The 111,240-nt window shown below is 64.0% G+C and carries 118 protein-coding genes (1 of these 118 only partly in view); 59 read left to right on the top strand and 59 right to left on the bottom strand.

Annotation, left to right across the window (positions count from 1 at the left end; translation table 11 throughout):
- The 3 genes from ASG84_RS17695 to ASG84_RS17685 form a co-directional block, all read left to right on the top strand.
- A protein-coding gene (locus ASG84_RS17695; RefSeq protein WP_170944655.1) for a DUF5318 domain-containing protein crosses the window boundary here: on the top strand, positions 1-104 show its final stretch. It extends 328 nt beyond the left edge of the window; 104 of the gene's 432 nt are visible here — the last part of the coding sequence; its start codon lies off the left edge, out of view; it ends in the stop codon at positions 102-104.
- Positions 105-812: 708 nt separating this feature from the next.
- Positions 813-2,897 (top strand): transglycosylase domain-containing protein, encoded by a 2,085-nt coding sequence (locus ASG84_RS17690; RefSeq protein WP_057478324.1) that lies wholly within the window; start codon positions 813-815, stop codon positions 2,895-2,897.
- A gap of 113 nt (positions 2,898-3,010) precedes the next feature.
- Positions 3,011-4,459 carry a glycosyltransferase family 87 protein gene (locus ASG84_RS17685; RefSeq protein ID WP_057478482.1) on the top strand — a complete coding sequence of 483 codons (1,449 nt, stop codon included), beginning with the start codon at positions 3,011-3,013 and terminating at the stop codon, positions 4,457-4,459.
- Here ASG84_RS17685 and ASG84_RS17680 read toward each other — a convergent pair.
- The 9 genes from ASG84_RS17680 to ASG84_RS17640 form a co-directional block, all read right to left on the bottom strand.
- Positions 4,434-5,669, bottom strand: coding sequence for a TerD family protein (locus ASG84_RS17680; protein WP_235581719.1), 1,236 nt, complete (start codon positions 5,667-5,669; stop codon positions 4,434-4,436). The genes ASG84_RS17685 and ASG84_RS17680 overlap by 26 nt on opposite strands.
- Before the next feature lie 84 nt (positions 5,670-5,753).
- Entirely contained in the window at positions 5,754-5,981 is a 228-nt protein-coding gene (locus tag ASG84_RS17675; RefSeq protein ID WP_057478323.1) for a helix-turn-helix domain-containing protein, read from the bottom strand.
- Positions 5,981-6,580 carry a hypothetical protein gene (locus ASG84_RS17670; protein WP_235581718.1) on the bottom strand — a complete coding sequence of 200 codons (600 nt, stop codon included), beginning with the start codon at positions 6,578-6,580 and terminating at the stop codon, positions 5,981-5,983. The genes ASG84_RS17675 and ASG84_RS17670 overlap by 1 nt, the downstream gene beginning before the upstream one ends.
- Before the next feature lie 83 nt (positions 6,581-6,663).
- A complete protein-coding gene (locus tag ASG84_RS17665) occupies positions 6,664-7,395 on the bottom strand; it encodes an ESX secretion-associated protein EspG (protein WP_162248358.1) in 732 nt (243 codons plus the stop codon).
- A gap of 17 nt (positions 7,396-7,412) precedes the next feature.
- Positions 7,413-8,789, bottom strand: a complete 1,377-nt coding sequence (locus ASG84_RS28560) for a PPE domain-containing protein (protein WP_057478321.1) — start codon at positions 8,787-8,789, stop codon at positions 7,413-7,415.
- A 39-nt stretch (positions 8,790-8,828) separates the two neighbouring features.
- On the bottom strand, positions 8,829-9,632 hold the full coding sequence (locus tag ASG84_RS17655; RefSeq protein ID WP_057478320.1) for a hypothetical protein: 804 nt from the start codon (positions 9,630-9,632) through the stop codon (positions 8,829-8,831).
- Positions 9,629-11,962, bottom strand: a complete 2,334-nt coding sequence (locus ASG84_RS17650; RefSeq protein ID WP_082521062.1) for a phosphoribosyltransferase — start codon at positions 11,960-11,962, stop codon at positions 9,629-9,631. Before ASG84_RS17650 ends, ASG84_RS17655 begins: the two co-directional genes overlap by 4 nt.
- Positions 11,959-13,107 (bottom strand): HpcH/HpaI aldolase/citrate lyase family protein, encoded by a 1,149-nt coding sequence (locus ASG84_RS17645; RefSeq protein ID WP_057478319.1) that lies wholly within the window; start codon positions 13,105-13,107, stop codon positions 11,959-11,961. The genes ASG84_RS17650 and ASG84_RS17645 overlap by 4 nt, the downstream gene beginning before the upstream one ends.
- A gap of 23 nt (positions 13,108-13,130) precedes the next feature.
- A complete protein-coding gene (locus ASG84_RS17640; RefSeq protein ID WP_057478478.1) occupies positions 13,131-14,216 on the bottom strand; it encodes a hypothetical protein in 1,086 nt (361 codons plus the stop codon).
- A 220-nt stretch (positions 14,217-14,436) separates the two neighbouring features.
- Here ASG84_RS17640 and ASG84_RS17635 point away from each other — a divergent pair, with 220 nt between their 5' ends.
- Both ASG84_RS17635 and ASG84_RS17630 read left to right on the top strand, forming a co-directional pair.
- A complete protein-coding gene (locus tag ASG84_RS17635) occupies positions 14,437-15,012 on the top strand; it encodes a TerD family protein (RefSeq protein WP_057478477.1) in 576 nt (191 codons plus the stop codon).
- A 91-nt stretch (positions 15,013-15,103) separates the two neighbouring features.
- Positions 15,104-16,201, top strand: coding sequence for a DUF475 domain-containing protein (locus ASG84_RS17630; RefSeq protein WP_057478318.1), 1,098 nt, complete (start codon positions 15,104-15,106; stop codon positions 16,199-16,201).
- A 9-nt stretch (positions 16,202-16,210) separates the two neighbouring features.
- Here the strand turns inward: ASG84_RS17630 and ASG84_RS17625 are convergent, their stop codons facing one another.
- From ASG84_RS17625 to ASG84_RS17615, 3 genes are all read right to left on the bottom strand, one after another.
- Positions 16,211-16,576 carry a response regulator transcription factor gene (locus ASG84_RS17625; protein WP_057478317.1) on the bottom strand — a complete coding sequence of 122 codons (366 nt, stop codon included), beginning with the start codon at positions 16,574-16,576 and terminating at the stop codon, positions 16,211-16,213.
- A 333-nt stretch (positions 16,577-16,909) separates the two neighbouring features.
- Positions 16,910-17,608, bottom strand: coding sequence for a response regulator transcription factor (locus tag ASG84_RS17620; RefSeq protein ID WP_442970974.1), 699 nt, complete (start codon positions 17,606-17,608; stop codon positions 16,910-16,912).
- 21 nt (positions 17,609-17,629) lie between these two features.
- A complete protein-coding gene (locus ASG84_RS17615) occupies positions 17,630-19,033 on the bottom strand; it encodes a glycosyltransferase family 87 protein (protein WP_082521061.1) in 1,404 nt (467 codons plus the stop codon).
- Positions 19,034-19,194: 161 nt separating this feature from the next.
- On the opposite strand from ASG84_RS17615, the gene rpsF reads away from it, so the two are divergent.
- The 6 genes from rpsF to dnaB all read left to right on the top strand — a co-directional run bounded on the left by rpsF (position 19,195) and on the right by dnaB (position 26,051).
- Complete coding sequence (gene rpsF, locus ASG84_RS17610) at positions 19,195-19,482, top strand: 30S ribosomal protein S6 (RefSeq protein ID WP_008711385.1); 288 nt, start codon at positions 19,195-19,197, stop codon at positions 19,480-19,482.
- A 57-nt stretch (positions 19,483-19,539) separates the two neighbouring features.
- Positions 19,540-20,091, top strand: a complete 552-nt coding sequence (locus tag ASG84_RS17605) for a single-stranded DNA-binding protein (protein WP_032378699.1) — start codon at positions 19,540-19,542, stop codon at positions 20,089-20,091.
- Positions 20,092-20,133: 42 nt separating this feature from the next.
- Entirely contained in the window at positions 20,134-20,376 is a 243-nt protein-coding gene (gene rpsR / locus ASG84_RS17600; protein WP_008711381.1) for a 30S ribosomal protein S18, read from the top strand.
- 15 nt (positions 20,377-20,391) lie between these two features.
- Positions 20,392-20,847, top strand: a complete 456-nt coding sequence (gene rplI, locus ASG84_RS17595) for a 50S ribosomal protein L9 (protein WP_057478316.1) — start codon at positions 20,392-20,394, stop codon at positions 20,845-20,847.
- A gap of 227 nt (positions 20,848-21,074) precedes the next feature.
- Complete coding sequence (locus ASG84_RS17590) at positions 21,075-23,354, top strand: SulP family inorganic anion transporter (RefSeq protein WP_057478315.1); 2,280 nt, start codon at positions 21,075-21,077, stop codon at positions 23,352-23,354.
- Between the two features lie 522 nt (positions 23,355-23,876).
- On the top strand, positions 23,877-26,051 hold the full coding sequence (gene dnaB, locus ASG84_RS17585) for a replicative DNA helicase (RefSeq protein WP_057478314.1): 2,175 nt from the start codon (positions 23,877-23,879) through the stop codon (positions 26,049-26,051).
- Here the strand turns inward: dnaB and ASG84_RS17580 are convergent.
- Complete coding sequence (locus ASG84_RS17580) at positions 26,048-26,584, bottom strand: hypothetical protein (RefSeq protein WP_057478313.1); 537 nt, start codon at positions 26,582-26,584, stop codon at positions 26,048-26,050. The genes dnaB and ASG84_RS17580 overlap by 4 nt on opposite strands.
- Positions 26,585-26,757: 173 nt before the next feature.
- Here ASG84_RS17580 and ASG84_RS17575 point away from each other — a divergent pair, with 173 nt between their 5' ends.
- From ASG84_RS17575 to ASG84_RS17565, 3 genes are all read left to right on the top strand, one after another.
- Positions 26,758-26,988: a hypothetical protein gene (locus ASG84_RS17575; RefSeq protein WP_057478312.1), complete on the top strand. Its 231-nt coding sequence runs from the start codon at positions 26,758-26,760 to the stop codon at positions 26,986-26,988.
- A 164-nt stretch (positions 26,989-27,152) separates the two neighbouring features.
- Positions 27,153-27,410: a DUF3297 family protein gene (locus ASG84_RS17570; protein ID WP_057478311.1), complete on the top strand. Its 258-nt coding sequence runs from the start codon at positions 27,153-27,155 to the stop codon at positions 27,408-27,410.
- An 83-nt stretch (positions 27,411-27,493) separates the two neighbouring features.
- Positions 27,494-28,924, top strand: a complete 1,431-nt coding sequence (locus ASG84_RS17565; protein WP_057478310.1) for a CoA transferase — start codon at positions 27,494-27,496, stop codon at positions 28,922-28,924.
- A 4-nt stretch (positions 28,925-28,928) separates the two neighbouring features.
- Here ASG84_RS17565 and ASG84_RS17560 read toward each other — a convergent pair whose 3' ends face one another.
- Entirely contained in the window at positions 28,929-29,501 is a 573-nt protein-coding gene (locus ASG84_RS17560; protein WP_057478309.1) for a TetR family transcriptional regulator, read from the bottom strand.
- Between the two features lie 40 nt (positions 29,502-29,541).
- Between ASG84_RS17560 and ASG84_RS17555 the strand changes: the two genes are divergently transcribed.
- Positions 29,542-30,783 carry a KasA/KasB family beta-ketoacyl-ACP synthase gene (locus ASG84_RS17555; protein ID WP_057478308.1) on the top strand — a complete coding sequence of 414 codons (1,242 nt, stop codon included), beginning with the start codon at positions 29,542-29,544 and terminating at the stop codon, positions 30,781-30,783.
- On the opposite strand, the gene ASG84_RS17550 is transcribed toward ASG84_RS17555, so the two are convergent.
- The 5 genes from ASG84_RS17550 to ASG84_RS17530 all read right to left on the bottom strand — a co-directional run bounded on the left by ASG84_RS17550 (position 30,784) and on the right by ASG84_RS17530 (position 34,722).
- Complete coding sequence (locus ASG84_RS17550; protein WP_057478307.1) at positions 30,784-32,964, bottom strand: heavy metal translocating P-type ATPase; 2,181 nt, start codon at positions 32,962-32,964, stop codon at positions 30,784-30,786.
- Positions 32,965-32,984: 20 nt separating this feature from the next.
- Entirely contained in the window at positions 32,985-33,269 is a 285-nt protein-coding gene (locus ASG84_RS17545; RefSeq protein WP_057478306.1) for a DUF1490 family protein, read from the bottom strand.
- A gap of 121 nt (positions 33,270-33,390) precedes the next feature.
- The gene (locus tag ASG84_RS17540) at positions 33,391-33,870 is read right to left on the bottom strand and encodes a GNAT family N-acetyltransferase (protein WP_057478305.1); all 480 of its coding nucleotides are present in this window, start codon (positions 33,868-33,870) and stop codon (positions 33,391-33,393) included.
- Positions 33,871-33,887: 17 nt separating this feature from the next.
- Complete coding sequence (locus tag ASG84_RS17535; RefSeq protein WP_235581715.1) at positions 33,888-34,232, bottom strand: hypothetical protein; 345 nt, start codon at positions 34,230-34,232, stop codon at positions 33,888-33,890.
- Positions 34,233-34,401: 169 nt separating this feature from the next.
- Positions 34,402-34,722 (bottom strand): hypothetical protein, encoded by a 321-nt coding sequence (locus tag ASG84_RS17530; RefSeq protein ID WP_057478303.1) that lies wholly within the window; start codon positions 34,720-34,722, stop codon positions 34,402-34,404.
- A 340-nt stretch (positions 34,723-35,062) separates the two neighbouring features.
- Between ASG84_RS17530 and ASG84_RS17525 the strand changes: the two genes are divergently transcribed.
- On the top strand, positions 35,063-35,743 hold the full coding sequence (locus ASG84_RS17525; RefSeq protein WP_057478302.1) for a thiamine pyrophosphate-dependent enzyme: 681 nt from the start codon (positions 35,063-35,065) through the stop codon (positions 35,741-35,743).
- Positions 35,744-36,655: a transketolase family protein gene (locus ASG84_RS17520; protein ID WP_057478301.1), complete on the top strand. Its 912-nt coding sequence runs from the start codon at positions 35,744-35,746 to the stop codon at positions 36,653-36,655.
- On the opposite strand, the gene ASG84_RS17515 is transcribed toward ASG84_RS17520, so the two are convergent.
- The 3 genes from ASG84_RS17515 to ASG84_RS17505 are packed head-to-tail and all read right to left on the bottom strand — an operon-like array spanning position 36,656 to position 38,414.
- On the bottom strand, positions 36,656-37,117 hold the full coding sequence (locus tag ASG84_RS17515; RefSeq protein ID WP_057478300.1) for a DUF6194 family protein: 462 nt from the start codon (positions 37,115-37,117) through the stop codon (positions 36,656-36,658).
- Positions 37,118-37,155: 38 nt separating this feature from the next.
- Positions 37,156-37,779, bottom strand: a complete 624-nt coding sequence (locus ASG84_RS17510; RefSeq protein WP_057478299.1) for a luciferase domain-containing protein — start codon at positions 37,777-37,779, stop codon at positions 37,156-37,158.
- Between the two features lie 56 nt (positions 37,780-37,835).
- Positions 37,836-38,414, bottom strand: coding sequence for a hypothetical protein (locus ASG84_RS17505; RefSeq protein ID WP_235581714.1), 579 nt, complete (start codon positions 38,412-38,414; stop codon positions 37,836-37,838).
- 279 nt (positions 38,415-38,693) lie between these two features.
- On the opposite strand from ASG84_RS17505, the gene ASG84_RS17500 reads away from it, so the two are divergent.
- Positions 38,694-38,981 (top strand): PLD nuclease N-terminal domain-containing protein, encoded by a 288-nt coding sequence (locus ASG84_RS17500; protein ID WP_057478298.1) that lies wholly within the window; start codon positions 38,694-38,696, stop codon positions 38,979-38,981.
- On the opposite strand, the gene ASG84_RS17495 is transcribed toward ASG84_RS17500, so the two are convergent.
- Positions 38,974-40,368: an aminotransferase-like domain-containing protein gene (locus ASG84_RS17495; RefSeq protein ID WP_057478297.1), complete on the bottom strand. Its 1,395-nt coding sequence runs from the start codon at positions 40,366-40,368 to the stop codon at positions 38,974-38,976. The two genes, ASG84_RS17500 and ASG84_RS17495, sit on opposite strands and share 8 nt — an antisense overlap.
- Here ASG84_RS17495 and ASG84_RS17490 point away from each other — a divergent pair.
- Both ASG84_RS17490 and ASG84_RS17485 read left to right on the top strand, forming a co-directional pair.
- Entirely contained in the window at positions 40,367-41,308 is a 942-nt protein-coding gene (locus ASG84_RS17490; RefSeq protein ID WP_057478296.1) for a DMT family transporter, read from the top strand. The two genes, ASG84_RS17495 and ASG84_RS17490, sit on opposite strands and share 2 nt — an antisense overlap.
- Entirely contained in the window at positions 41,305-42,525 is a 1,221-nt protein-coding gene (locus tag ASG84_RS17485; RefSeq protein WP_057478295.1) for a pyridoxal phosphate-dependent aminotransferase, read from the top strand. The genes ASG84_RS17490 and ASG84_RS17485 overlap by 4 nt, the downstream gene beginning before the upstream one ends.
- A gap of 3 nt (positions 42,526-42,528) precedes the next feature.
- Here ASG84_RS17485 and ASG84_RS17480 read toward each other — a convergent pair whose 3' ends face one another.
- Positions 42,529-42,726, bottom strand: a complete 198-nt coding sequence (locus tag ASG84_RS17480) for a helix-turn-helix transcriptional regulator (RefSeq protein ID WP_057478294.1) — start codon at positions 42,724-42,726, stop codon at positions 42,529-42,531.
- A complete protein-coding gene (locus ASG84_RS17475; RefSeq protein ID WP_057478293.1) occupies positions 42,726-43,130 on the bottom strand; it encodes a hypothetical protein in 405 nt (134 codons plus the stop codon). Before ASG84_RS17475 ends, ASG84_RS17480 begins: the two co-directional genes overlap by 1 nt.
- A 174-nt stretch (positions 43,131-43,304) precedes the next feature.
- On the opposite strand from ASG84_RS17475, the gene ASG84_RS17470 reads away from it, so the two are divergent.
- From ASG84_RS17470 to ASG84_RS17460, 3 genes are all read left to right on the top strand, one after another.
- Positions 43,305-44,468 carry an NADH:flavin oxidoreductase/NADH oxidase gene (locus ASG84_RS17470; protein WP_057478292.1) on the top strand — a complete coding sequence of 388 codons (1,164 nt, stop codon included), beginning with the start codon at positions 43,305-43,307 and terminating at the stop codon, positions 44,466-44,468.
- Positions 44,469-44,578: 110 nt separating this feature from the next.
- Positions 44,579-45,520, top strand: coding sequence for a DUF808 domain-containing protein (locus ASG84_RS17465; RefSeq protein ID WP_057478291.1), 942 nt, complete (start codon positions 44,579-44,581; stop codon positions 45,518-45,520).
- The gene (locus tag ASG84_RS17460; protein WP_057478290.1) at positions 45,520-46,005 is read left to right on the top strand and encodes a GNAT family N-acetyltransferase; all 486 of its coding nucleotides are present in this window, start codon (positions 45,520-45,522) and stop codon (positions 46,003-46,005) included. The genes ASG84_RS17465 and ASG84_RS17460 overlap by 1 nt, the downstream gene beginning before the upstream one ends.
- A 10-nt stretch (positions 46,006-46,015) precedes the next feature.
- Here the strand turns inward: ASG84_RS17460 and ASG84_RS17455 are convergent, their stop codons facing one another.
- From ASG84_RS17455 to ASG84_RS17445, 3 genes are all read right to left on the bottom strand, one after another.
- A complete protein-coding gene (locus ASG84_RS17455; RefSeq protein ID WP_057478289.1) occupies positions 46,016-46,228 on the bottom strand; it encodes a hypothetical protein in 213 nt (70 codons plus the stop codon).
- A gap of 8 nt (positions 46,229-46,236) precedes the next feature.
- Complete coding sequence (locus ASG84_RS17450; protein ID WP_057478288.1) at positions 46,237-46,779, bottom strand: helix-turn-helix domain-containing protein; 543 nt, start codon at positions 46,777-46,779, stop codon at positions 46,237-46,239.
- Between the two features lie 93 nt (positions 46,780-46,872).
- Positions 46,873-47,244, bottom strand: a complete 372-nt coding sequence (locus tag ASG84_RS17445; RefSeq protein ID WP_057478287.1) for a VOC family protein — start codon at positions 47,242-47,244, stop codon at positions 46,873-46,875.
- Between the two features lie 63 nt (positions 47,245-47,307).
- Between ASG84_RS17445 and ASG84_RS17440 the strand changes: the two genes are divergently transcribed.
- Positions 47,308-47,742 (top strand): MarR family winged helix-turn-helix transcriptional regulator, encoded by a 435-nt coding sequence (locus ASG84_RS17440; RefSeq protein WP_057478286.1) that lies wholly within the window; start codon positions 47,308-47,310, stop codon positions 47,740-47,742.
- A 2-nt stretch (positions 47,743-47,744) separates the two neighbouring features.
- On the opposite strand, the gene ASG84_RS17435 is transcribed toward ASG84_RS17440, so the two are convergent.
- Together ASG84_RS17435 and ASG84_RS17430 are read right to left on the bottom strand one after the other, a co-directional pair.
- On the bottom strand, positions 47,745-48,554 hold the full coding sequence (locus ASG84_RS17435; RefSeq protein ID WP_057478285.1) for an alpha/beta fold hydrolase: 810 nt from the start codon (positions 48,552-48,554) through the stop codon (positions 47,745-47,747).
- 14 nt (positions 48,555-48,568) lie between these two features.
- Positions 48,569-49,303, bottom strand: coding sequence for a pirin family protein (locus ASG84_RS17430; RefSeq protein WP_057478473.1), 735 nt, complete (start codon positions 49,301-49,303; stop codon positions 48,569-48,571).
- 160 nt (positions 49,304-49,463) lie between these two features.
- On the opposite strand from ASG84_RS17430, the gene ASG84_RS17425 reads away from it, so the two are divergent.
- The 7 genes from ASG84_RS17425 to deoC all read left to right on the top strand — a co-directional run bounded on the left by ASG84_RS17425 (position 49,464) and on the right by deoC (position 57,252).
- Positions 49,464-50,459: a substrate-binding domain-containing protein gene (locus ASG84_RS17425; RefSeq protein ID WP_235581713.1), complete on the top strand. Its 996-nt coding sequence runs from the start codon at positions 49,464-49,466 to the stop codon at positions 50,457-50,459.
- 64 nt (positions 50,460-50,523) lie between these two features.
- Positions 50,524-51,570: a galactitol-1-phosphate 5-dehydrogenase gene (locus ASG84_RS17420; RefSeq protein ID WP_057478284.1), complete on the top strand. Its 1,047-nt coding sequence runs from the start codon at positions 50,524-50,526 to the stop codon at positions 51,568-51,570.
- Positions 51,571-51,576: 6 nt separating this feature from the next.
- The gene (locus ASG84_RS17415) at positions 51,577-53,100 is read left to right on the top strand and encodes an FGGY-family carbohydrate kinase (RefSeq protein ID WP_057478283.1); all 1,524 of its coding nucleotides are present in this window, start codon (positions 51,577-51,579) and stop codon (positions 53,098-53,100) included.
- Positions 53,097-54,050 (top strand): sugar-binding transcriptional regulator, encoded by a 954-nt coding sequence (locus ASG84_RS17410; protein WP_057478282.1) that lies wholly within the window; start codon positions 53,097-53,099, stop codon positions 54,048-54,050. Before ASG84_RS17415 ends, ASG84_RS17410 begins: the two co-directional genes overlap by 4 nt.
- Complete coding sequence (locus ASG84_RS17405; protein ID WP_057478281.1) at positions 54,047-55,537, top strand: sugar ABC transporter ATP-binding protein; 1,491 nt, start codon at positions 54,047-54,049, stop codon at positions 55,535-55,537. Before ASG84_RS17410 ends, ASG84_RS17405 begins: the two co-directional genes overlap by 4 nt.
- The gene (locus ASG84_RS17400) at positions 55,530-56,519 is read left to right on the top strand and encodes an ABC transporter permease (RefSeq protein ID WP_057478280.1); all 990 of its coding nucleotides are present in this window, start codon (positions 55,530-55,532) and stop codon (positions 56,517-56,519) included. Before ASG84_RS17405 ends, ASG84_RS17400 begins: the two co-directional genes overlap by 8 nt.
- A 40-nt stretch (positions 56,520-56,559) precedes the next feature.
- On the top strand, positions 56,560-57,252 hold the full coding sequence (gene deoC, locus ASG84_RS17395) for a deoxyribose-phosphate aldolase (protein ID WP_057478279.1): 693 nt from the start codon (positions 56,560-56,562) through the stop codon (positions 57,250-57,252).
- On the opposite strand, the gene ASG84_RS17390 is transcribed toward deoC, so the two are convergent.
- Positions 57,253-57,705 (bottom strand): MarR family winged helix-turn-helix transcriptional regulator, encoded by a 453-nt coding sequence (locus ASG84_RS17390; RefSeq protein ID WP_057478278.1) that lies wholly within the window; start codon positions 57,703-57,705, stop codon positions 57,253-57,255.
- A gap of 85 nt (positions 57,706-57,790) precedes the next feature.
- Here ASG84_RS17390 and ASG84_RS17385 point away from each other — a divergent pair, with 85 nt between their 5' ends.
- Together ASG84_RS17385 and ASG84_RS17380 are read left to right on the top strand one after the other, a co-directional pair.
- Positions 57,791-58,282 (top strand): VOC family protein, encoded by a 492-nt coding sequence (locus ASG84_RS17385; RefSeq protein WP_057478277.1) that lies wholly within the window; start codon positions 57,791-57,793, stop codon positions 58,280-58,282.
- Positions 58,283-58,314: 32 nt separating this feature from the next.
- The gene (locus ASG84_RS17380; protein WP_057478276.1) at positions 58,315-59,097 is read left to right on the top strand and encodes a pirin family protein; all 783 of its coding nucleotides are present in this window, start codon (positions 58,315-58,317) and stop codon (positions 59,095-59,097) included.
- On the opposite strand, the gene ASG84_RS17375 is transcribed toward ASG84_RS17380, so the two are convergent.
- Both ASG84_RS17375 and ASG84_RS17370 read right to left on the bottom strand, forming a co-directional pair.
- Positions 59,094-60,674 carry a Na+/H+ antiporter gene (locus ASG84_RS17375; protein ID WP_235581712.1) on the bottom strand — a complete coding sequence of 527 codons (1,581 nt, stop codon included), beginning with the start codon at positions 60,672-60,674 and terminating at the stop codon, positions 59,094-59,096. The two genes, ASG84_RS17380 and ASG84_RS17375, sit on opposite strands and share 4 nt — an antisense overlap.
- Before the next feature lie 17 nt (positions 60,675-60,691).
- Positions 60,692-61,495 carry an SDR family oxidoreductase gene (locus ASG84_RS17370; protein WP_057478275.1) on the bottom strand — a complete coding sequence of 268 codons (804 nt, stop codon included), beginning with the start codon at positions 61,493-61,495 and terminating at the stop codon, positions 60,692-60,694.
- Positions 61,496-61,530: 35 nt separating this feature from the next.
- Here ASG84_RS17370 and ASG84_RS17365 point away from each other — a divergent pair, with 35 nt between their 5' ends.
- Together ASG84_RS17365 and ASG84_RS17360 are read left to right on the top strand one after the other, a co-directional pair.
- A complete protein-coding gene (locus ASG84_RS17365; RefSeq protein WP_057478274.1) occupies positions 61,531-62,331 on the top strand; it encodes an ABC transporter ATP-binding protein in 801 nt (266 codons plus the stop codon).
- Positions 62,331-63,908, top strand: a complete 1,578-nt coding sequence (locus ASG84_RS17360; protein ID WP_057478273.1) for a hypothetical protein — start codon at positions 62,331-62,333, stop codon at positions 63,906-63,908. The genes ASG84_RS17365 and ASG84_RS17360 overlap by 1 nt, the downstream gene beginning before the upstream one ends.
- Here ASG84_RS17360 and ASG84_RS17355 read toward each other — a convergent pair.
- Positions 63,900-64,460, bottom strand: coding sequence for a sugar O-acetyltransferase (locus ASG84_RS17355; RefSeq protein WP_057478272.1), 561 nt, complete (start codon positions 64,458-64,460; stop codon positions 63,900-63,902). The two genes, ASG84_RS17360 and ASG84_RS17355, sit on opposite strands and share 9 nt — an antisense overlap.
- Positions 64,461-64,900: 440 nt before the next feature.
- Between ASG84_RS17355 and ASG84_RS17345 the strand changes: the two genes are divergently transcribed.
- Genes ASG84_RS17345 through ASG84_RS17335 form a run of 3 tightly spaced genes read left to right on the top strand, consistent with a single transcriptional unit; the run spans position 64,901 to position 67,140 of the window.
- Positions 64,901-65,851: a D-2-hydroxyacid dehydrogenase gene (locus tag ASG84_RS17345; RefSeq protein WP_162248357.1), complete on the top strand. Its 951-nt coding sequence runs from the start codon at positions 64,901-64,903 to the stop codon at positions 65,849-65,851.
- Between the two features lie 53 nt (positions 65,852-65,904).
- Entirely contained in the window at positions 65,905-66,351 is a 447-nt protein-coding gene (locus ASG84_RS17340; RefSeq protein WP_057478269.1) for an SRPBCC family protein, read from the top strand.
- 18 nt (positions 66,352-66,369) lie between these two features.
- Positions 66,370-67,140, top strand: a complete 771-nt coding sequence (locus ASG84_RS17335) for a class I SAM-dependent methyltransferase (protein ID WP_057478268.1) — start codon at positions 66,370-66,372, stop codon at positions 67,138-67,140.
- Here the strand turns inward: ASG84_RS17335 and lppU are convergent.
- A complete protein-coding gene (gene lppU / locus ASG84_RS17330) occupies positions 67,137-67,739 on the bottom strand; it encodes an LppU family putative lipoprotein (RefSeq protein WP_082521079.1) in 603 nt (200 codons plus the stop codon). The two genes, ASG84_RS17335 and lppU, sit on opposite strands and share 4 nt — an antisense overlap.
- Positions 67,740-67,854: 115 nt before the next feature.
- Positions 67,855-69,078, bottom strand: coding sequence for a molybdopterin-dependent oxidoreductase (locus ASG84_RS17325; protein WP_082521078.1), 1,224 nt, complete (start codon positions 69,076-69,078; stop codon positions 67,855-67,857).
- A gap of 181 nt (positions 69,079-69,259) precedes the next feature.
- Between ASG84_RS17325 and ASG84_RS17320 the strand changes: the two genes are divergently transcribed.
- The 3 genes from ASG84_RS17320 to ASG84_RS17310 are packed head-to-tail and all read left to right on the top strand — an operon-like array spanning position 69,260 to position 72,874.
- Positions 69,260-70,543, top strand: coding sequence for an HNH endonuclease signature motif containing protein (locus ASG84_RS17320; RefSeq protein WP_162248356.1), 1,284 nt, complete (start codon positions 69,260-69,262; stop codon positions 70,541-70,543).
- Between the two features lie 60 nt (positions 70,544-70,603).
- Positions 70,604-71,902, top strand: a complete 1,299-nt coding sequence (locus ASG84_RS17315; RefSeq protein ID WP_082521058.1) for a lipase family protein — start codon at positions 70,604-70,606, stop codon at positions 71,900-71,902.
- Positions 71,903-71,917: 15 nt separating this feature from the next.
- On the top strand, positions 71,918-72,874 hold the full coding sequence (locus ASG84_RS17310; protein ID WP_057478265.1) for an endonuclease/exonuclease/phosphatase family protein: 957 nt from the start codon (positions 71,918-71,920) through the stop codon (positions 72,872-72,874).
- Here ASG84_RS17310 and ASG84_RS17305 read toward each other — a convergent pair.
- Genes ASG84_RS17305 through ASG84_RS17275 form a run of 7 tightly spaced genes read right to left on the bottom strand, consistent with a single transcriptional unit; the run spans position 72,871 to position 75,630 of the window.
- Positions 72,871-73,449, bottom strand: coding sequence for a hypothetical protein (locus ASG84_RS17305; RefSeq protein ID WP_057478264.1), 579 nt, complete (start codon positions 73,447-73,449; stop codon positions 72,871-72,873). The genes ASG84_RS17310 and ASG84_RS17305 overlap by 4 nt on opposite strands.
- On the bottom strand, positions 73,446-73,988 hold the full coding sequence (locus ASG84_RS17300; RefSeq protein WP_057478263.1) for a DUF6286 domain-containing protein: 543 nt from the start codon (positions 73,986-73,988) through the stop codon (positions 73,446-73,448). Before ASG84_RS17300 ends, ASG84_RS17305 begins: the two co-directional genes overlap by 4 nt.
- Positions 73,985-74,365: an Asp23/Gls24 family envelope stress response protein gene (locus tag ASG84_RS17295; protein ID WP_162248355.1), complete on the bottom strand. Its 381-nt coding sequence runs from the start codon at positions 74,363-74,365 to the stop codon at positions 73,985-73,987. Before ASG84_RS17295 ends, ASG84_RS17300 begins: the two co-directional genes overlap by 4 nt.
- Complete coding sequence (locus tag ASG84_RS17290) at positions 74,358-74,537, bottom strand: hypothetical protein (protein WP_057478261.1); 180 nt, start codon at positions 74,535-74,537, stop codon at positions 74,358-74,360. The genes ASG84_RS17295 and ASG84_RS17290 overlap by 8 nt, the downstream gene beginning before the upstream one ends.
- A gap of 28 nt (positions 74,538-74,565) precedes the next feature.
- Positions 74,566-74,850, bottom strand: a complete 285-nt coding sequence (locus ASG84_RS27975; protein WP_057478260.1) for a hypothetical protein — start codon at positions 74,848-74,850, stop codon at positions 74,566-74,568.
- A gap of 4 nt (positions 74,851-74,854) precedes the next feature.
- Positions 74,855-75,130 (bottom strand): Asp23/Gls24 family envelope stress response protein, encoded by a 276-nt coding sequence (locus ASG84_RS17280; RefSeq protein ID WP_057478469.1) that lies wholly within the window; start codon positions 75,128-75,130, stop codon positions 74,855-74,857.
- Between the two features lie 11 nt (positions 75,131-75,141).
- Positions 75,142-75,630: an Asp23/Gls24 family envelope stress response protein gene (locus tag ASG84_RS17275; protein WP_032378652.1), complete on the bottom strand. Its 489-nt coding sequence runs from the start codon at positions 75,628-75,630 to the stop codon at positions 75,142-75,144.
- A 179-nt stretch (positions 75,631-75,809) separates the two neighbouring features.
- On the opposite strand from ASG84_RS17275, the gene ASG84_RS17270 reads away from it, so the two are divergent.
- From ASG84_RS17270 to ASG84_RS17255, 4 genes are read left to right on the top strand one after another with little or no spacing between them, the layout of a single operon-like run.
- Positions 75,810-76,367, top strand: a complete 558-nt coding sequence (locus tag ASG84_RS17270; RefSeq protein ID WP_057478468.1) for an RNA polymerase sigma factor — start codon at positions 75,810-75,812, stop codon at positions 76,365-76,367.
- Positions 76,352-76,810 carry a hypothetical protein gene (locus ASG84_RS17265; RefSeq protein ID WP_057478259.1) on the top strand — a complete coding sequence of 153 codons (459 nt, stop codon included), beginning with the start codon at positions 76,352-76,354 and terminating at the stop codon, positions 76,808-76,810. Before ASG84_RS17270 ends, ASG84_RS17265 begins: the two co-directional genes overlap by 16 nt.
- Positions 76,770-79,307 carry an ATP-binding protein gene (locus ASG84_RS17260; protein ID WP_442970971.1) on the top strand — a complete coding sequence of 846 codons (2,538 nt, stop codon included), beginning with the start codon at positions 76,770-76,772 and terminating at the stop codon, positions 79,305-79,307. The genes ASG84_RS17265 and ASG84_RS17260 overlap by 41 nt, the downstream gene beginning before the upstream one ends.
- A complete protein-coding gene (locus tag ASG84_RS17255; protein WP_156399579.1) occupies positions 79,304-79,981 on the top strand; it encodes a response regulator in 678 nt (225 codons plus the stop codon). Before ASG84_RS17260 ends, ASG84_RS17255 begins: the two co-directional genes overlap by 4 nt.
- 3 nt (positions 79,982-79,984) lie before the next feature.
- Here the strand turns inward: ASG84_RS17255 and ggt are convergent, their stop codons facing one another.
- The 3 genes from ggt to ASG84_RS17240 all read right to left on the bottom strand — a co-directional run bounded on the left by ggt (position 79,985) and on the right by ASG84_RS17240 (position 85,269).
- The gene (gene ggt, locus ASG84_RS17250) at positions 79,985-81,907 is read right to left on the bottom strand and encodes a gamma-glutamyltransferase (RefSeq protein WP_057478258.1); all 1,923 of its coding nucleotides are present in this window, start codon (positions 81,905-81,907) and stop codon (positions 79,985-79,987) included.
- A gap of 36 nt (positions 81,908-81,943) precedes the next feature.
- Positions 81,944-84,157: a putative bifunctional diguanylate cyclase/phosphodiesterase gene (locus ASG84_RS17245; RefSeq protein ID WP_057478257.1), complete on the bottom strand. Its 2,214-nt coding sequence runs from the start codon at positions 84,155-84,157 to the stop codon at positions 81,944-81,946.
- A 134-nt stretch (positions 84,158-84,291) separates the two neighbouring features.
- Positions 84,292-85,269 carry an NAD(P)/FAD-dependent oxidoreductase gene (locus tag ASG84_RS17240; protein ID WP_057478256.1) on the bottom strand — a complete coding sequence of 326 codons (978 nt, stop codon included), beginning with the start codon at positions 85,267-85,269 and terminating at the stop codon, positions 84,292-84,294.
- Between the two features lie 240 nt (positions 85,270-85,509).
- Here ASG84_RS17240 and ASG84_RS17235 point away from each other — a divergent pair, with 240 nt between their 5' ends.
- Positions 85,510-85,752: a hypothetical protein gene (locus tag ASG84_RS17235; RefSeq protein WP_057478255.1), complete on the top strand. Its 243-nt coding sequence runs from the start codon at positions 85,510-85,512 to the stop codon at positions 85,750-85,752.
- On the opposite strand, the gene ASG84_RS27970 is transcribed toward ASG84_RS17235, so the two are convergent.
- Entirely contained in the window at positions 85,749-85,907 is a 159-nt protein-coding gene (locus ASG84_RS27970; RefSeq protein ID WP_200936614.1) for a hypothetical protein, read from the bottom strand. The two genes, ASG84_RS17235 and ASG84_RS27970, sit on opposite strands and share 4 nt — an antisense overlap.
- A 266-nt stretch (positions 85,908-86,173) precedes the next feature.
- On the opposite strand from ASG84_RS27970, the gene ASG84_RS17225 reads away from it, so the two are divergent.
- Positions 86,174-87,049, top strand: a complete 876-nt coding sequence (locus tag ASG84_RS17225; protein WP_235581711.1) for an SGNH/GDSL hydrolase family protein — start codon at positions 86,174-86,176, stop codon at positions 87,047-87,049.
- Positions 87,050-87,110: 61 nt separating this feature from the next.
- The gene (locus ASG84_RS17220; RefSeq protein WP_057478464.1) at positions 87,111-87,752 is read left to right on the top strand and encodes a LysE family translocator; all 642 of its coding nucleotides are present in this window, start codon (positions 87,111-87,113) and stop codon (positions 87,750-87,752) included.
- On the opposite strand, the gene atzF is transcribed toward ASG84_RS17220, so the two are convergent.
- Genes atzF through ASG84_RS17195 form a run of 5 tightly spaced genes read right to left on the bottom strand, consistent with a single transcriptional unit; the run spans position 87,702 to position 94,414 of the window.
- On the bottom strand, positions 87,702-89,435 hold the full coding sequence (gene atzF, locus ASG84_RS17215; RefSeq protein ID WP_057478253.1) for an allophanate hydrolase: 1,734 nt from the start codon (positions 89,433-89,435) through the stop codon (positions 87,702-87,704). The two genes, ASG84_RS17220 and atzF, sit on opposite strands and share 51 nt — an antisense overlap.
- Positions 89,425-91,449 (bottom strand): 5-oxoprolinase/urea amidolyase family protein, encoded by a 2,025-nt coding sequence (locus tag ASG84_RS17210; RefSeq protein WP_057478252.1) that lies wholly within the window; start codon positions 91,447-91,449, stop codon positions 89,425-89,427. The genes atzF and ASG84_RS17210 overlap by 11 nt, the downstream gene beginning before the upstream one ends.
- Complete coding sequence (locus tag ASG84_RS17205; protein WP_057478251.1) at positions 91,446-92,084, bottom strand: urea amidolyase associated protein UAAP2; 639 nt, start codon at positions 92,082-92,084, stop codon at positions 91,446-91,448. Before ASG84_RS17205 ends, ASG84_RS17210 begins: the two co-directional genes overlap by 4 nt.
- Positions 92,081-92,863: an urea amidolyase associated protein UAAP1 gene (locus ASG84_RS17200; RefSeq protein ID WP_057478250.1), complete on the bottom strand. Its 783-nt coding sequence runs from the start codon at positions 92,861-92,863 to the stop codon at positions 92,081-92,083. Before ASG84_RS17200 ends, ASG84_RS17205 begins: the two co-directional genes overlap by 4 nt.
- 3 nt (positions 92,864-92,866) lie before the next feature.
- The gene (locus ASG84_RS17195; protein WP_057478249.1) at positions 92,867-94,414 is read right to left on the bottom strand and encodes an amino acid permease; all 1,548 of its coding nucleotides are present in this window, start codon (positions 94,412-94,414) and stop codon (positions 92,867-92,869) included.
- A gap of 187 nt (positions 94,415-94,601) precedes the next feature.
- On the opposite strand from ASG84_RS17195, the gene ASG84_RS17190 reads away from it, so the two are divergent.
- From ASG84_RS17190 to ASG84_RS17175, 4 genes are read left to right on the top strand one after another with little or no spacing between them, the layout of a single operon-like run.
- Complete coding sequence (locus tag ASG84_RS17190; protein WP_057478248.1) at positions 94,602-95,303, top strand: TetR/AcrR family transcriptional regulator; 702 nt, start codon at positions 94,602-94,604, stop codon at positions 95,301-95,303.
- Positions 95,300-95,965, top strand: coding sequence for an SDR family NAD(P)-dependent oxidoreductase (locus tag ASG84_RS17185; RefSeq protein ID WP_057478247.1), 666 nt, complete (start codon positions 95,300-95,302; stop codon positions 95,963-95,965). Before ASG84_RS17190 ends, ASG84_RS17185 begins: the two co-directional genes overlap by 4 nt.
- A 10-nt stretch (positions 95,966-95,975) precedes the next feature.
- The gene (locus tag ASG84_RS17180) at positions 95,976-96,419 is read left to right on the top strand and encodes a cupin domain-containing protein (RefSeq protein ID WP_057478246.1); all 444 of its coding nucleotides are present in this window, start codon (positions 95,976-95,978) and stop codon (positions 96,417-96,419) included.
- Positions 96,412-97,236: a spermidine synthase gene (locus ASG84_RS17175; RefSeq protein ID WP_057478245.1), complete on the top strand. Its 825-nt coding sequence runs from the start codon at positions 96,412-96,414 to the stop codon at positions 97,234-97,236. Before ASG84_RS17180 ends, ASG84_RS17175 begins: the two co-directional genes overlap by 8 nt.
- Here ASG84_RS17175 and ASG84_RS17170 read toward each other — a convergent pair.
- From ASG84_RS17170 to uraD, 5 genes are read right to left on the bottom strand one after another with little or no spacing between them, the layout of a single operon-like run.
- The gene (locus tag ASG84_RS17170) at positions 97,233-97,994 is read right to left on the bottom strand and encodes an IclR family transcriptional regulator (protein ID WP_057478244.1); all 762 of its coding nucleotides are present in this window, start codon (positions 97,992-97,994) and stop codon (positions 97,233-97,235) included. The genes ASG84_RS17175 and ASG84_RS17170 overlap by 4 nt on opposite strands.
- Positions 97,995-98,037: 43 nt before the next feature.
- Entirely contained in the window at positions 98,038-99,438 is a 1,401-nt protein-coding gene (locus ASG84_RS17165; RefSeq protein ID WP_082521056.1) for a nucleobase:cation symporter-2 family protein, read from the bottom strand.
- A gap of 12 nt (positions 99,439-99,450) precedes the next feature.
- On the bottom strand, positions 99,451-100,341 hold the full coding sequence (gene pucL, locus ASG84_RS17160; protein ID WP_057478243.1) for a factor-independent urate hydroxylase: 891 nt from the start codon (positions 100,339-100,341) through the stop codon (positions 99,451-99,453).
- A 5-nt stretch (positions 100,342-100,346) separates the two neighbouring features.
- On the bottom strand, positions 100,347-100,676 hold the full coding sequence (gene uraH, locus ASG84_RS17155) for a hydroxyisourate hydrolase (RefSeq protein WP_057478242.1): 330 nt from the start codon (positions 100,674-100,676) through the stop codon (positions 100,347-100,349).
- Entirely contained in the window at positions 100,673-101,215 is a 543-nt protein-coding gene (uraD, locus tag ASG84_RS17150) for a 2-oxo-4-hydroxy-4-carboxy-5-ureidoimidazoline decarboxylase (protein ID WP_057478241.1), read from the bottom strand. The genes uraH and uraD overlap by 4 nt, the downstream gene beginning before the upstream one ends.
- 221 nt (positions 101,216-101,436) lie before the next feature.
- Here uraD and ASG84_RS17145 point away from each other — a divergent pair, with 221 nt between their 5' ends.
- Genes ASG84_RS17145 through allB form a run of 7 tightly spaced genes read left to right on the top strand, consistent with a single transcriptional unit; the run spans position 101,437 to position 108,857 of the window.
- Positions 101,437-101,832, top strand: a complete 396-nt coding sequence (locus ASG84_RS17145) for an allophanate hydrolase-related protein (protein ID WP_032385160.1) — start codon at positions 101,437-101,439, stop codon at positions 101,830-101,832.
- Positions 101,833-101,844: 12 nt separating this feature from the next.
- Entirely contained in the window at positions 101,845-102,669 is an 825-nt protein-coding gene (locus ASG84_RS17140; protein ID WP_057478240.1) for a hydroxypyruvate isomerase family protein, read from the top strand.
- An 8-nt stretch (positions 102,670-102,677) separates the two neighbouring features.
- On the top strand, positions 102,678-103,574 hold the full coding sequence (locus ASG84_RS17135) for a 2-hydroxy-3-oxopropionate reductase (protein WP_057478239.1): 897 nt from the start codon (positions 102,678-102,680) through the stop codon (positions 103,572-103,574).
- A gap of 1 nt (position 103,575) precedes the next feature.
- A complete protein-coding gene (gcl, locus tag ASG84_RS17130) occupies positions 103,576-105,375 on the top strand; it encodes a glyoxylate carboligase (protein ID WP_057478238.1) in 1,800 nt (599 codons plus the stop codon).
- 2 nt (positions 105,376-105,377) lie between these two features.
- Complete coding sequence (locus ASG84_RS17125) at positions 105,378-106,511, top strand: glycerate kinase (protein ID WP_057478237.1); 1,134 nt, start codon at positions 105,378-105,380, stop codon at positions 106,509-106,511.
- The gene (alc, locus tag ASG84_RS17120) at positions 106,508-107,551 is read left to right on the top strand and encodes an allantoicase (protein ID WP_057478236.1); all 1,044 of its coding nucleotides are present in this window, start codon (positions 106,508-106,510) and stop codon (positions 107,549-107,551) included. The genes ASG84_RS17125 and alc overlap by 4 nt, the downstream gene beginning before the upstream one ends.
- The gene (gene allB / locus ASG84_RS17115; protein WP_057478235.1) at positions 107,502-108,857 is read left to right on the top strand and encodes an allantoinase AllB; all 1,356 of its coding nucleotides are present in this window, start codon (positions 107,502-107,504) and stop codon (positions 108,855-108,857) included. The genes alc and allB overlap by 50 nt, the downstream gene beginning before the upstream one ends.
- On the opposite strand, the gene ASG84_RS17110 is transcribed toward allB, so the two are convergent.
- Positions 108,854-110,632 (bottom strand): hypothetical protein, encoded by a 1,779-nt coding sequence (locus tag ASG84_RS17110; protein ID WP_235581710.1) that lies wholly within the window; start codon positions 110,630-110,632, stop codon positions 108,854-108,856. The genes allB and ASG84_RS17110 overlap by 4 nt on opposite strands.
- 102 nt (positions 110,633-110,734) lie before the next feature.
- Positions 110,735-111,240, bottom strand: a 506-nt coding sequence (locus tag ASG84_RS17105; RefSeq protein ID WP_156399578.1) for a DUF222 domain-containing protein, incomplete at its 5' end; no start/stop codon positions are given.

Genomic DNA, 111,240 nt, shown 5'->3' with positions numbered 1-111,240 from the left:
ACCTCGTCCAGTCCTACGTCCTCGGGGCCGTCCCCGCGCCCAAGCAACCCCGTCGTCCGCGATCGGGTTCGCGTCAACCTAACCGTCGCACCGCGAGTGAGTGACACAATCGCTCGGCTGATGCCTTTTCGCGAGAAGTCGACGCGGCCGCCGAAATTACTGGAGATTTGTACGTGAGTTCCCCCTACGACAACAACCCGGGTACCAACGAACCTGGCCGTAGCGACTCCGGACGGCGTCCCGACGTGCCAGGGCCGCCGCGCGGCAGCAGGCATTCCGATCCGCCCGGACGTCGTCCCGTGCCTCCGCCCGGGCAGCGTCCGATGTCTGTGCCCGGTCAGCGTCCGATGCCGCCGCAGGGTCGGCCTCCGATGCCGCCACCCGGTCAGCGACCCGGACCTCCTCCGGGGCAGCGTCCGATGCCACCGCAAGGTCGGCCTCCGATGCCGCCACCCGGGCAGCGACCCGGACCTCCTCCGGGGCAGCGTCCGATGCCACCCCAGGGCAGGCCACCCATGCCGCCTCCCGGGCAGCGCCCAGGGTCTGCGCCCGGTCAGCGTCCGATGCCGCCGCAGGGTCGGCCCCCCGGTGAACGCCGCTATGGGGAGCCGCCGGTCACGCCCGCTGCGCGCTCCGCGGTAGGGCCGGGAGCCGCTGCGGCCGGGATCACCCGATCGGGATCCGTCCCACCCCCGTACGAACCGAACGATCCATCAGCTAGCTCCTCGGGCAACGAGCCGCCCGAGCCGCCCGAAAGAGGTTCCGCCGCGAAAACGAAGAAGAAGTCCAAGTGGCGGGTTGTTCGGCGCACGATGTACGCGTTGATCGCCTTGGGCCTGATCGTGCCGATTCTGGCGTTCATGGTGGCGTACACGCTGGTGGACGTTCCTCGACCCGGTGACCTCAGAACCAACCAGGTCGCGACGATTTTTGCGTCCGACGGTGCGAGCGTGCTCGGCAAGGTGGTGCCCCCCGAGGGCAACCGGACCGACGTGACGATCGACCAGATCCCGGAGCACGTACGCAATGCCGTCCTTTCGGCCGAGGACCGCGACTTCTACTCCAACCCCGGATTCTCGGTCACCGGATTCGGCCGGGCTCTGCGCGACAACGTGCTCGGACGCGACAGCGCAGGTGGCGGCTCCACGATCACCCAGCAGTACGTGAAGAACGCGCTGGTCGGTAACGACCGGACGCTGACTCGCAAGATGCGTGAGCTGGTCATCTCCTCCAAGATGGCGCGGCAGTGGTCCAAGGACGACATTCTCGCGGCCTATCTGAACACCATCTACTTCGGTCGTGGCGCGTACGGCATCGCAGCCGCGTCCACGGCGTATTTCGGTAAGTCCGTCGATCAACTGTCGGTCGAGGAAGGTGCTGTGCTGGCGGCAGTCATCCAGCAGCCCTCCAACCTCGATCCCGAGGTCAACCCGACGGGAGCGCAAGCTCGGTGGGATTACGTCCTCGACGGCATGGTCTCGCAGGGCCAGCTCGACTCCACCCAGCGAGCCGCGATGATGTTCCCCGCGGTGGTTCCGACCTCCCAGGTGGACACCGGTGACGCGGACGACGCTGGTCCCAACGGCCTGATCAAGGCCCAGGTACTGCGCGAGTTGTCTGCTGCCGGAGTCAGCGAGCAGGACCTCAACACCGAAGGTCTGCAGATCACGACGACAATCGATCCGAAGGCGCAGGCTGCTGCGATCGAGGCCGTGAACAGCAACCTCGAAGGCGAGCCGTCGGAACTGCGAACGGCATCGGTATCGGTCGATCCGCGCAGTGGTGCGGTCCGGTCGTACTACGGCGGCGCGGACGGGCGCGGATTCGACTTCGCGCAGTCGGGCCTGCAGACGGGATCGTCGTTCAAGGTGTTCGGTCTGGCCGCCGCGTTGGATCAGGGCATCCCGCTCTCGAAGATGTACGACAGCTCTCCGCTGGACGTCAACGGCATCGAGATCAGCAACGTCGAGGGTGCCTCCTGCGGAACGTGCACCATCGCCGAGGCGCTGAAACGTTCACTGAACACCAGCTTCTATCGCATGATGCTCGGGATGGACAACGGCCCGCAGGCCATCGCAGACATGGCGCACAAGCTCGGCATCCCGCAGGAGATCGACGGCGTCGGCCCCACCCTGACCGAGCCCGACAACGCGGGTCCCAACTACGGAGTTGTGCTCGGCCAGTACCAGTCTCGCGTCCTCGACATGGCCTCCGCCTACGCGACATTGGCTGCGTCCGGCGTATATCACACCCCGCACTTCGTGCAGAAGGTCGTCACCGCCGACGGCACCGTGCTTCTCGACCGCGCTCCCGAAGCCGGCCAGCAGGTCGTCTCGGCCGCGGTCGCGGACAACGTGACCTCGGCGATGCGACCGATCGCCGGGTACTCGAACGGTCACAACCTCGCCGGTGGTCGTCAGTCGGCAGCGAAGACCGGTACCGCTCAGCTGGGCGACACCGGGCAGAACAAGGATGCCTGGATGGTCGGCTACACGCCATCGTTGTCGACGGCCGTGTGGGTCGGCACCGAGCAGGGTCTGCCGCTCGAGAACAGCTACGGCGGACCGATCTACGGATCGGGCATACCGTCGGACATCTGGAAAGACACGATGGACGGCACGTTGGAGGGCACCTCGAACGAGACCTTCCCGACGCCCGAAGCCATTGCCGGTCAGGCCGGAGTGCCGCAGTACTCCGCGCCCGCACCGACGGCCACGGTCGCACCGACGACTGCTCCGCCGCAGGTGACCCTGCCGATTCCGACGGAGATCTCCCCGCCCGTCGTCATCACGCCACGGCAGGTTGAAATTCTGCCCGGAGTGACGATTCCGCTTCCCGGGTTGGCACCGGCTCAGCCGGCACCGGCCGCGCCCGAACCGGCTACTCCCGGGCAGTAGCGACTCCACCGGTGACGACCGAACCCGACCGCAAGGGTCGAGCATTGGCGAGCCCCGGTCGCCTCGACTCGGCGAGCGAGAAAGACCGAGATCTACCCAGTCGGACCGATCCGATGGCCGGGGAATTGTCCTCGGTCATCGGCGGTCCGGTCGGACGTCACGCGGTGATCGGACGGCAACGGTGGTTCACCGCACTGCGGGTGATCCTGCTGTTGGCGGTGATCTTCCTGTGCTTCGGTTGGTTCGCGAAGGCGGCGTGCATTCAGCAGGCTCCGGTCGGTCCCAACGGTGAACTGGGACTGGATTGGAGTGGCAGCCGGCAGTACGTGGCCATGTGCTATTCGGACACCGTGCCGCTGTACGGTGCCGAGCGACTCGACCAAGGCGCGTTCCCGTACAAGAAGTCCTGGGAAGAAACCAAGGCCGACGGCTCGACCCAGGTTCGATACATGGAGTACCCGGTGCTCGCGGGGCTGTACCAGTACGGCTCGATGGTCGTCGGGAAGATGTGGAACTCGCTGAGTTTCCTTCCCCAGGCCCTGCCCGTCGTCGTGTATTTCAACGTGGTTGCCCTGGGTCTCGCCGTCGCCTGGCTCGTCACCGTGTGGGCCACGGCAATAGCTGCGGGACGGCGGATCTGGGACGCGGCCCTGGTCGCCGCGTCGCCGCTGGTGATCGTCCACGGCTTCACCAATTTCGACGCTCTGGCCGCGGCTTTCGCGCTCACCGGTCTGTTGGCATGGGCCAAGAAGAGGCCGGTTCTCGCCGGTGTGCTGATCGGACTCGGCGGTGCCACCAAGCTCTATCCCCTGCTGTTCCTCGGTCCGCTGCTGGTGCTGTGCTGGCGGACCGGCCGGATGCGGGAGTGGGGCCTCACCGCGAGCGCTGCCATCGGAGCCTGGCTGGCCGTGAATCTTCCTCTGGCGCTGCTGTATCCGTCGGGGTGGTACGAGTTCTTCCGGCTCAACTCCGAGCGCGGAGCCGACCCCGATTCCCTGTACAACGTGGTCACCTCGTTCACCGGCTGGCCCGGTTTCGACGGTCCGCTCTATGCAGGCGCCAAGCCCCTGATCCTCAATGCCGTGACGCTGGTGTTGTTCGCCATCGTGTGTGCGGTGATCGCCTACATCGGCACGACGGCCCCCGTGCGGCCGCGGCTCGCGCAGTTGATATTCCTGGTGGTCGCCGGCTTCCTGCTCACCAACAAGGTATGGAGCCCGCAGTATTCGCTGTGGCTGGTTCCACTGGCCGTACTGGCATTGCCTCATCGCCGAATCCTGTTGGCGTGGATGACGATCGACGCGTTCGTCTGGTTCCCGCGGATGTACTACTACTTGGGCGTGGAGAACAAGGGCGTGCCCGAGCAATGGTTCACCGCAGCCGTCGTGGTGCGCGATATCGCGGTGATCGGGTTGTGCGCGTTGATCATTCGGCAGATCTACCGGCCGTCCGAAGACCTCATTCGAAACGGCAACGCCGTCGACCCGCTCGGTGGCGTTCTCGACGGCGCTGCAGATCGGGTCAGGGCCCGCCCGGTCACATATAGCGGCCCAGCTGCTTGACGGCTTCACCGGCGTGCTTGGCCGCGATGCCGTCGCCGATGGCTTGTAGTTTCCACTCGCTGCCCTGGCGATACACCTTCGCCATCACCAAGCCGGTGAACGGCATGCCGCCCTGCAGAGTGAAGCGGGCGAGTTCGGTGTTGGTGGTGTTGTCGACGAGGCGGCAAAAGGCGTTGGCCACCTGCTCGAACGTCTGCCCACGGTACGAGGTGACCGTGAAGATGATGCCGGTGACGTGCTGGGGCACCCGCGTCAGGTCGACGACGATGACCTCGTCGTCCCCCTCGCCCTCACCGGTGAGGTTGTCGCCCTGGTGCACGATCGAGCCGTCCTTGGCCTTGAGCTGGCCGTAGTAGACGACGTCGTTGACGTTGCGATCCGCGAGCATGATCGCCGACGCGTCCAAATCGATGTTCGCGGCGCGGCCTCCGCCGCCGAAGAGGCCGCCCTTCTTGGGAGTGGTCACCGGGTCCCAGCCCAGTCCCATGCGAATGACCGTCAGGGCCACGCCGCCGTCCTTGCGGAGAGTGACCTTCTGGCCCTTGGTGAGACTGACGGGCTTGGACTTGGTGAGGCTGACTTCCGGAGCCTCGGTGCGAGCCGGTGCGGCAGGAGGTGTCGGCGGTGCAGCGGGAGGAGGTGGGGTGGCGGGAGGAGGTGGGGTGGCGGGAGGAGGTGTCGGCGCGGGAGCCGGGGCGTCGTCCACGGACACACCGTGATCGGTCACCAACGCGGCGAATCCACCGGCGTAACCCTGCCCGACGGCTCGAACTTTCCAGCTGCCCTGGCGACGGTAGATTTCGAGTGCGATCACGATGGATTCCGAGCTCAACCCATCGATGGTGTACTCGTACAACACATTTCCGGCGGTGTCGCTGACCCGTGCGATGGGGGCGGTGGAACGACCGAAGTTGCTCGACGCGTCGTCGAGGGTGATGACCGCGCGAATCTGCTCGATGTCGGTGGGAACTGCGGCGAGCGACACTGCCAGCCGGGCCGGACCGCCCTGGCCGGGCTCGAGGCGTACGCCGGGACCGGTGGGCTGGTTGAAGAACACGAAGTCGGCGTCCGTCCGTACCTTCCCGGCGTCGGTGACGAGCAGGGCGGACAGGTCCGCGGGTACGGCCAGTGCGATCGAGACGACGACGTCACCGACGGTGAGGGGCCCGTTCTGACCCTTGGACAACGGTTGACCGGCCGGAGCAGACAATGTGATGGACTCTCTCTCGAAGTGCTGGTTACCGTCATCCAATGTACTTGTTCGATTTGTCCGACTGGTGTGGCTGAGCGGACGTCAGATCTGTCGCAGGCTGAACAGGTCTCCGGGCGTGCAGCCGAGGACGCGGCACACCGCGGTGAGCGTCGAGAATCGGATGGCCTTGGCGCGGTCGTTCTTGAGCACCGAGAGATTCACGACGCTGACCCCGGCGAGACGCGATAGTTCGGCAAGCGTCATGCCGCGGGCGTCGAGAATCTCGCCCAGATGGCAGACGACCAGATGGTCGACGAACTCCTCCGTCATCAGACCAGACCATCGGCATCGCGAGCGAGCTTGGAGCCCTGAGTGATCGTGGCGTAGACGAATTGTAGAAAGACTGCGATGACGACCGCTGTGTACAGACCGGCGTTGGATCGGGAGGTATCGACGATCTCACTCAGGTCGAGGGCTCCGACGACACTGTTGGTGCCGAGCATATCGACGAATCCGGTGATGGCGGTGTACGCGACGATGCAGACGCCGATCAACACGATGTCGTTGCGTGCTCCGTTGGTGAAGGGGTCGCCGGCGATGACGCGGTCGCAGAAGCGGTAGACGAACAGTAGGCCTGCGAGAATGATGACCATCCCGATGACGATGGAGCCGTAGCGCATGACATCGATGACGCCCATCAGTCGCGTCAGTTCCGACTTCGGCACGCTGAGCTCGATCGCGTTCCCCGGCTGCAACTGGCCACCGAACAGTTCTGCAGGCGGGGTGTCACGCCTGGGCTCCAACGTCGCCAGAACGTAGTCCGACGCGTGGTACCTCCACAGCCTCCACCCCGACCACACCACCGCGATTCCCGCATACAGCGCCATCGCCCATTTGTTGGCTCGTGCCGAACCCAGTCCGTATGCCATCCCGCACCTCCATATCGATAGTCGATAACAACGAATATCGATAACCTATCGCTTATCGATAGGGTGTCAAGGGGTGGCCGGAATTACCGTCGCAGTGCGACCGCCATGTGGTGACCGATCTCCGACGCCACGCCGGCGGTATCGGCAGGCAGAATGTCGATGGAGTCTTCGGAGTAGACGATGTAGCGACCGTCCCGCTCGAAGTCCATCCAGAAGAACGCGACCGCGTCGGTGTCGCGTCGGTTGTCGTAGGTTCTACCGCGCGCGACGATGACCTCTCCGACCGAGGACCGGGGGCGGTGGAAGAACGTCCGGAACTGCTCGTCCGCGGTGGCCCCTCGGGTCGCGGTGGACAGATGCCGTCCTCCCGATGCCTTTGTGGCACTGGAACGTTCGAGTCGCATGGCCGGTCGCCGGCCCGCCGCATCGGCGGGAATGGAGCCGAGAACTCGGGCAGGTGCCTGAGCAGGGCTGGTCAACGAGATCGTGACGGCACCACCCGAGGTGCTATCGGGTCCCGGCTGCTGGGTGAGCACGGCAGCAACGTCGTGGCGCACCGCGGCGTGGGCACGGATGGTTCCGTAGTGGGGATCGTTCGTGTCGCCGCGGCATTCGATGCGAACCATCGGATCGACGAGGGTGCGAACAGCTGCGCCGAGGTTGTCGTCCATCACAGCATCGATTCTCGCCGAGGCCTCGCGGCGCAGAAGTCGGTATCGGTCCGCGGTGTCGACGTCGACGGTGACCGCCAGGGGGTAGGGCAGCCGGTCTCGTCCGAATCGACTGCAGAGCATCATGAAATCGATGCCGCTCATCGTCCAGCTCGTCATCCTCAGCCGCCGAGTACCGGTGGTGCGACCAGGGGTAGATCACCGATCAGCTCACTGCCGTTGCTGACGTCCACCAGGTAGCCGGGAGTCGCATGGTCGGTGTTGTTGTCGCCGGCTCCCCTCGCGCCTCCCGCCCCCATGCCGCCCATCCCCGGTGTGCCGTGTGCCCCTGCCCGGCCCGACGCTGCTGCGCCGGCCGGTCCGCCACCCGCTCCACTACTGCCTGCCCCGCCGCCGATCGGTGAGCCGAGTACGGAGCCGCCATAACCGGAGCCCCCGCCGAATCCCGAGCCGGAACCGCCACCCGCGCCGCCGTAGCCAGAACCGCTGCCGTAACCGGTGTAACCCGAGCCGTAGCCGCTGCCGGAACCAACGCTCCCCCCGGAACCTGCGCCGATGCCAGAACCTGCGCCGCCGGAAGGTCCGGGACCGGATGCCGATGCGGCACGCGTCTCACCGGTGCTGTCGGCAGGCGGCAGCCATCCCGCGTCCCCGGATCGGGGCTGTTCTGGTCCCGTCCCCGGTTGGCCGGTATCGGCAGGCTTCGTGCTGTCGGGCTGTGTCCCAGCTGCAGCCGGGCCAGCTGCAGCCGTAGATCCCGCACCGACACCAGAGGCGGATCCGCCGCCGTTCCCGCCTTGTCCCCAGCCGCCGGACGAAATGCCACCGCCACCCCCACCATCGGCGACGGGGTTGTGTGCCGCCGGCAGCACCGGAACCTGGGCGTCGGATTGCAGCACGCCCGGCACGTAGACCGAGCGCATGACCTGGCGCGCCTGCTCCTCCTGCTCGTCGTGCAGCCGAGCTATTTCCTTGATGGAATCGGCGAACGGCAGTCCGCTCGGAAACGACGACTCGAGCATGCTCGCGCCGACGCCGATGTCGACGATCGGGGGCACGGCAGCCCTGGTCTGAATGAATCCTGCGTGTGCCTCCAGCAGCTTGTTGCTGATCATGGTCATGGCGGTGGACAGCGCGGTGGCCGAGGACGTGTAGTCGCCGATTCCGCCCCGCACGGCGGCGGAGGTGGGCCCCGACCAGCCGGAATTCATCGCGCTTTCGATCCCGGTCCGGAAGCCGTCGGATCCTTCGGTTGCTGCGGCGGCCAGGTCGTTCCAGTTCTGCGACGACGTCGATATCGACTCCGCCGCCAGAGTGTTGACCTTCTGCACGATCTCCGCGTGCTTCATCACCTCGAAAGGCTCGGTGACCACAACCTCGTTCGGTTCGTACTCGCCCTCGTACCCGTACGAACCGTTCTTCTTCGAGAACGTGTTCTCGATCAGCGAATTGACGGCCTCAGGACCGAAGCCGGCTCCAGGCCCGTGATCGATGATGGCCTGCACCTGCTGTTGGAGTTCTGCATACGGATCCGCCATACCCACCCCTTGCCCTACGTCTGTCCCCCCGACGACCAGTTAGACGCGTCGCACGGCCGTTCGGTTCCGTAGCCACTCGAGAATTTCCTCGCTGGCCCGGACGCCGGAAGAATCGGTGACCGTCAACCCGGGGCGGGTGAAACCGAGCAGCTCCAGTTCGCCGTGTCGCGGACGGATAGCGGCGTCGGCAGCGATGAGCATCTCGGCGTCGAGTGCGCCGTCACCTGCGGCGAGGACTCGGGCATCCGCGTCGAGGGTTCCGTCCTGGATCAGCCTGGAACGAACCTCGGCCACCGCGGAGCTCTTGCACACAGCGTTGGGCATCGTGTAGATCTTGCGCCCCTGCTGCGAGACGTTCCAGTCCCGTGCGGCGCACCACTGCGACCATTCTGCGACGAAGTCCTCCGGTACGGCCGTCGTGTCCACGACGAGATAGCAGAACAGGCCGTCGGCCTCGCGGTACTTGAGTACCCACTCGTCGGACACCCGCGATCTCAACTCGGCCCCGATGCCCGCCAGATCCAGATCGAACCCGTTGCGCCAGTGCATGTCCGGTTCACCGTCGACGAGAATGTTGCCGCCATTGCTGGTGATGGCGTACCGCCACGGGGCTCCTGGGAGCGCGATCCTGCGGAACTGCTCGATGGTACGTGTTGTGGTCGGCACGACCACGACACTCTCGCTCATGTCGCGCAGCAGAGAGATCGAACGAGAAGACATGTACGACAACGGTTTTCCCTCGTACACCTCCACGCACTCGAACGTGTCGTCCAGCGGGACCCCGAGCGCACCCTCGGAGAAGATCATCGTGCGGTCGAGATCCACCGCGACGAGAGCGCTCACGACGCCTCCCCGCTCGACACGTTCTTGATCAGTCCCATGCACGAATAGGCGAGGTCGGGAACCACGTCCACCGGGACTCCCCTGGCCGCGGCCAGCATCCTGATGTGTTCGTGCTCCGGCGCATCGGCGTCTCGCACCAGCACTCGCCACGGAACGCGGCGCAGCAACACTCTCGTCGTCTCTCCGACGCCGGGTTTGACGAAGTTGACGTGCGAGATGCCGTACTCCTCGCGGACCTTCTCCACCGATGCCCAGCCGGACCACGTGGGGGCTCGGTCGGAGCCCAGCACCGCTGCCACCGAGGCGTCGACCTCGTCCCGGACATCGTCGAAACGTGCCGCGACGGTGTCGAGCAAATGGCGTGACACGTCGTCGGGTGCGAGGTCGGCGTAATACTTCGCGCCGTGGAAGTCGCCTGGTCGAATCAGGCTGTCGTTGAGCACGGTCCGTGAAACCAGACCCGACACAGTCGAGTTCAAGCAGGCCGAGGCGATGAGGAAGTCGTCTCGGGTGCCGTACGTGCGAGCGCAGTTGCCCGGATCGGCGAGCACGGCCAAATCGTCGTCGAACTCGGCTCCCGGGAATTCCCGCAGTGCAGCGGTGAGTTCGCGGGCGATCGCACCCTTGCCCGTCCAACCGTCCACGAACACCACCGAGCGTGAGTCGTGATGGTCGGCAAGGTATCGCAGGGCCACGCTGTCGATACCTCGATCACGCACGATCGAGACGGCGTAGTGCGGAATTTCGATACCATGAGCAGCAAATGCCCAGCGGCGCATCAGGATTCCGACGGGCGTGCCTGCGCGCGCGAGTGATGCGAGGACGATGTCGTGTCCGCGCTCGGCCAGGACGACCTCGGTGACGGTACCGACCGCGACGGCCAGCCGGGACGCACTCTCCTGCAACACCTTCTCGAACAGCTCACGGTAGGCGAGGTCCGGCTGGTATTCGACGGGAAGCGACTCGGCGTAGTGCGCCGTGCCGGCCTGAATCGCCTTCTCGCGCTCGTCGACTTCGGCTTCCAACGAGACCGACGAGAGGTCCTTGAGTAGCCAGGTGACTTCTTCTGCTGCGTACGAACCGAATTCGGGTCCACGAAGCGGTCGTGCCCGCCTGGAGAGCTCGAGCGCGATCGGGTCGGCACCCGTGAGGACGACGAGCACGACGTCGGCACCCGACGCGGCGAGAGTGTCGGCCGCGGACGCCAGGGCATCGGTGTCTGCGGGGGCGTCGGCAACCAGGATCAACGTCGCGTCGTCCGGTGCAGATGCGTTGTAGAGGTAACGCAGAGCCGATTCGTCCTCGGGGGCGGTGAACTCGAACCCGCGCCGCAATGGATAGCCGGGCACGTCCGCCACGTATGCAGGCGATCGGGTGGTGGTCTGGAACAGCGCGGTGTGTCCCCGTTTCTGTAGCGTGGCCGCCAGCCGGAGAGGTAGATACATCAGCTCCTCGTGGCCGATCACCACCACCGACGTCGAGTCGGCCAATGCAGCATCGACGGTCTCGGCAACGGCATCGATCGCGATGTCGAAACCGGCCGCGTCGGAGCGCAGGAAGCCGTGCCGCCCGCCGTCGGGTAGCGTCGCCGGCCACTGAGCGTCGATCCGTCGCACCGAACCGGGCAGAGCAGCAACGGGATTGAACTGCGGGTCGGGGAGGGCGAGTACCGTCTCCACCAATCCGGGGGCGAGCTCCACCGATCCTTGTGCGAGGCTGACGTTGTCGATTCGGATGCCGAGCTCGGTGGCAACTGCCTCGGCAGCAGTGAGATGCTCGGCGGTGCGCATGTCGACCAGCGATGCGATGACGTAATGCGTGCGGCCGGCCGAGGAGTGAATCTGCCGCAACGCGTCCAGTGCCGTCGCTCCGGTCGAGATCTCGTCGTCCACCAGGATCAACGGCAGATCGCCGTCGAGAAGATCGGGCGATGTCGGCATCAGCAGGTGATCGGTGGCGTGCGAATGCCCCTCCTCGAACTCGCCGTGCACGGTCATCCCGGGAACGGTGCGCCGAGTCGAATGCAGGTAGCAGTGTGCACCCAGGGCAGTCGCGACGGTGTGTCCCAATCCCGTTGCGGTCTCGGCAAATCCGAGCACATCCACATCGGACCCGCCCACTGCGCTGGCGACGAGAGCAGCCAGTTCCTCTCCGGCCGAGACGACGACGTCGGGATCGACGGGGATGTGCTTGCCGAGCACGGTCGAGACCAGCAAGTGGGCACGCCGGGGGTTGCGCCGCAGGCCGGGTCGAACCAACTGCGTGGCAGCCCAGGACGACGACGAGCCGGTATCGGTCAAGGTGATGCCGTCGGCTGGATTGTGGTTCATCGCTGCGCCAGCGCGGTCAGTAGGTCCACGAACGTGATTCCTTCGTTGGTGACTCCGAATGCCTTGGCGCGCAGTACCGTCTGGCTAGCCCAATTGCGGTGTGGGCCGAGCTCGTTCATCTTGTTCCGGTAGCCCGACGCCTGCACGCCACCCTGGTCGGAAGAGAGGATGTCGAGTGCATCGTGATACTCCTCGTGCGTCACCGCGGACAACGCGTGAACGGCGGGGACGTGCGAGGGATGAATGACGGTCTTGCCTTGGATTCCGTTGGCCCGGTCGAGAGCAACCTCGCGCAGGAGGGCGTCGAGGTCACTGCTCACCAGCTGCTGGCGGAAGCGGACGGCGTCCTGGTCGACGAAGGGCGTCTGCCGTAGCAACGGACGGAACATGCGTTCGTGGTCTGCGAAGTACTCCCACACCGGACCGGTGATGACGTATCCGGACCCATCGTGGCGCCCCAGATGGTTGACGATGGCACTGATGACGTCGGCGACGACGCGGACGTCGTAGATCGTCAGGTCGCGGTCGCGTCGGATGCCGAAGGTGCCGCACATGTCGGTGGCTCCGATGCGCACGGCCAGCACCGTGTCGCGGTAGGTCCCGAGCAGCTCGCGGATGGCAACGAGTTCCACGTCCCGAGTCTCGCGGTGTACTACCTCCGGCGATTCGAGGACGGGCATCGCGAACAGGCGGGTGCCATGTGACTGCGACGCCGCAACGATCTCGTCGAGGAACGCGGCTCCGCGCGCCGCAGTGAACTTCGGTACGACGAATCCGGCGAGCCCGCCCGCTCCCCGGTCGAGTCCGGCGCAGATGGTTCGGATGTGCTCGGGGGTTCTCGCCCGGACGAACACGAGTGAACTCGTACCCGAGAGTTCGTTCAGAGTTCGGATGGCGTTTGCCAACGCCTCTTCCAGATCATGATCTGCGACAGCGTCTTCGAGATCGATGACGATGGACCGCACGCCCTCGTCGGTGCGTTTGTTCACCGTCGCGGTGAGGTCTGGGCGTGTTGCCGGAATGTACAGCGTGGCTCCGAGAGCTGTTGCCACGACGTCGTTTCCGTCGCTCGTCTCGATGTCTTCCGGTTGCCGGAAGAACACTCGTGCACGGGTGTCTGCGTCGAGATGGCGAAAGTGTTGCACCGCTGTCCTTCGTGTGAATGTGATCAGTGCGAGCCGCGCATGCGCTCGATCACGCCTGCGATGAAGTCCGAAATGGTATCCAGATCCTGCAGATATGACCAGTAGTCGGGATGGGTACCCGTCAGCGCCGTGCTCGCCCTGTCGATCCGGGCGAGCTGAGCATCCAACACCGAGCCCCATTCGGCAACCAGGCCACGATTGACCGCGAGTTGTTGAGCGTCACGAAGTTTGAACCGCACTTTGTTCTCGGTCTCTTTCGGATCGGCCTTCACCGCGCGCAGTAGACGAACTCGATCGGTCACCGCGTCGACCAGATGTTCGGCATCGCTCAGGTGTTGGCGCGCCTGGGTCACCAGGTCCAACGATTGTTCGGGGTTCCCGGCGTCGAGCGCCGAACGCGCTGCCCGCAGATCCTCGTCCGCTTGCTCGATGTGGCGCGAACTCGACCGTTCGTTACGAGAGAGATCAGCCGAGCTCTTGGCATTGAACTCGCGAAGCAAGCTGGAGAAGGCCGGGGCGATGCCTTCGGATCGAGTTCGGACGGCTTCGATTCGGGTGCGAACCGAGGACAGAGCAGTTCTGGCCTCCTGAAGTCGTCCGGGGGCCGATTCGACCGCCGCGCGTAGAGCTGCGGCTCGCTCGCGCACCTGGGCGGCATGCTCGCGTGCGCGTAACGGATCGCGCTGATTGCTCTGCAGTTGTGTTGTCGCCGAATCGAGTTCGCGCCACGCCCTCCGTAGTGACGGGTACCCGGCATACTGCTCGTCGACGGTGGCTCGGGCTGCATCGGCCTCGGTCAGTGCGTCCTGAACCAGGCGCGGTGTGGCCGCGAATTGGGAAGAGGCCTGCTCGAGGGAGCTGCGGTGGGCGTCGTAGAACCTGTCGACGGCCACGCTGGCATCGTGCAGCAGTCGGGTCGCATCGTCGAAGGCCGATCTGGCGGCAGCCGTGGTGATTCCGTCGAATTGGTCGGTTGCGGCGAGGTAGACGGCACCGGCGTCGAAGCACTGCTTCTCGGTGTCGGCCCATCGAGCTGCGAGTCTGTCCTCGGGGCGCAAGGCGGTGGAGGCCTCGACGCCTGCGGACGCGATGGACTGGCGCTTGTCCATATCGAGGAAGGCGGCGACGGCGTTGTCCTGGGATCGGCGCGCGGAGGCGTCGGATTCGGCTCCTCTACGGAACACCCCAGGCCAGCGACTTGTCACCTGCTCGATAGTACTGACGGGAACCCTGGCGATGTCGCACTCGTTGGCGGAGTACGTCCAAGAACCGGACATTCCCACTACGGTTGTACCCGTAACGGGAAACCATTTGCGAAAGGACCTCTCCATGGGCGTCAGCCTCAGCAAGGGTGGCAATGTCTCGCTCACCAAAGCAGCTCCGAACCTCACCGCAGTCGTGGTCGGACTCGGGTGGGACATCCGCACGACGACCGGTACCGACTTCGACCTCGATGCCAGCGCCATCGCGCTGAACTCGACGAAGAAGGCACTCAGCGACGGACACTTCGTGTTCTTCAACAACTTGAAGTCTCCCGACGGCTCCATCGAACACACCGGTGACAACACCACGGGCGAGGGCGACGGAGACGACGAGCAGATCAAGGTCGACCTCGCCGCTGTACCGCCGGAGATCGAGACCATCACCTTCCCCGTGTCGATCTACGATGCGGACGCACGCTCACAGTCGTTCGGTCAGGTGCGCAACGCGTTCATCCGCGTCATCAACCAGGCCGACAACACCGAGCTTGCTCGCTACGACCTCAGCGAGGATGCGTCCACCGAGACCGCCATGGTCTTCGGTGAGCTGTACCGCAACGGCGCGGAGTGGAAGTTCCGCGCAGTCGGTCAGGGCTACGCATCCGGCCTCGCCGGCATCGCCCGCGACTTCGGAGTAAACGTCTAGTCAAGACTCTCCCAAGATTGGGGATACCCCCGCTTCATCGTTCATGATGGGCGGGGGTTTTTCCGTATTTGTCTCGAGAAAGGCCACACCTGTGGTTGTGAAGATCTTCGGATGGTCGATCGCGGTCACCATCGTCTCCGTCATCGTGGCCTTCCTCTACGGCGGGATCGAGGCGATGATCCTCGTCCTCATCCTCGGCGTGCTCGAAGTGTCCCTGTCCTTCGACAACGCCGTCATCAACGCCACCGTGCTGCGACGGATGAGCGAGTTCTGGCAGAAGATCTTCCTCACCATCGGCATCGTCATCGCCGTGTTCGGTATGCGGCTGCTGTTCCCGCTCGTGATCGTCTGGGCTGCGTCGGGCCTCGGTCCGGTCGCCGCCATCGACCTGGCGCTCAACCCGCCCGCCGACGGTGCCGCGACCTTCCCGGACGGGTCGCCCAGCTACGAGACACTCCTCACCGACGCGCATCCGCAGATCGCAGCGTTCGGCGGCATGTTCCTGCTGATGCTGTTTCTCGGCTTCATCTTCGAGGATCGCGAGATCACCTGGCTGAGCTGGCTCGAGAAGCCTCTCGCGAGGATCGGCCGCCTCGATCAGCTCTCCGTTGTCGTCGCAGGCCTGCTGTTGGTCCTGAGCGCTGAATTCCTCGCCGAGGACGACAAGATCTCCACGGTCATGGTCTCCGGCGTGCTCGGCATGATCACGTACATCGCGGTCAACGGTCTCGGCGAGCTGTTCCACGTCGAAGAAGAGGGCGAAGAGTCGTCGGGCGGACCCAGTGAACTGGCGAAGGCCACAGGCAAGGCCGGTTTCTTCCTGTTCCTCTACCTCGAGGTGCTCGACGCGTCCTTCTCGTTCGACGGCGTCATCGGTGCCTTCGCGATCACCGCGGACCCCATCATCATCGCGCTCGGACTCGGCTTCATCGGCGCGATGTTCGTCCGCTCGATCACAGTGTTCCTGGTACGCAAGGGAACGTTGTCGGATTACGTCTACCTCGAGCACGGGGCGCACTGGGCGATCGGTGCCCTGGCGATCATTCTGTTGGTCTCGATCGGTGTTCACATCAACGAGCTGATCACCGGCTTCGTCGGCATCCTGTTCATCGGAGCGGCTCTGCTGAGCAGCATCCGACGCAACAAGCGCCTCGAAAAGGAAGGCGTGGAGACCGCAGTCAGCGTCTGACCTGCGGTCTCACAGCTCCGAGATATCTACCAGTCCGTCCTGGAGGGCCCGCGCGACCAGGCCGGCCTTGGTCGGGGCGGGCCGCCCTACCGAGGTGTACTTGGCCCGAATGCGGGTGAGGTGGGTGTTGACGGTGCCGAGCGACAGGAACAGCGCTTTCGCAACCTCGGTCTTCGAGTCGTGTCGAATCCAGCAGAGCAGCACCTCGATCTCGCGACCGGTGAGGTCGGGCCGCGGCGGGAACGGGCTCGCATGCACTGGGCCGGGGTGTACCTGAAGAGCGGGCGGAACCAGGCTGATCGGCCCACGCGAACGGCGTGCCGCCGGGATGGACGAATCGCTCGCAGAGGGCAAAGGTTCGAGCAGTGCAGACATCAAATCTCCCGGACGCCGTAGTGGGTTGAGACCAACTAAACCAACGAGAACGATTCTCACAGGTAAAGCGCAGGTTTTCTGCCCTGATTTCCAGGGGCATTGAACCGTCAACAGTTTCGTCAGCGTGTCACGTCGGTACGACAGACTCGCGCCCGTCGGCATCGAGCTCGTTTCGTAAGTCCCGGCTCAAGTCGCTGACCAGGACTAACGCGATCGTTCCGCGCCCGGGAGGCAAGGTCCGAGCGGTCACCACTACGCCCTGTGCGCCTCTAAGGCCGGCGAAAACCGCTGTGCTGACCTGCCCCGAGATTGTGGGATGAACCACAGCCGGGATCAGTCCCGTGGCGGTAGTTCGGGCATCGGCAACCAACCGTCTTCCACCGCGCGCTTGTACAGATCGGTTTTGGTCGGTGCCGGCCGCCCGGCCTCGGCGTATTTGTTCCGAATGCGCACGAGGTAATCGTTGACGGTCTGCTCGGACAGTCCGGCGAGACTGGCCACTCGTGCGGCCTTCTCACCCGACGCGTAGAGGGCGAGCACCTCACGTTGACGCGGACTGAGGCCCACGTCGGGAAGTTGCGGATCGCCGTCGATCGCCGCAGCCCAGTCCGTGGTGACGACCTGGCCGCCGCCTGCCGCGCGCCGGATGGCGGACACGATCGTGGACGCCGGTGCAGATTTCCGAACTACTCCAAGCACGCCTGCTCGGGCCGCGGAGCGCACCAGAAACGCGTTCTCTGCGCCGGTGTAGACCAGGACGCGCGCACCGGCGGCGTGCAGCTGCTCCACGTTCGATCGTGGGGACGAGCCGTCACCCAGTCGCAGGTCGAGCACCACTAGATCGAGCGTCTGCCGTTGTTCGAGCAGTTCACCCACGGTGGCCGCGATGGACACCAGCTCGAGGTCCGGTTCGGCCGCGAGCATCGCCTGGAGTCCGAGAGCCACCGATTCGTGATCCTCGACCAGACCGACGCGTCGTACCTCGGTGGTCCCACTGCTCGTGTTCCCCTGAGAATTCGACACCTGTGTCACGTCCCCGCCCCGCCCTCGGTATTACTGCCCCGGTGATGTCGTCAGCGATATCGTTGCTGGTCGGGGCGATAATACAGACGATCGGTCGGTTTCGCCCGGGAAGGGGACGCGCATCCGAGCCCGGATGAACAGTACGAAGAACACCATCAGCAGCAGCGCGCGTCCCCATACCCCGACGAGAACGAAGAACTCCTCGTTGTTGGCGTCGGCACCCGAGGCGAGCGCCGCGAAATACTTGAAGACGCCGATTCCCATCGACAGATCGACGAGCAAATATGCGCCGACGAGTCCCCACGGAACCCGAAGGAGCACCAGGAACGGCAGTAGCCACAGCGTGTACTGCGGCGAGTGCACCTTGTGCAGCAGCATGAATCCGCACAGCATCGATCCGCTGACCGCCACCCAGGGGTAGGTACCGGCCACCTTTGCGCGACGCCACCCCAGCCACAGGGCGAGAGCGAATGCGACGAACACCAGCAGCGGCGACGCGACGTCCACCACGTCCTGGAACGACGCCTCGGCCTCGGTGTACGCATCGGGTGTCATCTGGTCGCTGATGTAGAAGTGGCGTAATCCCCAGTACCAGATGGAGTTGGTGGTCAGGTCCGCCTGGCGCAGCGACTGGAACGTGAACGAGGCGCGCCACCCCTCGTAACCCAGCACTGCGAACGGCAGGTTCACCGCAACCACGGTGCCGATCGCGGCACCGGCAACCATCAGGCCGCCGCGGATGTCCCAGCGTCCCCGAGCGGTGTCCGCGTCCTCATGACCGTCGACTCCCCTGGTGACCACGTACGCGATCAACGGAAGCACGAATGCACCCGGATAGAGCTTGAGGCAGAAGCCGATCGCCAACAGCACCGATGCAAGAACTGCTCGCCGTCGCAGTGGCATCGGCAACGTCATGACGAAGATCGCGCCGACGGCGGCGGCGACCACGGGCAATTCCCAGTTGTGGAAGGCGTACATCACCAACGGCGGGCCGATCGACCACAGCAGTGCCGACCAGCCGGCCATCCGGCCGAGCATCCATGCGGTGACCAGACCGAAGGGCGCGAGAATCAACGCCGAGGTCAGCAGAAACTGCGCGTCGGTATGGGCGGGAATGGCACCCAGCCACATCAGCAGGCCGCTGAGGACGGGGTACTCCACCGTTCCTCCGGTGAGGATTCCGTCGCTGGTGATGGCTCCGTGGATGTACGGGAAGATGTGGTTGTCGATATCGCGACCGAGCCAGAGAAACTGGATGTCGGAGTAGCAGACCGAGGAATCCTTGATCGCGTCGAACATCGTGCTTCGACCCGACGCATCGAACGGCGCGACCGCGCAGCGGGCCTTGTTGAGATATCCGAGAATCAGTCCGAGTGCGGCCGTCGCCACGACCACGACGACCGTCATCGGATTGGCGCGGACCCCGGATCGCATGATGCAAGACTATGACGCCCGCACACCGGCCTGTACGCCCAGCAGGAATTAGCAGGTCAGCGCCCTGTCGTGTATCTTCGAGGGGTTGCTGACGCAACGACCCTCCTGCCACGGATAGTCCGTGGCCGTTTTCACTAGTCCACAGGAGGTGATGAGGTCTTATGCGTCATTACGAATTGATGGTCATTCTCGACCCCAATCTGGACGAGCGCACTGTCGCTCCGTCGCTCGATACGTTCCTCAACGTCGTTCGCAAGGATGGCGGCACCGTCGACAAGGTCGATGTGTGGGGCAAGCGTCGTCTGGCTTACGAGATCCTCAAGCATGCCGAGGGCATCTACGCCGTTGTGAACCTCAACGCCGAGCCTGCCACCGTCAGCGAGCTGGATCGTCAGCTCGGACTCAACGAGTCCGTGTTGCGCACGAAGGTCCTGCGACAGGGCAAGTAATTGTCGTTGCCCGCCTCTAGGCTGGCATCTACAACGCTTACTACTGAAAGAGGAACCATGGCAGGCGAGACCGTCATCACCGTCATCGGAAACTTGACGGCTGATCCAGAACTTCGATTCACCCCCGCCGGTGCGGCGGTTGCCAACTTCACGGTTGCATCGACCCCGCGCACATTCGATCGTCAGACGAACGAATGGAAAGACGGCGACGCGCTCTTCATGCGCTGCAACATCTGGCGCGAGGCAGCGGAGAACGTTGCCGAGAGCTTGACCCGAGGCTCACGAGTCATCGTGAGCGGACGGTTGCGGCAGCGTTCGTACGAAACGCGTGAGGGTGAGAAGCGGACAGTCGTCGAGCTCGAGGTCGACGAGATCGGACCTTCACTCCGCTACGCCACCGCAAAGGTCAACAAGGCCAACCGCGGTGGAGGTGGCGGCGGAGGCGGCTTCAATTCCGGCTCCGGCTCCGGTTCCTCCGGCGGATCGAGCGGCGGCCGCTCGAACTCCTCGTCCAACTCCGGTTCCGGTGGAGACGATCCCTGGGGCAGTGCCCCGGCGGCGTCGGGCTCCTTCGGCGGACGTGGCGGAGACGAAGAGCCACCGTTCTAGATCCTTCGATCGAGAACAACCAGATGTAACGGAGAAAGACCCATGCCCAAACCGCCATTGCGCGACAAGGTGCTCAAGAAGAAAGCGTGTTCCTTCTGCAAGGAAAAGAACGCGTCGATCGATTACAAGGACACGACGTTGCTGCGTAAGTACGTCAGCGATCGCGGAAAGATCCGCGCTCGCCGTGTCACCGGCAACTGCGTCCAGCATCAGCGTGACGTGGCCGTTGCCGTGAAGAACTCGCGTGAGGTAGCACTGCTGCCTTACGCCGCGACGGCTCGATAGAAAGGGGCGATTGGTATGAAACTGATCCTCACCGCTGATGTGGACAACCTCGGTGCGCCTGGCGACACCGTAGAGGTCAAGGACGGCTACGGCCGTAACTTCCTGCTGCCCCGCGGATTGGCCATCCAGGCCACCCGTGGAGCTCAGAAGCAGGTCGACGGCATTCGCCGCGCTCAGGAAGCTCGGGCCGTGCGCGGCCTCGAGCACGCCAACGAGCTCAAGCAGGCCATCGAGGGCCTCGAGTCCGTCACGCTGTCTGTCAAGACCGCGGGCGACTCGGGCAAGCTGTTCGGCTCGGTCACCGCGTCGGACGTCGCTTCTGCACTCAAGGCTGCCGGCGGACCGGTTGTCGACAAGCGCAGCATCGATCTGCCGAAGGCTCACGTCAAGACCACGGGCAAGCACGACATCGTCGTGAACCTGCACCCCGACGTGACCGCCAAGTTCAAGCTGGAGGTCGTCGGAAGCTGATTTCAGCTTTCGGCCCGTTTCGGTCGAGCAAAGCCCCACGAACTCCGGTTCGTGGGGCTTTTTCGTGTCTTCTCACAAAGATCAACTGTCCCAATGGGTTCCAATTTGTGAAGGATCTCTCTCGATGACATCTTTAGCCAAGGTTTGCGTAACCTTTACGTGGGGGCGACGTTCGACGCCGGAACATGATCGACCGACCTGACGCCTAGACGCCCGGAGGAACTGCCGTGACCACGACAGCAGAGCACGACTCGGAACCCAGCCCGAAGACCCGATCCGAGCCACAGTCTCGGATCGGGTCGATAATGAAGTACGATCTCCCGGCCTCTTTGGTCGTTTTCCTTGTGGCAGTGCCACTTTCGATCGGCATCGCCGTCGCCTCGGGTGCCCCGATCATGGCCGGCCTCATCGCCGCCGTGGTCGGTGGCATTCTCGCCGGCATCCTCGGCGGATCACCACTGCAGGTCAGTGGCCCCGCCGCGGGTCTGACGGTGGTGGTTGCCGAGTTGGTCAACCAATTCGGATGGGGCATCACGTGTGCCATCACAGTTCTGGCCGGTGCCGTGCAGATCCTGTTGGGAATGAGCCGAATTGCGCGAAGCGCGCTGGCAATTTCGCCAGTGGTGGTGCATGCCATGCTTGCCGGAATCGGCATAACCATTGCGCTGCAACAGATTCACGTACTCCTGGGAGGCGAGTCCGAGAGCTCGGCCGTGCAGAACATCCTCGCAATTCCCACGTCCGTCGCGAACGGCCAATGGCCGTCGATCATCGTCGGCGGAATCGTGGTCGTGCTCATGTTCGCCTGGCCCCGGTTGGCCCAGCTGTCCGGCATGGTGGCGAAGGTAGCCAAGGTTCCCGCTGCACTCGTCGCAGTGGTGAGTGCGACCGCGGTGTCGATCTTGTTCTCCCTCGATGTCGAGCGAATCGAACTGCCGGGCAACCTGATCGACGCGTTGAGCTTCCCCGTCATGCCCGACGGGCAGTGGAGCGCCTTCGTGACCGGTGTCATCACCATCGCGTTGATCGCGAGTGTCGAAAGCCTGCTCTCCGCGGTGGCCGTCGACAAGATGCACAGTGGTGAACGCACCAACTTCGACCGAGAATTGATGGCACAGGGTGCGGGCAACATGGCTTCCGGTGCCATCGGTGGTCTGCCGATCACCGGCGTCATCGTGCGTAGTGCCACCAACGTCAAGGTCGGTGCCAAGTCTCGTGCGTCGGCGATTCTGCACGGCGTGTGGATTTTGATCTTCTCGGTGCTGTTCATCTCGATCGTCGAGCTGGTGCCGTTCGCTGCCCTTGCCGGATTGCTGGTGATGATCGGTGTGCAGCTGATCAAGTTGGCGGACATCAAGATTGCGAACAAGACCGGTGACATCGCGGTCTACGCGGTCACCGTCGTCGGTGTGGTGGCACTCAATCTGCTCGAGGGCGTCCTCATCGGATTGGCGCTGTCGATCATTCTCGTGCTGCGCCGTGTGGTGTGGGCGAAGGTCCGCGCAGAGGAAACGGTCGACGGCACCTGGCGCGTCACCACCGAGGGGTCGTTGAGCTTTCTGGCGCTTCCCCGATTGACGCATGTTCTGTCCACCGTCCCCGCCGGAACCGCCGTCACCGTGCATCTGGGAGTGGACTTCCTCGACCACGCGGTGCACGACGCCCTGAACGAGTGGATACGTCAGCACGAACTCGGTGGCGGCACAGTGAAAGTCGAGGAAGTGGGCACGGCGTCGATGGCCGCAGCGGCCGAGGGTCCGCCCAAGCGCGGGTCTGCGACAGTGCGCAGCTCGTTGGCTCCGTGGCGCGCGTGGCAGCTCAAGAGTGATGATGCGCAGGAGGATTCGCCGGTAGCGCTACGGGCGGTGATGAGCGGAGTGGCCGAATATCACCGCACCCATGCCCCCAATATTCGTCCGCACCTCGAGGGTTTGACCGACACCCAGGATCCGGACACGCTTTTTCTCTGCTGTGTCGATTCGCGTGTCATGCCCAATACGATCACCAGCAGCGGGCCGGGCGATCTGTTCACGGTCCGCAACATGGGCAATCTCGTTCCCGCCAAGGGGCAGGATTGCTCGGTGGAGGCTGCGCTGGCGTTCGGTGTCGATCAGTTGGGCACTTCGTCGGTTGTGGTGTGCGGACACTCGGGCTGCGGTGCCATGAAAGCGGTACTGAGTGGGCCGGAGAATGCCGCCGACGAGTCCGTGGCGGAGTGGCTGGGGCACGCGGTGGCAAGTGTGGACGCGTACCGCAGCGGGCACGTGGTGGGCCGTCAGGCGGCGGAGCTCGGCTTCGGTGAAGCGGATCAACTCGCCATGGTGAACGTGGCCGTACAGCTGCAGACCCTCACTCGTCATCGCGTGGTGGGTCGAGCCAATGCCGAGGGGCGCTTGCACATCACCGGATTGTTCTTCGACATTCCAACCGCTCGGGTGCTCCAGATCGGCACCAAGGAGGTCACCGTGCTGGATCCGGCCGACTGCCCGCAGAAGCGCGATGCATGACGTCTGACCGGCAGTAACGAGGGGTCCGATTCCCAGCCTGGAATCGGACCCCTTCTGGTGTAACGGGAGAGTGGTCTGTTTCTGTGAGCAATCCCAGTCCATGTGACCTGGTTCACCCTCGGGTTCACCCGCTATTTACTCAACACGCCCGAGCTGTCAATTCGGCCGACACGCCGATCCAGAATCAATGCACAGGAAGAAAACTTTATGTACACCCTTCGACCAGGCTGAACAGCCGAAACTGTGAAAGTTATACCCAGGTTATCCCCAGGTGGTCAACACCGTTGTTCAACCTCATCCACATTTCGTCCACAGCTTCATGCACAGGCCGTGTTGTGACTCCTGCCGATAGCGCTTAACGTCCGTGCAGCGTCTCTCTCGATGCCCCGCAAAGGCGACGAGACGGTGTGAATCCGGTGTCGATCAGTACCTGTCGGTGCCCGGGGGTAGAACTTGCTCGAGCGCACGCTCGGGTGGTATTCGGGGTGCTGAAGACTATTGGGGAGAGGACGGCCGGTTCGCGTGGCAGTTGTGGACGATCGAGGACAGTCCGACTACTCCGGTTCCTCTTCCAGCGAGGGACCCGGTGAGGATTTCGGTCGCCAGCCCCCGCAGGACATGGCCGCCGAGCAGTCCGTCCTGGGCGGAATGTTGCTGAGCAAGGACGCCATTGCCGACGTGCTCGAAGTGCTTCGGCCGGGTGACTTCTATCGACCGGCCCACCAGAACGTGTACGACGCGATTCTCGACCTCTACAGCCGCGGCGAGCCCGCCGACCCGGTGACCGTCTCGGCCGAATTGGATCGACGCGGCGAGCTGAAGCGCATCGGCGGTCCGCCGTACCTGATCACGCTGACTCAGACGACGCCCACTGCGGCCAACGCCGGCTACTACGCCGAGATCGTCGCCGAGAAGTCGATTCTGCGCCGCCTCGTGCAGGCCGGTACCCGCATCGTGCAGTTCGGCTACGCCGGAGCCGATGGTCAGGACGTCGCCGAGGTCGTCGACCGCGCGCAGGCCGAGGTCTACGAGGTCACCGAGCGACGTACGTCCGAGGACTTCCTGCCCCTGGAAGAGTTGCTGCAGCCCACGATGGACGAGATCGACTCCATCGCCAGCCGTGGCGGTATCTCCCTCGGTGTGCCGACCGGATTCGCCGAACTCGACGAAATTACCAACGGTCTTCACCCTGGTCAGATGATCATCGTGGCGGCTCGACCTGGCGTAGGTAAGGCGCTCGCTCTCGACACGCCGCTTCCGACGCCCGACGGCTGGACCACGATGGGCGAGGTGGCGGTGGGTGATCACCTCATCGATGCGCACGGGATGCCGACGCGTGTCGTGGCGGCCACGGACGTCATGCTCGATCGACCGTGCTACGAAGTCGAATTCTCCGACGGCACAGTCATCGTCGCCGACGCAGAGCATCAGTGGTTGACCGAGAGTGCCGGTCTCTCTGGCGTGTTCACGACCGAGCAGATCTGTGCCACCGGCGGTCATTCCGTCCGGAACGCAGTGGCCATTCAGCAACCCGCTGTCTCCTTTCCGGTGCCCCCCTACGTGGCGGGCGTTGCCCTCGGCGGCGGGCTGCCGGGAACGGACGCGGAAATTGCGGCGCGAGTGGAAGCGGAGTTCGACGCTGTTCCCGATCGCTACCTCCGCGCGTCGGAGAGCCAGCGACGTGAGCTCCTCGCCGGCATTCTGGACACCGCGGGTTCGGTTGCAGACGACGGATCCATTGAGGTCGCACCATTGAGCGGTCTGAGTGAATTGGTCGTCTCACTCGGCTATGTCTGGTCTGGTTCGTCGTTCGCGACGGACGATGTCGTGTTCGGTCTGCACCGGAAGCAGATGCTGCACAAGGAACGTCGAGCTGCGGGATCTACCGCAAGGTCGGGATCTCGATTCATCGTCGACGTTCGTCGGGTCGATTCGGTTCCGGTTCGTTGCGTGGAGGTCGACAATGCGGAGCACCTCTATCTCGCCAGCGAGTCTATGATTCCTACCCACAATTCAACGCTGTCAATGGATTTCATGCGTTCGTGCTCCATCAAGCACGGTATGCCCAGTGTCATTTTCTCCCTGGAAATGAGTCGCACCGAGATCGTCATGCGACTGTTGTCCGCCGAGGCGAAGATCAAGCTCGGTGACATGCGTTCGGGAAAGATGACCGACGACGACTGGACCAAGCTGGCCCGTCGCATGAGCGAGATCAGCGAAGCACCGCTCTTCGTCGACGATTCGCCGAACCTGACGATGATGGAGATCCGTGCGAAGGCTCGACGCCTGAAGCAGCGCAACGGACTCAAACTCATTGTGGTGGACTACCTTCAGCTGATGTCGTCGGGCAAGAAAGTCGAATCCCGTCAGCAGGAGGTCTCGGACTTCTCCCGTCAGCTCAAGCTGTTGGCCAAGGAACTCGAGTGCCCGGTGGTAGCGGTATGTCAGCTCAACCGTGGTCCCGAGCAGCGAACCGACAAGAAGCCGATGGTCTCCGACCTCCGTGAGTCGGGATCACTGGAGCAGGACGCCGACATGGTGATTCTGTTGCACCGCCCCGACGCGATCGAGCGCGACGACCCCCGCGGCGGTGAGGCCGACCTGATCCTCGGCAAGCACCGAAACGGTCCGACCGCGACAATCACTGTGGCACACCAGCTTCACCTGTCGAGATTCGTGGACATGGCGCGGGGCTAGTCGGATCGGTCGGGCGACCGCAGATCTTTGGTCAGTGCGGTCCACACGTCGATCGGGCCGGGGTGAGGACGGCGTAGCCAGGCGGCGGCCGCGTCGTCGATGTACAGGAAGAAGAGCGTGAACGTGTCCGACCCGTCGGGATTCCTTGTCCCGCCGCTACCGGCCAGCAGTTCGTTTCCTGCCGGCATGTCATGTTCGACTGTGTCGAGTACGTCCGCGCGAGTCCAGTTGGTGTGGAGTGGTCCAGGAATTCTCAGTGTGGGCGCGCCGGGAAACGGGGTTGCCTCGACGATCCTGATGTCGCGCAGATGAACTCCGTCCGCCCGGAAGGTTCCGCGAATGGCAACCAGGTTGCCGGCCGAGGAGGCATCGAGATCGGAGCCGATCAACGGTAGCCGCGCCATACTCGAGGATTCCGGCGCCCGACCGGGTGTATCAGGTTCGATGAACAGCGAACCATCGGAGTCCGCCACCAGTGTGCCGCGTCCGATGACGAGGTCGCCGACGGCGACGACGAGGTGCTCGAGATCCATGAACCCGAGTCTGCGCTCGTCCGGCGTCGACCGTCAACGGGCTTTATCCCAACTGTCCGGCGGAACAACGGGGAACACCGGCAGCGATCAGCCCTCGCTCGCGTGCGAACAGGGGTTGAACAAACCTATCGTTCGGTTTATGGTTACGCCACCAATCCGACGAGAGGCCGAACATGAAATCGAACCGCGTGCGCACCCTGGTCGTATCCAGCTTCGTCGCTGTGGCAATGCTGGGCGCAGCCCCCTCCGCATCCGCTGCTCCCAGCGACCCGGTGCCACCGACGTTCGGATCGTCGGGTCTGACTGTCGAGCAGGTCGACGACATCATCCGAATCTTCCTACCGGGTCACTGCACGATCATGGGCAGTGTCGGCTGCGCCTCCCCCGCAGCCCTTCTTGGCTGACCTCGGCTTCCATTGTCTGAGAATCACTTTCGCTCTGTCCGCCTGCGCGGACAGCATCTCCGAGGTCGCTAATCAACACCAACGGCGCTGGTCCAACGTTGGGTCGCGTATTCTCGCTGAGAATCGAACCGAGCACCCGACGCATCATTCAACGGAAGTGATCCATGCCCGAGGACCAGAACGCAGACGTTCCACCGAACCATCTCTCCATCGATCCGCGCAGCACCTTCTACAACGAAGAGGTCCTTCGCCGCGACGTGGGTATTCGCTTCAACGGCGTCGAGAAGACGAGTATTCGTGAATACAACGTGTCGGAGGGGTGGGTGCGAGTCGAAGTCCCGACCGCGAAGGATCGCTACGGAAATCCCATGCTCGTCAAGCTCAAGGGCACGGTCGAACCGTACTTCCGCGACTCAAAATAGCGCACTGCCTGCGTTCGAGGGCGAAAACTTACGGATATACGTAGACGCAAGCCAGGCGAATACCTCCACGCAATGGTGGATGTATGACGAACACCTACTTGCACGATTCGGTCGATAACGCTCGAACCGCTTCTGTGATAGACGAACTGGACACGCTACTTGCCGTCGACGGGCATCCGATTCGGTCCTGCGCGACCGTAGTGGGTAGTGATCCACTCGTCCCGTCGCCACATCGACTCGCCGACGCGACCTCGGCTGCGATTGCGACGTTCGGACTGCAGATCGCAGGCATCGCGGAGAATGCCGGGGTCGCACCGCAGACCGTGACGGTGAGAGCGGAAGACGCAATCGATCAACTCCGCGCCGCCTACCTCACCACCGTATCGGGCGTCCCCGCGGCGCATCTGACTGAAGACCCTCGTGCGCTGGGCAACAACGACTTTTATCAGTGCCGTGACGGTCGATGGATCTTCCTGATCACCACCTACGCCGGTCTCCGTGACGCCGTGTGTCGGGTGCTGAACTGCCCTCCGTTTCCCGAGCGCATCGCCGAGGCAGCGGCTCATTGGGACGCCTACGCGCTGGAGGACGCGGTGAGTGCCAGTGGGGGCGTCGCTGCAGTCGTCCGCAGCACCGAGGAATGGCGTGCGACGGACATGGCCCGGTATCTGCTCGGACGAGGGGTGATCGAACTCGAGCAAATCGGTCCGGGGCCGCGCGAGGCACTGCCCGGCGGTTCGGATTGGCCGCCACTGAGTGCAGTTCGGGTGGCAGACCTGACACACGTCATCGCCGGGCCGGTCTCGACGCGATTGCTCGCGACTTTCGGTGCCGACGTGATGCATGTGTCCAGGCCGGACTTGCCCGATCCCAACGCGATGGTGACGATGACGGGAGGAGGGAAGCGGAACGCATTCGCCGATCTGAGGAATGCAGAACAGAGTGCAGCGTTCCGGAGGCTCTGCGCTGGAGCCGATGTCGTGGTCGATTCCTATCGCGGCATGGATAGGCGAGGGTTCGGTGCCTACGATCTCGCCGCACTCCGTCCAGGTGTGGTGGTGTGCGAGTATCACTGCTGGGGCGCGGACGGCCCATGGGGTGGACGCGGTGGATTCGATCAACTAGCCTGCTCTGCAACGGGTTTCGCAGAGTCCGAGAACTTCGACGGTCGCCCGTCCCTTCCGCCTACCCACCTACTCAACGACTACCTTGCGGCGTACCTGGGTGCGGCGGGAACAGTGGCGGCGCTGCGTCGTCGTGCGATCATGGGCGGTTCCTGGCGCGTTCGCGTCAACCTCGCTCGGGTGTGCATGTGGGTACAGGATCTCGGCCTGTTCGATCACGAAGATGTGGCCGCACTCCCCCGTCCGAGTCGGCCGAACATCGACCTGGTGACTGTCGACTCTCCGTTCGGGCCGATCACGGAACCGGTGCTTCCGTTGGCGTTCAGCGACGTACCTACGCCGGTGTGGGGAGTGCCGAGTCCGTTGGGAAGCTCACCGCTGCAGTGGTGAGGCTCTAGAGCGAGCGTGGTCGCGTTGCTGCGCGAAAGAGCACGTCGGCGGCCGCGTCGGTGCGTTCGGAATCCCCCGTGGTGAAGCGATCGAGAAGTAGCCCCCTGAAACCAGCGCCCAACGCGGTGGCGTGCATGGAGGCCGTCGCCGAGTCCATCCCGCAACGGGCCATCGCAGCGGCCAATGCGTCTGTCAGTGCACGCACGCTGTCGCGTGCGAAGTCCGCGAGAACACCGGATTTGATGGACGCAATACCTATGACCTGCATCAGAATTCGTGAGCTCACCACATCCTTGCCGTCGGACATCGACGTCCACAGGTGATGCAGTCTTTGCTCTAGCTGCGCGTAATCGTGCACATCGCCGAACATTTCGTCGAACGCCGGTCGTTGACTGCTCAGCGCCTGCACGATCAGGTTCTCACGAGAATCGAAGTAGTAGATCAGCATTCGAGAGCTTGTACCGAGTTCGGCTGCGAGCGGGCGAAGCGTCAAGTCGTCGAGTCCATGGGTGCCGATGTACTCGACAACACGGCCGAGTAGTTCGACTCGCTTGTCGTGATCAAGGGGACGGGCCATGGCTTGACTGTACCGGTCGCTACATGTATCCATGGAGGCTATGAGTGAAACGATCGCTACGCAAACCTTTCGCAACGTCGTTGTCACCGGGTATGTGGCGACGACGGCACTAGCGGACGGCGCAGACACCACCTGGGAGTACTTGCTCGATGGGCGCAGCGGGATCGGCCCCCTCGAGACCGCGTTTGTCTCGGATTACGACCTGCCAGTCCGCTTCGGAGGGGTCCTACAGCTGGCGCTATCCGACCACCTGACCCGCGTGGAGCAGCGAAGACTGTCCTTCGTCGAACAGCTGGCAGTGGTGCTCGGACGGCGACTCTGGAGTGCTGCAGGGCTGGATGAAATGGACACGGATCGACTCGCCGTGGCAGTGGGCACAGGATTGGGCGGCGGTGACGCTCTGATCGGGGCCGTCGACGCGATGCGGGCAGGCGGATACCGAAAGGTGTCGCCGATGTCGGTGCCCATGGTCATGCCGAACGGACCTGCAGCTCATATCGGGCTAGAGGTTGGGGCCCGAGCTGGGGTGTTCACCCCGGTATCGGCGTGCTCTTCAGGTTCGGAAGCCCTGGCTCACGCGTGGCGACTGATTGCTACGGGCGAAGCGGACGTTGTGATCGCGGGCGGCGTCGAGGGACATATCGACGCCGTTCCGATCGCGAGCTTTTCGATGATGCGCGCCATGAGCACGCGTAACGACGAACCGACTCGCGCGTCGAGGCCGTTCGATCGTGATCGCGACGGATTCGTGTTCGGGGAGGCCGGAGCGCTGCTGATCGTCGAGTCGGAGCAGCACGCGGTAGCCCGTGGTGCAGAGATTCATGGTCGGCTGCTGGGCGCAGGCATCACCTCGGACGGATTCCATATCGTGGCACCCGATCCGGAGGGGCGAGGAGTTCATAAAGCTATGGAAAAGGCCATTCGCACAGCAGGTTTGAATGCTCGGGACATCGGTCACGTCAACGCGCACGCAACCGCCACTCCGATAGGAGATCTATCCGAGGCCAGGGCCATCGCAGCAACAGTCGGCCATGCCTCCGTCTACGCGCCCAAGTCCGCGCTCGGTCATTCGATCGGTGCAGTCGGGGCACTGGAGGCAATACTGACAATGCTGACGATCCGCGATTGCGAGGTTCCGCCGACGCTGAACTTGGACAATCAGGACCCTGCAATCGATCTTGACGTCGTCGGCTCGCGTCGGAGCCAAAACATCGATTATGCGCTGAGCACGTCGATCGGGTTCGGCGGGCACAATGTGGCTCTCGCGTTCGGTCGCTACTGATCAGATTCGATACCGGATCAAACGGGAACTGTTGCCCACCACCGCGACCGAGGACGCATTGTGCAAGATCGCGGCGAGCACCGGAGACAGTGCACCGCCCGCGCTGACCACGAGGCCGAGAGCGTTGACGGCGATCGACATTCCGTAGTTCTGACGGATGACGGATACCGAATGTCGACCTAGATCACGGACGTCGAGCAACCGGGCCAGATCGTCGCTGGCCAGTGCAACGTCGGCGGTTTCGACAGCAACATCGGTGCCCGCCAAACCCATTGCGATTCCGATATCCGCAACCGCGAGGGCGGGAGCATCGTTGGTGCCGTCGCCGACCATCGCGACAACGTAGCCCTCTTCTTGCAGTGCGCGTACCGCTTCGAGCTTGTCGTCGGGCATCACCTCGGCCCGCCACTCGGCGATACCCAGTTCTGCAGCGACCGCCGCTGCCGTCTCGGGATGGTCACCGGTGAGCATGACGATGCGTTCGACTCCGTCGGCGCGGAGCGCATCGAGTACTGCGAGGGCATTGGGCCGAACCTCGTCACGGAGGCTGATCAACCCCACCAGCACGCCGTCGACTGCCAGCAGAAGTGGTGTCTCGGCCTCACGCTGCAATCGCGAAACCCAGTCGGCCGCATGCTCGGAGACCGAGACATTCTCCCCACGCAGTAGGGAGGGGCTACCCAGCAGAAGGGTGCGTCCGTCTGCGACGGTACGCATGCCGAGTCCGACGAGCACTTCGCATTCCTCGTGCGGAGGAATGACGATATGACGTTCCTCGGTACTACGAATCACGGCTTCGGCCAGTGGATGCCGTGAGTGGATCTCGGAACTGGCCGCGTAGGCGAGTACCTGCTCCGGCTCCCAGTCATTCTGGAAGGACACGACATTGGTGACGACGGGGCGACCGACGGTGAGGGTGCCGGTCTTGTCGAACACGAAGGCGTCGACCCGGCCGGCCTGTTCCAGATGCGACCCACCCTTGATCAGAATCCCTCGGCGAGCACCGTTGCCGATGGCGGCGCTGATTGCCGTGGGCGTCGACAGTCCTACCGCGCACGGGCAGGCGACCAACAGCATGGTCATTGCGCGTCGAACGTCTCGGGTGACGACGAGTGTCAGGGCCGACAGGATGAACGATGCGGGTACGAAGCGTCGTGAGAAGTTCTCTCCCACAGTCTGAATCGGGGCTCGGTCTTCCTGCGCCTCCTCGACGCGGGAGATGATCCGACCGATCGTGGTGTCTCGGCCCACTGCGGACGCGCGGATCACTATGCGGCCACGGACAACGACGGATCCGGCGTGGATCCGGTCGCCGACGGCGATCGTCACCGGCAACGTCTCCCCGGTGATCGCCGACTGATCGACCACCGCATCACCGTCGACCACTGTGCCGTCCACTGGAACGCCGACGTGATCGTGCACCACGACCTCGTCGCCGACCTCGAGCCGATCGACGTCGACGGAGATCTCGGAACCGTCGGGCAGACGGGTCCATGCGGTGTCCTGAGTGCCGGTCAGCAGATCGGATATTGCGCGGCGAGTGCGCCTGAGCGTCAGGTCCTGCAGGTACTCACCGATGTTGAGCAGCCACAGCACCGTCAGTGCGACGACATTCTCGCGGAGGACGAGACTTGCCACGGTTGCTGCGCTGACGAGAGCATCGGTGCCTGCGGACCCGTTTCCGGCCAGCGAGCGCAGTGCTCCCTTCAGGAACGGGTAGCCGGTGAAGATGGTCGCTCCAGTGGCTACGACACGGCTGGTGGGGCCGAGGAGCGGTGGCCGTCTGAAGGCGTAGCGGCGAAAGCCGAGCAGGACGAGCGCAGCGCCACCGATGGCCATCCGCAGCACATCGCCGCTGGTGACGTCGGCGGAACGAGGGCTACGGACGGGCACGAGTCCCCAGTTCGTGGTGCGACCTGCGGTGATCGCGTCGAACAGTTCAGTTCTGTCGATTCTCGACCGTGAGTACCAGACGACGACCGATGCCGTTCGCGGGTACGCGTGGACGGCTCGCACGCCGCGAATCTTGTCGACGTGGTCTTCGACGGCAACTGCGCGGCCCGGGCTCGATCGCAGCCAGTCGACTCGAAGCCGCATGCGGCCTGCAGCGTCGGAGAGTATTTCGATGCCGTCCGCTGGGACGGGAGCCGTATCGAGAGAGTGTTCGACAAGCGTCGTCATGAGTTGGCTTACCGCCGGGGTCAGTGTGAGTGCCCGTGGCCGACTTCGGTAGCCGACGGCGGCGGTACTTCCTCGCCGAGACGGTCGCGGGCCTCAGCGACTACATCGGAGACGGCCAATCGTGCCGACTCGGCGTGGACTTCGGCCTTCCGCGCAGCGCGCAGACCGAGCTCGGTCGCAGACACAGCGGCCTTGCGGACGGGAGCCTTGTCGTACAGCTTCTTGGCTCCGTTGTACGCGGCGACGCCGACTGCGCCTGTCACTACCGTCGATACTGCCTTCGCGACGATGATCGGAAACGCCATGTTCTAGCTCCTCGATTTCGAACCGACACCCACTTATTGGGAATCATATTCGTTTTGCTCGGCAGTGGCGACTCCGGGGTTCGCAGACACCTCGTCGAGCAGATAACGCAGCGTGAGCACGTCAGGCGACCCCGCCCGATTCGAGCTCGAGTTCGTAATAGAGAGCCTTCGGTCCCTCGCCGCGACCCTCGTGGCAGTCGAAGCCTCGCTTCTCGTACACATGGCGAGCTGCCTCGTCGTCTTCGGAGGTGTTGAGGTCGATGTAGGTAGCACCTCGGGTCCGGACATGGTCGATGACGTCGTCGAGAAAGGTTGTGCCATAGCCCTTACCGCGGTGGGCAGGCTGAATGTAGAACTCGGCGAAATAGGCCTCGATGTCGGCGCTCCACGTGCCGATCCGGAATCGCAGAACCGCGACACCGATGGCGGTAGTCCCGAACGTCAGCACGCTGGTGTCGCCGGATGTCACCAGACCCTCCAAATGGCGTGCAAGCCATTCGGGCTCCGGTGCGGGGTCGTCGTACTCGCGATTGAAATCGACCAACAGGTTCGCGGCCTCGAGGAACCCGCCGGAATCTTTCACGTCACGTGCGCCGGGCATATGGACTCCTCGAGCAGTCAGTTCTCCGGTTGTACAAGTCTCTTGGCATCGAGCAAGCCGAGACCGGGATGCATCTCTCGTAGCGCTTTGATGGCGTAGACAGTCCGGCCGGATTCTGCGACAACCGCGTCGACGTCCTCGGCGGGTACAGCCTCGGGTCCGATCTTTTCAGGAGACATCCGGGTCCGGCTCTCTCCGAACCAGATGAACAGACCGGCTACAGCCAGCACTACCAGCTTCGACCAGTTCCAGGCAGAAGGATCGGCCACAAGGTCGCTGATCGTCAGGAACGCGAGCGCGGTCAACAGCACGGCAAGCCCGTAACGCTTCCAAGGGCGTTCTTTGGCCTTCATGCCTTTCATGCTGTCACTGCACCCCGATATGGGGCAACGCCTCAGCGTCGCAGTTCGGTATCGAGTCGAATCATGAGCACGCTGGACCTCGTTCCTCCGACGGACGGAGACGGATACCGGCGCAAGACCGAACGTAATGTCGTCGAGACTCGACTCCGCTTCAGGGGGTTCATCCATCTTAGGCATCGCGGATCCGGTTGCGGTTCAACCTGAATCCGAATTGTCCGAGAACGAATCCGGTCAACGCGCCCAGGGCTCCGGTCGCGACAGGGACCAGATATAGCCACGCAGAGCGAAGGATCAAGGGGTCGTAGTTGAGATCCCTTCCCAAATCGGTGGAATAGCCACGGCTCATCGTCACGCCCTCGAGGGGCTCGTATGAACCCTGATAGACGACGTCGTCCAAGTCCGTGGTCCAGTCGCCGATCAAATACCAGCCCAGTGGAGCCAACCCGACGATGAATCCGAACAGAAGCAGGAGGATGACGAGATTGCGCACCGTCTCAGGCTATTGCGCACGTCAACCGTCGTATACCTCGGTGGTGATGCCGAAGGGGTGGCCGGCGGGGTCGAGGAGAACCCTCCACCGCGGGTCCAGTTACAAGCGAGCGAGCTCACCCGGCTCGCTGCAGTCGATGGATATTCCTGCTATGTCTAGATGCGGGCGCGACATGTCATGAGAATACGGTGACCCCCAGCGCAAGGACCAGGATCGTGGACTTTGTCGTACGGGGTGACCTGAATTCTGCTCGGCTACAGCACCGCCACGTCGGGAGCGCACTGCCGCAGGGCTACGGCGCTCTTGACCTCGAGTGCACTCGAGGTTGCAGGGTGGTCTCATGCAGATGACCTTCGACGAGTTACCCCAACTCATGACCCTGATGACCGGCGACGAAAAACACGGCAGCAGTGCCACTTCCACACTGGACGTGCTGTGGGTGCTGTACTCCGACATTCTCCGTGTCGACGCGGCGAATCCCGACGACCCAGAGCGGGACCGGTTCTACCTCTCCAAGGGACACGGTCCGATGGCGTACTACGCAGTGCTCGCAGCACGGGGATTCTTGACGCCGGACGAGCTTGCATCGTTCGGCAGCTACGACTCATTGCTGGGCAATCATCCTGACCGGACGCTGATTCCCGGGGTCGACATCGGATCGGGATCGCTCGGTCATGGTCTGGCGCTGGCAGCCGGAACCGCTGTGGCGCTGCAGATTCAGCGAAGCCAGGCTCAGGTGTTCGTACTGATCGGTGACGCCGAGCTCGACGAGGGCAGCAACATGGAAGCCATTCAATTCGCCGGCCGATCCAAGTTGGGCAACCTGACAACAGTAGTGATCGACAACGATTCTGCAGGCTTGGGTTGGCCCGGCGGCATTGCCTCGCGTTTCGCCGTCGAAGGGTGGTCGACCGCCGATGTCGACGGGAGAGACCACAGTGCGCTCCGGCGGGCGTTTCGTATCGATCACGGCGACCGGCCGCACGTAGTGGTCGCCCACGTGGAGAAGAAGGAGAACTGAATGACGTCGACGATGAAGAGGACCGCGGATCAACGCGAGTCCTTCTACCGACTGCTGCCGGAGTTGTTGGTGCAGGACGAGCGAGTTGTGTTGGTGTTGGCCGAGATCGGCGTCGCCTATCTCGAGCCGCACCTTACCTCTGACATCCGATCGCGCGTGGTGAACGTGGGCATTCGAGAGCAGGCAATGATTGGTGTCGCGGGCGGAATGGCGCTCGCGGGTCTCCGCCCGATCGTGCATACCTTTTCGCCGTTCCTCATCGAAAGGCCCTTCGAGCAGGTGAAACTCGATCTGGGACATCAGGATGTCGGCGCGGTCCTGGTCAGCTCGGGCGGCTCCTACGGATGGCCACAGGGCGGTGAGACGCACTTCGGTCAACGCGATGTCGCACTATTGGACACCCTGGACGGGTGGACGGTGCACGTGCCCGGGCACGTCGACGAGGTCGAATGGATGTTGCGTAAGTCGGTTGCATCCGATAATCGCGTCTACATCAGGCTCGACGGCATCTCGAACGATCGTTCTCACGCTGACCCCGACGGTTCGATGACCGTTCTGCAACAGGGTAATTCGGGCACTGTGATCTCGGTCGGTCCGATGACGGACCGGGTCCTGGCCGCGGCCCGTGGACGTGACGTGACCGTGTTGCACGCGTCGACGATCAGGCCTTTCGACGGTACGACTCTCCGAGAAACGCTGACTGCGCCGGACGTCATGATCGTCGAGCCATATCTCGCGGGAACCTGTGTGTCCCACATCGATCGGGCTCTCACGGATGTGCGGCATCGAGTGTTGGGGATCGGGGTGGAGCCCGGAGAGCGTAGGAAGTACGGCACGGTGGCCCAACACGACCGAGCCAACGGCCTCGACATCGAGGGGCTCTCCCGATCGATGGACGAGTTCTTCGACTGATCAGTGTTGGCGACGCTCGTACCTGGCCTTGGCGAGGCTGTAAGCAGACTCGAGGAGTTCCCCGATCTGGGTTTCGGTCTGCGAAGACGGGTTGACCACCGACAACCAGCCGGCAGCGCCGTACTGGGGGTGGGCGGCAAGGATGTCGTCGGCGTCGGCCTGGGGTGCGTGGGCTGCGTCGCGTGGGGGCACTCCCAAGAGTCGCTCGAATTCCTGCTTTCCGGCAACGACATTGACGCGGAACGCGCCGGCACGGTCCAGCCGCGACAACTCGTCACCGGGATAGTTCTTCGTCACGATGGTTGCGAACGGCTGGGTGGCCGTCGGAACGGTCCCGTCCGGCGAGTAATAGAAGAACACATCGCCCCAGGCGAGTTCCGGAGTTCCATCACCCTCTCGGGGCCGCTGCGTCAATGTGCCGTCGAAGCTGCCGACCGAATTCACGATGTCGTCGAGAGTCATACAGCGATCGTCACATGTCCGGTCGCTCTTGCCCAGAGTCACATCGTAGAAGTAGCAGTCGCCCGACGGATGATTTCTTCGATTCGATCGGCGTCGTCGGAATCTCGCGGTGCGTACAGAAAGACATACGTCTCGGGTAGTCCGAAGACAGGGCGTCCGGCCAGCGGGTGCAGTTCGCCCCAGCCCGCGGATATGACGGTCTGTGCATCGTCCGGTTGCAGTACTACGTGCAACGAACCCTCGGTCTCGTGGACGTGCACGATTTCGCCTTTGGTTCGGGAGATCCAGGGCGAAGCTGAGCTGAGATCTGACAGATACAGCGCCTCACCTCTGCGCTCGAATCGACTGCGCTCCAGATGAAACGGTCCATCCGACGACGCCTCGGCGGTGACGGCAGCACTCAGCCGGTCGATCAGAGCACCGGTACCCCGATCGGTGAGCTGGCGATGGGGAATCGGGTACGGCGCGATCGACGGCCGTGGTCCGGGGCGACGTTCGAGCTGCCAGTGCAGACCGTTACCGGATGTGCCGTCGACACGAAGTGGGTCGCGTCGCGCAAACGGCCGCAGAGCGGTGGTGATCAGCCAGCCTCCGACATTGGCCGGAAGTCCTCCCGGCCCCAGTTCCATCCACGCGGTGTAGTCGTTCTTGACGCGCTGCACAGTGCCCCCCGAGTCACGTAAGTCCGGAACAACGTAACCCGAGGGGCAGCGCCGATTCAGGCCGGGCAGCCGACGGTGTAGGTCCAGACGGTCCCGACCGGTCCGGTGACGCGGACCAGGACGGCTGTTGCGGTGCCGGCCGGAACTGCTACCACCACCGAGCCGACGCCGTTGCTGCCGCCGACATAGCCGGTGTTGTGGATCAGTGCACCCTGGTAGAACACCTCGATCTGATCGGGGACGTCCACGGTGTCGTAACTGAGGACGAACGAGGTCGGTCCGGTTCGACCCAACTCGTGGAGGGTCTCTGTCACGCCCTCCTCGCCCGACAGCGTGGAGGCGTTGCACTGCTGAGTTGCGATACCTCCGTTTGCCGAACCCGTGTCGATCCCGAGCACGCCGCCGGCGATGGCGCTTCCGCTGCCGAGGATGCGGATACCGTTGTCGATGATGTTCCCACCGTCGAGAATCGCGCTGCCACTGTCGAGAATCGCGCTTCCGCTGTCGACGATGGGACCGATTTCAGGCTGAGCCATGGCCGACGCGGGTGCGGCCAATGCGAACGCTAAGGCGGTCAGGACTACCGCCGCCGAACGGCGCGTCAGGTTCTTACGAATTCCACTCTTGCTCGACACAATTCCTCCACCGAAAGTACGTGACGGGCTGTCCGTCTCAGCGATGCTGACATGGCAAATTCGGGTCGAGTATCCCTCGTTCGAATGATCCTGCGGGGCCGAAAGCTCTGTGCCCCAAAGATTGTTGTCGTTCGTTCGACTCAACCGCGGCCCTTGCCTCACCGACCGGACGTACATCTGTGGATGTACAGCGAGATACCCGCGCAGACCGATGTGCAGACGAACACCGACTCGTAGCGTTGGACAGGTCAACGAAACATCGAACGCGAAGGGACCGTCATGCAGGTCGCAACTTTTCTTTCTCAGCAACCGTCCACAGCAGAGCAGGTGCTCGGCGTGGGATTGGGAACGCTGGGCCTGGTGATTGCACTGGCTGTCATCTTCGGTGGGTTGATTCTGTTCCTCGCCGCATTGATCAGCATCATCCGTTCCCCGAACTACACCGTCGCCGGTCGGGCAGTGTGGATCTTCGTCGTACTGGCGTTCCCCTTCCTCGGTCCTCTGGTCTGGTTCGTGTGGGGTCGCAAGTCGACTTTCGCCGTGGATGTTTCCCACAGCCTCAGATGATGGAGCCGATCGTGCGCGCAGCGTCGGGGAACTCGCCGGGGTTGGGGCCGGCATAGTTGAGGCGCAGGTACTTGCCGGTGGGTTCGGCCGGAAAGTAATCGTTTCCGGCACCGACGATGACACCGGCAGATCTACATTGCTGCACGATCTGTTCCAGATCCACGTCGTCGCGCAGACGCATCCACAGATTGAGACCACCGCGCGGTACGGCATCGAGATGGCCACGAGGTGCGAACTCGATCAGGCTGTTCGCCAACAAGTCCCGGCGAGAGGCCAACTGTGTACGCAGATGCCGGAGATGGGTACGCCAGGCGGGTTGCGTCACCACGTCCAGTGCGACAGCTTGCAGGATCCCACTGACGTACATCGACTCGGCACCGGTGTCGGCGAGGATTCGCTCGTGCGCGGGACCGCGAGCGATCAGGCCTGCCAATCGAACCGACGGGGACACCGTCTTGGTGAGCGATCGTAGGTACACCACATGCCCGCCGTCGTCCCGTGCCGCCAATGGATTCGGCTCGGCGGTGATACCGAAATCGTGGGCGGAGTCGTCCTCTATCAAGAATGCGCCGTGCCGTCGAACAGTGTCGAGGATCTGCTCGCCGAGTGCCGGCGACCAGTGGGCTCCGGTCGGACTGGCAAACGTGGGTTGGGCATAGAACGCCCGGGAGCCGGTGCGCGCGAACGCTTGCGACAGTGCATCGGGATCGGGGCCGTGCACACCGCTGGGGACCGGTACGACGTGGACACCCGCCTGGGTGGCAGCGAGAATCGCGCCCCAATAGGTCGGCGATTCCATCAGTAGCGGACGGTCTGCGCCGACCAGCGCGCGGAATGCGGTACTGAGGCCGGTCTGGCTGCCGGGAATGATGACCACATCGCTGGCGGACGGCGGAATGACGCCCACCGGCGTCGATGCCCCCAACTCCGCGGCGAACCACGCCCGCAATTCGGGTAGTCCGGCGGTCGGGGGCCGGGCTATCACCGCGTCGGTACGGGATGCGCGAGTGAATGCAGCGTGAACGAGCCTCTCCGGCAACAACTCCCGCGCCGGATAGCCCGAATGCAGTGCGATCACATCGCTGGACGTGGACTGAAGTGCAGCCGGAAGTTGCAGTCGGTTTCCTGGTGCTCCCAGCGCCGCTGTCTGCCAGCCGTAATCGTTGGGCCGGGCCGTACGAACGGTTCTGACGAATGTGCCGACACCAGGGCGGCTTTCGATGACGCCTTGCGCAGTGAGGGTGCGCAGCGCCTTCTGCACGGTGACCGGGCTGGCCGAATGCTGGGCCACCAGGGAGCGGGTGGACGGCAGCTTCGCCTCTGGAGGCGCGGCTGCGATCCACTGCTTCAGTGCGTCCACTATCCGTGAACTGCTATCGTCGGACATGACACAGCATAGTAGCGCTACTCATTCTGGTGCGAGCCCGCTATCGCGTGCCGGTTTGTTGTGGGGCTTGGCGGGCGTCACTGCATTCTCGTTCACCGTTCCGCTCACTCGCATCGCCGTGACGGGAGGCCTGTCGCCACTCTTCGTCGGCACCGGAAGGGCTGTGGTCGCAGCCGCATTGGCGGCAGTCGCGCTGTCGGTAACGAGACAACGACTCCCCCAGGGTGGGCAGTGGGGTCGGCTGGCCGTCATCGCGGCCGGTGTCGTGATCGGCTTCCCGGTACTCACCTCCTACGCACTCACCACGGCATCTGCCGGTCACAGCGCCGTCGTCATCGCACTGCTGCCGGCGGCCACCGCCGTTGTCGCAGTGGTGCGAGAACGGCAACGAGTGAGGCCGATGTTCTGGCTCGTCGCAGGCATGGGCGCTGTCGTCGCGATCGGATTCGCGGCCGTTCAGGGCGGACGGCTGACCGGGCTCGGATGGTCGGATCTGTTGCTGCTCGGGGCCGTTGTCGCCGCGGCGGTCGGCTACGCCGAAGGAGGCTTGTTGGCCCGCGAACTCGGGGCCTGGCAGACGGTGTCGTGGGCTCTGGTGGTGAGCCTTCCGGTGACCGGTGCGTTGGCGGCCTTCTCCTGGTGGGAGCAACTGTCGGGAGCAGGTGCACGCGAGTGGGCATCGTTCGCCTACCTGGCGGTGGTGAGCATGTACCTCGGATTCTTCGCCTGGTATCGGGGCCTGGCCATCGGCCCCATGTCGAGTGTGAGCCAGATCCAGCTGATCCAACCGGTGCTCACCATCTGCTGGGCCGCGATCATCCTGCGCGAGGGGTTGACGTGGCCGGTGGTCGGGGGTGGAGCAGCGGTCATCGCATGTGCAACAGTGGCGGTCCGGACCCGGATGTCGCCGTCCGTTCGACAGGAGGAACTTTCGGCATGACCAAATCGATCGATCAGGCGCGCAAACTCGAGAATGTTCGCTACGACATTCGCGGACGCATTCTGGACAAGACCGAGGAACTCGAGGAGCAGGGACACACCATCCTGCGCCTCAACGTCGGCAATCCTGCCCCCTTCGGGTTCGAGGCACCGGACGAGATCATGATGGCCATGATCCGCAATCTGCCTACTGCACAGGGATATTCCGATTCGCGTGGTTTGTTCTCGGCGCGCACCGCGGTGGTGCAGTACTACCAGACCAAGGGCCTGACCGATCTCGACGTCGGCGACGTATACCTGGGCAACGGGGTCTCCGAGCTGATCACCCTGACGATGCAGGCGCTGTGCAACCCGGAGGACGAGATTCTGATTCCGTCACCCGATTATCCGCTGTGGACGGGATCGGTAGCGCTCGCCGGCGGCACACCCGTCCACTACCTGGCCGACGAGAGCCAGGATTGGGCCCCGGACTTCGAGGATCTCGAAGCCAAGATCACCCCTCGCACTCGTGCGATCGTGGTGATCAATCCCAACAACCCGACAGGGGCGGTGTATCCACGCGAGGCACTGCAGCGATTCGTCGATTTGGCACGTGAGCACGATCTGATACTGCTCGCCGACGAGATCTACGAGAAGATCGTCTACGACGGTGCAGAGATGACGAACCTGGCCACTCTCACGGGTAAAGACGTTCTGTGTCTGACCTATTCGGGTCTGTCGAAGGCGTACCGGGTGTGTGGATTTCGGGCCGGATGGTTGGCAATCACCGGGCCGCGTCGACGTGCGGCGAGTTTCATCGAGGGCATCACCCTGCTGTCCAACATGCGGATGTGCGCGAACGTGCCGGCGCAACACGCAATACAGACCGCGCTCGGCGGCAGGCAGTCGATCGAGGATCTGCTGCTCCCATCCGGCAGGCTGACCGCGCAGCGTGACCTCGCGCATCGCATGCTCAACTCGATCGACGGAATCAGCTGTGTGCAGGCAGCGGGTGCGCTGTACATGTTTCCGAAACTCGACACCGAACGCTTCGGCATCGTCGACGACGAGAAGTTCGTGATCGACCTCCTCGAGTCCGAGAAGATTCTCGTCAGTCACGGCCGTGCCTTCAATTGGGATGTGCCCGATCACTTCCGGCTCGTCACACTGCCCAACGTCGACGATCTCGCGACGGCGCTCGAACGTCTCGGCAACTTCATGAGCTCCTATTCGCAATAGCGCTCAGGTCGGATCCGGCTCGAACAACTCCTCGATGGTGCAGTCGAAGGCGGCGGCGAGGCGAAAGGCGACGGGCAGACTCGGGTCGAATCGCTCTTTTTCGATGGAGATGATCGTCAGGCGCGTGACGTCGATCCGCTCGGCCAGTTCGTTCTGAGACCAGCCGTTCTCGGTACGACGCCGTCGGACACTGTTCTTCACTACGACAAGGCTCGGTAGCGAGCGAACGCATACCGCGCGGTGAACGATGCGAACGCAGCCAGCAGCAGGCCCGTCAGTAGCAGAGTGGCCGGGGGGTCGACGTGGGTGATGGCGACTACCGCCAGAGTCAGGCCGAGGACGGTCACAAGATCGGTGGCGGTGCCACTCGATGCCTTTGTGGTCCAGTGTGATTCGATGCTCTCGCCCGACGCGTACGCCGAGTCGGCGGTGGATGGGGCGATGAACAGAACCCAACCCAGCATCGTCCCGAACGGAAGCGCGGTGAATCCGAAGACCACCGCCGAGATTCCCGGTGCGACGGGCGAGACCAGCCAGGCGAGCAATGCTGTCGCCAATGCCGTGGCGAGTCCGACCGCGGCGACCGATATCCATCTGAGTGTCATGCGCTTTCTCCGATCCTCGGTATAGCTCACTATACGTATAGGAAACCATACATCGGGCCTCACATGCAGGTGAGCGAGACGGTGAGAAAACTGTCACCGATGTGCAGCATCGGTGTAGTCGGTCGAAACGTGCCAGGTGATGAGGTGGTCGTACCCAGGGAAAGGACCACAGTCATGCCGGATCTCTTCAGCCCGTTCACTCTCAAAGGGGTGACGCTTCGAAACCGAATCGCCATGTCGCCGATGACGATGTATCGCGCCGTCGACGGGAAGATGAACGATTTTCACCTGATGTACCTGGGCGCACGCGCGGCGGGTGGCTTCGGGATGGTGTTTCCGGAGCAGGTAGCGATCACGCCCGACGGACGCACCACCCCCGGGTGCGCCGGGATCTACGACGACGATCAGATCGAGGGTCACGCTCGCGTGACGTCGATGATCAAGGAGATGGGTTCGGTTCCGGCCATTCAGCTGGGTCACACCGGACGCAAGGGCAGCGAAGTTCCACCGTGGCAGGGCGGACACCAGCTTCCGGCAGACCATCCCGACGGGTGGGAGTGTGTTGCGCCGTCGGCGATTCCGTACGGCGGTGACCACTCGTTCCCCGTCCACGAACTCACCGTGCCGGAGATCAAGGCGATCCATCAGAGCTACGCCGACGCAGCTGTCCGTGCTGCGGAAGCCGGTTACGAATGGCTGGAAATGCACTACGCCCACGGTTATCTCGGGGCAAGCTTCTTCTCCCCACTGGCGAATCAGCGCACCGATCAGTACGGCGGAAGCCTGGAGAACCGGGCACGGTTCCACCTGGAGGCGCTCGACGCGGTGCGTGAGGTGTGGCCGGAGAAGTACCCCCTCACCATGCGCTTGGGCTCGGATGACCACCACCCCGACGGGGTTCAGTTCGACGAATCCATGATCGCCATCGGATGGATGAAGGAACACGGCCTGGATATGGCCGACGTCAGCCTGGGCTTCAATACCGACGACATGGTGGACCCGCCTTTCGGGGACATGGGGTTCATGGTCGAGCGGGCCGCGCGGGTCAAGCGCGAGCTGGATATCCCGGTGACGTGCAGCTGGAATCTGGGAGTTCCGGAGAATGCGGACGCCGTGATCCGCGACGGCAAGATCGACGTGGTGTTGCTCGGTCGTCCGGCACTTGCCAATCCGCACTGGCCAGTGTGGGCTGCACGCGAGCTCGGCCATGGTGACCCGTTCTCGCTGGTGCCCGAGGACTGGAGCTGGTGGCTGAAGAATTTCCGCGGACACGACCCGAGCATCGGATTGCCGCCGGCGAAAGTTCTCGACGAGGAGCAGGAGAGGAAGATCGCGTAGTCGAGGGAAGGACCGGACGGCGATCACAGACCACCTGCGGACGGTAGGGTTCCAAGGGCTCGCATCATGAGGAGCCCAGTGGTGTTCTCGTATCGACGCGGAGGTTTGTGATGGCCGGCGGACTCGTAGCCCTACTCGACGACGTGGCAGCGCTGGCTCGCCTGGCCGCGGCCTCCATCGACGACGTCGGTGCCGCGACCGGTAAGGCAACGGCCAAGGCAGCAGGCGTTGTCATCGACGATGCAGCGGTGACGCCACAGTACGTTCGCGGCCTCGCGGCCGAACGAGAGCTCCCCATCATCAAGCGCATCGCGGTCGGCTCGTTGCGCAACAAGCTCCTGATCATTCTTCCGATCGCCCTGTTGTTGAGTCAGTTCCTGCCGTGGCTGTTGACGCCGATTCTGATGCTCGGCGGGTGTTACCTCAGCTACGAGGCCGCGCACAAGATCTGGGGTGCGCTGTTCGGTCATGGCGACCATCACGAGGCTGCCGAGGACGAGCCGCGTGACGAGGACTCGGTGGTCTCCGGTGCCGTGCGCACCGATCTCATTCTGTCGGCCGAAATCATGGTCATCGCACTGGACACCATTGCCTCGGAGGGCTTCTGGAGTCGGTTGATCATCCTGGCGGTCGTTGCCGTGGTCATCACGATCGTTGTCTACGGCGTCGTTGCGCTGATCGTGAAAATGGACGACATCGGTCTGAAATTGGCCGACGGTTCCACGGGATTCGTCGAGAAGTTCGGCCGGGGTCTGGTCAAGGGCATGCCCAAGGTCATGTCGGTGCTGTCGGTTGTCGGCACGGCCGCAATGCTGTGGGTCGGTGGACACATCCTGCTCGTCGGTATCGACGAGCTGGGATTCCATCCGATCTACGAACTTGTGCACCACGGCGAAGAAGCGGTGCGCGGCGTGGCAGGTATCGGCGGAGTACTGGCGTGGATCGTCAACACTCTGGCGTCGGCGATCATCGGTGCGATCGTCGGCTGCATCATCGTGGTTGCGCAGCTGGGGATCTCGAAGGCACTTGCCAAGCGGTCCGCTGCAAAGTAGTGGCGGTATCGGCGACGTTCGCCGTCGTTCATCCGTCCTCGGAGCCGGCATCGGAGATCCTGTACCGCTACTACGTCGATGTCGTCAGACGCTTCCATGGGCGTGAGGCATCGGACATCGAAGTCGGTGGAGCCATGCTCGACGAGCCCAGCGACGACCTCGTCGGAGAGTCGGGTGTATTCGTTGTCGCGTATCTCGGCTCGGACCTGGCCGCTTGCGGGGGTGCACGTTTCGTGTCCGACGACATTGCCGAGCTCACGCGGGTCTTCGTCGACGTCCGTGCCCGCGGGAACGGGGTGGGCGCGTCGATGGTCGAGTTCGTCGAAGAGTGCGTCCGCGAATCGCATCGCACGACAGTCAGATTGGATACCCGAGCGGACCTGATCGAGGCGCGGGGCCTGTACTCCAAGCTTGGCTATCACGAGGTACCGGCGTTCAATGCAGACCCCTACGCCGAGGTGTGGCTCGAAAAGAAGCTCCTGTGAACGACTTTCGTCACCGACGAGCCAGCTCGAGCACTCTTCGTTCGGACACGGAGACATCGGCGAGTGATACCGTCAACTCGTCCCACGCCCGCTGGACGCGGAGTTCATCCCGGCGGAGTCGCTTCTGCGCAGCAGCAAGTCTGCGGCGTTCGGCGAGAAGCATGTGGCGATCGCGATCCAGCTGGGCCAAGAAGAGATACGTGTGCGCATCGAACGGATACATTCCAACTCCTATGGTGTGGTGGGGAATCCGTGCATCAGGACCATGACGTGTTCGCGATCCTCCGGGGTCGCGTTCTCGCCGTGTCGACGCCATTTGTCCACGACCGCGCGTAACTCCGTGTCCAGCTCGGCGGTTTCGCTTGCAGTTAGACGTAAGACATTGTCGGTACTGAACGCCGCCGATACCCACTCCGGTCCCCACGATTCGGACGTTCGGTCGAAATCGCGTAAGCGAGACCACTGGTGAGCCAGCCAGGAATCCTTGGACGCTTTTGCAACCGACAGTGACTCGGGCGAGTCGGAGAAGTCGTTCTCGGACCAGCTGAAGCCCTCCTCGTTGGCCTCCGACCACCACCGCTGACGCTTGTCCGATCCGTTCTCGACCTCTTTGACGAACCCGTGCTCGGCGAGCTTTCGAAGGTGGTAGCTCACCGAGGCCGGCGACTCGTCCACCAGATCGCCGAGCTGGGTTGCAGTCATCGACTTGTTGGCACGCAACGCATAGAGCAGGCGCAGCCGGATGGGATGCGTCAGTGCCTTCAGCTCGGACATGTCCGTCAGTTTCCGCGGGTTCCGGGACGGTGGTGGTGGGCTCATGCACCAACCATAACCCGAAAGAAATATTTCGCAATAGTTCTTTCGGAACTAGCTGCTGTGCACGGTGACGGCGTAGCCGTCCGGGTCTTGCAGGACGAAGGTCTTGCCGAAGGGTCCGTCGAAGGGGTCGGTCAAGATGGTGACTTCGGCCGCGACCAGCGTTTCGTGTAGCGCCACGGCGTTGTTGCATTCGAGCCACAGTGCAACTCCGAGTCCTGGCTGCCCACTGTCGAGATCGGTCCCCGGAGCGGGGTTTCGGACGGCAAAAGGGATGGGTGAGGTGGTGAACACCACTGCTCCGGGTGGAGACTGGGGTGCGCGGACGAGGCCGAGCCGGGATTCGTAGAAGTCTGCGCTGACGGCGAGATCACGTACCTGGAGGGAGAGGAAGCTCGGTCCGGAAACGGTTGCAACGGTCATGTTGTGCCCTTTCGATTGTTCGTCAACTTCTTGACGACAACGAATGTATGTCAAGATGTTGACATGAGTCAAGTGGATGTCGACACCTCGATCGGTTACGCCCTGAAGCGGGCAACCTCCGCCTTGCGCTCGGCGATGGACGATTGTCTGCGCGATCTAGACATCACCGTCTCTCAGTACTCGAGCCTCGAGCTCCTCGCGCAGAAGCCGGGTCTGTCCAACGCCGAACTCGCGCGTGCGGTGTTCGTCAGCAGGCAGGCAACCCATCAACTGTTGGCCGGTCTCACGCGCGACGGCTTGGTGGAAATCGAAGGGGCAGGTCGAGACCAGCGCCTGCACGTGACAACTCGGGGCATGGAGCGCTTAGGGCAAGCGTCGGCCGCTGTGGCCTCCGTCGAACAGGTCATGATTGCCTCGCTGTCCACACAGGAGCGAGAAGTGTTGCACCGCAACCTTGTCGCGTGTGCCGAGGCTCTCGACGGGAATCAGCAGTCGTAACCTCACGCGACCGAGTCGAGGAACTCCAGCATCGCCGTGTTGAACTCCTTCGGCCGGTCCATGTTCGCGGCGTGACCGCACTTCTCCAGAACGACCGATCGACCGAGTGGATTGAGTTCCACCGACTCGGAAGCGTGTGCAGCAGGCCAGAACTGACTGTCGCGCCCGGCGACCATCAGGAACGGCCTGTCGTTGCCAGCAATGGTTGCGCGCCAATCCTGTGCTGCATGATCGGCGAGCAGAGCCTTCATCGGAGCCGTGTCGGGTGACGCCATCTTCGGCATCGACCGCATCGCGAATGCCAGTTTCAGCAGCGAAGGCACTGACTTCCACTGAGGCCTGCCGTGGCCCGTGCTAGGTATTCCGCTGTCGAAGAATGTCGTTCGATTTGCATCGGTAAGTCCGTAGAAGCCGTTCGACCAGTCCGCGCTGTTCACCATCTTCGGTGTCTGATCCACCGAGACAATGGCGCGCACGCGGTCGGTGCCGAACTGTGAGACGTACGACCAGACGGTGCTCGCTCCCATCGAACCGCCGATCAAGACGGCTTCGTCGACGCCCAACGCTGTCAAGAAGTTGGCGACATCGCGCCCGTGCCGCTCCATGGATGCGCCGTGGGTCGGTGCTTCCGATGCTCCATGGCCACGTCTATCGAGAGCCAGCACGCGATACCCGGCCGCTACCAACGCCTTCTGCTGTAGCGCCCAGGTGGTGGCAGGAGCACAGAAGCCGGCGATGAGAACTACTGCCGGACCGGTGCCCTCGTCGATGTAGCTCAGAGTGACGGAGTCGTCGGTGACCACTGTCGGCATGGCGCATCTTTCTGTCAGGCGAACTCGGCGTGCATTTCCCAGATCAGGATCTCGCTCGCAGTCGATGCTGTCACACGGTGTCCGCCTGTAGCCGTGAGTCGGACTGCGTCACCTTGGGCGAGGTCGCCGACTCCCTCGAATACCGCTGAACCGTCGGCTATGAAGACATGACCGAACGGCGCGTCGGGAACAGTGATCGATTGTCCCGGCGCGAGCCGCGCAACGTGAAGTGCCGCAAACCGATTGCCGATGTGCACGCCGCTCCTACCCGCGATGCCCGATGCCACACAGACGAGCTCACCGGATGCCAACTCGTCTCGAACGTCCAGCTCCTCGTAGGAGGGACTCGTTCCGTCGGTGTCCGGTGGAATCCACATTTGTACGACGCGTAGCTTTTCCCGGCTGGTCAGACTCGACGCATTGCGTTCGGTGTGGCGAATGCCGGTGCCGGCACTCATTCGCTGAATCAATCCGGGACGAATCTGCCCGGTACTGCCTTCGGAGTCAGCATGTTCGAGAGTGCCTTCGAGTACCCACGTCAGAATCTCCATGTTCTCGTGCTGATGGGAATCGAACCCTTCGCCCGGAAACACTGTGTCCTCGTTGTGCACCATGAGCAGTCCGTGCGCATTGGCCGCCAGGTCGTAGTTGCCGGTGGCGGGAAACGACTGCTTGGAATCGAGCCATTCGTTCCACCAGTGATGCCGCTGGGCCTCTGCGATGTGTGTGACCTGGGGATTCGGCGTCATGACCTCAATAACGCGGACGGTGTCCACGGTGTTCCGTGGACCGACCGCCGCGTCGAATGCTCATATGAGCATAATTACGCTCAAGTGTTGACCGTGACCCGAGTCACTGCCTACGTTTGAGCCCGCTCCACTTTGGCCCCACACTTTTCGGAAGGACCCCATGAAACTCGCCACGACAATGAAGTCGGCCGGGCTGGTTGCCCTCGCGACCGTCGTAATCGCAGGATGCTCGACCCCCGGCGACGGCAGCTCGACAGCAACCAATTCTCTACCCGAAGGTGCCAAGGCCAAGATCGGGTTCAGTCAGGCCACCCAGCAGAGCCCCTTCTACGTGTCGCTGACCGATGCAGCGACGGCCGAGGCACAGGCGCAGGGCAACGAACTGCTCAACGTGGACGCCAACGGTGATGTGACGAAGCAGAACAACGACGTTCAGGACCTCATCACGCGCGGCATCAACGTTCTCATCATCAACCCGGTCGACCCCAAAGGCATTGCGCCCGCACTTGCTGCGGCCGAGGCAGCTGGTGTGAAGGTCGTGACCGTCGACCGTCCGATCGACTCGGGAGCCGAGTCCTTCGTCGGACGTGACAACAAGGCAATGGGTCAGCTCGTCGGTGAAGCCATGGTTGCGACACTCGGCCCAGCCGGCGGCAAGGTCATCGAAATCCAGGGTGATGCAGGCGGAACCGTCGCCAAGGACCGAAGCGACGGCTTCCACGCCGCCGCGGATGCCGCATCGAACATCACCATCGTCGAAGGCCCGTACGCGAACTACATCAGGTCCGAGGCGGTGACCGCCATGCAGGATCTGCTGCAGGCGAACCCGGATGTCAAGGCTGTGTACGCGCACAACGACGACATGGCTCTCGGTGCACTGCAGGTTCTTCAGGAGAACAACCGCACCGATGTCAAGGTGTTCGGTGTCGACGGTTTGATGGAGGCAGTGAAGGCCATTGCCGACGGAGACCAGTACGTGGCCACGGCGTCGAACGATCCGGGCAGCGAGGGCCAGAAGGCAGTACAGACGGCCATCGCCGTCGCAAACGGCGACAGCGTCGAGTCCTTCGTCGATGCGGGCACTGCATTGGTCGACAAGTCCAACGCCGAAAGCCTCGTCGGAGATACCACTTTCGCAGAGTCCTCTGCTCAGTAGCGTCTCTTCTCGATCCAGATCCGCTCCTGTAGCTCAACATATTTCGAGAAAGTCGAGTTCGATAATGGTTCCCCAGCAGATGACTGCTGCCGTGATGTATGCGCCGGGCGATATTCGAGTAGAGCAGGTAGCTGTACCGGTGCCCAAGGCCGGAGAGGTCTTGCTCGAGGTCGCGGCGTGCGGAGTGTGCGGCTCCGACATTCCCCGAATGCTGCGCAACGGTGGCTACAAGATGCCGATAATCTGTGGACACGAGTTCTCCGCTCACATCGCAGTTCTCGGTGACGGAGTGACCGGATTCGAGGTGGGCGACCTGGTCTCGGTACCGCCGCTCATTCCGTGCTACAAGTGCGAGTACTGCCTCAAGGGTGAGTTCGGCCTGTGCGAGGATTACGACTACTTTGGGAGTCGTTGCGACGGAGCGTATGCGCAGTATGTGACATCTCCTGTCGGCAATCTGATGAAGATGCCTGAGGGAATCGACCCCCGGGCGGCAGCGATGCTCGATCCGGCCGCCATCGCACTGCACGCGTTGTGGAAGACCAACCTGCGGACCGGACATCGCGTCCTGGTCATCGGTGCGGGTCCGATCGGCCTGTTCGGTATTCAATGGGCGAGAATGGCTGGTGCCAGTCAGGTGGTGGCTTTGGACCTGAGTCCCGAGAAGGCGGCGATGGCACTCGAAGCCGGTGCGACCCATGCCGTGCAGTCCGCCGACGAGGCGCGCGCACTCGGTGGTCGCGGATTCGACATCGTTCTCGAATCTGCCGGTGTCGCATCGACAGTCGACCTGGCCGCTGCACTCACCGGGCCACAAGGGCATGCAACCTTCATCGGCATCCCGCATGCACCGGTGACGCTGGAGAAGGAAACGTTCAACAACTTCCTTCGGCAGGAGACGAGCCTCCACGGTTCGTGGAACTCGTTCTCCGCTCCGTTCCCCGGATCGGAGTGGCACACGGCTGCACAGAAACTCGCCGACGGTTCGCTGAAGTGGGAATTCATGATTACCCACCAGCTGCCGCTGTCGGAGCTGCCCGACATGATGAAAGCGCTCGGTGACCGGTCTGTCTTCAGCTCCAAGGTCATCTTCATGCCCAACGAAAGCTGATACGCAATGGGAATACTGCTGAGTCTCGATCTCGGCACCGAGGGCGCTCGGGTAGGAGCGTTCACAGATGACGGAATTGCTCTCGGCTCCGTTCATCGGCCCTATCCGACGGTTTTTCCTCGACCCGGTTGGGCCGAGCAGAACCCGTCGGACTGGTGGGATGCCTGTGTCGGTGCAACGCGTGAGTTGCTCGCACTGCCCGAGTGCATTGCTGCGGGGCCCGTGGTGGCGGTGGCTTCGTCGACGACGGCGTCGACTGTCGCTGTTGTCGACGAGGCCGGGAATGCACTGCGCCCGGCGATCCTGTGGATGGATTCGAGAGCCTCAGCGCAATCGGACCTGACCGCCACGTTCGTGGCGGACCATCCCATTTTGAAGTGGTCGGGTGGCTCCGACGCGACGGAGTGGTTGCTACCCAAGGCCATGTGGCTCCAGCAGTGTGAACCGGACACTTTCCATCGGGCCGATCGAATCGTCGAGGCAATCGACTTCATCACCTTCAAATTGACCGGCCGCTGGGTCGGGTCGCAGATGAATGCCGTGTGCAAATACAACTACGATTCGGTCGCCGGCCGGCTCCCACAGGAGCTGTACGACGCCCTCGGTGTCGAAGATCTGACTACCAAGTTGCCCGACACGATCCTTCCGGTCGGATCGAGCGCGGGGGTGGTTCGTGGCTCTGCAGCAGAGGAATTGGGGATCTCACCCGACGCTGTGGTCGGGGTGGGCGGCATCGACGCGCACGTGTCGCTACTGGCCTGTGGCGGTAAGCCGGAGGGTCTGGTGTCGTTGGTCTCGGGTACCTCCACAGCGATCATCACCGAGATCGACGATCCGTGTGACACCGCTGAAGTGTGGGGGCCGTACCCACACGCGCTGCGTCGGGGCAAGTGGCTGGTGGAAGGTGGCCAGATCACCAGTGGGTCCATCCTCAAGTGGGTCGGCGAGGGAATCATGGGGGTGCCGAGAGAGCAGATCGGTTCTCTCATCGACGGTGCTGCTGCCGTCGATCCGAGAAGCCACGGGTTGCTGGCGCTCGACTTCTTCATGGGTAACCGAACACCACATCGGGACTCCCGGCTGCGCGGCGCGGTCGTCGGACTGACACTCGGTACCACCCGGGAAGAGTTGTACCGAGCGGCCGTGGAAGCGGTTGCATGCGGAACCAAGTCGGTACTCGATTCGTTTGCACGCGGCAACATCTCGTGCGACCGACTGGTGTTCTCGGGCGGAATGCACAGGAATCGGTTGTGGCAACAGATCACCACGGACGTATTGGGAATCGAAACCGAGATGGTTCTCAGTGACAATCTGACGCTGCGCGCCTGTGCGGTCATCGCCGCCAGAGCGGCCGGCCTCGTCGGCTCGTTGGACGAGGGTGCTGCTCTATTCAGTCCTCGCACAACGACGTTGGTGCCCAACGCCGCTCTGCACGAGCATTACGCACAGACCTACGAAAGCTACGTCGAGCTCACCACCGTGCTCAAGCCCGTCATGCATCGATCGGTGATCGCATTGGAGAAGCGATGACGACGCCGGACAAGGGGCACGACGCGCTGCTGCTCGAAGTGGCACAGCTCTACTACGAGCAGAACCGAACTCAGGACGATATCGGTCGGCAGCTGCATCTGACCAGATGGAAGATCGGTCGATTGCTCGACGAGGCTCGCAAGTGTGGAATCGTCCGGATTCAGATTGTTCATCCGCAGGCGCGGCAGTCCACCCTCGAGTTGGAGTTGTCCAGTCGATTCGACCTGACCGAGTGCATCGTGGTGCGGACTCACACAGATCTGTCGGATCAGCGGGCACAGGTGGCGAAGGCCGCTGCCGATTACCTGCAGAGCAGGGGATCTCGGGTCCGAACTCTCGGCGTGTCATGGGGAAACACGATGCAGGACATCGCCGCTGCGCTCCCCTCGGGGTGGAGCGACGGCGTGGAAGTCATCCAAATCAACGGCAGCATCAGTCGCTCGATCAAGCCGACAACCGCAGCGAATGTCGCAACGAGCATCGCGCACAGTGCCCACGGGCATGCGGTCCTGTTGCCGGTACCGGCAATCGTGGAGCAGGTGTCCACCAAGCACGCATTGGACAGTGAGCCGTTCATGCGTGAGGTGCTCGACAAAGGTCGCGCAGCTGACGTCCTGTTGTTCTCTCTGGGTGCCCTGGATGCCAATTCTGTTCTGGTGCAGAGCGGCGCGATCAGCTCGGACGAGCTCGTCCGCCTGCAATCGGCTGGAGCGTGCGGCGACGTTCTGGCGCATTACATCACCCCGGACGGCACGCTCGCCGATACCGATCTGGAATCTCGCACGATGGGCCTGTCACTCGACGACCTACGCGCCGCCCGTTGCTCGGTGGCCGTCGCAGCCGGGCTGCGCAAGGTCGATGTCGTTGCGGGCGCACTGAGGAACGGTCTGTGTTCTGTGTTGATCACGGACGAAGAGACCGCACGCACAGTTCTGGAGAAAAAGCTATGAACGCAGCACTGCGTATGGAGAACATCGTCAAAGAGTTCCCGGGAACGTTGGCCTGCAACAAGGCAACGCTCGAGGTGGCCAAGGGCGAGGTTCACTGCCTGCTCGGGGAGAACGGTGCAGGCAAGAGCACGATGATGAAGATCTTGTCCGGCTCCTACCGTCCCGACGGCGGCACGATCACTGTCGACGGTGCGCCGATGAATTTCTCCAGCCCCCTCGACGGAGTCAAGGCCGGCATCAGCACGATCTACCAGGAACTCGACCTGGTTCCCGACTTGACGGTGGCGCAGAACCTGTTCCTCGGACATGCCCCGACACGAGGCATCTTTGTCGACAACAAGGCCCGCAACGCTGCTGCCGCCGACGCCATCGCTCGGGTCGGTGGAAAGTTCGCGCCCACTGCGACCGTGGGGGCACTGTCGGTATCGGACCAGCAGCTCACCGCCATTGCACGCGCACTGACCACTTCTGCGCGGATCATCGTGATGGACGAGCCGTCGGCGACGCTGACGGATCATGATCTGGCCGCGGTGTTCGACGTGATTCGCGAACTGGTGGCGGAAGGGAAATCGGTCGTCTACATCTCGCACCGACTCGACGAGATCAAGGAGATCGGACACCGGGCGACGGTGATGCGCGACGGTTCGACGGTAGAGGTATTCGATGTCCCTACCACCTCGAAAGCACGCATGGTCGACGCGATGATCGGTCGAGCAGTCGATTCGGCCGGAACCACCCGTGGCCCGTTCACCGGTTCCGGGCAGCTCCTGAGCATCGACCGAGCCACCATCGGCGGTGTTCTCGACATTCGAGGAATCTCTGTGCGCCCAGGAGAAATTGTGGGTCTTGCAGGGTTGGGTGGCGCGGGCCGCTCCACGCTGCTGTCGGCTGTGTTCGGCGACAATTCAGCAGAACTGGACATGACATTGGACGGGACGCAGTTCACCTCGATGAATCCGCAGCGAGCTGTCCAGTTGGGTATCGGGCTCGTCCCCGAGGATCGAAAGAAGCAGGGCCTGCTGCTCGAGATGTCGGTTGTCCGGAATGCTGGATTGGCGGCCCTGAAGTTGTTCGGTATCAATCCGGCTGGACGCGCAGCTGCAGCGGCCCGCGAACCCCTGCAGAAGCTGGGCGTGAAGTTCGCGTCCGAAACTCAAGCGGTGGGGCAACTTTCGGGCGGTAACCAACAGAAGGTGGTACTGGCCAAATGGATGGCCCGCGGCATCTCGCTGCTGCTGCTCGACGAGCCGACTCGTGGTCTCGATATCGGTGCCAAGGCAGACCTGTTCGAGCAGGTTCGAGCGCTCGCCGATTCCGGAGTAGGTGTGCTGATGGCGAGCAGCGAATTGTCCGAGCTGACCGAAAATTGCAACACCGTCTGGGTCCTGCACGAAGGCAGGAACGTGGCCCAGTACGACCCCCACACAACCCCATCGGCCGATATCGCACGAATGGTCGTCACAGGAAGCATCGAAAGCAATGTCTGATACATCTGTCGCCGTCGCCGAAACACTGTCGACACAGAAGCAGCACCGGCAGAACATCATCGTCAAGTTCAATCTTCTGTTCATCTTCGCGGCGCTGGTCGTCGTTGCCTCACTCGTGGCACCGCAGTTCTTGACGTCGCAGAACCTGGCCAATCTGCTGCAGCAGTCGTCGTTGACCGGCATCGTGGCCATCGGAATGACCCTGGTGATTCTGACGGCAGGTATCGATCTGTCGGTGGGAAGTGTTGCGGCGCTGGCTGGAATGCTGGTCGCGATCTTCATCGGGATGGGAATTGCGTGGCCGGTGGCGTTGCTGCTCGCTGTGCTGGCGGGCGCGGTCTCCGGCGGTATCGTGGGAAGCCTGAGCGCCTACCTGATGCTGCCGGCATTCATGGTGACCCTCGCTGCCCTCCAATCGGTGCGAGGGCTGACATATCTCACCACCAACGGAACGCCGACCACGTCGGAAATTCCTATGGGACTTCGGTTTCTGGGGGCCGGCTCGGTCGGACCCATCCCTACGGTAGGAATTATTTTCATCGTGGTGGCCATCGTCGCCGGTGTGGTGTTGAACAAGACGACCTACGGTGAATACATCTATGCCGTCGGAAGCAACAAGGACGCGGCCAGGTTGTCCGGACTTCCGGTCAAGAAGATTCTGGTCAGCGTCTACGTGATCTCGGGTTCGCTCGCCGCCTTCGCCGGTATCTTGCTGACCGCCCGGCTGACCATCGGGCAGCCGACCGCCAACCAGGGACTCGAACTCGACGCCATCGCAGCGGTGGTTTTGGGCGGGACCAGTCTGTTCGGCGGCAAGGGCAGCATCTTTGGAACCTTCGTTGCCGTGCTGCTGCTCTCGGTACTGCGAAACCTGTTCAACCTCATGGGTTTGAGCTCGTTCTTCCAGATGCTCGTGACGGGTCTCATCCTCGTGGCCGCCCTCATCCTCAACCACGTCCTGGACAGGCGCGGCAGTCGCTAGTCCGTCCATATCGTTCTCCATACTCGACAAGGAAGTTCCGATGCAGTCTTCGATTTCACCCGCACAACTGGCCCTCTACATCGATCACACTCTGCTCAAGCCGGAGGCGACCAAGGCGGATGTTGCCGCTACCGTCGCCGACGCCGCGAGGCTCGGCACCTATTCGGTGTGTGTGTCTCCTTCGATGTTGCCGCTCGAACTACCTGCGGACTCGAACCTGAAAGTGGCTGTCGTGTGCGGCTTTCCGAGCGGAAAGCATGCGACGGAGGTCAAGGCTGCGGAAGCCCGGCTCGCCGTGAGCCAGGGGGCCGACGAGATCGACATGGTCATCGACATCGGGGCAGCCAAAGAGGGTCGCTTCGATGCGATCGAAGCCGATATCGCGGCCGTGCGCGCTGCAGTCGAGCGGCCGGTACTTCTCAAGGTGATCATCGAGTCGGCTGCTCTCACAGATGAGGAGATCGTCGGCGCATGCCGCGCCGCTGTCGCCGCCGACGCGGATTTCGTCAAGACGTCGACGGGCTTCCATCCGACCGGTGGGGCGTCGGTAGATGCGGTATCCCTGATGTCCGACACCGTGCAGGGCAAGCTGGGGGTCAAAGCGTCGGGAGGAATTCGCAGCTACGACGACGCTGTGGCGATGATCGAGGCTGGAGCGACCCGGCTGGGAGTATCGGGATCGGAGGCGTTGCTCTACGGCGCGTCGAACACCGAGGCTACCGCCGGATACTGATCACGACGCGTGGTTCCGCATCGCTGTGAAAGTGCGCGTGAGAGCGGCGAGGTCATTGGGATCCACCAGATCGAACATGTTCTCCCGCACCGACGCAACGTGTCCGGGGCTCGCCGAGGCGAGCGTCTGCATACCGGCCTCGGTGAGCTCGGCGGACATCCCACGCTTGTCGTCGTCGCATTTGACGCGAATGACCCAGCCGTTGTCGACGAGTCGGCTGATGGCCCTGGTGACGCCGCTGCGAGTGGTGGTGACGGCATCCGCAAGTTCGCTCATACGTCGGCGACGGTCGGGCGCTTCCGAGAGCACGACCAGCAGCTCGAAGTCGGTGAAGGAGATTCCGGAGTCGCGTGTGAGTTGATTGTCGAGGTCGCGAAGCAGTAGCCGCGTTGCATCGAGGTACGCGCGCCACGCTTGCTGTTCGTCGGCATCGAGCCACCGTGGTGATTCCATACCTCAATGCTAGTTGACATCGCAACTAACCGGTGTACTGTTCTCGGTAGTTGACGAAGCAACTACTTGACCGAAGGGTGGAGGAATGACCGAGACGGATCTACACACCACAGAGCGCGACCGCATTCGGAAGCAGTACATGATGCCGGCAGGCGAGCGGCCTGCATCGTCGGCCCGAGGACTCCATCACACCGCTCTCGTCAGCAGTGACGTCGAGGCAACCGTGCGGTTCTACCAGGATCTGCTCGAGTTCCCGCTCACCGAGCTCATCGAGAACCGGGACTACCCAGGGTCGTCGCACTTCTTCTTCGACATCGGCAACAGCAACCTGTTGGCCTTCTTCGACTTCCCGGGCCTCGATGTCGGTCCCTACGCGGAGGTGTTGGGCGGCCTCCATCATGTGGCGATCAGTGTCGAGCCCACCCGCTGGGAGCACCTGCGTACCAAGTTGATCGACGCCGGAATCGAACTGATCGAGCACAGTGATGTCTCGCTGTACTTCCGCGACCCCGACGGTGCGCGGCTGGAACTCATCGCCGACCCGCTCGGTGAGATGTACGGCTCGCACGTTCTCTGAGAACCCACCACTTCGAGATTCGAGGCGATGACATGACCTCTGCAGCAACCACACTCGACATCCGCCGAGCCGACGACCGATTCAAGACGAAGATCGGCTGGCTGGACTCCAAGCATTCCTTCTCGTTCGGTAATCACTTCGATCGCGGCAACACCCACCATGGCGTCCTCATGGTGAACAACGATGACATCGTAACTCCCGGAATGGGATTCGATACCCACCCGCATCGCGATATGGAAATCGTCACCTGGGTCCTGCAGGGATCGCTGGTGCACCAGGACTCGATGGGCCACTCCGGCGTGATCTACCCGGGACTCGCACAGCGCATGAGCGCAGGCACCGGGATCCTCCACTCGGAGAAGAACGATTCGTGGCGACTGGGCGATACCGCGGGCTCGTATTCGAGCGAGCACGGAGATCCCGTTCGGTTCGTCCAGATGTGGGTCGTGCCCGACGAGCAGGGCATCACGCCGGGCTACGAGCAGCTGGAAATCGACAACGAATTACTCAGCGGCGGTTTGGTTCCCGTCGCTTCCGGTATGGCCGACCACGCCGATCACGCAGCGATCCGCATCAAGAACAAGTACGCAGCCATGCACGTCGCACGCCTACAGCCCGGGCAGGCACCGGTAAAGATTCCCGACGCGCCGTTCGTGCACATCTTCGTGGCGGAGGGTGAAGCGATGCTCGAGGGCGTGGGACTGTTGGCCGAGGGCGATGCCGTACGCGTCAGCGGAGGCGGCGGCCAAAAACTCAGCAGCGCAGGCGGTGCCGAAGTGATCGTGTGGGAAATGCACGCCGCAATCGCCGGCTAATCGGTCTCTCGGTGTGGTCGGAACGAATGCTCCTCGTGGTCGAGTTCGTGCTCGAGACTGCGCATGCTGTTGTCCGGTAGCCGGCCGGCATCTCGCCAACACAGCAACTCCTCGCGCTCGACCGCCAGGATGCGTCGGCGGGTACTCATCGCGGCGATCTGCTCCGGCGAGATGACCGAGTCGCCTACCTCGGACTCGTCGAGATGATCGAGTCGGCGGTGATACCGGTCGATCCGATGCTCCAATTCGCTGCGCAGTATCTCCCGCCCCTCGTCGTCGAGCTTCTCCTCGTCGGCAATGCGATCGAGCTGTGACAGTGCAGCTTTGGTCGATCCCTCCCGCGCTTCGTTTCGCAGACGCGCTTCTGCTGCCGGATCGGCGACGACGTTCAGCTTTCGCACGAGTGGAGCGAATGTCAGGCCCTGTCCGACGACCGTCACCAGCACGACGAGAAACGCGCAGAACAGCAACAGGTCTCGGCTCTCGAACGACTCACCCGAGTCGATCGTCAGGGGCAGCGTGAACACGGCCGCGACGGTGATGACCCCACGAGTGCCGGCCCAGCTCATCACTACCGCCTCGCGTGCGGACAGCCCCGTTGTCAGCAACCACAGGGGCCGCAGTAGCAGGACGCCGGCAAGCGTGACCGTGACTGCGAGGGCGATTGTCGTCCCCGAGTAGGCCGACAGGCCGCGCACCACGGTGGGCAACTGTTCGCCGATCAACAGAAACACGAAGCCTTCGAGCAGTAGATCGATGAGCCGCCACACCGCGCTGGTCTGCAGGCGGCTGGCACCGGAGATGGCGTGGCGAGTGTGATGGCCGATCATCAGTGCCGCGACGACGACGGCCAGTACTCCCGACGCATGGACCTCTTCCGCCGCCAGGTATGCAACGAACGGTGTTGCCAGCGACACGATGTTGAGCAGCAGAGAATCGTGAAGGTACCGCTGTACCAATCGGATCAGCAGGGCGACGACCAATCCGACGACGATGCCGCCGACTGCCGCCAGTACGAACAACCCGCCGGCGTCGACGAACGTCATGTCCTGGCTCGAGATCGCGGCGATAGCGACGGTCAGCATCGTCAGCGCGGTCGCATCGTTCAGCAACCCCTCCCCCTCGATCAGCGTGACCAGCTTCGGTGGAATACCGGCGCGTCGACCGACCGCAAGGGCGGCCACCGGGTCCGGCGGTGCCACGGCGGCACCGAGCGCCATACCCGCGGCCAGCGTGATACCCGGAACGAGCAACCACAGGCCGACGCCAACGAGGGTCGCGGTCGCTACCACGAGGGCGACCGACAAACTCAAGATCGTCCACACGTTGCGGCGGATGGCGATCAGCGATGAGTTCAGGGCAGCGCTGTAGAGCAGCGGCGGAATCACCAGGGTCAGAACGACCTCCGGATCGAGAACGATGTCGGGCAACGCCGAGGCCGAGACGGCCAGGCCGGCCAAGGTCAACAATGCCGCCGCGGGCAGCGTCGTCTTCTTCGAGATCACCTGTGCGGCGACGACCACACCCGTAGCAGCCAGGACCAGGCCGAGAGTTTCTATCACCTGGATGTGTTCCACCAGGTCAGAGGTTCAAACTATCTCTTCAGCCCGAACATCTTTGCGATCGTCTTCTCCATGAATGTGGCCGGCAGCAATCGTCGCGCCAGAAATACGACCGGTGCGTTACTTCCTCTGGCGTACAGGGGTTTCGGCTTGTCGGCGTCGATGGCCTTCAGTATTACCTCGGCGACGTCCTCGGCCGAGATGCCGGTTCCCTCCTTGCGATCCAGCGACGAGATCGCGGTGTGGAAATCGTCGCGGTGGACCGAATCGGCGGCGATGTACTTGGTGCGGCGTTCGCTGATTCCGGTGTTGATCGATCCCGGCTCGACAGTGGTCATCCACACGCCGAAAGGCGAAAGTTCCAGACGCGCCGCGTCGGAGAAGCCCTTGATCGCTGCCTTCGTCGACGCGTAGGACGAGCGATAGGCGAGGGGGAAGCTGGCCAGCATCGAGCCGACCATCACGATGCGGCCGTAACCTCGCTCGCGCATACCGGGAATGACGTTCTGCGACAGCGTCACTGCGCCGAAGACGTTCAATTGGAAGAGTCGTTCGATGGCGTCGGTCGGCAGTTCCTCGAACGGTCCCGACTGGCTCTCGCCGGCGTTGTTCACGAGGACGTCGACGGCTCCCAGGTCGGCCACGAATGCAGTGATCGACGCGGAATCGGTGAGATCGAGGGCTCGATACTCGACGCCTGCTGCCCGTTGATCATCGCTCATCGAATCCGGGTTTCGCGAGGTGCCGATAACTCGATAACCGCGAGCGACCAGCGCCGACGCGACAGCCTTTCCGATTCCCGACGAAGCTCCGGTGACCACTGCGGTGCGATTCATGCCCGAATGGTACCGGTGCGGTCGACCGACAACGCATGACGAAACAGCCCATACCGGTTAGTCTGTTACCTGTGCAAACGAACTCCGCTGCCCTGCTGCTCGAGCACCTGTGCATGTCCTTCGGCCCAAAGCCTGCGGTCGACGACCTGTCGCTGATGGTTCCGCCCGGTTCGATGTTCGGGTTGGTCGGACCCAACGGTGCAGGTAAGACGACATCGCTGTCCATGGCCGTGGGGCTGCTGAGACCGCAGTACGGGCGGAGTCTGGTATTCGGCCGAGACGTGTGGGCCGATCCGATCGCAGCGAAAGAACTGCTCGGCGTGCTGCCCGACGGACTCACACTCCCTTCCCAGTTCACCGGCCACGAGCTTCTCACCTACATCGGACGACTACGCGCGATGCCGGAGGACGTCATCGCGCAGCGTCGAGACGAGCTGCTGGACGCATTGGATCTGACCGACGCCGGAGGAACCGTCATCGCCGACTACTCCGCGGGAATGACCAAGAAGATCGGGCTCGCCTCCGCGCTGCTGCACGGGCCCCGATTGCTGGTGCTGGACGAGCCGTTCGAGGCCGTCGACCCCATCTCCTCCAGCACGATTCGCACCATCCTCGTCCAGTTCGTGCGCTCCGGCGGGTCGGTGATTCTGTCGAGCCACGTCATGGCGCTCGTCGAGCAACTGTGCACGCACGTCGGCGTCATCACCGGTGGCCGAGTGGTGGCGGCCGGAACCGTCGACGAGGTCCGCGGCGGCGGGACCCTGGACGATGCCTTCGTTCGTCTCGTCGGCACCCGCGAGCAGAACCCGGACGGCCTGTCCTGGATGCGCTCGTGATGTCGGTCGACCGCACCGTTCTGCAGATGCGAATGACGCTCTACCGCAGGCAGTTCAAGGGCGGACAAGCGGTGATCAAGACCGTGTTCGGATTGCTGGGCCTGGCCTTCGCTGTTCTCGCATGCGTGATGGCAGCGCGAACCGACGCGTCGCAGGTTCTCGTGGGCGGCACCGCAAGCCTCGGACTGACTTTGGTGGGCCTGAGTTGGGTGCTGTTCCCCGTACTGTCGGGCATCTCCGACGACAACATCCAGCCCCGCCACTTCCAACTGCTGTCCGTCGACCCCGCGCGACTGGCCCGTGCGCTGCTGACGACGTCGGTGGTCGGCATAGTGGTTCCGCTGACTATCGTTGCGGCGGCGTCCATTCCGATTTATTCCGCGTCCCGCTCGGTCGCGGCACTGCCTCTGGCTCTGGTGGCCTGGCCCGCGACGGTGGTGTTCTTCGTGACGCTGTCGAGGGTGGTGACGCTGGCGATGTCGCAACTGCTGAAGAGTCGACGCAGTCGCGAGTTCGCGTTGCTGGCGTTCGGAGCCATCTTCGGCGGCTTGTACTTCTTGCAGTTCCCCATCACTCAGAATCTCGATCGAGTGCTGTCGGGTGAGGTGTCGTGGCCGCTCACGCTGGCCCATTCGATCCCGTTCAGCTGGGGAATCACCGGTGTCGACGCTGTGCTGCAGGGCAACTGGTTGCTGGGGATCGGCGCAGTGGCGGGATTGCTAATGCTGGATGTCGCATTGGTGTGGGCATGGCGGCGACTGGTTCTACGCCACTTCGAGGGACGGGTCTCGAGCTCGTCGGGATCGACCCGTAAGCAGACGATCGCCGATGGCCGCGACGGAGCAACAGGGTGGCGGGTGACGAGGGTCGGCGCGGTGGTGACCCGAGAGCTGTCCCTCTGGCGTGGTGACATGCGTCGCCGAAGTCAGCTGCTGTCGGTCCTGATCTTCGCTGTGTTGGCTGGTATCGGGCCGCTGGTGGCCGACTCGATTCCGTTCAGTGCGGCGTGGGGCGCGTGGATCGTGATCATCATGGCGTTGGGCGCGGGATCCAATTCGTACGGCCTCGACGGCAGCTCGATGTGGCACCTCGTGATGATTCCGCAGGCCCTCCCCGACGACATCCGTGGTCGACAGATTGCCTGGTTACTGGTTGCCACCCCCTTCGCGATCGTTCCGGTGCTCGTGGTTCGACTGTTCGGCGACCTCGGGCTCGACCGAGTGGAGATCCCTGTCGCATTGACGATCTCGATGCTCGGAGTCGGTGCCGGTCTGACTGCCGTGAACTCCGTGCGCGGTGCCTACCCGGTGCCCGAAGCGACGAAGTCGTTCTCGATGAACACACGGGGATCCTTCACCGGCAATGCCTTCGGATTCCTCGTACTCGGGATAGTGGTCCTGGCCGTGTCGGTTGTGCCCGTGCTGCTGCTCGCGTTTCTTCCCGGCGCGTGGGCATATCTGTCGATTCCGGTGGCCGTCGCGATCGGTTGGCTGGGGATGTGGTGGGGCGCGCGGATGGCTGTCACCTCGCTGGTTCGTGACTCCGACCGAATCTTGAATTCGGTTCTGTCACGGTAACTCTCGAATTGTCCGGCAAGGATTTCCCGCAGCGAAGGTGTGCGGCGGCACGTCGCGGGTGACGACACTTCCGGCGCCGATCACCGAGTTGTCGCCGATGGTGACTCCTGGGCACACGATGACTCCGGCACCCAGCCACACGTTGTTTCCGATGGTGATCGGAAGCGCTCTCTCCCAACGGTTTCGGCGAGCTTCGTGATCTTCCATGGGATGTAGCGGTGTCAGTAGTTGCGCGCGCGGACCGATCGAGACGTCGTCGCCGATGGTGATACGTGCGCAGTCCAGCATGATGGCGTCGTAGTTGACGAAGGTGTTCGAGCCGATGGAAATGTATGTGCCGTAGTCGCATTGGAATCGCGGCATGATCGTCGAGTCCGCGCCGATGGATCCGAGCAGCTCGCCGAGTAGTTCGCCCCGTTCCTCGGTCCGGTCTGCCTCGGTCGCGTTGAATCTGTCGAGCAGCTTGCCGCACGACACCCGAGACGCCACCAGTTCGGGATCACTTTCTCGGTAGAGTTCGCCGCGCAGCATCAGGTCTCGATTTTCGTTCATGGGTGTCACGCTACAAGCCGGTGGAGGTCTCGAACAGTGCGACGCTGAACCACGAACTCCCATCACCGAAATCGCGCCGACCGACGTGGCGGAACCCCTGCCGCAGGTAGTAGCTGCACAGGTCGGGGTTGGTTTCGGCGCAGTCCAGACGAAGCAGGGTTCGCCCTGTTCCGGCCAGATGGCCGGATCGGCCCAGATCAAGCGCAGTGCTCCGACAATCGGCCCACCGGGGTAGCGTCGAGCGACATAGAACTCCCCTGCGTCTATCTGAGCAGCAACGGTCGACATCGGTACCTCGCGCGGTGTCCACTGATCGACTCTCCGCGCGGCCAACCAATCCTCGGCCGCGTGCCGGAGGCCGAGTATCGTTGCTGCGTCGTCGACAGAGGCGAGTTCTACGATGAGCACGGTGCCATCGTACGGAGGTGATCAGTCCTGTGGTGAACGTACTTGTGGTCGAGAGTGATTCGGACCGAAAGGCCTTTCCGTCGATCGATGGAGTCCACTTCCGAAGCTGCGCGATCACCGGCCTGGTCGATGCCGTGGCGTGGGCAGAAGTGCTGTTGTTTCGCACGTTCGAGGCCGTCGACCTTCGGGCCGTCTGGCCGAACGCTGCCAACCTGAGGTGGGTCCATGCGTCCAGCGCGGGGGTCGATCGACTGTTGGATCCCGGGCTGCGCGAGGGTCCGTGGCTGCTGACCAACTCGGGAGGCGTACTCGACAGGGCGATAGCCGAATATGTCGCAGCCGGAATCCTGGCGTCCGTGAAGAATCTGCCCCAGGCTCTTCGCCGTCAGCGTGAGCGAGTGTGGGAATACCGAGTCAGCACGGGAGTTCACGGTAAACATGCTCTGGTCGTCGGACCGGGCTCGATCGGACGAGAAATCGGCAGGCTACTCGGCGCACTCGGTATGCGCGTCGATGCGTCGGGGACATCCGAACGCCCGGGCGATGCGGAGTTCGCGCGCATTCGTCACGTCGAAGAATTACGTTCGTATGCGGCCCAGTACGACGTCATCGTGCTCGCGACACCGTTGACCGAGCGAACCCGAGGTCTCGTCGGTCCCGAGGTGCTCGCGGCCATGAGTCCGGATGCGGGTCTGGTCAACATTTCCCGCGGTCCGGTGGTCGACGAACAGGCGCTGTGCGTGGCCTTGGCCTCCGGCGCGATCGGGTGGGCAGTGCTCGACGTCTTCGAGGTCGAGCCGCTGCCGGTATCGAGCCCGCTGTGGGGCCTCGAGAACGTGATCCTGACGGCCCACCTGGCCGGTGATACCGACGACTTCGCCGAGCGTTTGTGGCAGCTTTTCGAGGACAACTTGGAGCGGTATCTGCACGGTTCGCCGCTGGTCAACGGTGTGGACAAGCAGACGGGGTATGTCCAGCGGTAGGTCGAACCAGCAAAGTGTGTGTAACAGTGCGTAGCGTGTACTAGGGTGCACGAGTGCGTGTAATCAATCATTCGGCCATTGCGTCGACCAGTCGGGAGTCGGCTTTCGCTTACCTCGACGATTTTCGTAACGTGCCGCAGTGGATGTTCGGGATCACGCGGTTCGAGCCGACGAGCGAGATCACATCCGGTCTCGGGGCCACGTACGACGCGACGATGCAAATCGGTCCCAAAGCGCTCAAATCCGTTGTGCACGTCACCGAATGGGTCCACAACGAGCGACTCACGCTCGAATCGGTCGAGGGGTTGTCGAACTCGTCGACGTGGTCGTTCGAGGACGCCGGTGACGGTCGAACCCGGCTGGTGGTCGTCTTCCGCTACAGCCTGCCTGGTGGTATCGCCGGGAAGGTGCTCGGAGCGGTAGTGGAACCCGTTGTGGGTCAAGCGATCCGGCACACCGAGTCGACCCTGCGGAGCAGGCTGGAAGCAACCGTGGCGTAGATCAGTACTCTGGCTGACATGTCAGAGTATGTGCGACCGGAACGGGGACTGACCTTCGGCCGAGTTGCGGAGAATTACGACCGCGCCCGACCCGGCTACCCCGCCGAGCTGTACGCAGACATCGTGATCGGAGGCAGGCTGCGAGTACTCGAGGCCGGAGCCGGTACCGGTAAGGCCACCGTTGCGTTGGCCGAGCTGGGTGCATCCGTCGTTGCGGTGGAACCGGATTCGGAGATGGCAGAGCTCGTTCGGCGTCGTACCGAGAATCTCGACGTCGAGGTGCAGGTGTCGCGATTCGAGGAGTGCGTAGTCGAGCCGGCGTCGTTCGATGTCGTCGCCGCCGCGCAGTCCTGGCATTGGGTGAACCACGAGCAAGGAGCAGCAGTCGCGGCGCGCGCGTTGGTCCCGGGCGGAGCGCTCCGGCTGTGGTGGAACATGCCGGGCGACCTCGACGGGCCGACGTGGGATGCGGTCAGAGCGGCCTACGACGCAACCGAACCCGACGCAGCACCGCTGCTTGCCCGTTCTCTGGGTGCGCAATCGGAATCGACCGTTCCTCGAGCCGACGGCTTCGGTCCCTGGTCGTCCTCGACATACAGCTGGGTTCAGCGCTACACCGCGGACGAATTCTGTGCGATGGCTGCAACCTATTCGAGCCATCTGATTCTCGACGACACGCGGCGCCACGAAGTGTTGAACGCAGTGCACGCGGCGATCACCGAGCACGGGCACGTGGACTATCACTACGTGACCCAGATGATGACAGCGAGGCGGGACGGAAAGGGCTAGGAGATCGTCGTGGTGCACACGACGAATTGACGTGCGTCGTAAGCGAATCCGTCCTCGGGGCAGTCGTTGGGGTCGGCGGTGCCGGTCTTGATCTCGGTGACCTGTTCGACGTCGGTCGCGCTGGGGTCGCTGCAGTCGACACGTGCGGGCTCGTCGATGCCGCCGGTGGGAACACTCATGCATCCGTCGACGACCCAATCGACGTCGAGGCACAGCGCGCCCTGCTCCACGCCGTCGAGAGTCTCGTAATACGTTTGATTCACGTCGGTGGGGCACTGCTCGTTCTGCTCGGCCTTGGCGATGACCTTGTAGTTCGATTCCATACTGCCGCATTCAGCGTTCTCGATGGTGGCGGCCGTCATCGTCCCGCCGAGTCGGACGCATTGACCGATCTCGACGTCGATGTCGGTGGAGCCGCCAGCGTCGATGCCCTCTTGGCCCGAGACGTCGTCGGTGGTGGTGGCAGCGGCCGACGTCGAGGACGCGGTGGTGGTGTCTGCGGCAACGGCGTTGCCCGAGTCGGTCGACGAGCAGGCTGCTGCCAAGAACAGCGTGAACAGTGCACCCGCGGTAAGGAACCCTCTGGACAGTGCGTGCATCGTGGTGTGACCTTCTGGATTCATCCAGGCGAAGAAGTACTCCTTCGTCGGCAGCCCCGCGGGCTACCGAAAAAAGATTCTTTACCATTCACCGAGATTTGGAAAGTTGTCGAAGTCACGAACGGAACACGATCGACGAGACCCACTTGGTGTTGTGCACGCCGGGCAGCGCAGGCACGATCACCCTCGCTGGGAAACCGTGATCGAGCGAGAGATCCACGCCGTTCACTCTCAACGCCAACAACGAATCGGGATGTACTGCTTGATTTCCCTGAAGAACTGCGCGAGTGAAAGCACCGTTCTGCTCGAGCGAGATCACCTCGGCCGATCGTGGTTCGGGTACACCCGCGAGGGCGGCGAGTTCGGCCAACGGGACGCCGGTCCACGTCTGAGTCGTCGACCACCCTTCGACGCAGGCGATGGGAAGTTCGGCAGTGCGTTGCGACATCGACAGCAGCCTGCCGCGAGAGAGCACCACCGGAACGGCATCGTCGGCTGCGCCGGCGATCGTCAGTTGCCAGTCGGCTCCGGTCTGTGCCTCGGTGATTCCTGCCGCTTCCGCGGTCCGATTGATCTGGAAGTCGTTGGGGCCGTCGCCGTAGGAGCGCCCGCGCGGCAGCAGAATCGCGGCCTTGCGTAGTACACCTCCGACCGTCTGGCCGACCGTCAGCACAGCCACGAAACCCATCCCAGCAGCTACCAATCCTATTGCGCCGCGGCGGTTCAACGTTGTCGTGGGACCCTGGTCGGGCGACTCGTTGCGGGCACGCAGCACGTCCATCAACGACTCGGACCGCAAGGTGCGCCACATCAACGGAACCTTGAGACCGAGGTGGACGAGGAATCCGGCGATGAACACCCAGGCACCGAAGTAGTGGGCCGCGTAGAAGTCGAAGCCGAACACGTAGTCGTACTGGATGTTGAGAACACCGGTGACGATTTCGAACAGCAGACCGCCGACGAGCGCCAGCAGAGACAGTCGCTCCAGTGCGTGCGCAGGCGAACGAACCGGCGGTAACTCGACGAGCTTGGGCATCACCGACCACAGTTTTGCGATCACGAGCGGCACGATGATCAGACCCAAGCCGACATGTAGGCCCTGGGTGAGTTGATACAGCCAGGCGGGATCGGTCGGCCAGTCGAAGAACGGCAACCGCAGCCACCCGACGGCTCCCGGCCTGGCCTGGCCGAACTGGGGACCGTACGCGATGTACGAGAGCAAGCCGGTCAGGATGACGATCGGTAGCGCAACGAGCAGCACCGCGCCGAACAGCGACGTCAACCACGTCCCGCGCAGCGGACTGCGAAAGCGCACGGGTGAATTGCGGGCGTCGGCCATGTAGAGCATTCGCTGCCCCTCCGATGTCGGATGTCTCGTGGCCGGCTCCCCTGCCGGGCCCGCCGGTCGGAAACCAAGCTCGAAGACGTCCCCGCGGGGACGTTTTTCCTTCCTCTTTCGAGTTCTTGTCGGCGCCTTGCCATACCTTTGTCGAACATGCATTCGATGGATGGGGGCGTTCATGATCGACATGTCCGAGACGGGATCCGAGGCCGGGCGGATTGCACTGGATGACATCGCGACCGAGATCTGCGCGCTGGCCGGTCAGATAGCGGCAGCGTCGGCGCAGTACTTGATACTGGTGGGTGAGTTCGACCTGCGACGCGGATGGGCGGGGTGGGAGGTTCGGTCGTGTGCGCACTGGTTGTCCTGGCGTGCGGGAGTCGATCTGCATACGGCCCGTGAGCAGGTGCGGGTTGCCAAAGCGATGCGAGAGTTGCCGTTGATCACCTCTGCTTACCTGAGCGGAACGGTGTCGTATTCGAAGGTGCGGGCAATGACGCGGGTGGCCACACCCGAGAACGAGGCGTCATTGCTGCAGAAGGCACTCGATGCGCCGGCCGCGCATATCGAGCGTCTGTGCCGTGGTCTGAAGAAGGCGATGCGGCCCACCAGGGGCAATGGCGTCGACCTGGATCCATGCGTCGGGCGATGGCGCTGGGACGAGGATGACGGCTCGCTCGTGCTGACGGCACGCTTTCGGTCCGAGGAAGGCAAGCGGCTTCTCGCTGCATTGACCAGGGCGGAGTACGAGCGCAAGCGAACCGAGGGCGAATCCGAGGGTGACCGGGCGGCCCCAGCGCCGCCCAACCCGGTGCCGGCGTTGGTCGCCATGGCCGAGATGGTCTGCGCTGCGCTGGATTCACCGGTCGTTTCACCGGCTGCGGAAGTGTTGGTGCACATCGGTGGCGTCGACGAGGCGGGTCACGATCATGCCCATTTCGACGACGGGCCCGGCCTCGACGACGAGACGCTTGCGCAGGTGCTGTGTTCTGCGGTCATGCGAACCGTCGGCCACGGCCGGCTGGGAAAAACTGTGCGCTGGAGTTCGACTGCGAAGGCCCCGAGCCGAACGCAGTTGCGTCAGTTGATCATTCGAGATCGATGCTGCACGGTTCCCGGCTGCGGACGCACCCGCTTTCTGCATGCTCATCACGTCACCTACCGCTCACGGGGAGGTCCGACCTCACTCGACAACCTGGTCCTGCTGTGCGGCGAACATCATCGAGCGCTGCACGACGGATACTTCGTCATCGAAGCCCTTGGAGATCAACGCTTCTCGTTTCACCACCCGTCAGGAATCGCGATGATTCACGCGCCGGCGATGTCCGGTGACGCGGACGAATTTCGGCGACGATACGACGGGATCGCACCCGACGCCATAGTCCCCAACTGGGGCGGAGAAGGCCTCGACCTGAGCTACGCAACCGATGTTCTGATCACCAACTGGCAGCAGGCTGCATGAAATGAGGCGATACAGGGCAAGTTAGTGTGACGAAGAGACTCGGACAAGAAGCGGTGGGATATGAGCGTCGACAGATCGATGGAGGACGAACAGTCCTGGCCGGTGGAACGATGGCCGAGCCGCGACGACGCGACCAGGCCCGAGGACGATCCGTTCTACGCCGCACCCGAGGGCTACGAAGCGGCCCTGCCGGGGACGATCCTCAAGGCGCGACCGGTAGAGGTCGCGATGTTCGGACGCGTGCGCCAGCGAGTCGATGCGTGGCAGCTGCTGTACCGCACCGCCGAACTGGCCGGTCTACCGCAGGCCAGCGTCACCACTGTGTTGAGGCCGCACGATGCCGAACCGGTGTTGCTGTCGTACCAGTGCGCCATCGACGGCGTCGCGTCCTCGTGTTTTCCGTCCTACGCGCTGCGACGCGGCTCGAAGGCTGTCGGTGCAGTTCCGCAGTTCGAGTTTCTGCTGGTCCTGCATGCCCTGCGTCGCGGGTGGACCATCTCGATTCCCGATCATGAGGGCCCGGACGGTCACTGGGGCTCGCCTCAGGAACCCGGGTTCTGCACGCTCGACGCCATCCGCGCGGCGCTGTCGTTCGAGCCGCTCGAATTGAACAGCAGCACGCCGGTTGCGCTGTGGGGTTACTCGGGCGGCGGGCTCGCGACGTCCTGGGCAGCGGAGATGGCACCGGAGTACGCGCCGGAGATCGAGTTGGTCGGTGCCGCGCTCGGTTCGCCCGTCGGAGATCCGGGTTCGGCGTTCACCCGGCTCAATGCAACGCTGCACGCAGCGTTGCCGACGCTGGTGGTGGCCGGGCTGCGGCGCACCTACCCCGAACTGGATCGGGTCGTTCGCGAGTACGTCAACGAGGACGGAATGCGCATTCTCGATTCCGTCGAGTCGATGACGACCGTCCGAGCCGTCGCCGCACTGGCTCGTCACGATCTGGACAACTACATCGACATCCCGCTGGCCGATCTGTTGGCGTTGCCCGAGATTGTCCAGGTGTTCCTCGACATCCAGCCCGGTCGCATCGCCCCGACGGCTCCGCTGTTGGTGATCCAGGCGGTGCACGATCAGATCATCGCCGTCGACGACGTCGACGGACAGGTCGAGCGATACAACGAAGCCGGTGCCCACGTGACGTACCTGCGAGATCGGCTGAGCGAGCACCTGTCGCTCCATCCGCTCAGCGCACCGCTGACGTTGGATTGGCTGGCGGATCGGTTCGCCGGTGTGCCGCTGCCCGGTCCCTCGACACAGACGGTGTGGTCCACGGCGTTCTCGTTCGCGGCGGTTCGTGGTCTCGTGTCGCTGACCTGGACGACGTTCAGGGCACTCACCATCGGCGTCCGGGCGTAGCTACCCTCGAGCCCTATGCAGCGAACTTGGGTACGGATACTCACCGGCACGATCGCGACCCTGGGCATCCTGACCGGGCTGCTGGCGTTGGGCGTCTACTACTCCGACACTCGCGTCAACGTGCTGATCGCGCTGGCGTCGTTCGTCCCGTTGATGTTCATCGCTGTTGTGCTCGGTGCCCTGGTGGCGCTGATAGGCAGGCGCTGGATTCTCGCGGGTGTCTCGACGCTCGTGCTGGCGGCGGGCGCATTCTCCTACGCACCGCTCTACGTCGCCGACGCCGAACCGACCTCCGACGGTGTGCGGCTGCGCGTGATGCAGGCAAATTTGATGGTGGGCCGCGCTGATCCGACCGCTGTGGTCGGTCAGGCCCGCGACAATTCGGTCGACGTGGTCACGATTCAGGAATTGACCGACGAGTCGGTGATCGGTCTGCGTGACGCCGGTATGGACGAGCTCTTTCCCTACAGCTATCTTCGGCCGTACGTGACGGGCGGCGGTGGGGCCGGAATTTACAGTCGGCTGCCGTTATCGGACAGCCGTGAGCTCGACGGGTACGGTCCGATGAATCTGGCGACCCGAATCGAGGTCCCCGATTCGGAGCCGATTTCGTTGCTGGCCGTGCATCCGGGCCCCGCCTACATCACTCCGGCAGACATCTGGACCGCTGAATTGGACACTCTCCGAGACGATCTGGTGGCCGTGTCCGGCACCGGGCCGGTGATCGTCAGTGGGGACTTCAATACGACCTATTCGCACAAGAAGTTCCGCAACCTTCTCGATGCTGGATACTCCGACGCTGCAGCGCAAGTGGGGAAGGGCTTGGTGCCCACGTATCCCACGGACAAGGGCATGCCCGCTGTCGTCGGCATCGATCACATCCTGTCCAACACCGGACACGCTCGATCACTGGAAAGAATCGATCTCCCCGGATCGGACCATCACGGCCTGATCGGGGAGATCGAGTTCTAGCTCACGCGAGCGGACTGCTTTCGAGACTTACCGCACTGCAACAGGATTCGCACTGCAGCTGGCGTGCCGTCGAGTGACGTCACGATGTCGTTACGCGTCTGCGCTGCCGCGGCCGAGACCGTATCGAGCGATGCCACTGTGGGATCGAGGGTGGCGGTGATCTCGACGACCCGCTCGCCGCGGTCCGACACCGAGCGGCCGGATGCGGAGACGACACCCTCGTGGGCGGCCAACGACTTCGCCGCGCTCTTGGCGGCGGTGGTCAGATCGACGCTGAGCCTGCCGTCCACGTCGGAATCCGGTGTGGAGGCGAACGCGACGGTGCCGACCGAACGGCGCGGCAGGTGCGCGAGCAGCCACCAGAGTCCGAGGAGAACGAGGACGATCGCGGCTGCTCCGAGTGCCCAGGGCCACCATCCTGCGTCGACGGTGGTGTCGACGAACGCGGCATCGATTCGTTCGCGGCCGGGGAACTTGCCGCGTTCCCAGGCGATGGCTCCGCCGCCGAGGGCGATCAGTGCGAGCCCGACGACCGCCGTACTGGTTCGATCGAGGGACGCGGTAGCGCGCTTCATGAGGCTTGTCCTGTCGTTCGCACTCGGGTGCGGACTTTCGGTGCCGACGCGAGTGGGCGGAGGGCATCGTCCACGGAGGTGACGATCGAGGATTTCAAGGCCGAGGTGTCGGTGCCGGTCACGGTGGACGCGGCGACGGTGACCTTCTTGTTGCCTGCCTTGGCCGTCGCGGAATCGACTCCTGCGTTGTCGAGTGCGGCGGCGCGAGCCACTGCGGCGACGTCACCCTTGCGGAGCCAGACATCCTGCCCGGTCAGCGCGCGATGGGTACGTCGGCGCGGACGAACGGCGACGAATACGAGGATGAAACCGACGACGACGGCGGCGATGCCGCCGGGCAGCATCCAACTCTGCGCGGTGAGTCCGTCCAACTGTGCAGCCGCGGGGCCGACCCATTCGGAGCCGTCGAGCGCGCCGAGCTTCAGCAACGCCTCGCGTCCGAGGACCACCCCGGCAGCGATGAGGACGAGTGCGAACAGCACCGCAGGGATGGCGGCGGTAGGGCTGGCTACCGGCTTCTTGCTCGGCTTGTCGCTCATTGCACTCTCCCTTCTTCGACAGTGTCTTCGGCAGGCACGCATTGGACGGTCACGTCGACTCGGTCGACGGTGTAGATGCCCAGCTCGGACAGATCTCTGGCCACGGCCGCGCGGACGTTCGCGGCGACCTTCGCCAGCGGTGACGGCCACGTGACGGCTACCGCAACCTGCGCACGGACACGCGTTCCGGTGATCGTCACGTCGGCCTTGGGCAGGTCACGTCCACCGAGGACGCGCAGTCCGGGGTGGCGGTCGGTGACCGATTCGGTGCTGCGAGCGGCAAGAACCGCAAGGCGCTCGACGGCTTTGTGCTTGATTTCCAGTGAGCCTCGCTCACCGGGGTCGTTCAGTGTTTCGGCCACCGCTGTCTCAGTCACGACCGCGACCACGCATGATCGAGTTCAGGTCCAGTTCGCCGTCGATGTAGCGTCCGACGAAGAAACCGAGGCCGCCGAGGACGACGGCGATGAGAAAGCCGGTGAAACCGCCGGCCGCTGCGGCGATGGCCAGCAGAAGTCCCACGAACAAACCGATGGTTGCAGTGGTCATGGTCTTGATCTCCAGTCAGAGGGCGGTGTCAGATGTCGAAGTAGTTGCGCCGGGTGACGCGCTTGCGGATGCGAGCGATCCGCTTGGGCAGGGTTCGCAGTGGGGACGGGATCGGCGAGGCGCGGAACACGGTCGGCGCGCTGGCGGAATTGATCGGTGCCGACGGTAGAACAGCGAACCTGCGGTCGACCTCGGCGAGTTCGGCCATGTAGCGCGCCGGATCCCCGCCGATGTCGGGGTGATGTTCGCGTGCCACAGCGCGCCGAGCCGCCTTGTACTCGGCGGCTCGGTGGTGCGCTGCGGGCTCGTTCACCTGGTCAGACTCGCACAATGTCCTCGACGGTGACGTGCACGGGGCCGTCGACCATCGCTGCCACTGTGCGACGCACGGCGTCGGCGGTCTCGCGGACCGCGACACCGAACTCCAAGGTCACGTGAACCTCGGTTCCGTCTTCGTTGCTTCGGACACCGGCGATCCGGCGTCCGGGCAGGTACGTCGCGGCCTCACCGAACATGCCGCCGTGCAGCCCGACGACACCGTCGATTGCCAGTACGGCGTCGGCGATGTCCTCGGACTTGTCACGATCCGTCATGTGCGGCTCGGTCACTGCACTCGGGTGGTGGCGGGCTCGGTGGTGTCGTCGTCGTCCGAGCCGTCGTCGAGGTAGATGTCGTGGACGACGATGTTGACCTCGGTGACCTCGAGGCCGGTCATGCGCTCGACGGCGTTGATGACGTTGCGGCGGATGCCCGCTGCGAGGTCTGCGATGGACACGCCGTAATCGGCGACGATGTCGATGTCGACTGCTGCCTGACGCTCGCCGACCTCGACCGAGACACCCTGCGACTGGTTGACGCGGGCACCGGGGATGCGCTCACGGAGAGCGCCGATCGCACGGCTGGCTCCGCCGCCGACGGCGTGCACTCCCTGGACCTCACGGGTGGCGATGCCGGCGATCTTGGAGACGACGGTATCGGCAATGGTGGTGCGGCCCTGCGAGCTGACGAGTACCGAATCCGACTTGGTGGTGATGTCGGTCTTTCCTTCGCCTGCTGCGGATACGGTTGCCTTGGTGTCCGTCGTGGAGCTCATGAATGCCTCTCTTCGTTTCGGTGTCTGGTGGTTCGGTGTGTGACAGGAGTTGGTCGTAGCTCGGTGGTCGAAACACACGTCCACATAAAGTGACCTACGTCATAGATTACGTCTACTGGTAGAACCGGTATCGAAAGACTTGCGTGATCGACGACCACGATGAAGTGAACGGGGGCCCGATGGAGTGGGTAGACGCGTCGGACCGCGTTCTCGTCGGTGGAGCTGCGCTCGGCGAGACCGATGCGTTCGAGGAGATCGTCCGGCGCTACGGCCCGGAGATGTTTCGGTATGCGCGCAACATGCTGTCCGATCAAGGTGCCGCCGAAGAGGTGGTGCAGGACGCGTTCGTGGCAGCGTGGAAGGGCCTCGACAATTTCCGTGGGGACTCGGCCTTGCGGACATGGCTGTTTTCACTGGTGTCGCACAAGGTGATCGATCATCGACGACGACGTAGCGTCCCTCCCGCGGAAGATTGGGTGTTCGAGCGAAAGAGCACCGGCGCGGGCAGCGATCCCGGGGCCGATGTCGAGGCCGACAGCTTCATGGCCGAACTGGGCACCGCGCTCGCCGAGCTGCCCTACCGTCAGCGGGCCTGCTGGTTGCTCCGCGAGGTGGAAGGCCTGACGCACCCCGAGATCGGCGCCATCATGACCCTCTCCGCCGGAGCAGTACGTGGTCAGTTGACCAGAGCACGAGCAACATTGAGCGAAAGGTTGGCAACATGGCGAACCCAGTAGAGCCGGATTCGGTTCTCGCGCGTGCTGCCACCGAACTTCGGGACGCACCACAGGAACCGAATTGGGTGGATATCAGCGCGTCCATACTGACGAAGGTACGCAACACGACCAGACGCACGTGGCCCATCGACAGCGCGTTCCCCTCGAATTCTGCTGCCGGACCGGCGGACTCACTGCGGGTCAGCGACCACATCGTCAAGACGACGCTTCGTCGTGCATTGGCGGACGTGCACGGTGCACAGCCCACCGAGATCGACCTCGACCTGGACGACCATGCGTGTATCGGTCTGTTCGTCGCGGTCATCGGGGTCTACGGCGACGACCTGCAGGCCGCGGGAGACGAGTTGGCGACCATCGCGATCGATACCGTGTCGGACCTGCTGGGCGTCACCCTCGGGCGCGATGTGGTCGAGATACGCGTCGACGACATCGAGGAGCGCTAGCTGCACCGGCCGGTTGAGGAGACAGACGTTGGCGGACCGAGGTGAGCTGCGGATCTACCTGGGCGCAGCACCAGGCGTCGGGAAGACCTTCGCCATGCTCGGGGAGGCCCGTCGGCTGAGCAGCCAGGGCTGCGACGTCGTGGCAGCAGTGGTCGAGACGCACGGGCGTGCTCGGACGATCGAGGCTCTCGACGGTATCGAGGTGCTGCCGATGGCGACCGTCGAATATCGGGGTTCGTCCGCTCAGGAACTCGATCTCGACGCCGTCCTGGCGCGGAAGCCTCAGGTGGTGCTGGTCGATGAACTCGCGCACACCAATACCCCCGGCAGCGCGCACGGTAAGCGGTGGCAGGACGTCGACGTGATGCTCGACGCCGGTATCGACGTCATCTCGACCCTCAATGTCCAGCATCTCGAATCGCTCAACGACGTGGTGCAGCAGATCACCGGGGTACCGCAGCGAGAGACGGTGCCCGACAGTATCGTTCGTGCGGCCGACGAGGTGGAACTGGTCGACATCACTCCAGAAGCGCTACGCAGCCGGCTGCGGCACGGCAATGTCTACGCCCCCGAGAAGGTCGATGCGGCACTGAGCAATTACTTCCGAGGCGGCAACCTGACGGCGCTGCGCGAACTCGCACTGCTGTGGATCGCCGACCAGGTGGACGCGGCATTGGTGAAGTACCGCAAGGACAATCGCATCACCGAGACGTGGGAAGCCCGCGAGCGCGTGGTGGTGGCGGTGACCGGCGGACCGGAATCGGAGACGCTGCTTCGCCGCGCCAGTCGCATCGCCTCGAAGTCCAGCGCGGAGCTGATGGTGCTGCACATCGTCCGCGGCGACGGACTGATGGGTGTGTCGGCACCGCAGATGGGCTCGGTTCGAAAGCTCGCCGCCGGACTCGGGGCCAGCGTGCACAGCGTCGTCGGCGACGACGTACCGACGACTCTGCTCGACTTTGCCCGCGGCGTGAATGCAACGCAGCTGGTGATCGGTACCTCGAGACGGTCGCGCGCGGCGCGGATCCTGGACGAGGGTATCGGCGCAGCCGTGGTGCAGAACTCGGGAAAGATCGACGTGCACATGGTCACTCACGCCGAGCAGGCCCGCCGCCGGGGCATGCAGCTCGATTCGGGACGGCGTCGCATTCTGGCGTGGGTCGCCGCTGTACTGGTGCCCTGTCTCGCCGCCGCCGTACTGAGCACGGTCGGACCGAACTTCGACTCCAGCGGCGAGAGTGCCCTGTTCTTCATGGTGGTGCTCTGTGTCGCACTGTTGGGAGGGGTTGCGCCGGCGGCACTGTCGGCGCTGATCGCGGGATTCCTGCTCAACTACTTCTTCACCACACCCCGGTACAGCCTCACCATCGCCGAGCCGGAAAACTTCGTCGTCACCGTGGTGTTGCTCGTCGTGGCCGTTGCCGTTGCCGCCCTCGTCGACGCTGCGGCCCGGCGAACGCGTCAGGCACGGAGGGCAACGCAGGAGGCCGAGCTGTTGACACTGTTCGCCGGATCGGTGCTCCGCGGAGCGGACCTGACGGCACTGCTCGAACGCGCCCGCGAGACCTACCGGCAGACCGGTGTTGCGCTGTGGGACAACCAGTCTCAGACGGTGGTGGGCAGTGCAGGCGCGCAGGCCCCAGAGAACCGAGCCGGGGCCGATACCGAGGTCGATGCGGGCGACTTCACGCTGTTGCTTGTCGGAGAGCGCACGCGCGCACACGATCGACGCGTACTGGCAGCGGTGGCCAACCAGGCTGCGGGCATGGTCCGTCAGGCACGGCTGGCCGAGGAAGCCAGCCGCGCCAACGCGCTCGCCGAGGCCGACGCGCTGCGTCGAGCACTGCTCTCGGCCGTCAGCCACGATCTCCGGACGCCGTTGTCCGCGGTCAAGGCGGCGTCCTCGTCCCTGCGCAGCACCGACGTGCAGTTCTCGCCCGAGGACACCGACGAGTTGCTCGCCACCATCGACGAATCGGCCGATCAGCTGACCGCTCTGGTGAGCAATCTGCTCGACTCCTCGCGGTTGCAAGCCGGTGTGGTGCAACCGAGTCTGCGTCCCGTCTTCGTCGACGACGTGCTGAGCGGCGCACTGGTCGGTGTCGACGGAACGAGGGCGGGCGATCGGGTGCGGGTCGAGGTGGGTGACGTCGAGGTTCTGGCAGACCCTGGTCTGCTGGAACGGGTGCTGGCGAACCTGGTGGACAACAGCGCCCGGTACGCCCCCGCCGGCGACATCACCGTCACGGCCTCGGTCCACGGCGACACGGCGACCATCTCCGTCGTCGATCACGGCCCCGGCATCAGCGAGGGAACCGAGGACACGATGTTCGACGCGTTCCAACGACTCGGTGACCGCGACAATTCGATAGGCGTCGGGCTGGGACTGTCGGTGGTGCGCGGATTCGTCCGAGCTATGGGCGGTACCGTCACGGCATCGAACACCGTCGGCGGCGGGCTGACGATGACGGTCGAGCTGAAGGCGGCGAGCAGGTGAAGGTGCGGGTGCTCGTCGTCGACGACGAGCCACAGATCGTGCGAGCGCTGCGTATCAATCTCAACGTGCGCGGGTTCGAGGTTGTCAGTGCCGCAACGGGTGGCGAGGCGCTGCGAGTGGCTGCGAACTTCCACCCGGACATCGTGATTCTCGATCTCGGCCTACCCGACATCGACGGTATCGACGTCATCGCCGGGCTGCGCGGCTGGACCGAGGTGCCGATTCTGGTGCTCTCGGCACGGACCGACTCGGCCGATACCGTCGAGGCACTCGATGCCGGTGCCGACGACTTCGTCACCAAGCCCTTCGGGATGGACGAGTTGCTGGCACGATTGCGCGCGGCCCTGCGCCGCGGCCCGCAGGCCGTGGCAGATCCTCTGGTCGAGACCGAGGACTTCACCGTCGACCTGGCCGCGAAAACCGTTGTCCGAGCGGGCGAGAACGTGCACCTGACCCGCACCGAATGGGGCGTCCTCGAACTGCTCGTGCGCAACGAGGGCAAGCTGGTATCGCAGAAGGACATACTGCGTACCGTCTGGGGCCCCGGGCACGAGCGTGAAACGCACTATCTACGAATCTATCTCGGCCAGTTGAGGCAGAAACTGGAACGCGACCCGGCGGCCCCGGTGCATCTGATCACCGAGACCGGCATGGGTTATCGATTCGTGAGTTGACCGCTACCCACCCAGTACTTCACCCTCGCGGCGTGGGTCCGCTCCCCCGATCCAGCCGCCGTCGGTGCGCTGCAGGGCGCTCAGTCCGCTGGACTGGTCTGCGACCGAGACCTGATGGCCCATCTCGCGCAGCTTCACCACCACAGGATCGTTCTCGCCCGTGACGTTCGGATGCTCGCCGCCGTAATTGGTGGACGGGGTGTTGGCCGCACCGAAGTCGACCATCGATACCGCCTGCTGCGGGTCCATGCCCCAATCGAGCAGTCCCACCAGGGTTTTGACGACGAACTGAATGATCACCGATCCGCCGGGAGATCCGGCGACGAGCACGAGATCTCCGCGCGTTCCGTCGTCGGCGCGGTCGAACACCAGCGTCGGAGCCATCGAGCTGCGCGGACGCTTCCCGGGCTCGACACGGTTGGCCATGGGAGTTCCGTCCTCGGCCACGGGAGCCGCGGAGAAGTCGGTGAGCTGATTGTTGAGCAGAAAGCCGTCGACCATGTGGAACGAGCCGAAAGCCGACTCGACGGTCGTCGTCATCGAGGCCGCGTTGCCCTCACTGTCGACGATGGAGATGTGGCTGGTGCCGTGCTCGGGGTCGGTGGACGAGGCGAACTGCACCGGGCCGAAGTCGCCGGGTTGTGCGGTGCCCATCGACTTCGATTCGTCGATGAGTCCTGCTCTGCTGCTGAGATATTCGGGGTCGAGCAAGGCGTCGGGTGAACCGCCGGGCAGGGGTACGAAGTCCGGATCGGCCACGTACTTGTCGCGATCGGCGTAGGCCAGTCGCTCGGCCTCGGAGATCAAGTGCACGGCCTCGGCCGTCGGGGTTCCGCCGTTGGCGTCCATTCCCGTCGGGGCGTACTGCGCCAGATCGAAGCCCGACAGAATGCCCATCGTCGACGCCACCGCGATACCGCCCGACGACGGTCCCGGCATTCCGCAGATGTCGTGGTCCCGGTACTCGGTGCACACGGCGGTGCGGGTCTTGGGCTCGTATCCGGCGAGGTCGTCGAGGGTGATCTGTCCGGGGGTGCGGCCGGCGGTGGTATCGGCGGTGGCGTCGACGATGGCCTGCGCGATGTCGCCGGTGTAGAAGGCGTCGGCACCATCGGTTGCGATGGTGGACAACGTCTTCGACATCGCCGGGTTGTTCAGAACTGTCCCGGTCGGCTTTCCGGTACCGTCCGGCTGCAGGAAGTAGTCCTTGGACGCGGGGTCGAGGGCGAGCTTGGGTGCCGAGTCCGCGATGGACGAGGCCATCCGTGGACTGATGTCGATTCCGTTGTCGGCGAGCTCGATCGCGGGCTGGAAGAGATCCCCCCACGGCTTGTCGCCGTGATCGTCGTGGGCTTGCTCCAGCATGCGCAGCACGCCCGGTACACCGATCGATCGGCCACTGGACCGCGCATCGGGTTGCGGCACAGTGCGGTTCACATCGTCGATGTATCGCAGGTAGTCGCCGGTGGCGCTCATCGGCGCGGTTTCGCGGCCGTCGTAGCTCTGTACGTCGCCGGACGCGGCGTCGTAGTACATCAGGAAGGCACCGCCGCCGATACCGGACGACTGCGGTTCGACGAGACCGAGCACCGTCTGCGCGACGATCAGTGCGTCGGCTGCGGTACCGCCGTCACGTAGGACTTTGCAGGCTGCTTCGGTCGACACCGGGTTCGCCGTCGAGACCGAGTACGACGCGGTCTCCACCGGCGTCATGTTGGATCGATAGCCGGTCGCGACTTCCGGATTGGTGGAGATGTCGCCCGAACCCGCGCTGGGCGCCGCTCCTACCGGCGTGCCGCCGCTGGCACCGAGAACGCAACTGTTCTCGGCAGCGGAGTCGGTACCGGTGCTGTCACTGCTGCTACACGCGGCGAGCGGTACCAGCAGCAGGGCACAGGCAAGAGCGGTCGATCGCAGCGAGCGCATTCCGGTTGCAGACACCGCTCGACGCTAACACCGTGATCACCATTGCTGCGCGGATTCGAGGAGCCAGTGTGCGATGGGAGCCGGCCTGCCGAACAGGAAACCCTGCGCGAAGCGGCATTCGAGTGACTCGATGATCGAGGCCTGCTCCTCCGTCTCGACACCTTCGGCGACCGTGTTCACCGGTAGCGCCGAGGCCATGGCGACGATCGCGCGGATCAGTTGAGTATCGGATTCGGAGTGCCCGATCTCGTGCACGAACGACTTGTCGATCTTGAGCAGCGCGATCGGCATCGCGCGCAGCCTGTTCAACGAGGAGTAGCCGATTCCGAAGTCGTCCAGCACGATGAGTACACCCATCGCAGCGAGTCGATCGAGAAGGCTTTTCGCGGTCCCCATGTCGTCGATCAGAATGCTCTCGGTGATCTCGAGCGCCAGATCTGCTCCGCTGAGCCCGAACTCGTCGAGCAGTCCTCGCACGATGTTCGGTAGCGAATCGTCCCGCAATTGCATCGGGGACACGTTCACCGACATGGTGACGTCCTGACCGTGAGCGCGCAGCGTCACCAGATCCGAGAGCGCGCACCGCAGCACCCACTCTCCGATCTCCTTGATCAGACCGGTGGATTCGGCAATCGGAATGAATTCGTTGGGCGTACACACCCGGCCGTCCCTGTTCCAGCGGACGAGCGCCTCGTAGACGACCGTGGTGCGCGAGGCGGTGTCGACGATGGGCTGGTAGTACACCTCGAGCTCGCCGCGCCTGATTGCACCGCGCAGCGCAGTCGTGGTTTCCATCGCGGAAGTGGCACGTGCGCGCAAGGATTCGTCGAAAAACGCATAGCGCGCCGCGCCGAGGGATTTGGCGTGATACATCGCGGTATCGGCCTCGCGGATGGCGTCGTGCAGGCGGTCTGCTTCGGCGATGCCGACCGATGCCGTGACGTAGGCCGTTGCGGCGCTGAGCGGGAACGGCTCGTTCATTCGGTCGATGATGCGGCGTGCCAACGCTTCTGCGCCGAGACGATCGCGCCGGGACAAGATCACGAATTCGTCGCCCGCGTATCGAACGACGGAGTCGGCGGCACCGACGGCTGCGCGGATCCGACGCGCAGCGGCGACGATCAGTTCGTCACCGACGCGATGACCGTACGAGTCGTTGACGATCTTGAAATTGTCCAGGTCGACGAACAGGACGCAGGTGCGTCCGTGGGCCTGCGAACGCTCGTGCCTGGCGAATTCCTCGTCCAGCATCGTGCGGTTGGGGAGGCCGGTCAGCAGGTCGTGTGCCGCGAGGTATTTGGCGTGTTCCTTGCCGAACTGGACTCGCGTGAGCGCACGTTCGCCGCGCAGGAAGGCACCGACCAGGATCGACGCGAGCAACAGCGAACGCACCACCAGGTCGCCGGTGGATACCGCCGAGCCCAGTAGGGGCACGGTGGCGCACACGACCAGCAGAGTCACCACGAACACGACCCGACGGTTGCTGTGGGCGGGTGCCGGATCCTGTCGCTGAGAGACGGTGCGCATCGACGGGTCGAGCGCTGCCATCGCCAGGGAGAGGTATGCGAAGAGGTAGATGCCGTCGAGCAGACCCGAGGACGGCGCGTCGGCAGTCGTGGCGGCGAATGCGTACGAGACGTCTCCGACGAGCGTCGCAATCAGAGCGATCAGTGCCCATCGCAGAGCCGGTGTGCGAGGTTTGGACGAGTACAACAGATAGGTGGTCAGCGTGATCAGCGCCGCGTCGATCGCCGGGTACACGCCGTTCACCACGGTCGATGCCGACGAGTACGAGGATTCCAGGGCCGGTGAGATGAACAGCAACCAAGACAGAAACAGGGTGCCGAGGAAGATCAGGCCGGCATCGACCAGTGGTGTTATGTCGTCGATCGACTGGCGATCTCGGATCCACCGCGACAGTGCGTATCCGACGAGTGCGTACCCGGTCAGCGTGAACAGGTCCGGTAGCAACGAGAAAGAATGGCTGGGATCACCGCGGAGCGAGACGCCGAACATGAACACCACCGAGGCCCCGAACAGTGCCCACCAGCACCGAGAGTCATCGGGACGGTAGCGGCGAATGGCGGCGCTGATGGTGAGCACCGAGCCGACGGCGACTGTGGCCAGGACTCCCGCCCGCACGTCGGCGTTACCGAGAACGAAGAATGCGGTCGCGATGACGGCCACCGCAGCGAGTCTTACTGTTCGTTTGGAGTGGACGGCAAAGGGCGCAGCGACCTTCGTGTTCATCGAAGGACCTACTTCCTTCTCGCGCGCGGCCTGCCCACCGCTTATTTCCGACGCCTCCTCCGGTGAATATACGTCTTCGATCAGTGAATTCGGTGTCGGAACTGTCGTATGAGGGGAAAGCAGCACAACAGCTGTCAGGTCGCCGCCGCGGAGGTTTTCCTCTGGACTGCGCTACGAACCTCTTCCTCGATCAGGTCCCCGTTGATCGCGGCACCGGCTCGCACGCCGGCGGCCGCTGCAGCGACCACCGTGTCCATGGGTGCGGCTACGTTCCCGGCCACCCAGACACCGGGCACCGAGGTAGCACCCATGGGGTCGGCCTCGACGTAGGTGCCGAGAACGTGGTCGTTCATCACCATCTCGGTGGTGTCGATTCCGAGCGAGACCAGGACGTCGGCGCGAGAGGTGAAGTTGGGTCCCACGACCAGCGCGTCGAGTCGAATCTGCCGCCCGTCCGCGAGGGTGACGCCCACGATCACGTCGTCGGCCACATCCACCCGAGCGATCTCCTCGTCGACGACGTCGATGCCACGAGCGCGGAGTCGCTGCAGCTCCTCGGCGGTGACTTCCGAGGCAGTGTGGGCGAACACCGTGACGTCGTCGGTGAGCTGACGCCACATTTGAGCTTGGTGCCCGGACATCGCGCTGCCGATGATGCCGATCGCCCGGTCTCGAACTTCCCAGCCGTGGCAGTACGGGCAGTGCAGTACGTCGCGGCCCCACCGCTCGGCGAGGCCGGGAATGTTCGGGAGAACGTCTGTGAGCCCGGTGGTGACCAACAGGCGACGGCCACGGACGACGGAACCGTCGGCCAATGTCACCTCGAAGCCGGAATCTGTCCGGCTTGCCGACCGGGCGGTGCCCTCGATGATCTGGGCCCCGTAGCCCTGCGCCTCGTCGCGGCCGAGCCGTACCAGTTCGAGCGGCGACTCGCCGTCGCGAGTGAGGTAGTTGTGCGAATGCGCGGCCGGCGCATTGCGGGGATCGCCGGCGTCGACGACAACAACCGAGCGTCGGGACCGGCCCAGAGTCACGGCAGCGCTGAGACCGGCAACGCCGCCGCCGACGATGATCGCGTCGACCGGGGTGTGGTGAACAGTGTCTGAAGTCATGTAGGGAGTGTGCGGTCGACACCCTACTGTCGGCAACTTCTATTGCTAGTCCAGCAACTTATTCAGGCATCAAATACCGTGACTCGTGATGTGGTCCACCGAAGCAGGGAATCGGTCTTTTTCGGACCGGAATGTTCCTCCTCCGCGCTGTTAGTGCTGACCGTAAGCGCGGATGTACCGCTTGAACAGGCAGTTCATTCGAGGTCTACTGGTCGGTAAGAATCGAGCCCGGGGGGACGTATGGGTCATTTCGAGATAGGCGAGACCGTTGTAGCGGTCCGAGATCTGGGGCGCGTGCGATGGCGCAGCGGTATCCCCAAGGGAACCCTGGGAGTTGTCGTCGGCGTGGATTGGCTCGGCGATGCCCGAGTGAACTTCTGCGTCGGCGAATCGATGCGTGCCCGAGGCGAGACGGTCGAGCACATCGTCGCCGACGGCGACGTTCGCACGGTGCGGGCCGTCTCCCGCCGATTGACCGGCTAGTTGTTGTCGGTTCGCTCGTCCGAGGTCGCCGGGCCGGTTTCGATTGCGCCGCCTTCGCTGGACCAATCGTTGTCCTCGGAGGAGGCAGCCGGGTCGGACTGAACGTCCTCTTCTGCGTCGGGGGCCGAGGTGTTGTCTTTGTTCTGGGAAGTCATGACCTCGGGGTACCCGCACGGTGCCGAACGAACCGTCGACACCGCACGGGTGCTCGATCGGCCGCTCTCTACAGGCCGAAGGGCAGGGTGCCCGGTGCAAGCTCGAAGCCGCTGCTGCCTGCGGAGATGGAGCCGAAGCCGCCGAGGATGGCGTTGATGAAATTGGTGATCATGAAATGTTCCTGCCTTCGTTGTGTAGATGTGTTGTGTAGATGTTTCCTGCGGACAACTCGGTCGAGGCTACCGGCAGCTGTAGCGTCGTAGCTGTGAGAATCCAGGGAATCCTCGCCGGTGTTGCTGCGGCCGCCTGTGTGCTCACGGCCTGCACGACGGAATCGCCCGCGCCGACGGCAAGCGCTCCCGACCCGCTCGACTATGTCGCCCTCGGTGATTCGGCCGCGTCGGGTCCGCGTATCCCCGACCAGGTCGGCGCGCCGGGATGCCAGCAATCCGACTCCAACTACCCGCACGTTCTCGCGGAAGAACTCGCTGTTGCTTCGTTCGTCGATGTCACATGCTCGGGGGCAATCACCGAGAACATCGTCTCCACTCCGCAGGGCACGTCCAGCGGTGAGGTTCCGGTGCAGCTCGATGCACTCTCTGCCGACACCGATCTGGTGACGATCACGATCGGTGGAAACGACATCGGGCTGGTCTCGACGGCCGTGAGCTGCCTGACCTTCACGGCGTCGTCGGCGACCAACAACTGCAAGGATGGCCTCACTGCGGGCGGCGTCGACACCGTCGCGGCCGCCATCGCGGAGAAGTCCCCGAATTGGGGAGCGATGCTCGACGCGGTGGCCGAGCGTGCGCCGGACGCCCGGGTCCTGGTCGTCGGGTACGGCACGTATCTGCCGGACGGCGGATGCTTCCCCACTCAGCCGATGCTGCCCGAGGACGCCGATTACATCCAGGGCAGCATCACCGCAATGAACGAGGCCCTGAAGACGCAGGCCGACGAGCACGGTGCCGAGTTCGTCGACACCGAGCCGCTGAGCGTCGGCCACGACGTCTGCGTGGCTGCCGATCAGCGATACTTCGAGGGCGTCATCCCTCAGAATCCTGCTGCGCCACTGCATCCGACGGCGGCCGGAATGGCCGCGATAGGCGACGCGGTCGCGGAAGCTGTGCGCGCCGGATAGGTAACCACGACATGGCAACTGGCCATGGAACCGTCGGCCCCGCTCGCCCATGCTCGACATCATGGTCTCGTATTCCGCTGTAATCGGGGTGTTCGCGGTGGCTCTCGCCTTGGTAATGACGCCGGGGCCCAACATGATCTACCTCGTCTCGCGCAGTATTTCGCAGGGCAGGCGCGCGGGAATGGTGTCGCTCGCGGGTGTGGCTGTGGGCTTCCTCGTCTATCTGACGGCCACCAATCTCGGACTGGCAGCGGTGTTCACGGCCGTGCCTGCGTTGTACACGGTGGTCAAGCTCGCGGGCGCTGCCTACCTCGCCTGGTTGGCCGTGCAGGCGCTGCGGGGCTCCGTGTCGGCGTTCGAACCGACTCAGCTGCAACAGGATTCGACGCGCCGGCTGTTCACGATGGGTCTGGTGACCAACCTGCTGAACCCGAAGATCGCGATCATGTACATCTCCGTCATCCCGCAGTTCGTCGATCCCGCGGCCGGTCACCTTCTGCTGCAGGGCTTCACGCTCGGCGGTGTGCAGATCGCCGTGGCGGTCGCGGTCAACCTGCTGATCGTGGTGCTGGCCGGATCGATCGCCAGGTTCCTTGCCGTCCGGCCCACCTGGCTGAAGATGCAGCGCTACCTCATGGGCACGGTGCTCGGGCTACTCGCGGTCCGGGTCGCCACCGACGGCGGCAGGCCCGTTCCCGCCTGAGCGGTAGGCGCGCCAACCGCCGTACTCGGTGATGTCGGTCCCTCTGTCGGCCGCATCATGCGCGCAGCAGAACCCGGTGACCCAGCGACCGTCCGACAACTCGACCGGACCCAGCCCCATCGGCGCGGGCAACCCGGCGAGGAAGGTGCCGAGCGCGGCAGCGGACATCCGGTACAGCTCGCCGGAAATGGGTGCCCCCTCGCCTTCCCGCCGCACCAGACCGGGCTTGGGCGGCGTGGTGTGCAGATCCACGAGCCGATAGTCCGCGGACGTCGTCACCTCACCACTGAATCGCGCTCCGCGTTCGGTCAACTGGTGGTGCACGGGAAATCCGCGCAGGTGTGCTCCCACGGCCAGAACCTCGATGCCGTCGTCGATCAGCGAGGGTGCCTGCGTTTCGCTCAGCCGAGCAGCCAGATCGATGGCGATCTGATCCTCGAACGCGGGAACGACGAACATGACTCCGAACGGATGGCCGTCCGGCGTCGGAGCACCGGGAACGGCCACCGCGGCCATGTCGAGCAGGTTGCAGAAGTTGGTGAACGTACCGAGGCGACGATTGATGCCCAGCGGATCCGATTGCACCGCAGCGATGGTCGGGTGCTCGGTGGTGGTGGGCAGCAGCAGACCGTCGACGTCGCGCAGCAGTTCGCGGGCCGCGGCTTTCACGGCAGCGAGGGTGCCGAGATCGTCCACGTATCGGTGCGCCGACGGCCCCGCCGCCGATCCGACGATCGCGGCCACCGTGGGGTCAGCCCCGGCCGGTGCGGTGTCGAGGAAGGTCCCGACAGCCGAATAGCGCTGCGCCACAATGGCTCCGTCGTAGAGAAGCGTCGCCGCATCGAGTAGCCCCGAGATGTCGACCTCGACGTAGGTGAAGCCTTTCTTGTTCAGGCCCGCGACCGTCGCCTCGAATGCCCGACGGTACGCCGGGCTCAGTGACACCAGATCTTCGGTGCGCGGAACGGCGACCCGGGGTTCCGGCGACGCGGCCAGTCGCACGTCGGCGGGCCAGGCCCGGCTGCGTGGATCGGTCTCGGTAGGGCCGGCCATCACCTTCATGGCCGCCGTGGCTCTGTCGAGATCGTGAGCGAGCACGGTGACGCAGTCGTAGTCGGCGCACGCGGGCACCACCCCGGTGTTCGGTACGATTCCCAGCGAGGTCTTGATGCCCACCAGGCCGTGAAATGCGGCGGGGACTCGTCCCGAACCGGCTGTGTCGGTACCGATTCCGATGTCCGCGATACCCAGTGCTACGGCCGCAGCAGAGCCGGAGCTCGAGCCTCCCGAGACCAGAGCCGGGTCCCAGGCGCAGCGCACCGGTCCATAGGGACTCCGGGTGCCGACCAGTCCGGTGGCGAACTGGTCCAGGTTGGTCTTGCCGAGTATCAGTGCGCCCTGGCTCGTGAGTCGCTCGATGGCAGGGGCGGACTCTGTGGGCGTGTAGGCGAATTCGGGGCAGGCCGCGGTGGTGGGTAACCCCGCCACGTCGATGTTGTCCTTGACCGCCACGAGTGTGCCGGCGAGGGGTAGATCTGCGCCTGCCTCGAGGGCACGTTCGAGCGCCGTGGCCTCGGCCAACACGTCGTTCTCGTCGCGCAGGGTGATCCACACCTCGGGGCGGTCGACCTCGGCGATTCGTTTGTAGGCCTGCAGAACTCGTTCTCGTACCTCAGGCAGCATCGATCTTGCCTCTCTTGTCGAATTCTCCGGCGGCCGACCATGCGTCTCGCTCTGCTCCGAACGCGACGGACTGGGTCGCGCGGAACGCGGCAATGGACTCGGAATTGGTCTCGAGAAAGTTCTCGTGCTCGGCGAGTGAGAACTCACCGTCGGTGATCTCCACTCCACCGCCGCGGCCGGCCGCCAGATCGGCGCGCAGGTCCATCAGCTCCTCGGGTTCGACGGAGTACCAGGAGATCCTGTCGAAGAACCGCAACAGCCAGGGTGTGCCCTCCTCGAATGGACCACCGCTGTACGCGGCACTGTGGTTCCACACCTGCGTGGTCCGGCCGACGAACTGGTACCCGCCGGGGCCTTCCATACCGTAGATGCACAGATACGCACCGCCGATGCCGACGGCGTTCTCCGGCGTCCACGTGCGGGCCGGGTTGTACTTCGTCGTCACCAGGCGGTGTCGTGGATCCAGCGGCGTCGCCACCGGAGCGCCGAGATACACGTCGCCGAGTCCGAGCACCATGTAGTCGGCCGCGAACACTGTATCGAAAACGTCTGCGACAGAATCGAGTCCGTTCATCCGCCGGATGAATTCGATGTTCCAGGGACACCACGGGGCGTCGGCACGCACGCCGTGCATGTAACGCTGGATCGCTTCTCTGGTCGACGGGTCGTCCCACGACAGCGGCAGCCGAACCTGGCGGCTGGGCACCACGAGTTCCGAGGCTGCGGGCAGATCGTCCTCGACCTCGGCCAGTAGGCCCATCAACGAATCGATGGACAGCACATCGGGATTCACCTTGACCTGCAGCGACCGGATGCCCGGTGTCAGATCCAGCAGGCCACGGGGTGCGATCGCCTCGACCCGCTGGTGCAACGCGTGCACTCGTGCTCGCAGAGTGAGGTCGAGCTTCATGTCGCCGTACTCGACGAGCACGTTGTCGTCGCCCGACCGGCGGTAGGTGACGCACGTGTCGGCGTCGCGCCGAGCGATGACGCCGTCGTCGCCGTCGCCGCCGGCAGAGAACACCGCGGGCAGTGAGGCGCGCCGGGCGAGGCCGAGTGATCCCAGCGGCGCGGTGGCTGCGGCCCGGACCGGAACGAATCGGATGGTGTCGCCGGGGCGCAGTTGGCCGAGCTTCCAGCGTTCGGCCGCGACAACGGTGACAGGACAGACGAATCCGCCGAGACTCGGGCCGTCGGGACCGAGCAGGATCGGCGTGTCACCCGTGAAGTCCAATGCACCGACGCTGTAGGCGTTGTCGTGGATGTTCGACGGGTGCAGTCCGGCCTCGCCGCCGTCGGCGCGAGCCCACTGTGGCTTGGGGCCGATCAGCCGGACTCCGGTGCGGTCTGAGTTGAAGTGCACCTCGTAGCGGGTGGCGTAGAGGGTATCGATGTCCTCGCGGGTGAAGAACTCGGGTGCGCCGTGCGGGCCCTCGGTGACGGCGATGTCCCAGGCGGACGTATGCACCGGCAGGTGTTCCATCGGGATCGGTCCGAGGACGGCGGAGTTGTCCGATCGGCCGGCCAACCCGATGATGTCGCCCTCGCCCAGGATGCCGCCGAGATGCCCGCCGAACTTACCGAGCGTGAATGTTGCTGCGCTGCCCAGGTAATCGTCGACGTCGAGGCCGCCCTGGATCAGTACGTACACCCGTAGCCCGTGCCCGGTGGTGGTGCCCACGTCCAGCTTTGCACCGGCGGGGACCAGCACGGGTCGCCACTGCGGTACCGAGTTTCCGTCGATGCGCACCGGCACCGCGGCACCGGTGACGCAGACGTAGGTGTCGGCGTCGAACGTCAATGCCGGCCCTGCCATGGTCGATTCGAGTCCCGGTGCACCCTCGGGGTTGCCGAGCGCGGTGTTGCCGAGCCGGAACGACAGATCGTCCATCGGCCCCGACGGCGGTACGCCCACCTTCCAGTAGCCGACGCGTCCCGGCCAGTCCTGCACCGTGGTGAGCATGCCGGGCCGCTGGACGGTCATCTTGGCCGCTGTCGAATTCACCGCGTTCATGCCCGAGCCGACTCTCGCGTCACGATCATCTGCACCGCGGTGGGGTCGAATCCGTTGCACGGGTTGTTGATCTGCGGGCAGTTCGAGACCAGCACCAACGTGTCGATCTCGGCGCGCAGCCGGAGCTTCTTGCCGGGGGCCGAGAGGCCGTCGACGATGCCGAGCGTGCCGTCGGCATCGACGGGGACGTTCATGAAGAAGTTGATGTTGGGGGCGAGGTCTCGCTTACCGAGACCCCACTTGGAACCCTCGATGAGGAAGTTCTCGACGCACGCGTGTTGGTGTTGGGTGTGGTGGCCGTAACGCAGGGTGTTCGATTCCTTGGAGCAGGCGCCGCCGACGGTGTCGTGATTGCCGACCTCATCCTCGACGATCGTCATCAGCGGAGTCGAATCATCGCTGCGCAGAACGGTACCGGTGGTGAGAAACAGGTTCTGTTGCGCTGTGACCGTGGCGGCTGCGGAGTACCGGAGCGAGTGGTCGTGTGCGCCGTACAACAGGGTGTCGACGGCCTGATTGCCGTAGAGGTCGACGATGGTCAGGATGTCACCTGCTTCGACGACGGCGGACCACGGCCCGAACGCGGGGGCGATCTCGTCTCGCACGATCGTGGTCTCGAGGGTGCTGGCGGTCATTGCGCTGCCTTCCATGCGTTCTCGGTGTTCAGCACTGCGCGCTGGTATTCCGGTTCGGTGTTGGCCAGGGCGAGTAGCTCTTCGGGTGCCTTCCAGGCCAGTACGTCGAGCGTTGTCGTGGGGTACTCCGGGCTGGGGTCCAGCGGGTGAGCAGTGTTCGCGAGCAACACGATCACCGGCAGGTGGATCAGCAGATCCACCGAGCGGCCCGGTCCGGCCGAGCCGGTGCTGACGAGGCTCCCGTCCGCGGCGACGGTGACGCCGTGGAAGAACGACAGGGACGGCGCGACATCCCGCGGTTCCAGTCCGTGCTTGGCGGCGGCGAGGGTGAACAGTTCACGCCCTGCCGGTGCCGACGAATGTGGTCCGCTCTCTCCGTATTTCGCGGTGTTCGTCGACGAGGACGTGGTGCCGCACAGTGCGTCGTGGTGGCCGGAGGTGTCGTCGACGATGGTGGCCAGCACGCGGCCCTGATCGGAGAGCAGCGGATGCCCTGCGCTCAGATAGGCCTGCCACGGAACTTTGACGGTATCGGCGGTGTTGAGCCGTTCCCACGGCGCGTCGACGCGATAGAGCAGCAGGTTGGCGCAGGCTGCGCCGTCGACATCGACGAGGCGTAGCCGGGTTCCGCGAGCGAGAACCTTGGTGGTGTAGCTGCCGCCGGGAACCGATTCGGCCCAGGTGAGCTCCGTGATGCCCTCCGGTGCGGTGGGTGCGGGCGCGACGGTCGCCTGGGATCGTGCGTGTTCCTTGGCGGAATACGTTGTTGCCGTGCTCATGGTTCAGGCTCCGATCGTGACTGGCTTGGGGTGGTCTTTGCCGTGGGGCAGGCAGGCGATACCGACGACGATCACTGCGAGGACGGTCAAAGGTGCGGCCCACCGCAGCAGTGGGAATTCGCCGGTGGGGTCGAAGATCTCGGCTCGCGGCCACGACAAGTTGATCACCATTAGGCCGCCGTAGAGAACTGCGGCGATGTTGACGGGCAGGCCGAGGCGGCCGAGGGTGAAGAGCTTCTCGCCGTCGGCGTCGTGCATGATCCCGCCGTGCGGCCATCCTTTGAGTCGCTGGATCAGCAGCGGGACGGTGACCATCATGTAGGCGAGGTAGATCAGCACGATGCACACGCTCGACAACGTGGTGAAGATCGCGGAGTTACCGACGTTGACGGCCAGGATCGCCACGCAGGCGAGGCCGATGAGCACCGAGGGTGCGATGGGGGTCCCGGTGCGTGAGTTGACCTTTGCCAGGGCAGCGGACGCGGGCAGTCGACCGTCACGGGCCATGGAGAACATCAGCCGTGAGGCCGCGGTCTGGATGGCGAGGGTGCAGATGAACACGGCGATGGCGACGTCGATGAGCAGGACCTTGCCCCATGGGGAGGTGAGGATCGAGTCGATGACGTACGGAAGTCCCTGCGTCGCAAGCTCACCGTCGGTGAGGCTCGGTGCGGCCATCAGTGCGCCGACGATCATCAGACCGCCTCCGAGTGCCGATGCCGAGAGGGCGAGGCGGATGGTGCGTGGTGCGACGCGTCGGGGATTGCGGGTTTCCTCGGCGAGTTCGCCTGCCGAGCCGAAGCCGACCATGACGTAGGCGGCCATCAGGCCCGAGACGATCCAGGCTCCGATGTAACCGGGATCTGCTCCGGCACTGCCGGTATCGAAGACGACCTGCGGTCCGCGCTCGGCGTGGGTGAAGAACACCAGTACCAGTGCGATGACGCCGACGATCTCGCAGGTGACGCCGATGCTGTTGATGCGCGACATCCAGTTCACGCCGATGCAGTTGATGGTGGTGGTGAGTACCAGCAGAATCGAGCCCAGCACAACGGCATTCGCTGCTCCGCTCGACGAGGTGAGCGCGGTGTCGTCACCGATCAGCTGGAATCCACTCCAGATGCTGGGGAGCACGACCTGCAATGCAATGGCGGCGGCGGAGGCGGTGACGATCTGCGCGATGATCATGAACCAGCCGGCGAACCACCCGACCAGCTCACCGCCCATGCGCCGGGACCAGTGGTAGATCGCGCCCGAGATGGGGTAGCGGGCCGCGAGTTCGGCGAAGTTGAGGGCCACCATGAACTGGCCGAGGAACACCAGCGGCCAGGTGAGGAAGAAGGCCGGGCCGCCGAAGCTGAAGCCGAGGCCGAAGAGCTGGAAGATGGTGGTGAGGATCGAGACGAACGAGAAGCCGGCGGCGAACGACGCATACTTGCCGAGGCTGCGGTGCAGCTGCTGGTCGTAGCCGAGGGCCGCCAGATCCGAATGGTCGGTGGTGGACGTCGGTTCCGAACCCGAGCCCGGGGCCGGCAGTGTTGTCGAGCTCATGTTCTCTCCTACGGGCGAGGTGGGTGGTGAGTGACCGCCCGCTGCATCGCCGAGGCGGGTTTCTGTCAGTTGATAGTTTTCGGCGCCGCCGTTCCCGGACGGTGACCGTCGTGAAACAAGCTCGTTTCGTCTATTTCGATCAGATGACAGAAATCTCACCGTCACGTCGAGCTGACAAGATGGGGCCATGACCGGCGCAGGCAGACCGAGGTTGAGCACAAAGAAGCGGGCAGGAGACACCGCCCGCGAGGAGATTCTCGACGCTGCAGCCGAGCTGTTCACCACGCGCGGCTTCACCAACACCTCGACTCGCGTCATCGCCGACGCCGTCGGACTGCGTCAGGCCTCGCTCTATCACCACTTCGCGACCAAGGACGACATCCTCGACGCACTCCTGAGCGGCACCGTCGACGCGCCGTTGGCTGTTGCGCAGCGCATCCGCGATTCTGAGGCCGAAGCGTCGACCCAGATGTATGCGCTCGCCTACTTCGACGCCGGGCAGCTCGCCGCGTCCACCTGGAACCTCGGCGCGCTGTACCTGCTACCCGAGCTGCGTAGCGAGCGCTTCGAGACCTTCCGCGACCATCGATACACGTTGATGAGCCTGTATGCGGCCATCGCGTCGGACACGTTGGTTCAGCTCGACTCCGAGCGTCGTCAAGGCACGGAAGACCTGCCGTTTCGCCTGGTGGAAACCGTGGTGAACGCGCGTGCAGACCGGGAGAACGGCCGCCGCGACCCGACGGTGGATGCAGCGGGGATCGCCGAGGCCGCCCTGCGGGTGCTCGGCTGGACCGCGGACGTCACCGGGTTGCACGGGAGTGCGGAGGCCCTGCTCGAGGCGGTCGTCGGAATAGCCGAGGATCGTCGGTCCTTGCACTCGACATGACATCGATAGCAATAGTCGGAGCAGGTGCAGGTCTCGGTGCAGCAGTGGCGCGTAAGTTCGGCGCACAAGGCTTCTCGGTCGGCCTGATCTCCCGCAACCAGTCCCGTGTGGACGCACTTGCAGATCAGCTCGCGGCCGACGGCATCTCCGCCAAGGGGTTCGTCGCCGATGTGCGCGATCCGGCCTCGATCGCCGCAGCCTTGGAACAGGTGACCGAAACACTCGGCCCCATCGAGGTGCTGCAGTACAGCCCGCTCCCGCAGAAGGACTTCATGCGGCCCGTCCTCGAGACCACGCCGGCAGACATGGTCGGGCCGGTCGAGTTCTCCATCTACGGACCGATCGCTGCCGTCCACCAGGTGCTTCCGGGAATGCGGTTTCTCGGTGAGAACAAAGGCACCATCCTGTTCGTCAACGGTGGCTCCGCAGTCAAGCCCGGTCGTACGGTCACCGGCACGTCCATCGCGTTCGCCGGCCAAGCCGCGTACGCGCAGCTGCTCAACGAGGAGTTGGCAGCGGAGGGAATCCAGGTGTCGCAGTTGATCATCGGCGGTGCCATCGACGGCAAGGATCCGAAGAAGAGCCCCGAGGCTCTCGCCGAGCAGCTGTGGAGCCTGCACACCGGACGGGATCGCTTCCGGGTCCAGGTCGCCACGGATTAAGGTTGCGTCCATGACGTCGCTGCCCGACTGGGCTCAGAGCCTGGATCTTGCACCCCACCCCGAGGGCGGTTGGTTTCGCGAGACGTGGCGCAGCGACGTGACGATCCCACAGGCATTTCTGCCCGACGGCTACCCGGGGCCACGTGCGGCAGGGACGGCAATTCTGTTCCTGCTCATGCCCGGTCAGCAGTCGGCCTGGCACACCGTTCGTGGCACCGAGATGTGGCTGCACCACCGAGGTAGTCCGGTGCAGCTGGACCTCGGCGGCGCAGGGGACGCACCGAGTGATGTGACCTCACTGTTGGTTGCGCCCGAATCTCCGCAGCAGATCGTGCCGCCGTCGGTGTGGCAGCGGGCGCAGCCGGTGGGCGACGAACCGAGCCTGGTCAGCTGCATCGTCACTCCCGGGTTCGATTTCGAGGACTTTCGGCTCGAGGGATCCGGGAATGGGTAGGAAGCGGGCGACGGCGTCCGCGGGCTCTCTGCAACCCGGTGTGTTCGAGATCGATTCGGGCACCTGTGAATTGGTGCGTGACACGTTCTCGGACGACGGATGGGTCGTCAACGTCAACGACGTTCCGAGTTCGCACATCGACATGAACGACCCCACGGTGCTCGAGTTCGAGTACATGCGGTGGATCTCGGGACTGGTACGTGCGCAATGGGATTCGACCTTCCCGCTGCGGGCGCTGCACCTCGGGGGTGGGGCCTGCACGCTGGCACGCTCGTTCACCGCAGAATTTCCCGGTGCGCGTCAGGTGGTCGTGGAGCTCGACGGCAAGCTCTCGGAGCTGGTTCGCGAATGGTTCGACCTACCGCGGGCACCGCTGCTGCGCATCCGCGTCGGCGAAGCCAGAGCGGTCACCGAGACCTTGAGTGAGAACAGTCGTGACCTGATCGTGCGAGATGTGTTCGCGGGAGCCACAACTCCGGCTCCGCTGCTCACCGCGGAGTTCACCACCCATGTCCGACGCGTCCTGTCGCCGGGCGGCATGTACGTCGTCAACTGCGGTGACCGCCGGGACCTGTCGCTCGCGAAGCAGGAGGCGTCGACCATCGGAAGTATCTTTCCGCACACGGCGATCGTCGCGGATCCGGCGATGCTCAAGGGCAGGCGTTACGGCAACATCATCATCGCCGGCAGTGACGTCCCGATCGGGGATTCGCCAGCATTGGCCCGCGAACTACTCGGCGGGGCAGTTCCGGCGCACGTGTGGTTGACCGAGGAAGTGCAGTCCTTCGCTCGCGACGCCAAGGTGTTGACGGATTAGGGAGCTGGAACGTTGCTCGCGAGGTCTTTTGCGAGTCGCTCGGCCGCCGAGATCAGCAGGGGTACGAACTGTTCGGCCGATTCGAGGGTCACCCGCGCCGAGGGCCCGGCGATGGACATCGCCGTGAGCGTCGGAGCGCCGAGTACTGGGACGGCGAAGCACCTCACCCCCACCTCCTGTTCGCCGTCGTCGATCGCGTAACCGCGTTCGCGGATCAGCGCGAGATCGGCGAGCAACGCGTCGAGGGTGGTGATGGTGTTGACGGTCCGGGGAGTCATACCGAGACGGCCGACGATCGCACGGACGGCATCGTCGTCCAACTGCGACAGCAGTGCCTTGCCGACGCCGGTGGAATGCGGCAACACGCGCTGACCGACCTCGTTGAACATCCGCATCGCATGCTCCGACGGCACCTGCGCGACGTACACCGCCATGTCGTCCTCGAGAAATGCCATGTTGGACGTTTCGTGGGTGATCCGGACCAGCTCTGCGAGGTAGGGCTTGGCCCATCCGCCGATGAGCTTGGAGGCACTGTCGCCCAATCGAATGAGCTTGGTGCCCAATGCATATCGGCGCGACGGCAAGCGTCTGACGTAGCCCAGGGAGACCAGCGTGCCGATCAGTCGGTGCACCGTCGGCATCGGCAGATCGGTCGCCTCGGCCAGTTCGCTGATTCCGATGGATCCACCGGAGGCGGCCATGATGTCGAGCAGCTCGAACGCGCGCTCCACGGACTGCACCCCACCACCTGCCGCCACAGTCCACCTCGCACCCTCGTAGTCGTACCCGTCCCGAAGAACTCTACTGGTGATGCCGCGTCGCCACCGGCGGTGCAGCGGTCACGACCGAGGGCGAGGGCTTCTGGCCCTTCGTGATGACGTTGAACAGGATGTTCAGCACGACGGCCACGATGCTCGCGGCGCTGATGCCGGAGTCGAGAACCACGTGGACCCAGTCGGGGAACGCTGCGTAGAAGCCGGGCACGGCGATGGGAATGACACCGAACCCGATGGCCACCGCGACGATGACGAGGTTGAGGTTGCCGTCGAACTCCACCTTCGACAGCGTCCGGATGCCGCTTGCCGCCACCGAGCCGAACAGCACGATGCCCGCGCCGCCGAGTACCGGCAGCGGCACCGACGCCACCACGAGCCCGAGGACGGGGAAGAGGCCGAGGAAGAGCAGCACCGAGCCGCCGGCGGCGACGACATAGCGACTCTTGATCCCGGTGACGGCCACGAGCCCGACGTTCTGGGCGAACGCACTGGCCGGGAATGTGCCGAACACGGGAGCGATGGTGGTGGCGACCATGTCTGCTCTCAGGCCGTCGCCGACGCGTCGAGCATCGACGTCGGTGCCCACGATTTCACCGACGGCCAGGATGTCGGCGGTGGTCTCGGTCATGATCACCAGGATGACGACCACCATCGACATGATGGCCGCGACCTGGAACGTCGGTGCTCCGAACGCGAACGGTTCGGGGAAGCTGAAGATGGCACCGTCGCTCACGCCGGAGAAATCGGCCTTGCCGACCAGGACCGCGAACAGCGTACCGACGATGATCCCGATGAGGATCGACAGGCGCGAGAGGGTGCCCTGTACGAGCCGGCTGACGAGCAGAACCACCACGAGGCTGAACGCCGCCAGACCGATGTTGGACATCGAACCCCAGTCGGCGGCCTGCTGATTGCCGCCCATGGCCCACCGAACCGCAACAGGCAGTAGCGAGATGCCGATGACGGTGATGATCGTGCCGGTCACCACCGGCGGGAAGAAGCGAACGATCTTGCTGAAGAACGGGGTGATGAGGATGCCGATCGCGCCGGCGGCGATGATGGCTCCGAACACCGAGTTCAGTCCGCCCGGACCGCTCGCGATTGCCACCATCGTCGACACCGACGCAAACGAAATACCCTGCACCAGCGGCAGCTTGGCCCCGAAGTAGGGCACTCCGAGTGTCTGCAGCAAGGTGGCCGCTCCACTGACGAACAACGCAGCCGAGACCAGCAGTGCGATCTCGGTGCCCGTCAATCCCGCTGCGCCGCCGACGATCAGAGGTGGCGCGATGACGCCGCCGTACATCGTCAGGATGTGTTGCAATCCGTAGACGTACGACCTGCCGATCGACAACCGCTCGTCCTCGGGACGGGCGGGGTCGTGCGGCGCATGAGTCTTGGTCGAGGTGCGTTTCGTCAGCTTCATGTCGGCTCGCTCCTAGCAGAATCCGGGCACGGTATCCCAGGCGCGGCCTGCGTCCGGGGCATCGTCGCGTTCCACCGTGGCCTCGATCAGACCGTAGGGGCGATCCGCGACATAGAAGACCTCGCCGGGGTTGTCGAGTCCGAACGGCTCGAGGTTGACGAGGAAGTGGTGGATGTTGGGCATCGAGAACTTGATCTCGCCGATCTCAGGGTGGGCTTCGAGAACCTGCTTGCCCATCTGGAACAGGCTCTGCTGCAACGCAAGAGAGTGAGTGGAGGCGAAGGCGTCGAGCATGATCGAACGGACGTCGTCGAAGGTCTTGTCGAAATCCAGCTCGGTGGTGAGGTAGCGCCAGCGGGCACTGACCGAGGTGGCCAGAATTCGGTCCGTGGTTTCCTTCAGCGTGGTGTAGCGGTCTTTCGGGTAACCCCAGAACTCCGACGCCGTGGAGTTGAGGACGACGAGGTCGCTGACTCCGGAGACGATCGAAACGTCGTCACCGTCGATGGTGACGATCGTGTTCCGCTTCTCATCACTCGCCTTGACGAAGGAATGGTCGTAGCCGTCTTCACCGTTCGCGATACGCGACCACTGGTACTGCTCGATCTCCCAGCGTCCACCGGTGATCCAGTCGAAGTTGCCGGTGAAGTGCGTGCCGAGCCGGAGTGCGAAGTTCTCGATCGCGCCGATGCCGTCGCGGGCGAAGGCGTAGACGGTGTTCTTTTGGGTGTCGGTGGCAACGACGTGTGCATTGTCGCCTTCGATGTGGACAGCGTCGAGGTCGCCGCGCAATTGGGAGGTGACGCTGACGTCGGTGATCCGGTGGCGGGGCGTCTCGCGGTCGATGCGGACGAGCCTGCATTCGGCCTTGCCGTACTGGTTTGCTCCGAGCACGATGGTCATTGTTTCTAGCTCCCTCGATAGGTGGTGAAAGCGAACGGGCTCAACAGAAGTGGGATGTGGTAGTGCTGGTCGGGTGCGGTGATCTCGAACGTGACGACCACCTCGGGGTGGAAGCATTCGGTGTTCTGCGCCGCGAAGTACGCACCGGTTGCGAAGGTGAGGCGGTAGGTCCCGGGCATCAGCTCACTCGGCCCGAGTGAGGAGACTCTGCCCTGTTCGTCGGTGACGGCCCGCGCCACCGAGCTGCCGTCGGCATCGGCCAGCTCGATCGAGAGTCCCTGTGCTGGAATACCTCTCGCTGCGTCGAGTACATGGGCGGTGACATGGCTCGTCATTCGCCCAGGCTTCCTGTTGCGCGCACTGCCGCGATCTCTCGAAGTTCGTGCTCGACGACGGCCGCTTCGGTCTGCGGGTCGTTGCCGAGTCGACTGTCCAGAGCCTTCAGAACAGCGTCGGCATCACGGCCGGCCGCCCTGATCAGAAAGACCTGCCCGAAGCACCTCTCGTAGGCCAGATTCCCCGCTCGCAGGCGATGTTCGACGCTCTCGTCCGACACGTCCACGCCGGCTTGCTCGGTGCTCGCATGCCGTGCGCCGGCGTCGTCACCCTCCGGCCGTTCGCCGATGCGGGGATGCACCGCAAGTGCTCGGTGTACTTCGTCGGCCGTCAGTGGTGATGCGGCGTGGGTGATGGCGTGGCGAAGGGCCCGGTCGTCGACGAACGGTCGGTGCCGAAGAACCTCGTCGACCCAACGGGGGACGTCCAGGCAGAGCGACAGTATTCGAGCAGCGTCGGCCTCGGGTGCGTTGTTCAGTTCGGTCGCCGCGTCGAGACGTCGGGTTTGTGATTCCGCATTACGAAATGTTGATTCCACTGAACGAGCGTGACACCGATCACAACTGCTGTCAAGGGTCGATGTGTGCCGCGTTGCCGAAGGGCGCTGTCATGTTGCGGCAGCGCGGTATTGGGCGCACGGGCCTACCTCGGGTCTTGACAGGACCACGTGGTGCACGCCACACTCGATCAGACAAACGGAATTACTATTCCGCAATACGGATTTTCGATCGTTCGCTCGACGCCGAAAGGAACGACTACATGACGGAGCTCTTCTGCAACGGCGGTGCCATGCGCGGCGGCAGCCTGCACCACAACGTCTCGTCCCACCCGTTCGTGGGGACAGTGCGCACCACCCCGAACTACCGCTTCTTCTCGGTGCGGGACGAGTTCCCGGCCCTGCTGCTCGACCACACTGCCGGTGCGGCCATCGAGGGCGAGCTGTACGACATTCCGCTCGACGACATCCGTACGGCATTCCTCCCGGACGAACCGCCGGAGCTCGAGCTCACCGTGGTTGCGCTCGAGGACGGGCGTTCCGTCCTCGGCGTCGGCCTCCGCCCCGGGGTGCTCGACGCGCAACCGGACGAGCTGACCGACATCACCTACGCCGGCAGCTGGCGTCGATACCGCGGACTGCCGCAACCTCAGAACTGAAAGGCACTGCGCATGAACCCCTTTGGTGACTCACGACTCCACTACACCGTCAACTGTTCCATTCTCTTCACCGATGTGCCCCTGCTCGATCGCGCGCAGCGCGCCAAAGATGCCGGCTTCGACGCCGTGGAATTCTGGTGGCCGTTCTCGAACCCGGTCCCGTCCGATGCCGACGTCGATGCGTTCGTGTCGTCCGTCCGGGATGCGGGCGTACAGCTGACCGGCCTCAACTTCGCCGCGGGGGACATGCCCGCCGGGGATCGCGGAATTCTCTCCGATCCGGCGCAGGTGCAGGCGTTCCGCGACAACATCGACGTCACCGTCGGGATCGGTGAGCAGCTGGGCACCCGGGCCTTCAATGCCCTGTACGGGAACCGCATCGACGGTGTGGATCCGCTTGATCAAGACGAGGTCGCCATCGAGAACCTGGCCGCCGCAGGCCGAGCTGCAGCGAAGATCGGCGGCGTCGTGCTGGTGGAGCCCGTCAGCGGCGCACCCGCGTATCCGTTGAAGTCCGCTGCCGGTGCCGTCGCGACCATCAGGCGTGTCGCCCGTGAGCAGGACGTACACAACCTGCGCCTGCTCGCGGACCTTTACCACCTCGCCGTCAATGGAGAGGACGTTCCGGCCGCACTCGACGCGCACCACGAACTGATCGGACACGTGCAGATCGCCGACTCCCCGGGCCGCGGTGAGCCGGGAACCGGCAGCCTCGATCTCGGCGGACAGCTCACCGGTCTGGCAACACGCGGTTACGACGGCTACGTCGGACTCGAATACAAGGCCACGCGTCAGGACACGTTCTCCTGGCTAGGTCTCGCCACTACCTCCAAGTAAGGATTCCCATGAGCACCATTGCATTCATCGGCCTCGGGATCATGGGCAGCCCCATGTCCGTTCACCTCGCCAAGGCCGGCCACCAGGTGGTCGGCTACAACCTGACGCCCGATCGCACCGGCCCCCTCGTCGAAGCCGGCGGTACCGCGGCAGATTCGATCGCCAAGGCCGTCCACGACGCCGACGTCATCGCGATCATGGTCCCCGACTCTCCCGACGTCCAGGACGTTCTCGCCGGTGAGGGCGGAGTGTTCGACAATGCTCGACGCGACGCGCTGATCATCGACTTCTCCAGCATCCGTCCCGACGTCACTGCCACGTTGGCCGCCGACGCGTCCGCGCGCGGGTTCCGTATCCTCGACGCCCCGGTCTCCGGTGGCCAGGCCGGTGCCGAGAACGCGACTCTGTCGATCATGGTCGGTGGCAGTGCGGACGACTTCGCCACGGCCAAGCCAATTCTCGATGTCGTCGGTAAGACCGTCGTGCATGTGGGTCCGAGTGGATCAGGGCAGACGGTCAAGGCGGCCAACCAGTTGATCGTGGCCGGCAACATTCAGGTGCTGGCGGAGGCGATCGCGTTCCTCGAGGCCTACGGAGTCGATCTGGCCGCGTCGGTGGAGGTTCTCGGCGGCGGCCTCGCGGGTTCGGCCGTCCTGAACCAGAAGGCGCAGAAGATGTTGGACCGCTCGTTCGAGCCCGGCTTCCGCATCGATCTGCACCACAAGGATCTCGGCATCGTCACCTCGGCTGCGCGGGAAGCGGGCGTCGTGATTCCGATGGGTGCGGTGCTGGCACAGCTGATGGCCTCGGCCCGCGCCAACGGCGATGGTGGACTGGATCATTCGGCACTGTACCGCGGTGTCGCTCGCCTCTCGGGCTCCCCGATCACAAACAAGGACAACTGACATGCCCAGAATGCGCGCGGCCGATGCCGCAGTGAAGATTCTCGAACTCGAAGGTGCAACAACCGCATTCGGCCTACCCGGTGCTGCCATCAACCCGTTCTACGCGGCAATGCGCAATCACGGCGGTATCCGCCACGTGCTGGCCCGCCACGTCGAAGGTGCATCGCACATGGCAGAGGGGTTCACCCGTGCGGCCCCGGGAAACATCGGCATCTGTATCGGTACCTCCGGTCCGGCCGGAACCGACATGATCACCGGGCTGTATTCGGCCATGGCCGACTCGATTCCGATCCTCGCCATCACCGGCCAGGCTCCGGTGGCGCGGCTGCACAAGGAGGACTTCCAGGCCGTCGACATCGCGTCGATCGCGGCACCCGTCACCAAGATGGCGATGACGGTGCTCGAGCCGGCCCAGGTTCCCGGTGCCTTCGCTCAGGCGTTTCACCTGATGCGCTCCGGTCGCCCCGGTCCGGTGCTGATCGATCTGCCTATCGACGTGCAGCTGGCCGAGATCGACTTCGATCCCGACACCTACCAGTCGCTGCCCGTGCACAAGCCCGTCGCCTCGCGCGCTCAGGCCGAGAAGGCCATCGACATGCTCCTGGCCGCCGAGCGCCCGCTGATCGTGGCCGGCGGCGGCATCATCAACGCGGATGCCTCGGACTTGCTCGTGCAGCTCGCCGAGATCCTCGACGTTCCCGTCATCCCGACGCTGATGGGCTGGGGCACCATCCCGGACGATCACCGCCTCGCCGCGGGAATGGTCGGTCTGCAGACCGCGCACCGATACGGCAACGCAACGCTGCTGGCCTCGGACTTCGTGCTCGGCATCGGAAACCGTTGGGCCAACAGGCATACCGGTGGACTCGACACGTACCGCAAGGGGCGGAAGTTCGTCCACGTCGATATCGAACCGACCCAGATCGGACGCGTCTTCGCGCCGGACTACGGCATCATCTCCGACGCCAAGGCGGCTCTCGAGCAGTTCGTCGCCGTCGCCGAAGAGCGTCGTGCTGCAGGGTCTCTGCGTAATCTGTCCGGTTGGGTCGACGACTGCGCAACCCGCAAGCGCACGATGCATCGGCGTACCCACTTCGACAACGTGCCGATCAAGCCACAGCGCGTGTACGAGGAGATGAACAAGGTCTTCGATCGCGATACCCGCTACATCAGCACCATCGGGCTCTCGCAGATCGCGGGCGGTCAGTTCCTGCACGTCTACTCCCCTCGCAACTGGATCAACTGCGGGCAGGCCGGCCCGCTCGGCTGGACGATCCCCGCGGCACTGGGTGCGGTCGCTGCCGATCCGAGTGCGAATGTCGTTGCGCTGTCCGGTGACTACGACTTCCAGTTCATGATCGAGGAACTGGCTGTCGGTGCGCAGTTCAATCTGCCGTATGTACACGTGGTGGTGAACAACTCGTACCTGGGGCTGATCCGGCAGGCGCAGCGCGCGTTCGACATGGACTTCTGCGTGCAGTTGGGATTCGACAACATCAACCACCAGGACACCTTGGACGCTCAGCCCGGCATCCCCAAGGGCTATGGCGTCGACCACGTGCAGGTAGCAGAAGGGCTGGGCTGCAAAGCGCTCCGCGTCACCGAGCCCGAGCTCATCGGTGAGGCGCTCGTGCGGGCCAGGACTCTGGCCAACGAGCACAAGGTTCCCGTCGTCGTGGAGATCATTCTGGAGCGGGTCACCAACATCTCGATGGGTACCGAGATCGACAACGTCGGTGAATTCGAGGAACTGGCGAACACCTCGGCCGACGCGCCTACCGCGCTGCTCCTGCTGGACTAGAGATGACGCGAATTCTGCTGGCTCCCGACAAGTTCAAGGGTTCACTGTCCGCGGCCGAGGTCGCTCGGGCGTTGGCCGACGGTCTGGTCGCGGTAGACCCGTCACTCGAGACGGTGTGCCTACCCGTCGCCGATGGGGGTGACGGCACCGTCGATGCTGCCGTCACCGCCGGGTGGGATCGGGTGGCCGTCACGTGCTCGGGGCCGACCGGTGAGCCGGTCGATACCTCGTATGCCCGTCGCGGTGATACTGCCGTCGTCGAACTCGCCTCGGCGGTCGGGCTCGAGCTCCTGCCCGGTGGTATCCCGGATGCGCTGGGAGCGAGCACATTCGGCCTTGGCACTGTCATCGCGCATGCGCTCGGGGCAGGTGCGGGCCGAATCGTCGTCGGGCTCGGGGGCAGCGCATCCACCGACGGCGGCGCGGGCATGCTGACGGCGCTGGGGGCACGCATCCTCGATGCCGACGGCAACGACGTCGCGCGCGGTGGAGGGGCATTGCGGGGCGCGGTACAGCTGGATGTGTCTGGTCTGGTGCCGTCGGCTCGGGATGCGGTGATCGAATTGGCCTGCGATGTCGACAACCCGTTGCTCGGTTCGACCGGAGCGGCGGCGGTCTACGGGCCACAGAAGGGTGCCGGACCGCAGGATCTGCTGTACCTCGAACACGGAATGCGGCAGTGGGCGCACCTGGTGCGCAACGCAATCGGACGGGATGTCAGCGGTCTCGCCGGCACGGGTGCGGCAGGTGGCACGGCGTTCGGTGCCATCGCTGTGCTCGGTGCGATTGCCAAGCCCGGTATCGCCACCGTGCTCGAGCTGATCGACTTCGGCAGCGCTCTGGCGTCGGCCGATCTGGTCGTTACCGGTGAAGGCTCGCTGGACGAGCAGAGCCTCTACGGCAAGGCACCGATCGGTGTCGCGCACGCAGCACGCGAAGCGGGTGTTCCGGTGATCACCGTGGCGGGACGCAGCGTCGTCGGCTTGGACCGGCTGCGCACTCACGGGATCGTTGCCTCCTATGCATTGTCCGATCTCGAGCCGGACCGTCGAATCTCCATGCGCGACGCAGCCAGGCTCTTACACGAGGTAGGCCGAACGTTGGCCACCACAGAACTTTTGGAAGGAATTTCATGAGCACCACGCACTTCACCTCGTTGACCGATCTCGCGTCGCGGGCACTCGGCGGCAGCGTCTCGGCCGCGAACGACGAACTGTTCGCCCAGCGCGAGAACCTGATCAAGCCCGACGCTCCGCTGTTCGATCCCGCCGATTTCGGCCACAAGGGAAAGGTGTACGACGGGTGGGAGACTCGACGTCGTCGTGACGAGGGTGGGCACGACTGGGCGATCGTACGTCTCGGCGCACCGGGCATCGTGCACGGCGTGGTGGTCGACACCGCACACTTCACCGGCAACTACCCGCCGTTCGTGTCCATCGAAGCTGCGTCGATCGAGGGCTACCCATCCCTCGACGATGTGCTGAAGGCGGAGTGGCACACCATCGTAAACAAGTCTGCGGCAGTGGGTGATACAGCAAATACGTACGAGGTGTCGGATCGGCACCGGTGGACGCATGTACGCCTGTGCATCTACCCCGACGGCGGAGTGGCTCGATTCCGCGTGCACGGCGAAGTCGTGCAGGATCCTCGATTCCTCGCCGGCACCATCGACCTGCTCGCGGCCGAGAACGGTGCGCGGCTCACCGATTGCTCGGATGCTTTCTATTCGTCCCCCGCCAACATCATCCTGCCCGGACGGGCCCGGAACATGGGTGAGGGCTGGGAGAACTCCCGTCGTCGCAACGGCGGCAACGACTACGCGGTCTTCGCACTCGCGGCACCGGGCGCACCCCGGCACGTCGAGGTCGATACGAGCTACTACGTCGGTAACGCGCCGGGGTGGGTTCGCCTCAGCGCCATCGATTGTCGTCGCCGACACATCACGGATCCGACGGCGTGGACCGAGATTCTTCCCCGAACAGCCGTGCAGCCCGATACCCGTCATCGCTTCCTGCTCAACGAGGCGGAGGCGTACACACACCTCAGGCTCGACGTGTACCCCGACGGCGGTTTGTCTCGGTTGCGATTGTTCGGCGAGCTCGACGCCGATGCCCTCGACGCGGCAGATGTCGCGTGGAAGTCCGCCGAGCTCCAGAGTGTCTCCAGTGCAGTCTGAACTGGTTCTTCGTGCTGCTCGTGCGGTGATCGGTGGGCAGGAGGTGGCGGCGACTGTGTCTGTCTCGGACGGCCGGATCGTAGCGATCGACCCCATCGACGCTTCGGTATCTGGCGCGACGGTGGTCGAGCTCGGGCCGGACGAGGTGTTGCTGCCCGGGCTGGTCGATACTCACGTGCACGTAAACGAGCCGGGGCGAACCGAGTGGGAGGGGTTTGCCAGCGCTACCCGGGCGGCCGCGGCGGGTGGCATCACGACCATTGTCGATATGCCGCTCAACAGCATTCCTCCGACGGTGGATGTTGCCTCTCTGGAGATCAAGCGCCGGGTGGCGGCCGAGAAGTCGGTGATCAACGTCGGATTCTGGGGCGGTGCAGTTCCCGGAAACGTCGATCAGCTGCGTCCACTGCACGATGCGGGAGTGTTCGGATTCAAGTGCTTCCTGCTCGCCTCGGGCGTGGACGAGTTTCCGCCGCTGACGATTTCGGAACTGGAGAAGGCTCTCATCGAGATCGCGTCGTTCGACGGGCTGATGATCGTGCACGCGGAGAACGCCGAGCTCATCGCCGAGGCTCCGTCCGCAGCGGGCCGTGAGTACTCGGGATTCCTGGAATCGCGTCCGCGGGCGGCCGAGAATCGGGCCATCGAGCAGGTGATCGAGTTGTCTCGCCAGACGGGGTGTCGGGTGCACATTCTGCATCTGTCGAGCGCGGATGCCTTGCCGATGATCGCGGCGGCGAAGCGTGACGGGGTGCGGGTGACAGTCGAAACCTGCCCGCATTACCTGTGTTTCGACGCCGAGGCCGTGCCTGCAGGGGCGACGCAGTTCAAGTGTTGCCCGCCGATTCGCGAGGCCGGAAATCGAGAGGCGCTGTGGCAGGGTTTGCACGACGGCACGATCGACACCATCGTCACAGACCACTCCCCCTGCACTCCAGCCCTGAAGAGGTTTGACACCGGAGACTTCGGTGACGCGTGGGGCGGGATAGCGTCGCTGCAGGTGTCGCTGGCTGCGGTGTGGACCGAGGCACGATCACGCGGTTGCGCACTGACCGACATCGTGCGGTGGATGGCTACCAATACGGCCGATCAGGTGGGTATGACTGATCGCGGACGCATCGAGGTCGGTTGCGCTGCAGACCTTGTGGTGTTCGTACCCGACGAGAAGTTCACCGTGGACGTCGCGCAGCTGTACCACCGTAATCCGGTGACTGCGTACGATCGACTGGGCTTGTCGGGTGTGGTGCGACGGTCATGGATCGAGGGTTCGGAATCCTCAACGGGGCGATTGCTGTCGCGCGACTAGAACGGTGGGGCTGCCGTGTCGTCTGTCTCGGACTGTTCGTTGCCAGGCGGGTTCGGTGGGTCTGGGTAGGCGATGATGCCGGATCGTCTGGGTTTGGTGGGGATGTGTGGTCTCAGGTCGTTGTCGAGAATGGGGACCACTGTTCCGTTGGCGGGCAGTGTGATTCGGGTGGTCTTCGAGGTGGATCGCCAGAGGATCGCGCCGCCCGGGAGCATGACCGCTGTCCAGTAGCCGGCGGTTTTGACGGTGTGGTGGAACTCGCAGAGACATTGCAGGTTGTTGATGGTGGTCCAGCCGCCACCGAGGGGGTTGGCGTGATCGAATGCGGTCACGTGGTCGAGTTGGCAGCGGTCGGCGGGTCTGTGGCAGCCGGGGAAGCGGCAGTGTCGGTCACGTAGCCGGACTGCTGCGGTGGTGAGGGTGTCGGGTCGGTAGATCAGGGCTCGGTCGGTCAGTGGGTCCCGTCCGACGGATCTTCCGAGGGTGGGGTCGGCGGCGATGGCGGCTTCCAAGGCTGCGGCCAGCGAGGCATTGCCGAGGTAGATGCCGCCGGGTGTGTGCATGGTTCGGCTAGGCCGGATCGACGAGCCCAGGTCGAGGGCAGAGCTGTGCCGTGTGCCCCTGCCGACGGGTGTGTGGGTGCAGAACAGAGAGGCCGCGGAGGTCAGTGATGGCGGGCGACGCTGATCTCGGTTGTCGCTGGCCGCAGCAGCAGTAGAGCCTGTGCCTGGTGCCGGGCCTTCGGCTGATGTCGGGCTGGATGTTGTGGAGCCGGATGGTGCTGCGGACGAGCGTGATTCCGAACGGCTCGGTGCGACATCAGGTGCCGGCGATGCCGGTTGCGCAGGTGAGCGTTTATCCGACACGGGTTCGGACGATGCAGCTGCATCAGGGCCGGTGTCCGACGTTGCCTCCGCTAGCGGGTCGGTCACCGCTGCCGGAGCGCCAGTTGCTGCGTGCTTGCGGTGAGGTTCGGCGGGGTCTGGGTCGGGAGTTGTCGACGGGTCGGCCGTAGGTACGGGTGAGGACTGGTCGTTCTGCTCGGACCCGGCAGTCTCGCCGTTCTCATCGGGCCCTTCGGTCTCGGCGACGTCGTCTGCTGGTTCCGGTGCCGAGGTGTTTTTCGACCCAGGTACAGATTCAGCTGCAGTGGCCGAAGTCGGTCCGGTCGAAGAACGATCCTCTGCCGCCGCCGACCCCGTTGCCTCATCACGACAAGCAGCCGCATGAGCATCTGCAGCCGAGTTCGCGTCTGCGTCGACAGCAGCGTCTCTGCCTGCATCGGCGTCTGCATCTGTGTCGGTGTCCGTCACCGTTCCCGCATCGGATCCCGTTGCCGTTCCTGCTTTCTCGCCGCCGCTGCGTCGTTCCCATTCCCCGGTCTCCGGGTTCTGCACCGCCAGACCGAGCTTCTCCGCGAGAGTGACCGCGTCGGTGAGCAGGACCTGCCATTGACTGTTACGCGCCAACTCTCGTGCGAGATCCGGGTCGATCGAGCCATGCCCGGCGAGATACGCAGGGTTCGCGAGCAAGCCGATGAGGGTGGCGATGTCGACGGTGATCATCGTCAACGGCACCCGTCGATCCGGCAACGCTGCATCTTTTTTCGGGCAGTCCTCTCGTTGGCACAGGCATGTTAGTCGGGGTTCACCGTGCATCCTCGCCATGAACGCATCACACAACCGGTCCTGTTTACCGCGGGGATCTTTCGGACAGAGCGTGTCGGCCATCTCCTCGAGCAGCTGCCACGCCGCGGCGGCCTCGGGTGCAGTCAATTCTGCTCGGATTCGCGCCAGTTCCCCGGCCGGGTTGTAGGACACAACTCGACAAGGTCGTTCTCGGAACCGCAGCCGAAGGCGAGACCNCACGAGTGCGATTCAGAACGATCCGCAACGGCAACAACGGGTGTTCGGGGGATCTTTCGGACAGAGSGTGTCGGCCATCTCCTCGAGCAGCTGCCACGCCGCGGCGGCCTCGGGTGCAGTCAATTCTGCTCGGATTCGCGCCAGTTCCCCGGCCGGGTTGTAGGACACATGGCGGAATCGTTTCGCGAACTCGCGTAGTGCTGCCGCTTCCTCCGGGGCGACGCGCAGCAGGATGTCCCAGATCTCCGTCTCGAGTGGACCGGGCGAATTGCGGCGGGCGGATTCGACGATCTCGTCCTCGACCATGCGCACGATCTCGTCGGAGAGGTTGTCGAGGATCCGGCACACCGTCCGCACTCGCGGAAGATCGATCTCCCCGGCCTCGAATGCTGTCCGTACTAGGGGTAGTCGCGTGTGCAGGGCAACACCGACCGAGATGTACGATTCGGCGACCGTCGCCGAGCAGCCCAACGCGGCCGCCATCTCGGTGCGCCCGTACCGGCTGTAATGCTTGAACT

The sequence above is a fragment of the Rhodococcus sp. Leaf278 genome (assembly GCF_001426085.1).
Taxonomy (GTDB): Bacteria; Actinomycetota; Actinomycetes; order Mycobacteriales; family Mycobacteriaceae; genus Rhodococcoides.
This window is presented reverse-complemented; position numbering and strand designations above follow the sequence as displayed.

Bases quoted from the DNA above. Each gene is read 5' to 3' on its own strand.
- ASG84_RS17440 (WP_057478286.1), top strand. From the start codon at position 47,308: ATGAGTCAAGTGGATGTCGACACCTCGATCGGTTACGCCCTGAAGCGG.
- ASG84_RS17275 (WP_032378652.1), bottom strand. From the start codon at position 75,630: ATGAGCTCCACGACGGACACCAAGGCAACCGTATCCGCAGCAGGCGAA.
- deoC (WP_057478279.1), top strand. From the start codon at position 56,560: ATGCAGTCTTCGATTTCACCCGCACAACTGGCCCTCTACATCGATCAC.
- ASG84_RS17470 (WP_057478292.1), top strand. From the start codon at position 43,305: ATGCCGGATCTCTTCAGCCCGTTCACTCTCAAAGGGGTGACGCTTCGA.
- ASG84_RS17475 (WP_057478293.1), bottom strand. From the start codon at position 43,130: ATGACACTCAGATGGATATCGGTCGCCGCGGTCGGACTCGCCACGGCA.
- ASG84_RS17140 (WP_057478240.1), top strand. From the start codon at position 101,845: ATGAACCCCTTTGGTGACTCACGACTCCACTACACCGTCAACTGTTCC.
- ASG84_RS17315 (WP_082521058.1), top strand. From the start codon at position 70,604: ATGAGCGTCGACAGATCGATGGAGGACGAACAGTCCTGGCCGGTGGAA.
- ASG84_RS28560 (WP_057478321.1), bottom strand. From the start codon at position 8,789: ATGGCGGATCCGTATGCAGAACTCCAACAGCAGGTGCAGGCCATCATC.
- ASG84_RS17210 (WP_057478252.1), bottom strand. From the start codon at position 91,449: ATGAACGCGGTGAATTCGACAGCGGCCAAGATGACCGTCCAGCGGCCC.
- ASG84_RS17135 (WP_057478239.1), top strand. From the start codon at position 102,678: ATGAGCACCATTGCATTCATCGGCCTCGGGATCATGGGCAGCCCCATG.
- ASG84_RS17400 (WP_057478280.1), top strand. From the start codon at position 55,530: ATGTCTGATACATCTGTCGCCGTCGCCGAAACACTGTCGACACAGAAG.
- rpsR (WP_008711381.1), top strand. From the start codon at position 20,134: ATGCCCAAACCGCCATTGCGCGACAAGGTGCTCAAGAAGAAAGCGTGT.
- ASG84_RS17565 (WP_057478310.1), top strand. From the start codon at position 27,494: ATGACGAACACCTACTTGCACGATTCGGTCGATAACGCTCGAACCGCT.
- ASG84_RS17420 (WP_057478284.1), top strand. From the start codon at position 50,524: ATGGTTCCCCAGCAGATGACTGCTGCCGTGATGTATGCGCCGGGCGAT.
- ASG84_RS17575 (WP_057478312.1), top strand. From the start codon at position 26,758: ATGAAATCGAACCGCGTGCGCACCCTGGTCGTATCCAGCTTCGTCGCT.
- ASG84_RS17320 (WP_162248356.1), top strand. From the start codon at position 69,260: ATGATCGACATGTCCGAGACGGGATCCGAGGCCGGGCGGATTGCACTG.
- ASG84_RS17240 (WP_057478256.1), bottom strand. From the start codon at position 85,269: ATGACTTCAGACACTGTTCACCACACCCCGGTCGACGCGATCATCGTC.
- ASG84_RS17325 (WP_082521078.1), bottom strand. From the start codon at position 69,078: ATGGCCGACGCCCGCAATTCACCCGTGCGCTTTCGCAGTCCGCTGCGC.
- ASG84_RS17685 (WP_057478482.1), top strand. From the start codon at position 3,011: ATGGCCGGGGAATTGTCCTCGGTCATCGGCGGTCCGGTCGGACGTCAC.
- ASG84_RS17490 (WP_057478296.1), top strand. From the start codon at position 40,367: ATGACACAGCATAGTAGCGCTACTCATTCTGGTGCGAGCCCGCTATCG.
- pucL (WP_057478243.1), bottom strand. From the start codon at position 100,341: ATGACCATCGTGCTCGGAGCAAACCAGTACGGCAAGGCCGAATGCAGG.
- ASG84_RS17465 (WP_057478291.1), top strand. From the start codon at position 44,579: ATGGCCGGCGGACTCGTAGCCCTACTCGACGACGTGGCAGCGCTGGCT.
- ggt (WP_057478258.1), bottom strand. From the start codon at position 81,907: ATGCGCTCGCTGCGATCGACCGCTCTTGCCTGTGCCCTGCTGCTGGTA.
- ASG84_RS27970 (WP_200936614.1), bottom strand. From the start codon at position 85,907: ATGACTTCCCAGAACAAAGACAACACCTCGGCCCCCGACGCAGAAGAG.
- ASG84_RS17560 (WP_057478309.1), bottom strand. From the start codon at position 29,501: ATGGCCCGTCCCCTTGATCACGACAAGCGAGTCGAACTACTCGGCCGT.
- ASG84_RS17535 (WP_235581715.1), bottom strand. From the start codon at position 34,232: ATGAAAGGCATGAAGGCCAAAGAACGCCCTTGGAAGCGTTACGGGCTT.
- ASG84_RS17570 (WP_057478311.1), top strand. From the start codon at position 27,153: ATGCCCGAGGACCAGAACGCAGACGTTCCACCGAACCATCTCTCCATC.
- alc (WP_057478236.1), top strand. From the start codon at position 106,508: ATGAGCACCACGCACTTCACCTCGTTGACCGATCTCGCGTCGCGGGCA.
- ASG84_RS17190 (WP_057478248.1), top strand. From the start codon at position 94,602: ATGACCGGCGCAGGCAGACCGAGGTTGAGCACAAAGAAGCGGGCAGGA.
- ASG84_RS17270 (WP_057478468.1), top strand. From the start codon at position 75,810: ATGGAGTGGGTAGACGCGTCGGACCGCGTTCTCGTCGGTGGAGCTGCG.
- ASG84_RS17165 (WP_082521056.1), bottom strand. From the start codon at position 99,438: ATGAAGCTGACGAAACGCACCTCGACCAAGACTCATGCGCCGCACGAC.
- ASG84_RS17415 (WP_057478283.1), top strand. From the start codon at position 51,577: ATGGGAATACTGCTGAGTCTCGATCTCGGCACCGAGGGCGCTCGGGTA.
- ASG84_RS17410 (WP_057478282.1), top strand. From the start codon at position 53,097: ATGACGACGCCGGACAAGGGGCACGACGCGCTGCTGCTCGAAGTGGCA.
- atzF (WP_057478253.1), bottom strand. From the start codon at position 89,435: ATGCTGCCTGAGGTACGAGAACGAGTTCTGCAGGCCTACAAACGAATC.
- ASG84_RS17290 (WP_057478261.1), bottom strand. From the start codon at position 74,537: ATGACCACTGCAACCATCGGTTTGTTCGTGGGACTTCTGCTGGCCATC.
- ASG84_RS17495 (WP_057478297.1), bottom strand. From the start codon at position 40,368: ATGTCCGACGATAGCAGTTCACGGATAGTGGACGCACTGAAGCAGTGG.
- ASG84_RS17220 (WP_057478464.1), top strand. From the start codon at position 87,111: ATGGTCTCGTATTCCGCTGTAATCGGGGTGTTCGCGGTGGCTCTCGCC.
- ASG84_RS17455 (WP_057478289.1), bottom strand. From the start codon at position 46,228: ATGTATCCGTTCGATGCGCACACGTATCTCTTCTTGGCCCAGCTGGAT.
- ASG84_RS17205 (WP_057478251.1), bottom strand. From the start codon at position 92,084: ATGACCGCCAGCACCCTCGAGACCACGATCGTGCGAGACGAGATCGCC.
- ASG84_RS17260 (WP_442970971.1), top strand. From the start codon at position 76,770: ATGTGGTCGAGATACGCGTCGACGACATCGAGGAGCGCTAGCTGCACC.
- ASG84_RS17365 (WP_057478274.1), top strand. From the start codon at position 61,531: ATGACGAAACAGCCCATACCGGTTAGTCTGTTACCTGTGCAAACGAAC.
- ASG84_RS17360 (WP_057478273.1), top strand. From the start codon at position 62,331: ATGTCGGTCGACCGCACCGTTCTGCAGATGCGAATGACGCTCTACCGC.
- ASG84_RS17380 (WP_057478276.1), top strand. From the start codon at position 58,315: ATGACCTCTGCAGCAACCACACTCGACATCCGCCGAGCCGACGACCGA.
- uraH (WP_057478242.1), bottom strand. From the start codon at position 100,676: ATGACGAGCCATGTCACCGCCCATGTACTCGACGCAGCGAGAGGTATT.
- ASG84_RS17500 (WP_057478298.1), top strand. From the start codon at position 38,694: ATGCAGGTCGCAACTTTTCTTTCTCAGCAACCGTCCACAGCAGAGCAG.
- ASG84_RS17385 (WP_057478277.1), top strand. From the start codon at position 57,791: ATGACCGAGACGGATCTACACACCACAGAGCGCGACCGCATTCGGAAG.
- ASG84_RS17430 (WP_057478473.1), bottom strand. From the start codon at position 49,303: ATGACGCCGAATCCCCAGGTCACACACATCGCAGAGGCCCAGCGGCAT.
- ASG84_RS17550 (WP_057478307.1), bottom strand. From the start codon at position 32,964: ATGACGACGCTTGTCGAACACTCTCTCGATACGGCTCCCGTCCCAGCG.
- ASG84_RS17515 (WP_057478300.1), bottom strand. From the start codon at position 37,117: ATGACTCTCGACGACATCGTGAATTCGGTCGGCAGCTTCGACGGCACA.
- ASG84_RS17235 (WP_057478255.1), top strand. From the start codon at position 85,510: ATGGGTCATTTCGAGATAGGCGAGACCGTTGTAGCGGTCCGAGATCTG.
- ASG84_RS17675 (WP_057478323.1), bottom strand. From the start codon at position 5,981: ATGACGGAGGAGTTCGTCGACCATCTGGTCGTCTGCCATCTGGGCGAG.
- ASG84_RS17580 (WP_057478313.1), bottom strand. From the start codon at position 26,584: ATGGATCTCGAGCACCTCGTCGTCGCCGTCGGCGACCTCGTCATCGGA.
- ASG84_RS17355 (WP_057478272.1), bottom strand. From the start codon at position 64,460: ATGAACGAAAATCGAGACCTGATGCTGCGCGGCGAACTCTACCGAGAA.
- ASG84_RS17185 (WP_057478247.1), top strand. From the start codon at position 95,300: ATGACATCGATAGCAATAGTCGGAGCAGGTGCAGGTCTCGGTGCAGCA.
- ASG84_RS17265 (WP_057478259.1), top strand. From the start codon at position 76,352: ATGGCGAACCCAGTAGAGCCGGATTCGGTTCTCGCGCGTGCTGCCACC.
- ASG84_RS17450 (WP_057478288.1), bottom strand. From the start codon at position 46,779: ATGTCCGAGCTGAAGGCACTGACGCATCCCATCCGGCTGCGCCTGCTC.
- ASG84_RS17435 (WP_057478285.1), bottom strand. From the start codon at position 48,554: ATGCCGACAGTGGTCACCGACGACTCCGTCACTCTGAGCTACATCGAC.
- ASG84_RS17200 (WP_057478250.1), bottom strand. From the start codon at position 92,863: ATGAGCACGGCAACAACGTATTCCGCCAAGGAACACGCACGATCCCAG.
- ASG84_RS17605 (WP_032378699.1), top strand. From the start codon at position 19,540: ATGGCAGGCGAGACCGTCATCACCGTCATCGGAAACTTGACGGCTGAT.
- ASG84_RS17615 (WP_082521061.1), bottom strand. From the start codon at position 19,033: ATGCGATCCGGGGTCCGCGCCAATCCGATGACGGTCGTCGTGGTCGTG.
- ASG84_RS17670 (WP_235581718.1), bottom strand. From the start codon at position 6,580: ATGGCATACGGACTGGGTTCGGCACGAGCCAACAAATGGGCGATGGCG.
- ASG84_RS17650 (WP_082521062.1), bottom strand. From the start codon at position 11,962: ATGAACCACAATCCAGCCGACGGCATCACCTTGACCGATACCGGCTCG.
- ASG84_RS17405 (WP_057478281.1), top strand. From the start codon at position 54,047: ATGAACGCAGCACTGCGTATGGAGAACATCGTCAAAGAGTTCCCGGGA.
- ASG84_RS17635 (WP_057478477.1), top strand. From the start codon at position 14,437: ATGGGCGTCAGCCTCAGCAAGGGTGGCAATGTCTCGCTCACCAAAGCA.
- ASG84_RS17485 (WP_057478295.1), top strand. From the start codon at position 41,305: ATGACCAAATCGATCGATCAGGCGCGCAAACTCGAGAATGTTCGCTAC.
- ASG84_RS17520 (WP_057478301.1), top strand. From the start codon at position 35,744: ATGACGTCGACGATGAAGAGGACCGCGGATCAACGCGAGTCCTTCTAC.
- ASG84_RS17625 (WP_057478317.1), bottom strand. From the start codon at position 16,576: ATGTCTGCACTGCTCGAACCTTTGCCCTCTGCGAGCGATTCGTCCATC.
- ASG84_RS17300 (WP_057478263.1), bottom strand. From the start codon at position 73,988: ATGAGCGACAAGCCGAGCAAGAAGCCGGTAGCCAGCCCTACCGCCGCC.
- ASG84_RS17665 (WP_162248358.1), bottom strand. From the start codon at position 7,395: ATGAGCGGCATCGATTTCATGATGCTCTGCAGTCGATTCGGACGAGAC.
- ASG84_RS17370 (WP_057478275.1), bottom strand. From the start codon at position 61,495: ATGAATCGCACCGCAGTGGTCACCGGAGCTTCGTCGGGAATCGGAAAG.
- ASG84_RS17145 (WP_032385160.1), top strand. From the start codon at position 101,437: ATGACGGAGCTCTTCTGCAACGGCGGTGCCATGCGCGGCGGCAGCCTG.
- ASG84_RS17690 (WP_057478324.1), top strand. From the start codon at position 813: ATGTACGCGTTGATCGCCTTGGGCCTGATCGTGCCGATTCTGGCGTTC.
- ASG84_RS17335 (WP_057478268.1), top strand. From the start codon at position 66,370: ATGTCAGAGTATGTGCGACCGGAACGGGGACTGACCTTCGGCCGAGTT.
- ASG84_RS17525 (WP_057478302.1), top strand. From the start codon at position 35,063: ATGCAGATGACCTTCGACGAGTTACCCCAACTCATGACCCTGATGACC.
- ASG84_RS17555 (WP_057478308.1), top strand. From the start codon at position 29,542: ATGAGTGAAACGATCGCTACGCAAACCTTTCGCAACGTCGTTGTCACC.
- ASG84_RS17175 (WP_057478245.1), top strand. From the start codon at position 96,412: ATGGGTAGGAAGCGGGCGACGGCGTCCGCGGGCTCTCTGCAACCCGGT.
- ASG84_RS17280 (WP_057478469.1), bottom strand. From the start codon at position 75,130: ATGACGGATCGTGACAAGTCCGAGGACATCGCCGACGCCGTACTGGCA.
- gcl (WP_057478238.1), top strand. From the start codon at position 103,576: ATGCCCAGAATGCGCGCGGCCGATGCCGCAGTGAAGATTCTCGAACTC.
- ASG84_RS17180 (WP_057478246.1), top strand. From the start codon at position 95,976: ATGACGTCGCTGCCCGACTGGGCTCAGAGCCTGGATCTTGCACCCCAC.
- ASG84_RS17310 (WP_057478265.1), top strand. From the start codon at position 71,918: ATGCAGCGAACTTGGGTACGGATACTCACCGGCACGATCGCGACCCTG.
- ASG84_RS17640 (WP_057478478.1), bottom strand. From the start codon at position 14,216: ATGGACAAGCGCCAGTCCATCGCGTCCGCAGGCGTCGAGGCCTCCACC.
- ASG84_RS17125 (WP_057478237.1), top strand. From the start codon at position 105,378: ATGACGCGAATTCTGCTGGCTCCCGACAAGTTCAAGGGTTCACTGTCC.
- ASG84_RS17445 (WP_057478287.1), bottom strand. From the start codon at position 47,244: ATGACCGTTGCAACCGTTTCCGGACCGAGCTTCCTCTCCCTCCAGGTA.
- ASG84_RS17245 (WP_057478257.1), bottom strand. From the start codon at position 84,157: ATGAACACGAAGGTCGCTGCGCCCTTTGCCGTCCACTCCAAACGAACA.
- rplI (WP_057478316.1), top strand. From the start codon at position 20,392: ATGAAACTGATCCTCACCGCTGATGTGGACAACCTCGGTGCGCCTGGC.
- ASG84_RS17540 (WP_057478305.1), bottom strand. From the start codon at position 33,870: ATGCCCGGCGCACGTGACGTGAAAGATTCCGGCGGGTTCCTCGAGGCC.
- ASG84_RS17390 (WP_057478278.1), bottom strand. From the start codon at position 57,705: ATGGAATCACCACGGTGGCTCGATGCCGACGAACAGCAAGCGTGGCGC.
- lppU (WP_082521079.1), bottom strand. From the start codon at position 67,739: ATGCACGCACTGTCCAGAGGGTTCCTTACCGCGGGTGCACTGTTCACG.
- ASG84_RS17305 (WP_057478264.1), bottom strand. From the start codon at position 73,449: ATGAAGCGCGCTACCGCGTCCCTCGATCGAACCAGTACGGCGGTCGTC.
- ASG84_RS17545 (WP_057478306.1), bottom strand. From the start codon at position 33,269: ATGGCGTTTCCGATCATCGTCGCGAAGGCAGTATCGACGGTAGTGACA.
- allB (WP_057478235.1), top strand. From the start codon at position 107,502: ATGTCGCGTGGAAGTCCGCCGAGCTCCAGAGTGTCTCCAGTGCAGTCT.
- ASG84_RS17425 (WP_235581713.1), top strand. From the start codon at position 49,464: ATGAAACTCGCCACGACAATGAAGTCGGCCGGGCTGGTTGCCCTCGCG.
- rpsF (WP_008711385.1), top strand. From the start codon at position 19,195: ATGCGTCATTACGAATTGATGGTCATTCTCGACCCCAATCTGGACGAG.
- ASG84_RS17195 (WP_057478249.1), bottom strand. From the start codon at position 94,414: ATGAGCTCGACAACACTGCCGGCCCCGGGCTCGGGTTCGGAACCGACG.